The organism is Exiguobacterium antarcticum DSM 14480 (assembly GCF_000685865.1).
Lineage (GTDB): Bacteria > Bacillota > Bacilli > Exiguobacteriales > Exiguobacteriaceae > Exiguobacterium_A > Exiguobacterium_A antarcticum.
The window spans coordinates 1784736-1885077 of record NZ_JMKS01000003.1 but is presented as its reverse complement, the minus strand read 5'-3'; the positions used below and the strand labels follow the sequence as shown (position 1 = coordinate 1885077).

97 protein-coding genes, 2 rRNA genes, 2 pseudogenes and 5 riboswitches (1 of these 106 running past the window's edge) are annotated in these 100342 nt (G+C 48.9%); of the genes and pseudogenes, 32 read left to right on the top strand and 69 right to left on the bottom strand.

Annotated elements, in window-relative coordinates; genetic code table 11:
• Positions 1-87: 87 nt before the first annotated feature.
• From P404_RS0110575 to P404_RS0110550, 6 genes and pseudogenes are all read right to left on the bottom strand, one after another.
• A 23S ribosomal RNA gene (locus P404_RS0110575) occupies positions 88-2987 on the bottom strand.
• A 167-nt stretch (positions 2988-3154) separates the two neighbouring features.
• Positions 3155-4714: ribosomal RNA gene (locus P404_RS0110570) — 16S ribosomal RNA — on the bottom strand.
• The 16S and 23S rRNA genes sit together here, the layout of an rRNA operon.
• A gap of 326 nt (positions 4715-5040) precedes the next feature.
• On the bottom strand, positions 5041-5952 hold the full coding sequence (locus P404_RS0110565; RefSeq protein WP_034774181.1) for a proline dehydrogenase family protein: 912 nt from the start codon (positions 5950-5952) through the stop codon (positions 5041-5043).
• Between the two features lie 92 nt (positions 5953-6044).
• Positions 6045-7396, bottom strand: a pseudogene (locus P404_RS17530) (NCS2 family permease).
• An 86-nt stretch (positions 7397-7482) separates the two neighbouring features.
• A riboswitch (purine riboswitch) is annotated at positions 7483-7584 on the bottom strand.
• Positions 7581-7880, bottom strand: a complete 300-nt coding sequence (locus P404_RS18800; RefSeq protein ID WP_026830735.1) for a hypothetical protein — start codon at positions 7878-7880, stop codon at positions 7581-7583. It overlaps the preceding riboswitch by 4 nt.
• A gap of 51 nt (positions 7881-7931) precedes the next feature.
• Positions 7932-8858 (bottom strand): YsnF/AvaK domain-containing protein, encoded by a 927-nt coding sequence (locus P404_RS0110550; protein WP_026830734.1) that lies wholly within the window; start codon positions 8856-8858, stop codon positions 7932-7934.
• A gap of 444 nt (positions 8859-9302) precedes the next feature.
• On the opposite strand from P404_RS0110550, the gene P404_RS0110545 reads away from it, so the two are divergent.
• On the top strand, positions 9303-10241 hold the full coding sequence (locus P404_RS0110545; protein WP_026830694.1) for an IS30 family transposase: 939 nt from the start codon (positions 9303-9305) through the stop codon (positions 10239-10241).
• Positions 10242-10279: 38 nt separating this feature from the next.
• Here the strand turns inward: P404_RS0110545 and P404_RS0110540 are convergent, their stop codons facing one another.
• From P404_RS0110540 to mtnK, 7 genes are all read right to left on the bottom strand, one after another.
• On the bottom strand, positions 10280-10804 hold the full coding sequence (locus tag P404_RS0110540) for a hypothetical protein (RefSeq protein WP_026830733.1): 525 nt from the start codon (positions 10802-10804) through the stop codon (positions 10280-10282).
• A gap of 296 nt (positions 10805-11100) precedes the next feature.
• Entirely contained in the window at positions 11101-12621 is a 1521-nt protein-coding gene (gene guaA, locus P404_RS0110535; protein WP_034774346.1) for a glutamine-hydrolyzing GMP synthase, read from the bottom strand.
• Between the two features lie 128 nt (positions 12622-12749).
• Positions 12750-12851, bottom strand: a riboswitch (purine riboswitch).
• A 37-nt stretch (positions 12852-12888) separates the two neighbouring features.
• A complete protein-coding gene (locus P404_RS0110530; RefSeq protein ID WP_026830731.1) occupies positions 12889-14961 on the bottom strand; it encodes a transglutaminase TgpA family protein in 2073 nt (690 codons plus the stop codon).
• Positions 14958-16040, bottom strand: a complete 1083-nt coding sequence (locus tag P404_RS0110525; RefSeq protein WP_026830730.1) for a DUF58 domain-containing protein — start codon at positions 16038-16040, stop codon at positions 14958-14960. Before P404_RS0110525 ends, P404_RS0110530 begins: the two co-directional genes overlap by 4 nt.
• The gene (locus P404_RS0110520; RefSeq protein WP_026830729.1) at positions 16037-16993 is read right to left on the bottom strand and encodes an AAA family ATPase; all 957 of its coding nucleotides are present in this window, start codon (positions 16991-16993) and stop codon (positions 16037-16039) included. The genes P404_RS0110525 and P404_RS0110520 overlap by 4 nt, the downstream gene beginning before the upstream one ends.
• A gap of 466 nt (positions 16994-17459) precedes the next feature.
• A complete protein-coding gene (gene mtnA / locus P404_RS0110515) occupies positions 17460-18509 on the bottom strand; it encodes an S-methyl-5-thioribose-1-phosphate isomerase (protein ID WP_026830728.1) in 1050 nt (349 codons plus the stop codon).
• On the bottom strand, positions 18506-19675 hold the full coding sequence (gene mtnK / locus P404_RS0110510) for an S-methyl-5-thioribose kinase (protein WP_026830727.1): 1170 nt from the start codon (positions 19673-19675) through the stop codon (positions 18506-18508). The genes mtnA and mtnK overlap by 4 nt, the downstream gene beginning before the upstream one ends.
• 78 nt (positions 19676-19753) lie before the next feature.
• Positions 19754-19856, bottom strand: a riboswitch (SAM riboswitch).
• A gap of 208 nt (positions 19857-20064) precedes the next feature.
• A riboswitch (SAM riboswitch) is annotated at positions 20065-20166 on the top strand.
• An 80-nt stretch (positions 20167-20246) separates the two neighbouring features.
• On the opposite strand from mtnK, the gene P404_RS0110505 reads away from it, so the two are divergent.
• The 6 genes from P404_RS0110505 (at position 20247) to P404_RS0110480 (ending at position 24730) form a co-directional block, all read left to right on the top strand.
• The gene (locus tag P404_RS0110505) at positions 20247-21437 is read left to right on the top strand and encodes a 2,3-diketo-5-methylthiopentyl-1-phosphate enolase (protein WP_026830726.1); all 1191 of its coding nucleotides are present in this window, start codon (positions 20247-20249) and stop codon (positions 21435-21437) included.
• Complete coding sequence (locus tag P404_RS0110500) at positions 21434-22093, top strand: 2-hydroxy-3-keto-5-methylthiopentenyl-1-phosphate phosphatase (protein WP_026830725.1); 660 nt, start codon at positions 21434-21436, stop codon at positions 22091-22093. Before P404_RS0110505 ends, P404_RS0110500 begins: the two co-directional genes overlap by 4 nt.
• A complete protein-coding gene (locus tag P404_RS0110495) occupies positions 22090-22710 on the top strand; it encodes a methylthioribulose 1-phosphate dehydratase (protein ID WP_026830724.1) in 621 nt (206 codons plus the stop codon). The genes P404_RS0110500 and P404_RS0110495 overlap by 4 nt, the downstream gene beginning before the upstream one ends.
• A 15-nt stretch (positions 22711-22725) precedes the next feature.
• A complete protein-coding gene (locus P404_RS0110490) occupies positions 22726-23265 on the top strand; it encodes a 1,2-dihydroxy-3-keto-5-methylthiopentene dioxygenase (protein WP_026830723.1) in 540 nt (179 codons plus the stop codon).
• Between the two features lie 131 nt (positions 23266-23396).
• Complete coding sequence (locus tag P404_RS0110485) at positions 23397-23906, top strand: arsinothricin resistance N-acetyltransferase ArsN1 family A (RefSeq protein WP_026830722.1); 510 nt, start codon at positions 23397-23399, stop codon at positions 23904-23906.
• 68 nt (positions 23907-23974) lie between these two features.
• Positions 23975-24730, top strand: coding sequence for an MBL fold metallo-hydrolase (locus tag P404_RS0110480; protein ID WP_026830721.1), 756 nt, complete (start codon positions 23975-23977; stop codon positions 24728-24730).
• A gap of 62 nt (positions 24731-24792) precedes the next feature.
• Here P404_RS0110480 and P404_RS0110475 read toward each other — a convergent pair whose 3' ends face one another.
• Positions 24793-25440, bottom strand: a complete 648-nt coding sequence (locus tag P404_RS0110475; RefSeq protein WP_014969434.1) for a pentapeptide repeat-containing protein — start codon at positions 25438-25440, stop codon at positions 24793-24795.
• Positions 25441-25599: 159 nt separating this feature from the next.
• On the opposite strand from P404_RS0110475, the gene P404_RS0110470 reads away from it, so the two are divergent.
• From P404_RS0110470 to P404_RS0110460, 3 genes are all read left to right on the top strand, one after another.
• The gene (locus P404_RS0110470; protein WP_026830720.1) at positions 25600-26925 is read left to right on the top strand and encodes a Y-family DNA polymerase; all 1326 of its coding nucleotides are present in this window, start codon (positions 25600-25602) and stop codon (positions 26923-26925) included.
• Positions 26909-27238: a YolD-like family protein gene (locus P404_RS0110465; RefSeq protein ID WP_026830719.1), complete on the top strand. Its 330-nt coding sequence runs from the start codon at positions 26909-26911 to the stop codon at positions 27236-27238. Before P404_RS0110470 ends, P404_RS0110465 begins: the two co-directional genes overlap by 17 nt.
• A 69-nt stretch (positions 27239-27307) precedes the next feature.
• A complete protein-coding gene (locus P404_RS0110460) occupies positions 27308-28120 on the top strand; it encodes a ZIP family metal transporter (RefSeq protein WP_034774176.1) in 813 nt (270 codons plus the stop codon).
• A gap of 70 nt (positions 28121-28190) precedes the next feature.
• On the opposite strand, the gene P404_RS0110455 is transcribed toward P404_RS0110460, so the two are convergent.
• Positions 28191-30293, bottom strand: a complete 2103-nt coding sequence (locus P404_RS0110455; RefSeq protein ID WP_026830717.1) for a heavy metal translocating P-type ATPase — start codon at positions 30291-30293, stop codon at positions 28191-28193.
• A 171-nt stretch (positions 30294-30464) separates the two neighbouring features.
• On the opposite strand from P404_RS0110455, the gene P404_RS0110450 reads away from it, so the two are divergent.
• The 5 genes from P404_RS0110450 to P404_RS0110430 all read left to right on the top strand — a co-directional run bounded on the left by P404_RS0110450 (position 30465) and on the right by P404_RS0110430 (position 34193).
• Positions 30465-31301 (top strand): undecaprenyl-diphosphate phosphatase, encoded by an 837-nt coding sequence (locus tag P404_RS0110450; protein ID WP_014969429.1) that lies wholly within the window; start codon positions 30465-30467, stop codon positions 31299-31301.
• A 108-nt stretch (positions 31302-31409) separates the two neighbouring features.
• Positions 31410-32003, top strand: coding sequence for a LemA family protein (locus P404_RS0110445; RefSeq protein WP_014969428.1), 594 nt, complete (start codon positions 31410-31412; stop codon positions 32001-32003).
• Complete coding sequence (locus tag P404_RS0110440) at positions 32000-32737, top strand: TPM domain-containing protein (protein ID WP_026830716.1); 738 nt, start codon at positions 32000-32002, stop codon at positions 32735-32737. The genes P404_RS0110445 and P404_RS0110440 overlap by 4 nt, the downstream gene beginning before the upstream one ends.
• Positions 32738-32745: 8 nt before the next feature.
• Entirely contained in the window at positions 32746-33018 is a 273-nt protein-coding gene (locus P404_RS0110435; protein WP_014969426.1) for a DUF1294 domain-containing protein, read from the top strand.
• Positions 33019-33227: 209 nt separating this feature from the next.
• Entirely contained in the window at positions 33228-34193 is a 966-nt protein-coding gene (locus P404_RS0110430; RefSeq protein WP_236624365.1) for an EAL domain-containing protein, read from the top strand.
• A gap of 67 nt (positions 34194-34260) precedes the next feature.
• Here the strand turns inward: P404_RS0110430 and P404_RS0110425 are convergent, their stop codons facing one another.
• Entirely contained in the window at positions 34261-35286 is a 1026-nt protein-coding gene (locus tag P404_RS0110425) for an iron-containing alcohol dehydrogenase family protein (RefSeq protein ID WP_026830714.1), read from the bottom strand.
• A 144-nt stretch (positions 35287-35430) separates the two neighbouring features.
• On the opposite strand from P404_RS0110425, the gene P404_RS0110420 reads away from it, so the two are divergent.
• The gene (locus P404_RS0110420) at positions 35431-36255 is read left to right on the top strand and encodes an aldo/keto reductase (protein WP_026830713.1); all 825 of its coding nucleotides are present in this window, start codon (positions 35431-35433) and stop codon (positions 36253-36255) included.
• Between the two features lie 78 nt (positions 36256-36333).
• On the opposite strand, the gene P404_RS0110415 is transcribed toward P404_RS0110420, so the two are convergent.
• The 3 genes from P404_RS0110415 to P404_RS0110405 form a co-directional block, all read right to left on the bottom strand.
• Complete coding sequence (locus P404_RS0110415; protein WP_026830712.1) at positions 36334-37089, bottom strand: general stress protein; 756 nt, start codon at positions 37087-37089, stop codon at positions 36334-36336.
• Between the two features lie 122 nt (positions 37090-37211).
• A complete protein-coding gene (locus P404_RS0110410; protein WP_014969421.1) occupies positions 37212-37529 on the bottom strand; it encodes a DMT family transporter in 318 nt (105 codons plus the stop codon).
• Positions 37526-37855 (bottom strand): DMT family transporter, encoded by a 330-nt coding sequence (locus tag P404_RS0110405; protein ID WP_026830711.1) that lies wholly within the window; start codon positions 37853-37855, stop codon positions 37526-37528. The genes P404_RS0110410 and P404_RS0110405 overlap by 4 nt, the downstream gene beginning before the upstream one ends.
• Positions 37856-38113: 258 nt before the next feature.
• Here P404_RS0110405 and P404_RS0110400 point away from each other — a divergent pair, with 258 nt between their 5' ends.
• Both P404_RS0110400 and P404_RS0110395 read left to right on the top strand, forming a co-directional pair.
• Positions 38114-38671 (top strand): GNAT family N-acetyltransferase, encoded by a 558-nt coding sequence (locus P404_RS0110400; protein WP_014969419.1) that lies wholly within the window; start codon positions 38114-38116, stop codon positions 38669-38671.
• 168 nt (positions 38672-38839) lie between these two features.
• Entirely contained in the window at positions 38840-41392 is a 2553-nt protein-coding gene (locus tag P404_RS0110395; protein WP_236624364.1) for an SH3 domain-containing C40 family peptidase, read from the top strand.
• 53 nt (positions 41393-41445) lie between these two features.
• Here P404_RS0110395 and P404_RS0110390 read toward each other — a convergent pair whose 3' ends face one another.
• The gene (locus P404_RS0110390) at positions 41446-41739 is read right to left on the bottom strand and encodes a putative quinol monooxygenase (RefSeq protein WP_026830709.1); all 294 of its coding nucleotides are present in this window, start codon (positions 41737-41739) and stop codon (positions 41446-41448) included.
• 78 nt (positions 41740-41817) lie between these two features.
• Between P404_RS0110390 and P404_RS0110385 the strand changes: the two genes are divergently transcribed.
• Both P404_RS0110385 and msrA read left to right on the top strand, forming a co-directional pair.
• Positions 41818-42990 carry a M20 metallopeptidase family protein gene (locus P404_RS0110385; protein WP_026830708.1) on the top strand — a complete coding sequence of 391 codons (1173 nt, stop codon included), beginning with the start codon at positions 41818-41820 and terminating at the stop codon, positions 42988-42990.
• Positions 42991-43061: 71 nt separating this feature from the next.
• Positions 43062-43165: riboswitch (SAM riboswitch) on the top strand.
• Positions 43166-43269: 104 nt separating this feature from the next.
• Positions 43270-43800 carry a peptide-methionine (S)-S-oxide reductase MsrA gene (gene msrA / locus P404_RS0110380; protein WP_026830707.1) on the top strand — a complete coding sequence of 177 codons (531 nt, stop codon included), beginning with the start codon at positions 43270-43272 and terminating at the stop codon, positions 43798-43800.
• 111 nt (positions 43801-43911) lie between these two features.
• Here the strand turns inward: msrA and P404_RS0110375 are convergent, their stop codons facing one another.
• The 3 genes from P404_RS0110375 to P404_RS0110365 all read right to left on the bottom strand — a co-directional run bounded on the left by P404_RS0110375 (position 43912) and on the right by P404_RS0110365 (position 45900).
• Entirely contained in the window at positions 43912-44391 is a 480-nt protein-coding gene (locus P404_RS0110375; RefSeq protein ID WP_026830706.1) for a DMT family transporter, read from the bottom strand.
• A gap of 23 nt (positions 44392-44414) precedes the next feature.
• Positions 44415-44843, bottom strand: a complete 429-nt coding sequence (locus tag P404_RS0110370; RefSeq protein ID WP_014969414.1) for a DMT family transporter — start codon at positions 44841-44843, stop codon at positions 44415-44417.
• 121 nt (positions 44844-44964) lie between these two features.
• A complete protein-coding gene (locus P404_RS0110365) occupies positions 44965-45900 on the bottom strand; it encodes an NAD(P)H-dependent flavin oxidoreductase (protein ID WP_014969413.1) in 936 nt (311 codons plus the stop codon).
• Positions 45901-45982: 82 nt separating this feature from the next.
• On the opposite strand from P404_RS0110365, the gene P404_RS0110360 reads away from it, so the two are divergent.
• Positions 45983-46501, top strand: a complete 519-nt coding sequence (locus P404_RS0110360; RefSeq protein ID WP_026830705.1) for a gamma carbonic anhydrase family protein — start codon at positions 45983-45985, stop codon at positions 46499-46501.
• Between the two features lie 52 nt (positions 46502-46553).
• Here P404_RS0110360 and paaX read toward each other — a convergent pair whose 3' ends face one another.
• The 14 genes and pseudogenes from paaX to P404_RS17525 all read right to left on the bottom strand — a co-directional run.
• Positions 46554-47438, bottom strand: a complete 885-nt coding sequence (gene paaX / locus P404_RS0110355; RefSeq protein ID WP_014969411.1) for a phenylacetic acid degradation operon negative regulatory protein PaaX — start codon at positions 47436-47438, stop codon at positions 46554-46556.
• A gap of 76 nt (positions 47439-47514) precedes the next feature.
• Positions 47515-48285, bottom strand: a complete 771-nt coding sequence (locus P404_RS0110350; RefSeq protein ID WP_026830704.1) for an enoyl-CoA hydratase-related protein — start codon at positions 48283-48285, stop codon at positions 47515-47517.
• Positions 48282-49490, bottom strand: a complete 1209-nt coding sequence (locus tag P404_RS0110345; protein WP_026830703.1) for an acetyl-CoA C-acyltransferase — start codon at positions 49488-49490, stop codon at positions 48282-48284. Before P404_RS0110345 ends, P404_RS0110350 begins: the two co-directional genes overlap by 4 nt.
• Entirely contained in the window at positions 49487-50359 is an 873-nt protein-coding gene (locus tag P404_RS0110340; RefSeq protein ID WP_251027403.1) for a 3-hydroxyacyl-CoA dehydrogenase, read from the bottom strand. The genes P404_RS0110345 and P404_RS0110340 overlap by 4 nt, the downstream gene beginning before the upstream one ends.
• 52 nt (positions 50360-50411) lie before the next feature.
• Positions 50412-51920: an aldehyde dehydrogenase family protein gene (locus P404_RS0110335; protein ID WP_026830701.1), complete on the bottom strand. Its 1509-nt coding sequence runs from the start codon at positions 51918-51920 to the stop codon at positions 50412-50414.
• Positions 51921-51934: 14 nt separating this feature from the next.
• A complete protein-coding gene (locus P404_RS0110330; protein ID WP_026830700.1) occupies positions 51935-52711 on the bottom strand; it encodes an enoyl-CoA hydratase/isomerase family protein in 777 nt (258 codons plus the stop codon).
• Positions 52689-53012 (bottom strand): EthD family reductase, encoded by a 324-nt coding sequence (locus tag P404_RS0110325; RefSeq protein WP_014969405.1) that lies wholly within the window; start codon positions 53010-53012, stop codon positions 52689-52691. The genes P404_RS0110330 and P404_RS0110325 overlap by 23 nt, the downstream gene beginning before the upstream one ends.
• Positions 53013-53027: 15 nt before the next feature.
• On the bottom strand, positions 53028-53522 hold the full coding sequence (gene paaD / locus P404_RS0110320) for a 1,2-phenylacetyl-CoA epoxidase subunit PaaD (RefSeq protein WP_026830699.1): 495 nt from the start codon (positions 53520-53522) through the stop codon (positions 53028-53030).
• Between the two features lie 14 nt (positions 53523-53536).
• Positions 53537-54322 (bottom strand): 1,2-phenylacetyl-CoA epoxidase subunit PaaC, encoded by a 786-nt coding sequence (gene paaC, locus P404_RS0110315; protein ID WP_026830698.1) that lies wholly within the window; start codon positions 54320-54322, stop codon positions 53537-53539.
• The gene (gene paaB, locus P404_RS0110310) at positions 54319-54663 is read right to left on the bottom strand and encodes a 1,2-phenylacetyl-CoA epoxidase subunit PaaB (protein WP_026830697.1); all 345 of its coding nucleotides are present in this window, start codon (positions 54661-54663) and stop codon (positions 54319-54321) included. Before paaB ends, paaC begins: the two co-directional genes overlap by 4 nt.
• A gap of 13 nt (positions 54664-54676) precedes the next feature.
• The gene (paaA, locus tag P404_RS0110305; RefSeq protein WP_034774170.1) at positions 54677-55648 is read right to left on the bottom strand and encodes a 1,2-phenylacetyl-CoA epoxidase subunit PaaA; all 972 of its coding nucleotides are present in this window, start codon (positions 55646-55648) and stop codon (positions 54677-54679) included.
• Between the two features lie 17 nt (positions 55649-55665).
• Entirely contained in the window at positions 55666-56061 is a 396-nt protein-coding gene (locus tag P404_RS0110300; protein WP_026830695.1) for a phenylacetate--CoA ligase family protein, read from the bottom strand.
• A 58-nt stretch (positions 56062-56119) separates the two neighbouring features.
• On the bottom strand, positions 56120-57058 hold the full coding sequence (locus P404_RS0110295; RefSeq protein ID WP_026830694.1) for an IS30 family transposase: 939 nt from the start codon (positions 57056-57058) through the stop codon (positions 56120-56122).
• 106 nt (positions 57059-57164) lie between these two features.
• A pseudogene (locus P404_RS17525) lies at positions 57165-57995 on the bottom strand (phenylacetate--CoA ligase family protein); the annotation flags it as partial.
• A gap of 349 nt (positions 57996-58344) precedes the next feature.
• Here P404_RS17525 and P404_RS0110285 point away from each other — a divergent pair.
• The 7 genes from P404_RS0110285 (at position 58345) to P404_RS0110255 (ending at position 65218) form a co-directional block, all read left to right on the top strand.
• The gene (locus P404_RS0110285; RefSeq protein WP_026830693.1) at positions 58345-58740 is read left to right on the top strand and encodes a thioesterase family protein; all 396 of its coding nucleotides are present in this window, start codon (positions 58345-58347) and stop codon (positions 58738-58740) included.
• 42 nt (positions 58741-58782) lie between these two features.
• Positions 58783-59925 (top strand): Glu/Leu/Phe/Val family dehydrogenase, encoded by a 1143-nt coding sequence (locus tag P404_RS0110280; RefSeq protein ID WP_026830692.1) that lies wholly within the window; start codon positions 58783-58785, stop codon positions 59923-59925.
• Positions 59926-59939: 14 nt separating this feature from the next.
• On the top strand, positions 59940-60992 hold the full coding sequence (pdhA, locus tag P404_RS0110275) for a pyruvate dehydrogenase (acetyl-transferring) E1 component subunit alpha (RefSeq protein WP_026830691.1): 1053 nt from the start codon (positions 59940-59942) through the stop codon (positions 60990-60992).
• Position 60993: 1 nt separating this feature from the next.
• Positions 60994-61992, top strand: a complete 999-nt coding sequence (locus tag P404_RS0110270) for an alpha-ketoacid dehydrogenase subunit beta (protein ID WP_026830690.1) — start codon at positions 60994-60996, stop codon at positions 61990-61992.
• A 12-nt stretch (positions 61993-62004) separates the two neighbouring features.
• A complete protein-coding gene (locus P404_RS0110265) occupies positions 62005-63213 on the top strand; it encodes a dihydrolipoamide acetyltransferase family protein (protein WP_026830689.1) in 1209 nt (402 codons plus the stop codon).
• Entirely contained in the window at positions 63214-64614 is a 1401-nt protein-coding gene (locus tag P404_RS0110260) for a dihydrolipoyl dehydrogenase family protein (RefSeq protein ID WP_026830688.1), read from the top strand.
• A gap of 82 nt (positions 64615-64696) precedes the next feature.
• Positions 64697-65218, top strand: a complete 522-nt coding sequence (locus P404_RS0110255; RefSeq protein WP_014969393.1) for a methylated-DNA--[protein]-cysteine S-methyltransferase — start codon at positions 64697-64699, stop codon at positions 65216-65218.
• A 113-nt stretch (positions 65219-65331) separates the two neighbouring features.
• Here P404_RS0110255 and P404_RS0110250 read toward each other — a convergent pair whose 3' ends face one another.
• The 16 genes from P404_RS0110250 to P404_RS0110175 form a co-directional block, all read right to left on the bottom strand.
• Entirely contained in the window at positions 65332-66351 is a 1020-nt protein-coding gene (locus P404_RS0110250) for an aldose epimerase family protein (protein ID WP_026830687.1), read from the bottom strand.
• On the bottom strand, positions 66348-67841 hold the full coding sequence (locus tag P404_RS0110245; RefSeq protein WP_026830686.1) for a UDP-glucose--hexose-1-phosphate uridylyltransferase: 1494 nt from the start codon (positions 67839-67841) through the stop codon (positions 66348-66350). Before P404_RS0110245 ends, P404_RS0110250 begins: the two co-directional genes overlap by 4 nt.
• A gap of 30 nt (positions 67842-67871) precedes the next feature.
• Positions 67872-68870 (bottom strand): UDP-glucose 4-epimerase GalE, encoded by a 999-nt coding sequence (galE, locus tag P404_RS0110240; RefSeq protein WP_026830685.1) that lies wholly within the window; start codon positions 68868-68870, stop codon positions 67872-67874.
• Entirely contained in the window at positions 68871-70043 is a 1173-nt protein-coding gene (locus P404_RS0110235; RefSeq protein WP_026830684.1) for a galactokinase, read from the bottom strand.
• The gene (locus P404_RS0110230) at positions 70040-72172 is read right to left on the bottom strand and encodes an alpha-galactosidase (protein WP_026830683.1); all 2133 of its coding nucleotides are present in this window, start codon (positions 72170-72172) and stop codon (positions 70040-70042) included. Before P404_RS0110230 ends, P404_RS0110235 begins: the two co-directional genes overlap by 4 nt.
• A 14-nt stretch (positions 72173-72186) precedes the next feature.
• A complete protein-coding gene (locus P404_RS0110225; RefSeq protein WP_014969386.1) occupies positions 72187-74181 on the bottom strand; it encodes a beta-galactosidase in 1995 nt (664 codons plus the stop codon).
• 25 nt (positions 74182-74206) lie between these two features.
• Entirely contained in the window at positions 74207-74992 is a 786-nt protein-coding gene (locus P404_RS0110220) for a carbohydrate ABC transporter permease (protein WP_014969385.1), read from the bottom strand.
• A gap of 13 nt (positions 74993-75005) precedes the next feature.
• On the bottom strand, positions 75006-75971 hold the full coding sequence (locus P404_RS0110215) for a carbohydrate ABC transporter permease (protein ID WP_014969384.1): 966 nt from the start codon (positions 75969-75971) through the stop codon (positions 75006-75008).
• Positions 75972-76046: 75 nt separating this feature from the next.
• Positions 76047-77357, bottom strand: coding sequence for an ABC transporter substrate-binding protein (locus tag P404_RS0110210; RefSeq protein ID WP_014969383.1), 1311 nt, complete (start codon positions 77355-77357; stop codon positions 76047-76049).
• Between the two features lie 28 nt (positions 77358-77385).
• The gene (locus P404_RS0110205; protein WP_014969382.1) at positions 77386-77868 is read right to left on the bottom strand and encodes a hypothetical protein; all 483 of its coding nucleotides are present in this window, start codon (positions 77866-77868) and stop codon (positions 77386-77388) included.
• Between the two features lie 234 nt (positions 77869-78102).
• Entirely contained in the window at positions 78103-79230 is a 1128-nt protein-coding gene (locus P404_RS0110200) for an ROK family transcriptional regulator (protein WP_236624363.1), read from the bottom strand.
• A 215-nt stretch (positions 79231-79445) separates the two neighbouring features.
• Positions 79446-80150 carry a hypothetical protein gene (locus tag P404_RS0110195; RefSeq protein ID WP_026830682.1) on the bottom strand — a complete coding sequence of 235 codons (705 nt, stop codon included), beginning with the start codon at positions 80148-80150 and terminating at the stop codon, positions 79446-79448.
• Positions 80151-80268: 118 nt separating this feature from the next.
• Positions 80269-80397, bottom strand: a complete 129-nt coding sequence (locus tag P404_RS18980; protein WP_014969379.1) for a hypothetical protein — start codon at positions 80395-80397, stop codon at positions 80269-80271.
• Positions 80398-80484: 87 nt separating this feature from the next.
• A complete protein-coding gene (locus P404_RS0110185; RefSeq protein WP_236624362.1) occupies positions 80485-81375 on the bottom strand; it encodes an MBL fold metallo-hydrolase in 891 nt (296 codons plus the stop codon).
• Positions 81376-81408: 33 nt separating this feature from the next.
• A complete protein-coding gene (locus P404_RS0110180) occupies positions 81409-84078 on the bottom strand; it encodes an MMPL family transporter (RefSeq protein WP_026830680.1) in 2670 nt (889 codons plus the stop codon).
• A gap of 35 nt (positions 84079-84113) precedes the next feature.
• On the bottom strand, positions 84114-84557 hold the full coding sequence (locus P404_RS0110175; protein WP_014969375.1) for a MarR family winged helix-turn-helix transcriptional regulator: 444 nt from the start codon (positions 84555-84557) through the stop codon (positions 84114-84116).
• 146 nt (positions 84558-84703) lie between these two features.
• On the opposite strand from P404_RS0110175, the gene P404_RS0110170 reads away from it, so the two are divergent.
• Positions 84704-84895, top strand: coding sequence for a hypothetical protein (locus tag P404_RS0110170; RefSeq protein ID WP_014969374.1), 192 nt, complete (start codon positions 84704-84706; stop codon positions 84893-84895).
• A 63-nt stretch (positions 84896-84958) separates the two neighbouring features.
• Here P404_RS0110170 and P404_RS0110165 read toward each other — a convergent pair whose 3' ends face one another.
• The 3 genes from P404_RS0110165 to P404_RS0110155 form a co-directional block, all read right to left on the bottom strand.
• Entirely contained in the window at positions 84959-85408 is a 450-nt protein-coding gene (locus P404_RS0110165) for a universal stress protein (RefSeq protein WP_014969373.1), read from the bottom strand.
• Between the two features lie 29 nt (positions 85409-85437).
• Positions 85438-85887 (bottom strand): general stress protein, encoded by a 450-nt coding sequence (locus P404_RS0110160; protein WP_026830679.1) that lies wholly within the window; start codon positions 85885-85887, stop codon positions 85438-85440.
• Positions 85888-85950: 63 nt separating this feature from the next.
• Positions 85951-86694: a hypothetical protein gene (locus tag P404_RS0110155; RefSeq protein WP_026830678.1), complete on the bottom strand. Its 744-nt coding sequence runs from the start codon at positions 86692-86694 to the stop codon at positions 85951-85953.
• A 114-nt stretch (positions 86695-86808) separates the two neighbouring features.
• Here P404_RS0110155 and P404_RS0110150 point away from each other — a divergent pair, with 114 nt between their 5' ends.
• The gene (locus tag P404_RS0110150; protein ID WP_026830677.1) at positions 86809-87012 is read left to right on the top strand and encodes a hypothetical protein; all 204 of its coding nucleotides are present in this window, start codon (positions 86809-86811) and stop codon (positions 87010-87012) included.
• Here the strand turns inward: P404_RS0110150 and P404_RS17520 are convergent.
• From P404_RS17520 to msrB, 3 genes are all read right to left on the bottom strand, one after another.
• Positions 86983-88218 carry a sensor histidine kinase gene (locus P404_RS17520; RefSeq protein ID WP_236624361.1) on the bottom strand — a complete coding sequence of 412 codons (1236 nt, stop codon included), beginning with the start codon at positions 88216-88218 and terminating at the stop codon, positions 86983-86985. The genes P404_RS0110150 and P404_RS17520 overlap by 30 nt on opposite strands.
• 160 nt (positions 88219-88378) lie before the next feature.
• Positions 88379-91291, bottom strand: a complete 2913-nt coding sequence (locus tag P404_RS0110140) for a S8 family peptidase (RefSeq protein WP_026830676.1) — start codon at positions 91289-91291, stop codon at positions 88379-88381.
• A gap of 147 nt (positions 91292-91438) precedes the next feature.
• Positions 91439-92539, bottom strand: a complete 1101-nt coding sequence (gene msrB, locus P404_RS0110135; protein WP_026830675.1) for a peptide-methionine (R)-S-oxide reductase MsrB — start codon at positions 92537-92539, stop codon at positions 91439-91441.
• 186 nt (positions 92540-92725) lie between these two features.
• On the opposite strand from msrB, the gene P404_RS0110130 reads away from it, so the two are divergent.
• Positions 92726-93112: a DUF302 domain-containing protein gene (locus tag P404_RS0110130; RefSeq protein ID WP_026830674.1), complete on the top strand. Its 387-nt coding sequence runs from the start codon at positions 92726-92728 to the stop codon at positions 93110-93112.
• 226 nt (positions 93113-93338) lie between these two features.
• Here P404_RS0110130 and P404_RS0110125 read toward each other — a convergent pair whose 3' ends face one another.
• The 9 genes from P404_RS0110125 to P404_RS0110085 all read right to left on the bottom strand — a co-directional run bounded on the left by P404_RS0110125 (position 93339) and on the right by P404_RS0110085 (position 98664).
• Positions 93339-94115, bottom strand: a complete 777-nt coding sequence (locus P404_RS0110125; protein ID WP_014969366.1) for a sulfite exporter TauE/SafE family protein — start codon at positions 94113-94115, stop codon at positions 93339-93341.
• A 55-nt stretch (positions 94116-94170) separates the two neighbouring features.
• A complete protein-coding gene (locus tag P404_RS0110120) occupies positions 94171-94398 on the bottom strand; it encodes a sulfurtransferase TusA family protein (protein WP_012369262.1) in 228 nt (75 codons plus the stop codon).
• 36 nt (positions 94399-94434) lie between these two features.
• Positions 94435-95571 carry an MBL fold metallo-hydrolase gene (locus P404_RS0110115; protein ID WP_026830673.1) on the bottom strand — a complete coding sequence of 379 codons (1137 nt, stop codon included), beginning with the start codon at positions 95569-95571 and terminating at the stop codon, positions 94435-94437.
• Between the two features lie 32 nt (positions 95572-95603).
• Complete coding sequence (locus P404_RS0110110) at positions 95604-96170, bottom strand: sulfurtransferase TusA family protein (protein WP_026830672.1); 567 nt, start codon at positions 96168-96170, stop codon at positions 95604-95606.
• 47 nt (positions 96171-96217) lie between these two features.
• Positions 96218-96514: a rhodanese-like domain-containing protein gene (locus P404_RS0110105; protein WP_026830671.1), complete on the bottom strand. Its 297-nt coding sequence runs from the start codon at positions 96512-96514 to the stop codon at positions 96218-96220.
• Positions 96515-96535: 21 nt separating this feature from the next.
• Entirely contained in the window at positions 96536-96895 is a 360-nt protein-coding gene (locus P404_RS0110100; protein ID WP_026830670.1) for a rhodanese-like domain-containing protein, read from the bottom strand.
• A 21-nt stretch (positions 96896-96916) separates the two neighbouring features.
• The gene (locus tag P404_RS0110095; RefSeq protein ID WP_014969361.1) at positions 96917-97396 is read right to left on the bottom strand and encodes a DsrE/DsrF/DrsH-like family protein; all 480 of its coding nucleotides are present in this window, start codon (positions 97394-97396) and stop codon (positions 96917-96919) included.
• A gap of 56 nt (positions 97397-97452) precedes the next feature.
• A complete protein-coding gene (locus P404_RS0110090) occupies positions 97453-97716 on the bottom strand; it encodes a metal-sensitive transcriptional regulator (protein ID WP_014969360.1) in 264 nt (87 codons plus the stop codon).
• 99 nt (positions 97717-97815) lie between these two features.
• Positions 97816-98664 (bottom strand): LysR family transcriptional regulator, encoded by an 849-nt coding sequence (locus P404_RS0110085; RefSeq protein WP_026830669.1) that lies wholly within the window; start codon positions 98662-98664, stop codon positions 97816-97818.
• 111 nt (positions 98665-98775) lie between these two features.
• On the opposite strand from P404_RS0110085, the gene P404_RS0110080 reads away from it, so the two are divergent.
• Complete coding sequence (locus P404_RS0110080; protein ID WP_026830668.1) at positions 98776-99642, top strand: sulfite exporter TauE/SafE family protein; 867 nt, start codon at positions 98776-98778, stop codon at positions 99640-99642.
• Here P404_RS0110080 and P404_RS0110075 read toward each other — a convergent pair.
• Positions 99639-100342 carry the 3' portion of a YihY/virulence factor BrkB family protein gene (locus P404_RS0110075; protein WP_014969357.1) on the bottom strand. 154 nt of this gene lie beyond the right edge of the window, so only the last 704 of its 858 coding nucleotides appear in the window; its start codon lies off the right edge, out of view; the stop codon is at positions 99639-99641. The genes P404_RS0110080 and P404_RS0110075 overlap by 4 nt on opposite strands.

The window sequence follows — 100342 nt, the reverse complement described above, 5'->3', positions numbered from 1 at the left end:
CATCTTAACATTATGTTTCCATAACGTCAAGAACTTTTTTGAAAAGCTCGCGCCCTCAAAACTGAAGTCATCAACAAGATCATCTGCTAGAACAAGAGCCTCGACCGATTAGTATCACTCAGCTCCGCATGTCGCCATGCTTCCACCCGTGACTATCTACCTCATCGGTCTCTGAGGGTCTTTCTTGATTACTCAAAGGGAAATCTCATCTTGGAGGGGGCTTCATGCTTAGATGCTTTCAGCATTTATCCCGTCCGCACGTAGCTACCAGCGATGCTCCTGGCGGAACAACTGGTACACCAGCGGTGCGTCCATCCCGGTCTCTCGTACTAAGGACAGCTCTCCTCAAAATTTCCTGCGCCCACGACGGATAGGGACCGAACTGTCTCACGACGTTCTGAACCCAGCTCGCGTACCGCTTTAATGGGCGAACAGCCAACCCTTGGGACCTACTCAGCCCCAGGATGCGATGAGCCGACATCGAGGTGCCAAACCTCCCCGTCGATGTGGACTCTTGGGGGAGATCAGCCTGTTATCCCCAGGGTAGCTTTTATCCGTTGAGCGATGGCCCTTCCATGCGGAACCACCGGATCACTAAGCCCGACTTTCGTCCCTGCTCGACTTGTAGGTCTCGCAGTCAAGCTCCCTTCTGCCTTTGCGCTCTACGAATGATTTCCAACATTCTGAGGGAACCTTTGGGCGCCTCCGTTACTGTTTAGGAGGCGACCGCCCCAGTCAAACTACCCGCCTGACACGGTCCTCCAGCCGGATGACGGCTGCGAGTTAGAGACTCTATGCATGAAGGGCGGTATCCCAAGGGTGACTCCTCCGAAGCTGGCGCTCCGGTCTCGACGTCTCCCGCTATCCTGTACATCATGCACAAAGCCTCAATATCAGGCTGTAGTAAAGCTCCATGGGGGTCTTTCCGTCCTGTCGCGGGTAACCTGCATCTTCACAGGTACTATGATTTCACCGGGTCTCTCGTTGAGACAGTGCCCAAATCGTTACGCCTTTCGTGCGGGTCGGAACTTACCCGACAAGGAATATTCGCTACCTTAGGACCGTTATAGTTACGCCGCCGTTTACTGGGGCTTCGGTTCAAAGCTTCGCTTGCGCTAACCCATCCCCTTAACCTTCCAGCACCGGGCAGGCGTCAGCCCCTATACGTCATCTTGCGATTTAGCAGAGACCTGTGTTTTTGCTAAACAGTCGTTTGGGCCTATTCACTGCGGCTCTACTCAATGTAGAGCGTCCCTTCTCCCGAAGTTACGGGACCATTTTGCCGAGTTCCTTAACGAGAGTTATCCCGCGCGTCTTAGAATTCTCATCCCGCCTACCTGTGTCGGTTTACGGTACTGGCACCTTCCACCTCACTAGAGGCTTTTCTTGGCAGTGTGAAATCGTGACCTTCGTCCCTACGGGACTCCGCATCGTTCCTCGACTTTGATGCCTGACGGATTTGCCAATCAGACGGTCTCGAAACTTACACATGCACTTCCATCCGCATGCGTCACTATCCTCCTGCGTCCCCCCATTGTTCAAACGGTGGATCGGTGGTACAGGAATATCAACCTGTTATCCATCGCCTACGCTTTCGGCCTCGGCTTAGGTCCAGACTAACCCTGAGCGGACGAGCCTTCCTCAGGAAACCTTGGGCTTTCGACGGAGGGGATTCTCACCCCTCTTTTCGCTACTCACACCGGCATTCTCACTTCCAAACGCTCCACTGCTCCTTACGGTACAGCTTCACAGCGGTTTGGAACGCTCCCTACCATTCCTTACGGAATCCGCAGCTTCGGTGGTATGTTTAGCCCCGTTACATTTTCGGCGCGGCGCCACTCGACTAGTGAGCTATTACGCACTCTTTGAATGGTGGCTGCTTCTAAGCCAACATCCTAGCTGTCTAGGCAGCGCCACATCCTTTTCCACTTAACATACACTTTGGGACCTTAGCTGGCGGTCTGGGCTGTTTCCTCTTGACTACGGATCTTATCACTGCAGTCTGACTCCGAGTATAAGTTGCCGGCATTCGGAGTTTAACTGAATTCGGTAACCCTGTGGGGGCCCTAGTCCAATCAGTGCTCTACCTCCGGAACTCTCAACCTCGAGGCTAGCCCTAAAGCTATTTCGGGGAGAACCAGCTATCTCCAGGTTCGATTGGCATTTCACCGCTACCCACAACCTCATCCCCGCACTTTTCAACGTGCGTGGGTTCGGACCTCCAGTCAGTGTTACCTGACTTCATCCTGGACATGGGTAGATCACCTGGTTTCGGGTCTACGACAACGCACTATGGCGCCCTATTCAGACTCGCTTTCGCTACGGCTCCGCTCATCAGCTTAACCTCGCGCGCTATCGTAACTCGCCGGTTCATTCTACAAAAGGCACGCCATCACCCATTAACGGGCTCTGACTACTTGTAGGCATACGGTTTCAGGATCTATTTCACTCCCTTCCGGGGTGCTTTTCACTTTCCCTCACGGTACTGGTTCACTATCGGTCACTAGGGAGTATTTAGCCTTGGGAGATGGTCCTCCCGGATTCCGACGGGGTTTCACGTGTCCCGCCGTACTCAGGATCCACTCTGGAGGAAAACAGTTTCAGCTACAGGGCTGTCACCTTCTTCGGCCGACCTTTCCAGGTCGTTCACCTACTGTCTTCCTTTTTGACTCCGTATAGAGTGTCCTACAACCCCGGAGAGCATGCTCTCCGGTTTGGCTGTTCCCGTTTCGCTCGCCGCTACTCAGGGAATCGCATTTGCTTTCTCTTCCTCCGGGTACTTAGATGTTTCAGTTCCCCGGGTCTGCCTCACGCTACACTATGTATTCATGTAACATGTCCCATCCCATTACGGATGGTGGGTTCCCCCATTCGGAAATCCTCGGATCAAAGCATACTTACTGCTCCCCGAAGCATATCGCTGTTCGTCGCGTCCTTCATCGGCTCCTAGTGCCAAGGCATCCACCGTACGCCTTCATACCTTGATCTAGCATTTTGGTATTCTAAGAACACACGTCTAATGACATGGTTATAAAAAGTTTGATGTCTTGTTGATGTCTTCAGTTTTCAAGGTGCGAGTGTCTCTTATCGAGACTGAGAGACGAGCTCTCAAAACTGAACGATGGGCATGTCCCTTACGGGACGTTTTCCTTAGAAAGGAGGTGATCCAGCCGCACCTTCCGATACGGCTACCTTGTTACGACTTCACCCCAATCATCTACCCCACCTTCGACGGCTGGCTCCTTGCGGTTACCTCACCGGCTTCGGGTGTTGCAAACTCTCGTGGTGTGACGGGCGGTGTGTACAAGACCCGGGAACGTATTCACCGCAGTATGCTGACCTGCGATTACTAGCGATTCCGACTTCATGCAGGCGAGTTGCAGCCTGCAATCCGAACTGGGAACGGCTTTCTGGGATTGGCTCCACCTCGCGGTCTCGCTGCCCTTTGTACCGTCCATTGTAGCACGTGTGTAGCCCAACTCATAAGGGGCATGATGATTTGACGTCATCCCCACCTTCCTCCGGTTTGTCACCGGCAGTCTCCCTAGAGTGCCCAACTAAATGCTGGCAACTAAGGATAGGGGTTGCGCTCGTTGCGGGACTTAACCCAACATCTCACGACACGAGCTGACGACAACCATGCACCACCTGTCACCCTTGTCCCCGAAGGGAAAACTTGATCTCTCAAGCGGTCAAGGGGATGTCAAGAGTTGGTAAGGTTCTTCGCGTTGCTTCGAATTAAACCACATGCTCCACCGCTTGTGCGGGTCCCCGTCAATTCCTTTGAGTTTCAGCCTTGCGGCCGTACTCCCCAGGCGGAGTGCTTAATGCGTTAGCTTCAGCACTGAGGGGCGGAAACCCCCCAACACCTAGCACTCATCGTTTACGGCGTGGACTACCAGGGTATCTAATCCTGTTTGCTCCCCACGCTTTCGCGCCTCAGCGTCAGTTACAGACCAAAGAGTCGCCTTCGCCACTGGTGTTCCTCCACATCTCTACGCATTTCACCGCTACACATGGAATTCCACTCTTCTCTTCTGTACTCAAGCCTTCCAGTTTCCAATGACCCTCCCCGGTTGAGCCGGGGCTTTCACATCAGACTTAAAAGGCCGCCTGCGCGCGCTTTACGCCCAATAATTCCGGACAACGCTTGCCACCTACGTATTACCGCGGCTGCTGGCACGTAGTTAGCCGTGGCTTTCTCGTAAGGTACCGTCATAGCGTGAGCATTACCTCTCACGCCTATTCTTCCCTTACAACAGAGTTTTACGATCCGAAAACCTTCATCACTCACGCGGCGTTGCTCCATCAGACTTTCGTCCATTGTGGAAGATTCCCTACTGCTGCCTCCCGTAGGAGTCTGGGCCGTGTCTCAGTCCCAGTGTGGCCGATCACCCTCTCAGGTCGGCTATGCATCGTCGCCTTGGTGGGCCATTACCCCACCAACTAGCTAATGCACCGCAAGGCCATCTCAAGGTGACGCCGAAGCGCCTTTCATCATCAGACCATGCGGTCTGAAGAACTATCCGGTATTAGCTCCGATTTCTCGGAGTTATCCCAATCCTTAAGGCAGGTTCCTTACGTGTTACTCACCCGTCCGCCGCTCATTCCCTCACTTCCCTCCGAAGAGTTCCGTGAGCTTCCTGCGCTCGACTTGCATGTATTAGGCACGCCGCCAGCGTTCGTCCTGAGCCAGGATCAAACTCTCCATAAAGTGTTTGACTTGCTCGTTTTTGTGACCGAAGTCACGTTGACGAAGCTTGCGCTTCATTCATTGTTTGTATCCGAAGATACGTTTTTTGCCTCATCGTTCAGTTTTCAAAGTTCGTCGTTTCGTTTAAGTCGTGTTAGCGACTTTAATAGACTAACAGGTTCTTTCGATTATGTCAACCACGTTTTAGAAAAGTTTTTCAGCCCCAACAAACCGTTTATAAAAGGCGTCTCGCTGGAACATTTATTAATATACCAACAAAATTCGACAAACACAAGCATTATTTCAAAAAAACTTTACAAAGAGTTTAAGAACCCTTTGCAAAGTAGTTACAGCCTTAACATACTGATTGCAGTAAAGACGATGTTCGCTGGTCGTTCCGCCAAACGTTTCATCAAATATGTGTACCAGTCGACGCCATGCGGAACATAGATCACGACACGGAATCCTTCCTCTACCAATTCCTTTTGCCGATTCGGTCGCATCCCTTGCAGCATCTGGAATTCAAATTGTTCGAATCCGATTCCCTGTTGATGCACGAAACGGATAACTTCTTGAATCATGTCTTCGTCATGTGTCGCCACCTGCGTATAACACCCTTGCAAAAGGTTTTGTTTGACTAGCTGTAAATATGTCGCATCGACGGTTTCTTTCCGTTCGATATAAATATCAGCTGGACCTGTGTACGCTCCTTTAACAACACGAACGGTGGATTGCAAACGTTCAAGATCGAAGCGACTGCGATACAGATTCGCTTGCAAGGCAATGCCGACGTTTGAAAATCTTGTTCGCAGCTGTTCAAATACATGTATGATCGATTCACATACCGCCTCTTCTTCCATGTTAATCGTCACGCGCATATCAAAACGTTCTGCCGTTTCTAAAATGCGCGTCATTTGTGCAAAAGCGATTTCTGGATTTAACCGTAAACCAACTGATGTAAGCTTCAAGGACACTTGGGCATTCAGTTGATCTTCTGAAATACGGTGAATGACTTTTATGCATTCATCCGCGATATCGATGGCGTCTTTTTCTGATTCGATGAACTCACCTAAACAATCGATGGTCGCCGCCCGCCCATCTTGATTTAACGTTTGGACGGTTCCAACGGTTTCATCCAACGTCTGTCCACCAACAAAAAATGTGCCACCTAGCGGCAAACCGATTTTTCGGGCCAGCTTGATCAATCGTTTGTCTTCCGCTAAGTATTCAAATACAGGGCCTGTAATTTTTTCAATCATCCAAAACACCTCCTCTTTCTTTCCTTTCCCTGATCAACAAAAAAAACGCCTTTCTTCTATATAGAAGAAAGACGTCAAACGTACAAGAACACTTAGTGTAACCAGATGAAGTACGCCAGGAATCCGAGGGACATCGCATACATGATTGGATGGACCTCTTTCGCGCGTCCTTTCGCGATCATCGTGATTGGATAAAATAAGAATCCGAACGCGATCCCGGTTGCAATCGAGTACGTCAGTGGCATCATGATGACCGTCAAGAATGCCGGAACTGCATATTCGAACTTCTTCCAATCAATCTGGAGAAGCGAAGAAGCCATCAAGACGCCACGATAATCAATGCCGGTGCTGTAACCGGCGCCGTAATCACCGCAAGTAGTGGTGAGAAGAACAAGGCAAGTCCAAAGAATAATCCTGTGACAATCGCCGTCATCCCTGAACGTCCACCGGCTGCGACCCCGGCACTCGATTCAATGTAGGAGACCGTTGTCGACGTTCCGAGAATCGAACCCGCGACCGTTGCTGTCGAGTCCGCGATCAAGGCACGACCGGCACGCGGGACTTTATTATCTTTAATCAAACCGGCTTGGTTCGCTACAGCAACGAGTGTTCCTGCTGTATCAAAGAAATCAACGAAGAAGAATGTTAAAATGACGACTGCCATCTGTACCGTAAAGATTTCGTTAAAGTGTAAGAACGCTTGTCCGAATGTCGGTGCGATGCTTGGTGGCGCCGAGACGATCTCACCTAGACCGGATGGTACGGGAATCAAGCCGAAGATCATCCCCGCAATCGCTGTAATGATCATTCCGAAGAAGATGGCGCCTTTAATACCACGTGTCATTAAGATCGCTGAAATGACTAATCCGAAGACGGCAAGTAATGTTGTTCCTTGACCAAGATTACCAAGTGAGACGAGTGTTGCTTCATTGGCGACGACGATACCACCTGTTTTCAAACCGATGAAAGCAATGAATAAACCGATTCCGGCAGCAACTGCCATTTTAAGGGGTTCAGGAATCGCATTGATGATCGTTTCGCGAATACCGGACGCCGTCAAGACCATGAAGACAAGTCCGGATACCAAGACACCGGATAAAGCGGTCTCCCACGGAATGCCCATTCCGATGACGACGCTGTAGGCGAAGAATGCGTTGAGTCCCATACCGGGCGCCAGGGCGATTGGGTAATTGGCGAGTAGGCCCATCGTCACCGAACCGATGATCGCAACGAGTGCCGTTGCTCCGAAGACTGCTCCTGCATCCATCCCGGCTTCAGCAAGCGTGTTCGGATTGACGAACAAGATGTAGGCCATTGCGAAGAAGGTCGTCATACCGGCGATGAACTCTGTCCGCATATTCGTACCGAGTCCATTAAAATCGAAGTAACGCGCAATCGCGTTCTCCTTTTGTTTTGGTTGTTGCGGTTTCATCTGTGTGCTCATGGTTGCCCTCTTTCCAAATAAGCCGTCTCAAGAAACGAAAAAAACGGCAGTTACCTAAGCGGTAAAAGCCGTTTCTTTAAGCGCACACCAGAATCAGTGCACGCCGTAGTAGGAACCTTTAAGGTGTTCCTGTAGAGACTTCCGGGCCATATCCCCAGAATTATACGGCATTATTTTTTGTTTTTTAGTGGATGATAAAAATAAGAACAGACACATCGTAGCACGCAAAAAATGGACGGTCAACCATAAAAGCGAAATTTAGTTCTTTAATTAATCCGAACGTTCGGTTTTGGAAGCGTTTTTCTTTATTTGCTTTGGCTTGAATATGTTCTTCAGGACGCTTCTTGAATAACAATTGATGAACTTGCAACTGAATCCGTCGTTTTCCGAACGCGATCACCATAACTACAGCGAATACGGGCATAACTAAAACTTTCAGTTCAGGCAATTCTTCGAAGTAAGAGGATGCGACCAGACCTTTCACAAAAAAGAGAGTAGCTGATGAGCTACTCTCTTTTAACAATTAACTATAAAATTATCTTCTATCATCTCGATCAAGTCCGTTGTTTCGATCAAGATCATTATCTCGATCAAGTCTGTTATCTCGATCAAGATTATTCGTTGTACTCGTACCATCATCGATATCCGCTTCTTCACGACGAACTGTTTCTGAGACGATTTCAGTATCTTGAACTTTCCGTTTCCCGACCACAATTTCTTCAGTAACGACATCTTGTTTTGAAACTACAACGCGTTCTTCAGAAAGCGGGACATGGATGGAGTCATTTTCGTCTACAAACGCCTCTGTTCTCGTTTCGCTCTCGTTGACTGGGCGACGTTCTACATATACTTCTTCACGCTCAACAGGGACTTCAATGGATTGTTGATCTTCGACAACACGTTTGCTAACGTTTACTTCTCCAGTTTGAACTCTTTCTTTATCAACGTTCAAACGTTCTTCATGTAGGCGAATACGTTCTTCCTCTGTCCCAACATCTGATGCAGTAGTAGATGTCCGATCCATTTCTGAAGATTTATCGTAATCCTGATTCCGGTCCACTTCTGAAGTCGTACCGTATCCTTGACCATAACTCTGATTGTGTTTTTCGTAAGAATCCCCATAATCACTGTCTACGTACAATACCAATTTTCCATTCTGTACTTGACGACGGTACTCTTCTGATTCAGTACGATCTAGCCCCATACCATTGAATGCTTCCGTAGAAGAATCATCAGAGAAGGCAGCCATGAATTTCCCCATGAACCCTTGATGCTGCTCTTCACCCGTAGTATCCACATTCACGTCTGTCTGGTCTTTCAACATAGAAAACGAATCTTTATCTTGTGCGACGACATACATATCTCTTTCATTATAACCCTGTGCCTTTAATTCATTCACCTTGCTTAATACTTCCGCTTGGCTATTAAACAGGTCGATAAATGTATTCTCTTTTCTACTCATGATCTCTTCCTCCTTTTGGATTAACAGCGTTTAAAATTTAATGTTAAAATCAAATATCAAACGCTTACAAATAATTTTAAATGCCAACATTTTGAATTTCCCCTACTTCTTTTTTAATTAAACATTATTTATACATGTTTTCGTAAAAAAAAGTCAACGCTAATTTAGCGACAGACTTTCTCTAAATATTCCAATGATATTCTACGTTCGCTATTCATCAATTTTAAAAAAACTAATATTTTGCTTTAATCTTCTATTCTGTTTTATATTTTCTGTTTTATATTTTTCTTTTTATAAATCGAGTCACCAATTTGTTCATACAAAGCTTTTTTATTATTGACGAATTGTAATATTAAGTGCAACACCTAGCTGAAAACACAAAAAAACCCATAACGACCTCGTGTAGAATAGAGTTACCACACAAAATTCAACGGAGGATTCGTTATGAGCTATGTTCATCTTACCACATCAGAAAGAGTCAAAATAGAGACGTATCTCGAGCTAGGTTTCTCTGTCCGAAAGATTGCTGGACGCCTGGGGCGTCAACCTTCTACGATTTCACGAGAATTGAAACGAAATCCTCACTATGATTCTTCCCATGCCGACCAGCGTTATGTGGAGCGAAAAAAGAAGTGCGGTGCACGGACGAAGTTTACGCTCGAAAAAGGAGTCCGCATCCTCGAAAAGTTACGGGAGACGTGGTCCCCTGAACAGATTGCCGGACGATTATTCCAAGAAGAAGGACTTTCGTTCAAGACAATTTATCGTTGGATTTATATGGGCCTCGTCGAGGCCGATTCTGGACTCCTTCGACAAAAGGGAAAGCGTCAGAAACCACGTGAGACGCGTGGACGCTTTAACGTCGGACTGCCAATCAGTAAACGTCCGTCTGACGTCAAAGGGCGCCAAACGTTCGGACATTGGGAGCTTGATACTGTTGTCTCGTGTAGAGGGAAATCCAAAGCCTGTGTCGCAACGTTCGTCGAGCGAAAGAGCCGTTTTTATCTCGCTGTACCGATGGAAGATCGGTCCGCTCAATCGATGGAGTCTGCGATTCAAGCATTGCATCTTTACTTCCCGTTGGGAACGTTCCAAACTGCGACGACAGATCGTGGAAAAGAGTTTAGCTGTCATGAACGAATTCGTGACACGTTAGGCGTACCGATGTATTTTGCGGATCCGTATTCTTCTTGGCAGCGTGGGAGTAACGAGAACGCCAATGGTCTTCTCCGTGAATTTTTCCCGAAGGGGACAGATTTCGGAAAGGTCAGTCGTTCTGAACTCGCTCAAGCGCTCGCCTGGATCAATGGGAGACCGCGAAAATGTCTCAACTGGAAAACTGCATACGAGGTCTTCACGGAAGAAGTGTTGCACTTAATTTGACAAACCGTCTATTGAAAAATTGAAAATTAACTGTCCTGTTAATTGAATGCATTTTTAAAGTAATCGGATAATAAGCCTTCTCCTTTAAATCGATCTTCTAAAACAATTTGCACCTGTTGAAATACCTCTTTATGTTTGTCATAAGTATTGGAAAATGATCTTAAATATGTATATATTGGTTCGTCCGGGCATAGTTCAGAAGCACGTTTTAACATTGAGATACCTTTTTCTTCCCGCTGTTCATAGTCGCCAAAGTAATAGGGAAACATTGAAATCATATATCCAAAACACCAGAGAAAATCCTCATTCGTCATAAAATGGGTTAAGCCAAAATGTGTAACTTCATCCAGTAACGTCTCTAATTCATCCATATCTACATCTGCATCTGCAATTCCTAGCGGTCCTTGTTCGACTACGACATACCAACAAAAAAAGCCCAATCGAATCACAGTTTTTAAGTCCGCGGGATTTTGCCGCCAAGAGTTTAGTAGATATGCTTTTGCTTCATTCCATTTCTCCTGTTTCTCTAATTTGTCGACTTCAGTCCATGTCCAATCAATCATAAAAGCACCTACCCCATTTAATATTCTCTTCATATTTTATGGCAAGTGACGGATGCACATCTCGATATATCATGGTTTCCTCCCTTAAATTTGCTGGTTCAGCCGGAACTTACTCTACCGTCCCATCATTTTAGTCACGAAAAAAGCCCCCATTCATTCACAAATCATGTGAACAAAAGAGAGCTTCATTTCGAAATACAATTGTTGAAGGTGGAACGGACTTCTTTTCACCTGTCTCCTTTAAAATGTTGGTATGACAGGCTTCATGAGACGAATCGTTTCATCCGGTTCAATCCTTATTCCCACTCAATCGTTGAAGGTGGTTTCGACGTCACATCGTACAGGACGCGGTTAACGTTCTGGACTTCGTTGACGATCCGGACTGAAATCTTCTCGAGCACGTCCCACGGGATGCGTGCCCAATCCGACGTCATGCCGTCAATCGACGTAACAGCACGGATTCCGACTGCATAGTCATATGTCCGCTCATCACCCATGACACCAACTGAACGAAGTGGTGGCAAGACCGTGAAGTACTGCCAAATCTCGCGTTCAAGACCGGCTTTTTTAATCTCATCGCGGAGGATGAAATCTGATTCACGGACGATTTCGAGTTTCTCGTCTGTGATCTCACCGAGGACACGGATACCGAGACCTGGTCCCGGGAACGGTTGACGCCAAACGATTTCGTCAGACAAACCAAGTTCTTTTCCGAGTGCACGGACTTCATCCTTGAACAACGTGTTGATCGGTTCAATCAACTTGAACTGCATGTCTTCCGGTAATCCACCGACATTGTGGTGTGATTTAATCGTTTGCGCCGTATCCGTTCCACTTTCGATGATATCCGTGTAGAGCGTTCCTTGCGCAAGGAAGTCCATATCCGTCAATTTCGACGCTTCTTCGTCGAAGACGTAAACGAATTCGTTTCCGATGATTTTGCGTTTTTGCTCCGGATCCGAGATGCCTTTTAACTTATTCAAGAAGCGGTCTTGCGCGTCGATTTTGATGACGTTCATGTGGAAGTGATCCGCAAATGTCTTCATGACACTTTCGGCTTCCCCTTTACGCAAGAGACCGTGGTCGACGAACATACATGTCAATTGATCCCCGATTGCGGCGTGAATGAGTGCTGCGACGACTGACGAGTCGACGCCGCCTGAAAGGGCACAAAGGACTTTTTTGTCCCCGACTTCTTCTTTAATCTTCGCGATTTCGACTTCGATGAAGTTCCCCATCGACCAGTCGCCTGTACAGTTACAGACTTCGAACAAGAAGTTTTTCAACAATTCTTTTCCGAACATCGTGTGGTTGACTTCCGGGTGGTACTGGACGCCGTACATTTTCAATTCTTCATTCTTGATCGAAGCAATTGGACATGAGACGTTTGTTCCATCGACGACAAATCCGTTTGGTACCGATGTGACGAGGTCACTGTGGCTCATCCAAACCGTTTGTTCGAGTGGAAGGTTCGCATACATAGGTGATGGATCATTGAGTGTCAATGTCGCTTTCCCATACTCACGGTGTCCGGCACGTTCGACCGTTCCACCAAAGTGTTGCGACATCAATTGCATACCGTAACAGATTCCGAAAATCGGAATGCCGAGGTCAAAGATTGCTGGATCACAGCGGTAGGCGTCTTCTGCGTAGACACTTCGTGGTCCACCTGAGAAGATGATACCGGCTGGTGCGATGTCTTTCACTTCTGCTGCAGTGATCTTATGCGAATGCAGTTCACTGTAAACTCCGAGATCACGGATGCGGCGTGTGATCAATTGATTGTACTGACCTCCAAAGTCGAGGACGAGGATCATTTCTTGGTCCAAATGTGCTTCCAAATCTATTCCCGCCTTTCCAATTTCATGCGTAACCCGATGAAAAAAGCCCACTCTTCCCCCATAAGAAAATGGAAAAAGAGCAGGCCGCTTCACAAAAAGTGTATACGAAGGGTCTGCTCCTTCATAGTCAGGTCGTTTAAGGTGACCCGGTAGAGACTCTCACGCCATATTCGCGAGTATATACAAAGGAGATGCATGTATGATTTACGTTGTTCCCATTGTACCTGTATCAATTCGAAAATATCAACCCTCTATCCGCCGAATGATATTTTCGAAATATTCGCGTTTTTTATCGGTTGATAACGATTCGCCGCCGTAGACCATTCGTTCATAGGCATCGGTCAGTGGTCGCATCGCATAGGTCTCATAGTAACCGTCGACCTCATGCGCCAGCTCAGCAAGCGTTCGCCCGTCTTTATAGTGAAATCCTTGTTTATCGAGACGGCGTAACAAGAACCGGTACATCCGTTTAAACCCTTCCGGACGATTGAGTTGATTCCGGAAGAATACAATCGCCGCCATCCGGATCAACGGTTTCCGGAACAGATAAAGGAACAGAAGACCAACAAGCAGACCGACAATCGGCCAAACAGGAATCGATTGTTGTTCGCTTTGCGTCGTTGTCGTCGTTTGTTCTTCGTCCAACAGATTTTCTTGCGGTCGCTCTGGCGTCGCCGTCTCGGTGTCCGTTTCCGTGTCACGCTGCGGATTCGCTTGATCGGTTTCGTTATTTGTTTCCTGGTTGATCGTATACTGTCCCGCACCGTCGAAGCTGACCGTCGGCTCAAGTGGAACCCAACCCGGACCTTCGATATACACTTCGACCCATGAATGGGCATTTTTATTGCGGACCGTGTAACTCGTCACAGCAGCCCCGATGACATCCGAATCGCCTCCGGTGAACCCTTTTACCCAGCGGGCCGGTAGACCGGCGGCACGGAGTAGGACTGTCGCTGACGTCGAGAAGTTGTCACAGTAGCCAAGTTTGGTCTCGAACAAAAATTGATCGACGTAATCTTGATTTTCTTTCGGTACGGCGACTTCTTCCGTATTGTATTCAAAATTCTCCTGTTCAAAATAATTTTCGATCGCTTTTGCTTTATCCCACGGACGGTCCTCATCCGCGACGATCTCTGTCGCAAGATCACGGACCCGGTCCGGCAGGTTATCCGGTAATTGCAAGTAACGGTCTTGCTCCATCTCGGACAACGTGATCGGTTCGTCCGTTTGAAGAATTTCTTCTGTAAACAACGGATACGTATATTGAATTTGATAGTTTTGTTGCCGTTCCGCGTCATCCAGGTAAGACACCTTTTGGTTTTCCGGATCGATCAACAGATTTTGTCGTTGCTCATCCACCCTCAACCGGACATTGTCACCGTTGTACGGCACAAAGGGAAGTTCGCGAGATAACTCGAAGGTCGCCCGTTCTTGTCGCGTCTCGACTTCGTCACCGAAATTCGAGAAAAATCCTCGTGAATCAATTTCCGGTTCTGATTTGGATAACACCCAGCCTTTTCCGGTATAGATGTCTTTTGTCTCGACCCGCCAGTAACGACTGCCTTCGCTTTCGACTTGGAACACTTCCCGGTCGTCCATCTGAAACGGACCGCCCAACTGTTCGTCATTGTTGCCGTACCCTACTTTTTGAATCGCACTCGACGATGTCCCTTCACCTTCAAATCCGTCTGTCCAGTCATACCAACTATCCTGCCATGTCGCGGTGATGACGGGACTTTGAACGGCCGCCACCACGGTGGCTCCGATGATCAATAACGCACTCAGCGGTCGGACGTAAGATGCGGTTGGTCGCTCACTGACCTCTGTTGCATATAACAGCAGCATGGCAAGGACAATCGGATAAAGGATAAACTGTTCACCCGAATAGTCGGTCCACGTATCACAATAGGCAATGAAACCAATCACACCAAGGGCAAGACCAAACACGAACCCACGATTCGGAAAGGTCCGTCGTGCAAGATACCCGATCAGAAAACTGATCAGTCCGATCGAGAAGGCAAAGGCCGCTCGCCCCGGAAGTTCACCATTGATGACTCGATTGATGTCCCTTGCGATTTCACGAAACAGATTCCACGGTGCTTCGCCCGGGATCAAGATGAAATAAAAAGAGATGAGTAACGCCAGCAGACTCCCAAGTAAAAACCAACTTCGGCGGACATGTGATAACAAAAGCGGCGTCAGCAAGAGCGGAAGAAACGGGACGACACTTTCGAACGTCGTCAACTCAAGCAGCGGTGGCATGAAACTGGCGAACAGGAGACCGGCAAGTAAATTCCAGATCAATCTTCGTATCATTGATCGCCCCTCCTCTCTGGTGTGTAGACATGAACGGTCGCTTCCTGCCGGACTTTCGAAATCCATATTTCATTGTTGGATTCGAGGTCAGGTGTGATGAAGAGGACGTTTCCGTTTAGTCGGAGCGCTTTCGAAGAGTATTCCCACGACTCGATGAACGACCGTGTCCGACTCGGTTGAGCCGTCATCAGATAATGGGTCAGTTTCGCGCCTTCGAGTGGTAAGGATAACGACTGGACACCATGTCCGACCAAATGAATCCGGTAATTCAAGCGCCGTTTGTTGAGTTGATCCGTCGCGGCAGCCAGCATCGAGATGCTGCGTTCAAAATCATCATCACTGACGGTTCCTTCATCAAACACAATCGTCGTCTCCCGTTCCTGTTCCCGTTCAAACGTTTTTGTCATCAATCCTTGACGTTTTGCGGTCGCTTTCCAATCAATCTGATTCATCCGGTCCCCGCTGACGTATTCTCTTACGCCGACGACGGTAAACGATGACTGGCGTAAATCAAGCGAGACGGGTGAAATCCCACCGTCTCCCCGGTCGTCTTCATGTGGGAGTTGAACTGCTAAACGAGCGGGTTCAACCGCCAGATACGTCTCAACCGGATACAGTTTTTTACGCATGAACAACCCAAAGGGATCTCGAATCTCGATCACACAACCGGGAATTTGATACAGCCCACGGCGAATCGACGGAATCAGGTATTCAATGTGTTCGATTTTTCGGTAATGGGCCCGGAGCGGATGTCGAATGTCCAGTTGTTCTTCACTTAACTCCGCTGGAACGACCTCTTTGACCTCGACAGATCCGACAAGAAATGGAAACTTCCGCCGGACTTTGAGCGAGACCGGAATATCGGTCCCGGCAACCAACATTTTATTCGACACTTCACGCGTCGCAATCGCTTGTGTGACCGGCCAGATTAAAAATAACGTCCAATAGATCGTCAATCCTCCCATGACATACACTAACAAGGAAGCGACATTCCCACCGTCAATTCGGGCATAGACCCAGAGGGAGAGGACTGTGAACAGCAAGACGGCGTAACGCCAACCGATTTGCCATCGTGTCATAAAGACTCCACGTCTTGTTGAATCGGTACGGCGACTTCTTTTTTCACTTGTTCCAGGATACGCTCGGCTGTCTGCCCGTGATACCGGGCATCCGCTGTTAAGATCAGACGGTGTGAAAGGACGGGAGTCAATAATTCTTTGACATCATCCGGTAAGACGAATGATCGTCCTTCCATGTACGCCCACGCTTGCGCTACTTTCATCAAGGCAATCGATGAACGAGGACTTGCTCCAAGATACAGAGATCCGTGAGTTCGTGTCGCTTGTACGAGATGGACGATATATTTTTTAACGGGCTGGGAGACATGGACGTCCTTGACGGCTTCTTTCATCCGTAACAATTCATCCCGCGTGATGACAGACTGCAGTGTATCGATTGGTTCATCCCGTTCAAAGCGTGTCAGCAATTTCATCTCTTGTTGGAAGTCGGGATATCCCATCTTGACCTTGATCAAAAAGCGATCGAGTTGCGCTTCCGGAAGTGGATACGTGCCTTCGTGTTCAATCGGATTTTGGGTCGCCATGACAAAAAAGGGATTCGGTAACGTGTGAATTTCTCCATCTACCGTTACATTGGCTTCCGCCATCCCTTCGAGTAAGGCCGATTGCGTTTTCGGTGACGTCCGGTTGATTTCATCCGCCAGGACAATGTTTCCCATCAAAGGACCCGGTCGGTATTCGAACTGGCTCGTCTTTTGGTTATACATGGAAACTCCCGTCAAATCAGACGGCAGCAGGTCGGGTGTGAACTGAACACGTTTAAATGTCAAACCAATTGAACGGCTAAATGCACGGACGAGCATCGTTTTCCCGACACCTGGTACGTCTTCGAGCAAGACGTGCCCTCCGGCAAGTAACGCTGCTAAAGATTGTGTAATCACACCTTCTTTACCGATGATTACTTTTTCTACGTTGTCGATGATCGCTTGAATCTCCTTTGTATAGGTTCGCATTGTCTGGCCCCTTGCTATTTAGTAGTTGAATTTTCTGACTTCTTATATCATCTCATATCCATGTCTGCTTTTAAAGGCATAGGGGTAGCTGAATACGCACAAAAGGGGGGTCGCTGTTCGCGACTCCCCCTTCCTGCTTTCAGGAACGATCACATATCGTAAACCGTTCTTGCGCCGTGCAATTTGCACGTAAAACACGAATCACTTCGTGTCGATTGTCATGTTGCATCCGTCAAGTCCGGTGATCCTCTTCTTTTCGAAGCGACATGCGATCGTTCCCTATACATTGATAATCATTCATGTGCATCACCATCCTTTCATATACTGAATATTACCGATTCTATTCTAAGTTAAACCTGTTTTTTTGATTATTTTTTTCGGAACTGGTGATACGTGTTGCAAACATCCGGCAATGACGTAAGTTAACACGCGATTCGACATCAATTAACACGAATCCCTGTTTGTTTTAAATCGTGTTTAATCCAAGCGTTTGTTCGATCGTTTCCACGGATGGTTGTTCGATGACCCCAAGTTCTGTGATGATTGCCGTGATCAATTCGTGTGGTGTCACGTCAAAAGCAGGATTGAAGACCGGTACACCTGCAGGCGCCGTCACTTGTCCGGCAAACTGCGTCACTTCCGTCGTTGCCCGCTCTTCGATTTCTATTTCGTCTCCCGACAAGCTCGTAAAATCAAAGGTCGACAGCGGTGCGGCGACATAAAACGGAATCCCGAAAGCACGGGCCAGTAACGCCAGTTGGAACGTGCCGATTTTGTTCGCCGTATCGCCGTTTCGCGTAATACGGTCAGCACCGACGATGATGGCAGTGATGTTCTTTTCTTTGATCGTATGGGCGACCATGTTGTCGGTAATTAATGTCACGTCAATCCCTGCTCGTTGCAGTTCCCATGTCGTCAAACGTGCCCCTTGCAGTAACGGACGGGTTTCCGACGCATAAACGGCGAGCGGAATCCCCTGTTCTTTCGCTAGATAAAACGGAGCAAGTGCCGTCCCGTAAGCCGCTGTCGCAATCGATCCGGCATTACAAATCGTCAGAATCCGGTCACCGGACTGGAACAATTCTAGCGCATGAATACCGATTTGCCGGGAGGTCTTGGCATCCGCCTCATAAAGCGCCAGTGCTTTTTGTTCCAGACGTTTCGGCAGTTCCGCAAGCGTCGTTGCCGAAACAATGAGTTGATTCAGTTCGTCAAGGACGTTTCGCAAATTGACGGCGGTCGGCCGGGTGGACAGTAATTGTGCCGACACCGTCAACAGTTCCTGTTTCACCTCGTCAAGCGGTCCTGTCGTCCGACGGAACGCTTCTTGGACCAGGATAAAACCACCAAATAAACTGATTGCCGGTGCCCCACGGACACGAAGTTGTTTAATGGCGTCAATCGCTTGCGCCAAGTCCTGGATCACTTCATACCGTTCTTCTTGCGGCAGACGGGTTTGGTCCAAAATCGTCACCGTCCCATTTTCATAGATGATGCTCTGAACGAATTGACTCATCGGCTGAGTTCCTCCGTTACGTCAAAGTTCCGCAGATCCGTAAACGTCTTGCATTCCGTCCGGCGTTTGATCAACGCAGCACCGAGGCGTAACGCATGGCGTTTCCGTTCGAGACGAACGGTCGGATCGGCAATCTGTTCCAAGTCCGCGACCAGTGCCAGTCCAATCGTCCGGCGGATCAATTCACATCCGGCAAATCCAAGCGCATCCTGTAAAATCGTACTGAGAACATCCTCGACGAGACCGTCCGCTGAACGGAACGGTTCCACCGCTTCCCGCTCCCACAACGCCTTGAACGTCGACGCAAACGTCAGCCAAAACGTATCGATGTCCTTGATCCGTTCCTCGCGCAACTGGTCATAGTTCGGATAAGCGGCAAAAAACAGATGCGCGATGAACTGACCAACATCAAACCCAAACGGTCCGTAAAACGCGAACTCGGGATCGATGACTTTCGTTTCATCGGCTGAAGCAAAAATACTTCCGGTATGTAAGTCGCCATGCAGCAAGGCATCACCTTTCGTGATGAAAAGTGCTTCGAGCTTCGCGACTTCCCGTTTCAGCTCCGCGTCGTTCCAGACCCGGTCGACTTCCGCTTCCAGTCCTGCTTCAATCGCATTCGTTTCCGCGTCATAAAACGGATCCGTGAAGATCAGTTTCTCCGTGATGTCGCACAGATCCGGATTGTAGTACTGACGGGCGATCTGTTTTTTCGCGACCGGGCCGAGGGCAAAATCCGACGTATAAAAGAGCGTCCGTGCCAAATACGAACCGATGTGTTCCGCGAGCAACGGATACTTCTCTCCCTCAAGCAATCCAGCCCGGACGATTGTCAGATGAGACAAGTCTTCCATCACCGTAAAGGCTTCTTCTTTACTGGCATGATAAACACGCGGGACGAACGGAATCGCGACTTTCGCGAATTCTTTTAACGCTGACTGTTCGATCCATGCCCGCTCGAGCGACAGCGGCCAGCTTTCACCGACGACCTTCGCATACGGTAACGCTTGTTTTAAAATCAGGTGCTGGTCCCCCGCATGAATCCGAAAGACCAGGTTTAAATTGCCGTCCCCGATTTCTTCTGCCGTCACCGGTTCATTGCCGATCAGACCGAGTGTCCGAACCCGTTCGATGGCGTCCTGTACTGTAAATGCTTGATATCCCATTATGATTTCCCCCTTGATGATCACACGAAAAAACGCCCCTTTTCGTCAAAGAAAAGAGGCGCAGTAGAATACTCCGTCCTCTTATCTCTCAGACGAATGTCTGTTGGATGTAGCACCGTGCCGGATGGTCGGTTGCTGCGGCGTCTTCGGGCCAATTCCCTCTGCCAACTCACGATAAGAGTCATATGTAGTTGTCGTGTGATTTGATGTTGATTTGAATACTACGTGCGTTGCTGGTAGTCTGTCAATTCCAATTTTTAGTGAAACGGATTCAAAAACGGAATCGTCTATAGAAGAAGTATTTTCAAAAAAATAAATTTTCAAAAAATAGTTTGACAAGTCCGTCATCTCATGTAAAAATTGCAATTATATTTCACAATTTCATCCAATTCTTATCAAGAGCAGACGGAGGGACGAGCCCTACGATGTCGCAGCAACCGACCATTTGGCACGGTGCTAATTCTTGCAGCTAACACGCTGACAGATAAGAGTCCACGCGCAATTCTTCATGGTCTCTTGTCATTGACGAGGGACCATTTTTGTATTTTTTAACAAGGGAGAGACGACGATCATGGCGTACATTACCGCAACGTACCAACTCGGCGTGACCGATCAGTTACCAAAACGGGCAGAGCAAATCGCCCTCGGTCTGACGGTCGGCTCATGGACCGATTTGAATCATTTGGAACAACAACAGCTTGAATCCTTTAAAGGACAAGTCGTCCATACGGAAGAACACGACGGAAAAGGGTATGTCACAATCCGTTATCCGGAACACAACGTCTCACGAGACTTTTCGGCGATTTTGACGACCGTCTTCGGCAAGCTGTCGCTCGACGGTCAAATCAAACTGACGGATCTTCAGCTTCCCGCTACGTTCACACCGGATTTTCCCGGTGCTAAATTCGGCATCGAGGGCGTCCGTCAATTGATCCAAGTCCATGACCGCCCTCTGTTGATGAGCATATTTAAAGGCGTCATCGGACGGGACCTCGTTTTTTTACGGGAACAACTTGAAGCCCAGCTTGCCGGTGGGATTGATCTCGTCAAAGATGATGAAATCTTATACGACAATCCGTTGACACCGGCACTCGACCGGGCACGGATTGGACGAGAAGTTCTCCATGCACATTATGAACAGACCGGTAAACGGGCTCTTTATGCGATTACGTTGAGCGGTCCGGTCTTCCGCTTGAAAGAGCAGGCAAAACGTTTGATTGAAGCAGGTGCGACGGCCTTCCTGCTCAACACGTTTACATACGGACTCGATGTCCTGCGCGAGTTAGCTGCTGATCCGGACATTTCCGTTCCAATCTTTAATCACCCGGCCTTAAGCGGTGCCTTGATCGCAAGTCCTGATTACGGGATTTCCGCTCCCGTGTTACTCGGGACGTTACCGCGACTCGCTGGTGCCGACTTGACACTGTTCCCGTCGCCGTACGGGAACGTCGCCCTCGCCAAAGACTTGGCCCGCGGGATTGCGGTCGAAGCGACCCGAATCGGTAATACAAAAACGATTCTCCCGGTCCCGTCCGCCGGAATCCATCCCGGTCTCATCGCCCAACTCGTTCATGATTTCGGCATCGATTCCGTCATCAATGCCGGAGGCGGCGTTCACGGTCATCCGCAAGGTGCCGCTGCCGGTGTCCTTGCATTCCGTCAGGCGCTCGACGCCGCACTGACCGGAGAATCGTTGACAAGTGCCGCAACGCGGCAGGAAGAATTACGGGTCGCCCTTGACGCTTGGGGGATCACGAAATGACGATCCGGATTTTATGTGACTTCGACGGCACGGTGACGGAACACGACAACATCATCGCGTTGATGAAAGAATTTGCTCCACCGGCAGCTTTTGAGCCGTTGAAAAAAGGTGTGCTCGACCGGTCCCTTTCGATCCAGTCCGGCGTCGGACAGATGTTTCGGCTGCTTCCGTCAGACCGGAAACAAGACTATGTTGATTTTTTGGAACAGCGGGCTGTCATTCGTCCCGGCTTTAAGACCTTACTCGCCTTTGCCAAATCGAACAGGATCGACTTTGCGATCGTCAGCGGCGGAATCGACTTTTTTGTCCAACCCATTCTTAAAGGATTACTGACAGATGAAGCGATTTATTGCAACGGCAGTGACTTTAGCGAAGAGACGATTCGGATTGAATGGCCACACGCTTGCGATGCGGCATGCAACAATCAATGCGGGTGTTGTAAAACGTCGATTGCCCGAAAGCTCAAGCAGGACGGTGACACGATCATCGCCATCGGTGACTCCGTGACGGATTTCGAACTGGCGAAACAAGCTGACCACGTCTATGCCCGGGACTATCTGATTACACTGTGTGAACAACACGGTATTCCCTATACACCGTTTGAAACGTTTTATGACATCGTCGAACACTTACAGACAACGGAGGTGTACGCATGACATTCTTGAAACGATACGAAGAATTACGTGCCATTAAACAGGAGTTCGCCGCACGCGACTGGTTTCCCGGTACGAGCGGTAACCTCGCCATCCGGACAGCCGATCAACCGACTGAATTTCTCGTGACGGCAAGCGGTAAGGACAAACGGCAGGATACACCGGACGACTTCGTCCATGTCGACGCGTCCGGTCAACTGATCGGCGAACAGACGGGTCGTCCCTCTGCCGAAACCTTGCTCCACGTCGAGGTCTTCAACCGAACGACTGCCGGGTGTTCCCTTCACGTCCACACGATCGACAACAATGTCATTTCGGAACTGTACGGGGACCAAGGCGAGATTCGGTTTGCCGGTCAGGAAATCATCAAAGCACTCGGCCTTTGGGAAGAAAATGCGGAAGTCCGTGTGCCGATTATCCCGAACTATGCAGACATTCCGACACTTGCCGCTGCCTTTGCAGCGCATGTGCATGCCGAGAGCGGCGCCGTCCTGATCCGCAATCACGGCATCACTGTCTGGGCACCGACTGCCTTTGAAGCCAAAAAACAGTTGGAAGCATTCGAGTTTTTGTTCAGTTACACCTTAAAACTACAAACGTGCCGACAGGCGATTCATTAAAAGGAGGAATTTACAATGGCAACAGTACTTTTCCAAAAAACAAACGAACGGTATACGGATCAAAACGAGGTGTCTGCGTTTCTGGCTTCACGCGGCGTCTTGTATGAACAATGGGATGTCACGAAACTCCCAGCGGAACTGGTCGACACGTACACGTTGACGGATGCGGACAAACAAACGATTCTCGGTACGTTCCAACCGGAAATCACGGATGTCTCGGAACGTCGCGGTTATCAGACGGCTGATATCATCTCCCTGTCTGACGCAACACCGAACTTGGATGAGTTGCTCGTCAACTTCCAGAAAGAACACCATCACACGGATGACGAAGTCCGGTTCATCGTCAGCGGTCACGGTGTTTTTGCCATCCAGGATGACGAAGTCGGCTATTACAACATTGAGTTGAATCCGGGTGATTTGATTTCCGTCCCAGTCAACACCCGTCATTACTTCACGCTCCAGGACGACCGTCAAGTCGTTGCCGTGCGGATTTTCGTGACGACGGACGGGTGGGTGCCGATTTATGAAAAAGATCCAATTGAAACAACTAACTAAAGCATTCTCCTGAAAACAGATGGTCCGGTTTATCCGGCTGTCTGTTTTTTTCTATCCTACAAACATACCGCTTGTTTCCGTTTCCTCCTATATAATGAAGAAAAGACTCATTTGAACTGGAGGTCACGTGTATGATGATTCGCCCTGTCCAAGAAGCTGATTTGAAAGACATCCTCGCCATCTATAACGAAGGCATCGAAGATCGGATTGCGACGCTTGAAACGGATACCAAGGAATTATCTTTCATGGAAGACTGGTATCAGGAACGAACGACACGTTATGCCGGGTTTGTGGCGTATGAAGGAACGACGATTCTTGGCTTCATCTCGCTTGACCCGTACAATCCGCGTCCGGTCTATCAATCCGTCGGTGAACTGTCTGTCTACATCACCCGGACCCACCGCGGTCAAGGCATCGGACGACAGCTCTTACGGATCATCGAGGAACACGCGATCACGCAGGGATTCCATAAATTGATCCTGTTTACCTTCCCGTTTAATAAACTCGGTCAAAAACTCTATATCCGGTCCGGCTTCCGGATCGTCGGGACATTTAAGGAACAAGGAATGCTCAATGGGTATTATGTTGATGTTCTGGCGATGGAAAAGGTACTTTCAAAGACGATTGACGATCAAATATGATTAACACGGCGTCTGAATGGGAAATGAACGAACACTGACACATTCCCAACCCGAAAGGAAGACTGCCCGTGGATATTCAACAGATTCGTAATGCAACCCTCGTCGTCACTTATGCCAATCAAGTATTTTTAATCGATCCGTTTCTCGGTGAAAAAGGAACCTTGCCGCCGTTTGGGCAAACACCCAATGCCGTTCCGAACCCGCTCGTCGACTTACCGGTCGATGTCTCGACGTTACTCGATCCGGACGCAATTTTCGTCACCCATCTGCATGCCGACCACTTTGATGAGACGGCCAAAAAGGTTTTGCCGAAACAAATCCCGCTTTATGCGCAAAATGAGGCGGACGTTGCCACGATCCGCGAAGCCGGATTCACGAACGTCTCGTCGTTTGAGAATGGATTGACGCTCGGCGATATCCGCGTCTCTCATACATCGGGTCAACACGGCGTTGGAGAAATCGGCCAACGGATGGGTACCGTTTCCGGTATCGTCTTGACGCATCCCGACGAACCGACACTCTATATCACCGGTGACACGATTTGGTGTGATGACGTCGCGACTGCGATCGAACAACATGCACCCGACATCATCGTCGTCAACAGTGGTGCGGCACAATTCTTGACCGGAGAACCGATTACGATGTCCCAGCGCGATTTACTCGCCGTTCATCAAGCAGCTGCTGAGTCGACAATCATCGTCTCGCACCTCGAATCCGTCAATCATTGTCTTCTGCGTCGTGATATGATTGCTGATTTCTTGGCTGCCCATCATTTATCCGCTCATTTCCTCATTCCAGATGACGGCGAAACCATTTCCCTCTAAACGAAACGAAGTTCACTATCCCGGTAGTATTCGGGACAGTGAACTTCGTTTTTTTTTGATCGTTAATCATGACTTGGAATGACGAGTCCGAGTAACCGGGCAAACGTGATGGCCTGGCTTTCCGTAACGATAGCACCTGGTAAGAAACGTGGATCAATCGTGATTCCGGACAGGTCGGCTTGCCGCAGATCCAGTCCTTTTAATGCCGTCTCGACCCATTGACTTTCCGACAAATCAACTTCATGCAGCCGGAAATCGGTTGGCTTCATTTCAAAGAAATGACTTTCCCGCATCGTCGTCTGCTCCAGTGCGACGTGACGTAACGCTGTCCGAATCAGTTGGGCATAATTGGCCTGACAGTTTTTGATCGTCACATGATCAACCGTATTCGATTCAAAGTGAATTCCGGTCAGGCGACAATCCTCAAAAACGACCCGGTGAAAACGACTGTCCTGGAACTGACACCCCGTCAAGTCACATTGTTCAAAGCGGACATTTTCAAATGAAGCCCGTTCAAAAACCAGTCCCGCAAACGAGACATTTCGAAAACAGACTTGATTGACGTCGAGCCGTTCTGTCAACTCGACCGGTAATGTCTCTTTTTCATACAACGTTTGATACAGATACGGATCATCGATTTCGACATCCGCAAAGGTTTCCGGTGTCAGCTGGTGCGGTAACTCGGGTAATTGAATGATTTGTTTTTTCACGTACTTCCCCTTCTTTCCTTCTACATCACTTTCATCTTTCTCAGTGTAGCAAAGATTGACTCTTTTTTTGGTTTTTTGATTTGAGACCGACTGAGACCATGATATAGTCAAATCAAAAACAAGAACAAATGTTCTTTTATGTACCAAGGAGAGTTTCCGATGAACCTGACTATCTCTTTTCCCGATCGACGGATCTTTTGTGTCGACAGTGTCTCTTTTTATGCCAGTTGTGAATGCCGTTATCGAAATTTGCCTCCCTTGACGACAAAACTTGCTGTCGTATCGGACTTGACCCGCTCCGGATCCGTTGTCCTCGCAGCCAGCCCTGCCTTAAAACAACTCGGAATCAAGACCGCCAGTCGACTCTATCAGATTGAACAATTGCCTTATCGGGAGCGAAAGCAGATTATGCTCGTTGAACCGCGGATGCTCGCATATATGAAAACATCAATTGAAGTATTGGATGTCTTGCATCAGTTTGCCCCGCCCGATGCGATCCGGATCTATTCAATTGACGAAAATTTTATCGACATGACCGGAACGGAACGGCTTTTTGGATCAGATGTTGAAACGGCTCAAAAAATCCAGACAGCGATTTGGCAACAGACCGGCATTCCGGTCCGGATCGGCATCGGTCCGAACAACGTCATCGCAAAACTGGTGCTCGATTTACGTGGAAAACGTGAAGGCATCGCACAATGCGGTTATGCAGATGTCTCCCGGTTGTTGCATGATTTTCCGGTTCGCAAGATGTGGGGAGTCGGACGGATGATGGAGCAACACTTGTCGGTAATGGGGATCAACACCATTGGTGACCTGGCCGCAGCACGGGTTGAAGACTTACACGAACGGTTTGGAGTCCTCGGGGCAGAACTTTGGCACCATTCCTGGGGAATCGACAGTTCTCCGACCATCATTGATCCGATGACCTTATTCCAGACTGCGCCGGATACCAAAAGAACAATCGGACATGGAGTGACCTTGATGCGCGATTATTACCAGTACGAACAGATTCGTTTAGTTCTGGCCGAATTAGCAGGCGATGTCGCGGCACGGGTCCGTTTTTCTAATCAAGTCGGTTGGACGGTGCATCTCGGCGTTCGCTACTCCCGCCATGTCACCCGGGACGGCTTTTCGAAACAGCTCCGCCTGCCTTATCCGACATCTGATGAACGGCTGTTGTTGCGTTACGTCCTCCAATTGTTCGAACCGAATTGGCTCGACGGTGAACCGGTCCGCTTTTTATCGGTCGCCCTCGGGCAACTCACTCCGGATCAGGGAACACTTCAGTTGTCCTTATTTGAAGACAATACAAAGGTCTGGCGCAGAAAGCGCTTGTTAAAAGCCATCGACCACGTCAATTTACGTTACGGAAAAGGAACGATCCGGCTCGCTGTGTCCTTCCTCGATACAAGTGTCGCAAAACGCCGGCTCCGGTTCGTCGGCGGCCATCCGGGAGGTGACCAGCATGACACGTTATCATGATCGTGGAGACCTCAAATGGCTTCCCTTTCTGATGCCGGAACACATTCAACTTCTCAAAGCCTATTATCTTGAAAACCATCAAATCGATCTTCCAATCATCGATGAACAATTGCAGTATCCCTGGCAGTTCTTACTTGAACAAGCATTAATAGAAGGAACCGAGCTTGAAATCACGTATTATAGTGAAAGAGGCTATGTCACGACCTCCGGGTTCATCGAGCAGGTGCATCGTGAACGTGCCTATCTCATATTGCGTGGATTATCACGGATCGAGATTCCGCTCGGACGAATCATTCGGATTGAAAACGGGTAGAAGAGACAGAAGCTGCTGTATCTTACGCACTTATCTTACGAATTAGCATTGAAAGAAGGATTGATTGGTATGATGGAATGGTTTACCGGACTTCCGGTCGTCGTGCAAGCGTTGCTTGCCGGCATGATGACTTGGGGATTGACGGCACTCGGAGCCGCACTTGTCCTCGTCTTTACGACGATTGAAAAACGGGTCATGAATATGATGCTCGGCTTTGCCGCCGGTGTTATGATTGCGGCTTCGTTTTGGTCATTGCTCGCCCCGGCAATTGAATTTACGGAAAATGATGGTGGAATTGCCTGGTTGCCGGCCGCAATCGGTTTCCTGGCAGGTGGTTTTTTTGTCCGCCTCCTGGATTTCGTAACTCCCCACCTGCATTTATCCGCTCCGCTCGAAACAGCCGAAGGTCCGTCGACCGGTCTGAAAAAGACAACGCTGTTGTTTCTCGCGATTACTTTACACAACATCCCGGAAGGTTTAGCGATTGGTGTTGCCTTTGGTGCAGCAGCGCTCAACATGGACGGGGCGACAGTCGCCGGCGCCTTGACACTCGCACTTGGGATCGGGATTCAAAACATGCCGGAAGGGGCAGCCTTGTCGATTCCGCTCCGTGGTGAAGGGATGTCACGCCGGCGTGCCTTTAACTACGGACAATTGTCGGCGATCGTCGAACCGATTGCCGCCATGGTCGGGGCGGCCGCTGTCTTCTTCATCCAGCCGCTCTTACCATATGCCCTGGCGTTTGCCGCCGGTGCGATGATTTTCGTCGTCGTCGAAGAATTGATTCCCGAATCGCAGGCTGAAAACGGCTCAGACTTGGCAACACTTGGTCTGATGGTCGGTTTCACCGTCATGATGATTTTGGACGTCGCACTCGGATAATGTAGTATTACAGCAAACGAATAAGACCTCTCCTGTGAGACACGGGAGAGGTCTTATTGCATGTCCATTGTTATTTCCGTAAAATCCGCATCGCATTCAAGACAGCAAGAACGGTCACACCGACGTCCGCAAAGACCGCTTCCCACATCGTCGCAATCCCGAAGGCGCCGAGGAGTAAGAAAACTCCTTTGACACCGAGTGCAAAGATGATGTTCTGATAGACGATTTTCCGGGTGGCACGCGCGACGTGGATTGCTTCCACGAGTTGCTTCGGTTCATCCGTCATTAAGACGACATCTGCCGCTTCAATCGCGACGTCACTTCCGAGTCCGCCCATCGCGATACCGACATCTGCCCGTGTCAGAACCGGTGCGTCGTTGATGCCGTCTCCGACGAACGCGACTTTCCCTTTTGCTTGTCGCAAGATCGCTTCCAGCTGTTCGACTTTTTGATTCGGTAAAAGTTCCGCTTCGATCTGATCGATGCCAATCTGTTGACCGATTCGTTGTGCCGTCTCCTGCCGGTCGCCGGTCAACATGACCGTTCGACGGACACCCAGTTTTTTTAGATCCTGTAAGGCGTCAACCGTGCTGGATTTAATCCGGTCCGCAATCCGGATAAACCCGAGGTACGTTCCGTTTTTGGCAACATGGACATACGTCCCGTCTTCCGTCTGATCAAGCGGCGTAAAGCCCAATTCCTTGAACCAACGGGCGTTCCCCGCCTCCATCTGATCCGTTCCAAACCGTCCGGTGACACCGGATCCGGCTACTTCCCGGTAATCTTGTCCCTTCACTGTGACGACACCACGTGTCGCGTACAGGCGTTGGATGGATTTCGCAATCGGATGATTCGAGTGTTGTTCGACCGTCGCAGCCGCCTGCAACAGTTCTTCGTCCGATCCACTTACCGGACGCAGTTCGACGACTTCAAACACACCTTCTGTCAGTGTCCCGGTTTTATCGAACACAACCGTATCCAGCTGTTGCAACGCTTCAAGGTGATTGCCTCCTTTAACGAGAATCCCCCGTTTTGAAGCAGCACCAATCCCGCTGAAGAATCCTAACGGAATCGAAATGACAAGCGCACACGGACAGCTGATGACCAGGAAGACAAGTGCCCGGTAAATCCAGTCCCCCCATATCGCCCCGCTGATCAGGAGTGGTGGCACGACCGCGAGCAATGTTGCAATCACAACGACGACAGGTGTGTAGACACGCGCGAAGCGGGTGATGAATTTTTCCGTTGGTGCTTTATGACGCGATGCATTTTCCACTAAATCAAGAATTTTAGCAACCGTTGACTCACCATACCGGCGGTCGACTTGAATCAACAGGTGTCCATCTGTATTGATCGTCCCGGCTAAAATCGGATCGGCCGGTCGGACCCGTCGCGGGACCGACTCGCCGGTCAGGGCGGTTGTGTCGATGAAGGCTTCTCCTTCAAGGACTGTCCCATCTAAAGGGATTTTTTCACCTGCCCGGACGAGAATCCGTTGACCAATCATCACTTGGTCCGGCCGGACTTGTCGTCCGTCTACAAGCGTCGCGACATCCGGGCGAATGTCCATCAGTTCAGCAATCGATTTCCGGGATTGATCCACCGCACGATGTTGGAAAAACTCACCGATTTGATAAAACAGCATCACGGCGACGGCTTCCGGATATTCGCCAATCAAAAACGCACCGATCGTCGCAATGAACATCAGGAAGTTCTCATCAAAAATCTGTCCGTGTCGTATGTTCCGGACGGCCGTTCGCAAGACTTCCCATCCGATCAACAAGTACGCAATCGCAAAAAATAGAAGGTCAATTGATCCCGGGACCAGATAAGCCCCGGCGAAGGAAAGCAGACCCACACCATATTGAATTTTTTTCGTTTTATTCAGGAATGGTCCGTGATCATGGTGATGACCGTGATCGTCCTCGCCGTCTGGTGCATCCGGTCGCGTGAGCACGACATTTGGTTCCAGTTCCCGGACTCGATTGACGACCGCACGATAGGTATCGTCGAGTATTGCTTCTTTTTCATACGTCAGATACAGTTTTTGCCCGGCAAAATCTAAATTGGCTTGCTCGATGCCGTTGACGTTCGAAACACCACGTTCGACTTTGGCTGCACAGTTGGCACAATCAATTCCGGTCACGTGAAGTCGTTCTGTTTTGGTTTCCATCTTCTCACCTCATTCAAACGATTGTTTGATTATAAGAATAGTTTACGCTCTTTTTGATTTTTCAACAAGTCACATTTTTCTCAGACTTGCGCCCGATATTTCGATTAGTTCTATCTCAGAAGAATAAAACATGATATGTTTTTAATTAGAAAAATATAGAAGGAGAATAACATGACTATCATTGAATTACTTAAAGCACTTTTACTCGGTTTCGTCGAAGGGATGACGGAATTCGCGCCTGTTTCCTCAACCGGACATATGATCATCGTTGACGATATGTGGCTTCAGACATCAGAATTCTTAGGTCAGTATTCCGCGAATACGTTTAAGATCGTCATCCAGCTGGGATCAATCCTCGCCGTCATCGTCGTCTTTTGGAAACGGTTGTTCAGCCTGATTGGTCTCTATAAGATCGAAGGGGAACATGACGCGTCTGGGACACACAAACTGAAATTACGTCACGTCCTGATCGGTTTACTCCCGGCAGCCGTTCTCGGTCTGCTGTTTGAAGACTTCATCGACGAGAACCTGTTCTCGATTGATACCGTCATCATCGGTCTTGCAGCCGGTGCGATCCTGATGATTGCAGCGGATAAACTTGGACCAAAAGAACCAAAAACGACGACACTCGATCAGATTTCTTACCGCCAAGCGGCTCTGATCGGTCTCTTCCAGTGTATCTCGCTTTGGCCGGGCTTCTCGCGGTCCGGTTCGACGATTTCCGGAGGGGTGTTCCTCGGGATGAATCACCGGACAGCGGCTGACTTTACGTTCATCATGGCCGTCCCGATCATGTTCGGTGCAAGTGCCTTATCACTCGTCAAGAACTGGCAATATATCAATGCTGGAGACCTTGGTTTTTATGCAGTCGGCTTCATCGCCTCATTCGCATTCGCCTTACTGTCGATTCGTTTCTTCCTGAAACTGATTAATAAGATCAAGCTTGTCCCGTTTGCGATCTATCGTCTGGTCTTAGCAACGATTCTCGCCGTCATCGTCTACATGTAATCCTGAAAACTGTCAGCAGACGCTGATGGTTTTTTTCATTTTCGTGAAACTAATTGAAGGGATTAGGGTATATACAGATGAGATACAGAAAAAGGAGTGAACGAATTTATGGCACGTAGAAATCGTGGAGGTTCCAAGTTACCTCTTATCATCGGGATTGCTGTCGTCGTCCTGATTGCCTTTTTAGCAATCGGACAATACAACAGTCTCGTCAATGTCGAAGAAGATGTTTCAAATAAGTGGTCGCAAGTCGATAACCAAATCAAACGCCGAGCGGATTTAATTCCGAATCTCGTCGAAACCGTCAAAGGTGTCGCCGGTCAGGAACAAAAAGTGTATGGTGATATTGCTGAGGCACAAGCTGGTCTCGCACGGGCCGCTTCGACGGAACAGCGGATCGAAGCCGATCAGCAAGTCACGTCTTCACTTCGCGGACTGATTGCCTTGCAAACGACGTATCCGGAACTCAAATCAAGTGAACGGTTCCAATCGTTGATGGATACACTCGAAGGAACGGAAAATCGTCTCGGTATCGCCCGTAAGGATTATAATGACGCCGTGACCGTCTATAATAAAAAACGTCGCAGTTTCCCAACTTCGCTTTATGCTTCGGCGTTTGGTTTTGAGAAAAAACCATATTATGAAATCTCAGACAGTGACCGTGAAAACCCAACGGTCGACTTCAATAGTGACTCGAAATGATTTGGCGACGAACGCGACTGCTTTTCACCGCGTTCCTCGTCTTCTTCCTTCTGACTCCGACTGCCGAAGCCGTGTCAGAACGCACGGGCGCAGCATTCTTCATCCAGGATGATGCACAGCTGCTGACCGCGTCGGAAGAAGCGGAACTCGCTCGTCTCGGGCAAGAACTCGAACAATATACAACGGCACAGGTTGTGCTCAAGACTGTGCCGGATTTAAAAGGACAAGATTTAAGCACGTATGCCAATGAAACCTTCCGGGCACAAGGCATTGGACAGGCCGGAAAAGATAACGGCATTTTAGTCGTCGTCGCTCCAAACGAAAAAGACCGAAATTTCCGGATCGAAGTCGGCTATAAATTGGAAGGAATTCTGACCGATATCACTGCCGGACGGATTCTTGATCAGTATGCGGTCCCCTACCGCGACCAAGGGGACTATGGTAAGGCGGCTTCTGAAACGTATAAAGCCGTCGTCAGCGTCATCTCAAAAGAACAATCGCTTGAATCGCAGGATCCGGTCAAAAAGAGTGCTGACGGCGGTTTAAGTACCTGGGCAAAAGTCCTGATTGGCGCCGGACTTGTCCTGTTGCTGCTTCTTGACATGAAGTTCACCGGCGGAATGTTCTTCTTTGCCATCATCAACATCTTCTCTGCCATTATGCGTGGCGGCGGTGGCGGTGGTGGAAGTCGTGGCGGCGGGGGCAGTTCCGGCGGCGGCGGCGCAGAAAGGTAAGGTATCGAATGACACCCTTCTCCATTATTCTTCTGTTTTACAGCATCATGACCGGGATTGGTTTCGTTTCGATGTGGCGGGATAAACGTCAGGCGAAACACCGGGCATGGCGGACACCGGAAGCCACCTTATTAACGATCGCTTTCCTTGGTGGAGCACTTGGTACGTTACTTGCGATGCAACTTGTCCGCCATAAAACGCGGACAGCGAAGTTTCAATTGTTTGTTCCACTTGCTTTACTGCTTCATCTGACCGCCTGGATTTTGTGGATGCGACTTTAGTCCTTTAGAATCAATCGACAGATACCGATAAAAGAGATAGAGAATTCGTTTCTTAGACGAATTCACCTATCTCTTTTTTTAGTTTGGTCAATAGAAGGACAAATAGTTGATATCCGGTTTAGCGATGGATTATCTTCGGGTAAAGAGTTTAACTAATTTAATAAATACATCTTTTGAAAATGTATTTTACTAGGAGAGGTGGAAATCTATTGATATGGCATCCTTGCGCTGAATGTACTACGACAATCCGCTTTATTGAGACTGGTTCCCTACATATCCAGTCACCTGAATCCGAAGTGGTTTCTTATGATTCCTTTGAACAACTGGAGCAATTACTCGAATCGACGTTACGGATTGCAGATTTCCCGGTCTCCTGCCGGGCAACTGGTTCTCGCCTCGTCACTCCGGTGCTTGCCGCCTCGGTTTTACTCGAGCAGGTGCGTCACCGGCAGACGATTGACTTTATCCAGAACGGCGTCATGACCAGTCATTTACAACCCATCTTCAACATTCAAGACAACACGCTGTTCGCTAACGAAGCATTACTTCGAGCCGCGGACCAAAACGTTTCCATGTCACCTGGTTTGCTGTTTTCGACGGCTTCGAAGATGGGTCTCCATTCAAGACTCGACCAACGTGCTCGCGAAGAGGCCATTCGTGCGACACATTTAGTTGGCGGGACAGAAAAAACGTTTATCAATTTCCTTCCTTCGACCATCTACAACCCGGAATATTGCCTTCGCCATACGTTCGAGATCGTCGAACGGTATAATGTGGATCCAAGCCGGCTTGTGTTTGAAGTCGTTGAAACGGAAAAAATTGAAGACGTCAATCATTTGAAACACGTCTTCGAACAGTATAAGAAACAAGGGATCCAAGTGGCGCTCGACGACGTCGGAGCGGGCTTCTCGACACTCGATATGTTGTCCCTCCTGCAACCGGACTACATCAAAATCGATCGTGACTTCATCTCCCATTGTGATACGGTAGCTGAAAATGAAACCTTTTTACGAAAAGCACGTCACTTAACAAAAGAGATGGGGATTCAAATCCTCGCGGAAGGCATCGAACGCCAGGAAGAGCTCGACTTATGCCGCGAACTTGGTTTTGACTTCGGACAAGGTTATCTGCTTGGTCGTCCTGCGCCTTATTCTGAATTTGCCAAAGCACAGTAATCAAGAAAAGCAAATCCTATTCCCGGTCAATTCGGGCGTCGGATTTGCTTTTTATTTCGTACCTGCTTCAACGAGCGTACGCAACGTGCTGGTCGTTTTTCATTAAAATTGAAAGAACTGTTTCCGGGGACAAATCCGTTTTGATCAACTGACAAAGCGGCTCCTGGCCAATCCGCTCTGCTATTTTTTGCCGTTCTGCCTCCGTCAATCCGAGTTGTGCACTCGTCGTCGGTTGCTGATTGGTTACTAAATAGTGCTGCAATTCTGCATAGGACTCCGTCTGTCCGAGCAACAACTCTTGAATCAACAGCCCATATCCGACCTTACTTCCATGCAGCATCCGATGCGTCGAAGGAAACGGAGACAACGCATTGTGGATACCATGACCAATTGCTCCCCGTGTTGCTTCGTCACCGAATCCACCGACACTTCCGGCAAGGGGAATGACCGTCTCCACCAGATATTGAATCGATGACGGATAGTCCTTAAATTGTTCCGGACTGATCGGCGTCCGCAAAATCAGCTCTTTACAGTGTTCTGCCATCCGCAGTGCGGACTCGACAACCGGATCGTCTGCCGTCGTGCCGCTGAGAGCGCGTGCCTCATACCACTTGGCTAACGTATCAACGAGTCCGGCAACAAAATAATCATATGGACTGGCTGCTAAAATCCGGTGGTCGAGCAATAACGCTTCGATGACGACGGGAATCGTATCGAAACGAAGATACTGCCCCCGTTCGTCGTACATGACACTAAGGGGTGTCCATGGGGCACAGTTCGAGACGATCGTCGGAATGACAATCAAGGGACAATTCCGTTTGACGGCCACTTGTTTTGCCGTATCAATGACGGAACCGCCACCGAGAGCAATGATGATTTCATAGGTCTCACATGCATCTACGAGCTGTCCGACTTGTTCATCCGTACAGTGCCCACGGAAAACAAGTGTAGGGAATTTTCCTAAATACGGTGAGGCCGCTTGCAGCGCCTTCTCTCCGTGAATCATGACGGTTTTTCTTCCCGCTAACAATTCCGTTAGACGGTCAACTGCGCGTTCTTCGTGTATGTATTGTAAGACTGCTTGACGAATCATCCTGACCCCTCATTCCATTATTTGTTAACGCTCAGTATACGGAAATCCGTCCCCTGGTTCAACCCTTCGTTTGATTCGATTTTCCGTAACGGAAGGCGTACACTGAAGTGAGTACAGATTTGTCATCCAAAGGGGGAAATTTTGATGGATTACATCACATTAAACAATGGACTTGTCATGCCACAACTGGGTTATGGTGTGTTTAAAGTTCCTGAACAAGACGTCTATGAGGCCGTACTCGAAGCTTTACGGGCAGGTTACCGTTCGATTGATACCGCGATGATTTATGAAAACGAAGCCGGTGTCGGACGCGCTTTACGAGATTCGGGGATTCCGCGGAAAGATATCTTTTTGACGACGAAAGTCTGGAACAAGGATCAAGGTTATGAGGAAACGCTGACCGCTTTTGAAACGAGCATTCAAAAATTAGGTGTCGACTATGTCGATCTGTATTTGATTCACTGGCCGATGCCGGATGAGGATTTATATATGGACACGTGGCGGGCCCTCGAGCACCTCTATGCAGAAGGAAAAACCAAAGCCATCGGTGTCTCAAACTTCCACATCCCGCATCTCAAGCGGATTCTCGAAGAAGGAACGATTGTCCCTGCCGTCAATCAGATTGAACTGCATCCGTTCTTGAGCCAAAAAGCGATTCGTGATTTTTGTCAGAAAAACGGAATTGTCGTCGAAGCATGGAGTCCTTTAATGAAAGGACGCGACGCCTTAACGGAGCCTGTCATCACAGACATCGCGACACGTCACGCCAAAACACCGGCTCAAGTCATTTTACGGTGGCACCTGCAGCATGACATCATCGCGATTCCAAAATCCGTCACACCAAACCGGATTCAAGAAAATTTAGATGTCTTTGATTTTGTTTTATCGTCTGATGACATGAAGCAAATCGATCAGCTGAACCGGGATGAACGGACCGGTTCGAATCCGGACGAGATGCATAAAAAATGAAAAACAAAACGATGCTCACAGGTAAAGTGAACATCGTTTGATGTTGACGGAGTGCTTAGAGCACTCCGTTTTTATTTTTTAACGATCCAAATCATTCCCATGATCTTGTTTCGCCAGATCATCTGAGTGGTCTGCCGAACGGTTCGGACGATGAAGCTCTTGTTTTTCATCTTCATCCTTGTCTTCGTGACGTGCTTTTTGTTCTTCCCACTCGGGACGTTTGAAGTCATCATCACGCCGCATCGCAATGTTCGGTTCGCGGTCTCCATTAAGCTTTGCGTGATCAATCGCTTGTTCATCTTGCGGCATCTTATCTGTACCCGCTCGATGCAGATCAATTTCGGCATGCTCTTCTTTTGAATCCTTATCGACATCAAGCGGATTCCCTGATCCAAGCTGGGCATTCGAATTGGCATCCTCTGACGTACGTGTTTCTTCATAACTGCCATAACGAACTTTGACATCCGGATGGGTATTGTCCGTATTCAGATGGGGATCGAACTGGATGTCCTGGACTTCGAGTAATAACACGAATCCGCCGCCTTCGACTTCTGTTTTATGGACTTCGACTTGATCAGCCGGTAACTCCAGTGAACCAAACAGACTATCTACTTCCTGATCGCGTCCCTGATTGCCCCGAATCCGGTCAAGCCATGATGGTTTCGTCGTTGCGATCTCCGCGTCCATTTGGCTCCGAACGAGTTGCAGATTCGATTTCTCTTTGACGATGATATAAAAATCTTCTTCGCGATGACCTTGCTGATGCAACTCATCCATTTTCGAGATCAATTCTTCTTCTTTATAAAACGTTCCGATATACTGTTTCGTCTTCATACCGATCCATCCCCTTATGCACGATTTTAATGACGTACTGTCTTATAAGGAGTATTTCCTTTTTCACACTAAAATATGCCACTAAGTCGGCTCTGATCGGAAAAGTAATCTAAATGTTATGTTTATTCTCCAATCAGCTTCAAACCGATGGTCGCACTGATGATCAAACCGATACAGACCAGCCGTTTCCAATCTTTCGCTTCCTTATAAAAAATCATGCTGAGAACTGCGCCGCCTGCTGCACCGATTCCGGTCCAGACTGCATATGCCGTTCCCATCGGAAGTTCGTTCATCGCCAAGGTCAGGAATAAAAAACTGAATCCAAAACCAGCGAACATCAACAGAAGATTTTTTGCATTTTTTTGTTGATTAAACGTGTTGATCAAAACGACACCAACCATCTCAAATAATCCTGCGAGAATCAAATAAAACCAACTCATTGTTTTTCACCCTCCCCACTGACTAACTTCAATCCGATGACACCGACGAGCAAAACAACAATCAGCATCAATTTGACGATCGACGCGGATTGACCAAACAATAGGATGTCTGTCAGGACAGTCCCTGCCGTTCCAAGCCCAACGAATACCGCGTACACCGTTCCGACCGGTAAATGATTACTGACTTTGATCAGAACGGTGAAACTGACGATGATACTGATGATCGTCGCCCCCCATTCGAGTGGTGTCGCCGCGTGTTTTAATCCGATGACCCAGCCGACTTCAAAAAATGCCGCTAAAACGATACTCAACCAATACTTAGTCATATAATTTCCTCCTTATATCTCCAACAAAAAAGCCCGAGAGCAAGCGCCAAAACGCTTTACTCCCGGGCTTTTATCCCTCCGTTGCATAAGGTTTCCCTTATGTTCCTCCCTTGGTCCAGCCGAACGGAACCCTAGAGGATCACTATTCATTTCATTCGATACACCGACTTTAGCACGCTTGATTTTGCCTGTCAAACAGGAAAATCAGACCGAATGGCCAATATATAGAGAGAGTCAACTATAGAGGAGGAGTCCATCATGCGCTATAAAATCAACGAGCAACTACGTATTCGTCGTTTCACGCCAGAGGATTTAGAAGCCGTCCATGCCTATGCTTCACAACCGATTGTCAGCCAGTATCAGTCATGGGGACCAAACTCCGAAAGTGATAGTAAACAGTTCATCCATGATGCGCTCGAAAGTGAGCTTGAAAATCCGAGACGCCGCTATGTCTTTGCCGTTACCTTTTCAAACGACCATGTTATCGGTGCTGGCGAACTTGTCATCACCGATGCCGAACATAAAAGTGCGGAAATTGGCTATATCCTGTCTCCCGACGAATGGGGTAATGGGTATGCGACGTCCATCGCTAGTTTTTTACTCGAATTCGGCTTCGAGAAGTTAGAATTACATCGCATTACGGCGACCTGTGATCCGCGAAACCTTGCCTCAGAACGTGTCTTGCAAAAAGTCGGGATGACAAAGGAAGGACAACTGCGTGAGACTGTCTACTTGGAAGATCATTGGCGCGACTCACTGATCTACGGCATGCTCGATTGGGAGTGGCAAGTCGACCATGAAGACGACACGAAATGATGAAAGAGGTGTTTCTCCAAAACAGGAGAACACCTTTTCCTTTGTTCCCAATTTTTAGTCTGAAATTGACTTTTTTTGATATCTTACTACTTCATGAAAAATGAACATGGTAAACTTAGTTATAATTGGTTCAAAATTAATTTTTCAAGAAATGGAGTCTTACATACGATGCCTTTATCAAAAAAATGGTTCACCTCACTGGCTGCTTCCGTCATGTTGTTTAGTTCATTTCCGGTCAACGGTCTTGCAGAAGGTGACGTTGCTCCGGCAGTCGTCGACGAACAGACGGACGTTGCGACCGGCAAACAGTTCACCCAAGCGGTCACCCCTGTATTTGAAACACCGGACAGTACTGACGCACTTCAAACGTTACCTGCTGCGACGGAAGTCGAGACGTTCGGGACAGAAGGTCTGTTTACGCGCATCCTGCTCGACGGTGTTTATCGCTTCGTCAAGACCGAACAATTGGCCGTTGCTCCAACCTACTCAAAAATCGACAGCCGATATACGAATAAATCAACGCCACTTTATACAGCAGCTGCTTCAGAAACGGTGACAACCGAATCGTTGGCTCAAAATGCAGCAGTCGATACATACGGTCAAGAAGGTCTTTTCACACGCATCAAACAGGGCACGGTGTATCAGTTCGTTTTGACGGCTGATCTCAGTGCAACCCCTGTCTATGTAACGACCGGGGAACGCTTTGTCCAACAGAAAACGATGGTCTATCCGACGGCTGATACTAGCGGAACAGTTCTTGCAGAATACGCCGTCAATCAACCCGTCGAAACATTCGGAACGTCCGGCACGTTTACCCGGATCAAGTGGAACGATCGTTATGCTTTCATTTTGACAGCTCATCTCGGAACAAAAAAAGTCACCTCGTACTCGGTGACCGGCAAAAAATACAGCCAACACCTCACGACTGTCTATCCGACCGCTTCCGCAACCGGAAAACCACTTGGAACACTGGCACAAAATCAACGTATCGACATCTACGGCGTCTCCGGTAACTACACGCGTGTCCGGTTGAATGATACGTATGGTTTTGTCTTGACGGCACACCTTGGGGATCTTGCATTTTTTGAGCAGACTGACCGCCTCTATGTGCAAAGTCCGACGCCGGTCCGTCAAGCTGCGAACAGTACGAGCCCGATACTCGCACAGCATCAGACGAATACACTCCTGACGGTCTATGGAACGAGCGGCGCGTATAGCCGGATTTTATTCCGCGGTCAGCATGTCTTCGTCTTAACAAGTGCATTGGCACCATTAAAAGTGTATGCCAAAACGGACCGCCTTTATGTCCAGGCATCAACCCCGATTCGTCAGGCAGCAAGCAGCTCCAGTCCGATTTTGAAAAATCATCAAACGAATACGTTATTGACCGTCTATGGCACAAGTGGGGCCTACAGCCGGATTCTGTTCCGCGGTCAGTATGCCTTCGTCTTGACGAGTGCCCTTGCGAAAACAAAAGTCTATGCGAAGACAGGTCTCCGGTATACCAGCAAATCGACATCGATTTTTAAAGACACGACGGCGAAAACCATTGTCCGTACTATGAAACGAGCAGAACAGATTGATATTTACGGAACAAGCGGCGCGTACACACGCGTCAAGCTTGGTACCGTCTATGGCTACGTCAAGACGACAGATCTCGTAACAAAAAAACCTGATCTGTATGATGTGACCGGGACACGGTATGTGCTCGAAGATAAACTGGTCATTCATCCAAAAGCAAGCCTGACTGGAAAAATCGGGACACTGAAAAAGAATACGGCGCTGTCGATTTACGGCAAAAGCGGTTACTACACACGTGTCAAAATCGGAACGACGTTCGGCTTCGTCGACTCGAGTAAACTCGGTCTCAACAAACCGGTCGCACCGTCTAAAATCGGAACAGTTTTTTATGTTCATTTTGATCAGACACCGCTGTTTTCAGCCGATGTCGCTTACAGCCGTCCTGCTGGCTATTTAAGTAAAGGGACAAAGCTGATCGGTCTGAAGGCGATTGACGATGATTTCTGGAAAGTCCGGTTACCGAACGGGACGACCGGTTATGTCATCAACCCGTATATCGGGACGACGAAACCGGATATGCGCTACACCCAACAGGCAATCAACCGTCAAAAAATCTATACGGTCAAAACAACGACGTCTTATTTTGCGACACCCGTCAGTCCGAAAGGTACCGGCTTGATCGAACAGGGAAAACGGGTTTATCCCCGGTACCGGGTCGGAAACTTTTATGTCATCCAGTCCGGCTGGTCTCCTGTCTATCTGCCGGTCAGCGCTGTCACCGTCACAAGCGACACACGGATTGCTCAAAAAAATACGTCACGTGGCGAAAAATTGATCCAAGCGGCCGCCAAACACCTAGGAACGCCGTATACATGGGGTTCGCAAACGGCAGCCAATGGCGGCTTTGACTGTTCGGGTTTGATACATTACGCCACGAACCAAGCCGGGAAATACGGTGGACGGACAAATGTCAGCGGCTATTGGTACGGCGCCTTCTTTACGAACCGTCGCACGACGATCAGCAGCGGAAAACGCTCGGATATCGTCTTTTTCGAAAATACGTATACCGATGGTCCGTCGCATATCGGCATCATGCTCGACAATGAATACTTCATCCATGCCGGGGGCTCACAGCTCCAGATCAATTCGATTTATGAACCACGCTGGCGCGAACATTTCCTTGGCTTTAAATCGATGTAACACAAAAGAGGCGTATGGACCCTTGAGGATCCGTACGCCCTTCTTTCCTTGATTCAGAATGTCATCTCGACGTATTTCGTCACTTGACGGTCCTCAAGGTATAATTCGATTTGTTCCCGGTAGGCTTTATAGTGGTCCGATGCGATATGTGTCTCGAGTGCTGCTTCGTCTTGATAGACTTCATAGAGCATGAACTGATGTTCATTTTCAATCGATTGATGCAACGTATAACGTAGGCAGCCCGGCTCGTTTTGTGCGGCTTTGTAGACTGTACTTAAAATTGGAAAGACTTGATCAGCTAATCCTGCTTTGACTGTAAGAACGGCATTGACGATGATTTCACCCATGTGTTAATTCCTCCTCTGATTTGATTACCTCTATCTGTACCCGTTTTTCCTCAAGACATACCGAAAAGGATGATTTCGATGCAAGAAAATTTATTTGCTGCTCTCGATCAATACGAAGCCGAGATGATTCGTTTACGGCGTGATTTTCACCGTCACCCGGAATTATCGTTCCAAGAAGTCCGGACACCCGCAAAAATCATCGCCTTTTATGAAGCACTTGGTATCCCCTACCGCGAACAAGTCGGAGGGAGCGGCATCGTCGCGACACTCAAAGGGACACGTCCCGGAAAAACGATTGCTGTCCGGGCGGATTTTGACGCGTTACCGCTCCAGGAAGAAACCGATCTTTCGTTCCGTTCAATCCGCCCCGGTGTCATGCATGCCTGTGGACATGACGGCCATACGGCGATCGTCCTCGGACTCGCCGCTGCCTTCAAGCCGTTGCAAGAGGAACTCGAAGGGACCATCGTCTTCATTCATCAACATGGCGAAGAAGTCTTTCCGGGAGGTGCGATTCAAATGATCGAAGATGGTTGTCTCGACGGGGTTGATGCGATTTTCGGGACCCATCTTGAAAATGATCTCCCGGTCGGAACGATTGGCTATCACAGCGGCCATACGTTATGCGCGATCGATGAATTCGAAATCGTCGTCCATGGACAAGGTGGTCATGCGCAAGCCCCGCACCGGACGCAAGATGCACTCGTCGCTGGAGCACAACTCGTCTGTAATTTACAGCATCTCGTCAGCCGACGGGTCGATCCCTTTGAACCTGCCGTCGTCGCGATTGGCTCGTTCCATTCCGGGACGGCACCGAACATCGTCACCGGCGAAGCCCGGATCGTCGGTGAAATCCGGACGTTCAACGAGCAACTCCGGCATCAGTTACGCCAACAGGTCGATCTCGTTGCCCGAACGACGTGTGCTGGAATTGGCGCTACATATTCGATTGATTTCACGACCGGTTACCCGTCGCTCTGGAATCATCCGAATGAGACGAAGTTGGTCCAAGAAGCGGCTTCGTTTTTACCGGAGGCACAGGTCCGTGAAGTCAAACCGATGATGGCAGCGGATGATTTTGCTTATTATTTAGAACACGTCCCGGGAAGTTATTTCTTTACCGGTTCTGCGAAGACAGACGGAAGCACCATCTATCCACAACATCACCCGAAGTACGAAATCAATGAACAGGCCTTACTGATCGGGGCCAAAACGTTAGGGGCGACCGTTCTGCGTGCCTTGCAAACATAAGGATTGACTTTCCACTTTTATGAATGGTATTATCATCCCAATGATAACGAACTTACATCAACTTCATATAACACTTATCAAGAGTGGACCGAGAGATCTGGATCGATGACGTCCCAGCAACCTGCGCACAGCAAGGTGCTACGACCAGCAAAGCGAAAGCTTTGGTTGATAAAAAGCGGCGACTCCTTTTGCAACCAAGCAGAGGAGTCGTTTTCGTTTTCTCGCTGTCGGAAATGACAGGACTACGGCTCAAGAAGCCAAGGGAAAGGGAGAGATGACATGGAAAAAGCAACATTTGCAGGAGGATGTTTCTGGTGCATGGTGACACCATTTGAGGAATTACCGGGGATTCACAGTATCGTGTCCGGTTATACAGGAGGACACGTCGACAACCCGACATATGAGCAGGTCAAAACCGGAACGACCGGACATTCCGAAGTCGTCGAGATTACATTTGATCCGGCACTCTTTTCATACGAACGGTTACTGGAACTGTATTGGCCACAAACGGATCCGACCGATGCCGGCGGACAATTCCAGGACCGCGGTACACAGTATGCTCCGGCGATTTTTTACCATACGGAAGAACAACGACTTGCAGCCATCGCGTCACGTGATGCGCTAGCTGCGACAAACCGTTTTAAGCAACCGATCGTCACACGGATCGAACCGGCACACGCCTTCTATCCGGCGGAAGAATACCATCAAGACTTCCACAAAAAAAATCCGGAACATTACAAAAAAGACCGGAAAGCATCCGGTCGCGATGCCTTCATCGATGTGGCCTGGAAAGAAGAAGTATCCGTCTGATTCAAATCGGACGTTTTTCAAAAGAGACCCCCCTTTCATGCACTTTACGTAAAAGTCGTGCGAAAGGGGGATCTCTTTTTCGATTCATCCGCTGATTTGTTGGCGATTCGCTTAAGAAATCGCTTTGATGTCGGCTATTTGTTTCGCCTCATCCACGACTTGATACCGTTTCAAGACGAAAATTCCGCTCAGCATGACGACCAATCCAATGATCTGTCCAAACGACAAATCAACTTTCGGTAAACCGAACCAGCCAAAGACGTCGACACACAGCGCAAAACTGAGTTGCGAAATCAAGACGACGGAAATCGCAATCGACGGTCCGAGCAGTTGAATCCCCCGCATGACACAAAACACGACACCGACTCCGACGAAACCACCAAATAGATAAAGCGGTTCGACCTCTGTAAGCGCCGCAAGTGTTCCGCCCCGAAAGAAGACCAATGCGAGCAACGAACCGAGCAATCCGACAAAAAAGACTAACGTTGTCGTCGCCCAGGCGCCAAAGGCATGACTCATCCGTGCATTCAAAACGGTTTGTAAACTGATCATTATCCCTGCGACGATGGCACAAAACATTCCTAACCCCATTTGATTTCCTCCTTTGATTCACTTCATGCGAGCGAAAAGATCAAGACGCCGGTCAACATCAAGCCGACACCGATCCATTGTCCTTTGTTACTGCTTTTTTTAATGACACCAAACCAGCCGTTCAAATCAATTACAAAGGCACATAAGATCTGGGCGACGAGCAACAGCGACATCGCCCATGTCATCCCAAGCAGTTGAATCGACGTCAGTTCCGTGACGACGACTAGGACGCCGAGTAATCCGCCGCTTGCATACACAAGCGGCAACGTACGAAAACCACCGATTTTCCGATCCCGGACGAATCCATAAATCAACAAACAGCCGATTAACCCAACGAAGTGGACGATTGTCACGGATAACCATGGACCAACCGCGTCACCGAGCCGGGCATTAAAGATGCCTTGCAGTGCGATAAACAGTCCACTGAATAAAGCAAAAATGATTCCTTGCATCTTCATCCTCCTTTTTCTCTAATTATGAGTAGACCGCATTCTATTATCCTTTGAAAAGGACAAATGTCCTGAAAAATAAAAAAGAAGCCGACCACGTAGGCCTGCTTCTTTTGAATTCACACTACTGGAGTGTCCGGTACATCCGTTCGATCCGCCCGAACGCGTCGTCCATCATTCGGTTAAACAGTTCCGCAACGGTTGGAACATCATCAATCAAACCGGAAACGAGACCGGCGTTGACGTACCCTTCTGTCTCGTCGCCCTCGAGTGCTCCTTTGATATGAAACGATTCGTTCGTCTGTTCTTGAAAGGCAGCAAGTGATGTTGGTTGCAATGTCTCGACATACGGTCCGTTCAAAACACGGCGGACTTGTCCGACTTCACGGCCAATGATTCGTGTCGCGAGATCATCCGCCTGCACGAGATGTCTTTTATACTGTTCGTGCACACGGGATTCTTGTGTCGCAATCAATCGGGTTCCAAGCTGCACCCCTTCTGCTCCGAGCATCCAGGCAGCGGCAAGGCCTCGCCCGTCGCCGATTCCACCGGCTGCAAGGACAGGAATCGTGACATGATCCGTGATTTGCGGAATCAAGGTCATCGTCGTCAACTCAAGCGGTGAATTGATACCCGCTGCTTCGACCCCTTCCGCCACCAGCACATCCACTCCTGCCTGTTCGGCTTTGACAGCCTGTTTGACGGAAGCGACCACACCAATCGTCTGGATCCCCGCCTCCCGTAACTTTTCCAAGAAAGGTGCCGGATTACCGGCCGACAGGGACACGACCGGAATCCGTTCCTCAATCGCCAACGCAATCAACTGCTCGACATGAGGCGAGACCCGGATGGCGATATTCAGGGCAAAAGGACGCGACGTCAAGCGGCGTGTCTCTTCAATCAATCGTTTGACTTCAGCAGGCGTCATCGTCCCGCATCCAATCGTTCCGAGTCCCCCAGCATTCGAGACTGCTGCCGTCAGTTCGGCATGGCTGATGTTTCCCATGCCGCCTTGAATAATGGGCACATCGATCTGTAATTTGGTACATAGACGAGACATGGTCTCCCTCCGTTTCCGTTGCTAAGAATGGTATACTAAGTAAGACTGAATTTTAATTCATTTTTAGAAAAGAGGCATTCTCATGAATATTCCGTACCGCGATGTTTCTCCAAGCTTAGCAGAACACGTTTTTGTCGCTCCCGGTGCTTTTTTGATTGGTGACGTGACCGTCGGTGAAGAATCGACGATTTGGTTCAATGCCGTCCTTCGAGGCGATGAAGGTCCGATTACGATCGGGAAACGTTGCAGTATCCAGGACAATGCGACCATCCATCTCTACGAAGGAGCACCGGTCATCATCGCGGATGAAGTGACGGTCGGGCACAATGCCATCTTGCACGGTTGTAAAATCGGTCGGCGTTCCATCGTCGGTATGGGGGCGACTGTTCTCGATCATGCCGAAATCGGGGAAGAATGTATCATCGGCGCCAACACATTAATTCCGTCCGGTAAAAAATTCCCGCCTCGTTCGTTGATCATCGGATCACCCGGTAAAGTCGTGCGTGAACTCACGGCAGCAGACCTCGAGATGATTCAAGAATCGATTGATTCGTATGTCGATAAAGGATATGCCTTCCGGAAACAGTTTGCACAGGACTGATTTTCATCAAGAAAACGCTCATCTCGAAACCTCGGGATGAGCGTTTTCTTGATTACCGCTCGGCAAATAACGGATGTTCCAATGCATCATAATCGGCGCTTTTTTGTGACACGTCATGCGTTTTCTGAAAAATCGTTTCAAAGAATCGGCTTGCCGGTTCCGCGAGTAATCGGTAATACTGCTCGAACAATAAGGCAGCATGCTGGCCACTCCATGCGTCCGGCAATAATTCTTGCGGCAGACCGGGATCGCTGAACAAAAACTTCCGGTATTCATGGACGAGTGTCGTCCGTTCGACGAAACATTGTTCGTCGTCCATCTCACCGAGCTGGATCCGGCTTTGATGGACGATATAACGCCGGCTGTACTCGGCGATGAACGTCTCATACCGTTCTTGGAGTTCGTCAAGCGGAAAAGCACGTTCGACCAGCGATTGATCCTGTTGTGGACCATGGTATTCACCGACGAAAAAATCGACATACTCGGTGATTCCGTATGCCTCAATCAGACGTTCCGCTTCTTTTTCGAGCGGATTGGGGGAAATCCAGACGCCGTTCGATAAATTACCGAAACCGCTCCAGGACAACTCTTTTCGCAACTCATCCCGAATTTGTCGTTTGTCTTCCGGGATCGTATACATCAACGTCCGCCACTTTCCGTCCCAGACGTGGGGCGTCGATTTATAAATCCGTCGCGCAGCTTCTTCCATTCGCTCGACCCCACGTGGTGTCAACGAATAAAAACTTTTAGTGCCTTGCTTTTCAGAGGTCAACCAGCCTTGTTTGACCATCCGTGAGACGGCCACACGGACTGCCTGTTCGTTATGACCAAACTCTTTCAGCAGACGAATCAGACTCCCGATCCAAATCTGATTGCCGTAATGTCGAATGTAGTCCCCGTATACGGTGAAAATCATCGATTGTGTATTCGCACTCATGTCATTCACTCTCTCTTTAATATAACGTTTTTTTGTCTACCGTTAGTATACGTGTTATTTCAGAGCGCGACCATCCTCATTTGCCTTGAAACTGCGCCGTTCGTTTTTCAGCAAAGGCTTGTAAAGCCTCCAGCCGGTCTTCGGTCGGGATGACCACTTCGTAGGCATTGGTCTCAATTTTTAATCCTTCGGCAAGCGTGTGATCAAGTCCGTGATCAATCGCCTGTTTCGCCTGACGGATGGCGACCGGTCCGTTTTTCAACATCTCGTTAGCGAAGGCGAGACAGACCTCCATCAGTTCTTCCACCGTCGAGACGACCCGTGATACGATTCCGTACCGTTCAGCGGTTTCGGCATCAATCTTTTTAGCGGTGAAAATCAATTCCTTCGCTCGTGTCTCTCCAATCAACCGCGGCAACCGTTGTGTCCCACCGGCACCGGGAATGATGCCGAAACTCGTTTCCGTCAATCCGACCAGTGCCCCTTTGACGATGATCCGGAAATCACACGCGAGCATCCACTCGAACCCACCACCAAGTGCATGTCCGTTGACGGCGGCAATCGTCGGTTGAGGTAGGCCGGCGATACTTGAAAAAACGTCACGGATCGCGACGACGTTTCGCCGGACTTCCGTTTCCGTCAAGGTCATCCGTTCCTTTAAGTCGGCTCCTGCGCTAAAGGCTTTCCCCGTCCCTGTGAACAGGACAACACGAATCACCGGATTGACACGGACCATATCGACCAGCCGTTGCAGTTCAACCAGTGTCGGATAGTCAAAGCAGTTCATTCGTTCCGGCCGGTCAATTCGAATCAAGCCAATGTGTCCTGTTTGTTCAAAGTGGATCATACAAGTCCCTCCCGTTCGACGATCAAGGCGATACCCTGTCCGACGCCGACACACATCGTCGCCAGACCATATGTCTGGTTCGTTCGGCACATCTCGTGTAAAAGCGTCGTTAAAATCCGTGCCCCGCTGGCACCAAGCGGATGACCAAATGCAATCGCTCCTCCGTTGACGTTGACTTTTTCCGGCGGTAATCCAAGTTCTTGCATACAGGCGACACTTTGCGCCGCAAAGGCTTCGTTGAGTTCAATCAAATCCAGTTGCTCAATCGTCAATCCCGCCCGTTTCAGCGCTTTACGGGTCGCATCGACCGGTCCGATTCCCATGACGGCGGGTTCGACACCGGCGACGGCACTGGCCCGGTAATAGGCAAGCGGCGTCAGACCAAGACGTTCCGCCGTTTCTTCGCTCATCAACAACAGGGCGGCTGCTCCGTCATTGACACCGGAAGCATTCCCTGCCGTGACGGTGCCATTGGGAAACAGGCTTTTGAGTGTTCCGAGCTTTTCACGGCTCGTGTCGGGACGTGGATGTTCGTCCGTATTCACTTCGACGACCTGTCCTTTGCGTGTCATATACTGCACCGGCACAAGTTCTGTTTGAAAACGTTGTGTCACCATCGCCTGTTTGGCCCGTTGCTGACTTAAATAGGCAAAATCATCCTGTTCTTCCCGAGAAATCCCGTACCGGGTTGCGACGTGTTCCGCCGTCTCCGGCATCGAGTCTGTTCCGTACTTGGCATTCAGTTTTTCATTAACGAAGCGCCAGCCGATCGTCGTGTCATAGATCGTCGTGTTCCCGCGGGCAAAGCCTGTTTCCGTCTTTGCCATGACGAGCGGTGCCCGGGTCATACTTTCCGTTCCGCCGGCAATGTAGATGTCCCCTTCGTTCATTGCGATCGCCCGGGCTGCTGCGATGACAGCATCGAGTCCGGAACCACAGAGCCGGTTGACGGTTGTCCCAGCAACTTCGACCGGCAGACCTGCAAGCAAACCGGACATCCGGGCGACATTCCGGTTGTCCTCCCCTGCCTGATTGGCATTTCCGAAAATCACTTCTTCGATTCGGACCGGATCCACCTCCGGATTGCGATCAATCAATGCTTTGATGACACAAGCTCCTAAATCATCCGGACGGACGTCTTTCAAAACTCCGTTATACCGGCCAATCGGTGTACGGACGGCATCAATGATGGCGACACGTCTCATCGTGTCTTCACCCCGCTGTCCGAATAATCGTAGACTCCGCGCCCGGTTTTCCGTCCGAGGCGTCCTGCTTTGACATACTGTTCGAGCAGTGGTGCCGGACGGTATTTTTCACCCAGTTTTTCATGCAGATACCGTAGATTGTTCAAGCGGGTGTCGAGTCCGACAAGATCGCCGAGTTCAAACGGTCCCATCGGATAATTCAGTCCGAGCTTAATTGCTTTATCAATCTCTTCCGGTGTTCCGAGTCCTTCCTGCAACATATAAAACGCTTCGTTGCCGACGAGTGCACTGATTCGTGACGTGACGAATCCGGGGAATTCTTGGATGACGACGGTCTCTTTCCCCATTTGTTGAGCGACGGTTTCACAGATCATGACCGTTTCGTCCGACGTTTCAAGCCCCTGTGCCAGTTCGACGAGCGGCATCCGGTGCACCGGATTAAAGAAATGCATCGCCATGACCCGTTCCGGACGTTTCGTGAAAGACGCAATCTCGGTCGGACTCATCGTCGACGTATTGGTCGCAAAAATACAACCAGCCGGCGCATACTGATCGAGCGTCTCAAACACAGTCCGTTTGATGTCGAGTCGTTCCGGGACAGCCTCAATTACAAGATTTGCGCCTTTGACAGACTCCTTTAAATCCGTTGCATAACTCAAACGGCTGAACAGCTGTTCGACTTCTTCCGTCGTCATTTTCCCGCGGATGATGGCTTTATCGGCAATCGTTTCTAATTCCTGTTGCGCGGACGTCAACAGCTTTTGTTCGACGTCGACTAACGTCACATCAAATCCGCTTGCTGCTGCCACGTACGCAATCCCTCTTCCCATGACACCTGACCCTACGACCACCATCTGTTGAACTATCATCTGATTTTCCCCCTTTAAAAAAGCGTGCGGACGAACGTCCGCACGCTTGGTTTTACAGTCCGAACGGATTAAGTGGACGACTGCCGTAATACGACAGGATACTTTTCGTTTCCGTATATAAATCCAGTGTCTCGATACACAGTTCGCGTCCGAAACCAGATTGTTTGTAGCCGCCGAACGGTGTGCCCGGGAAGGCCGAGAACGGACAGTTGATCATGACGATACCGGCTTTGATTTGATTCGCAATCCGCGTCGCCCGTGCCCCGTCTTTTGTCCAAATTGCTGACCCGAGTCCGAATTCCGTATCGTTTGCGAGACGGACCGCTTCTTTTTCATCCTTGAACTTCATCACGACGACGACCGGTCCGAAGATTTCTTCCTGGACGGCTTTCATCTCGTGTGTGACATCGGCAATGATGGTCGGCGCATACCAGAAACCTTCTTCAAAACCAGCCACTTTCTCGACTTGACCCCCAGTCAAAATCGTTGCTCCGTCCGCTTTCGCCGATTGGACATAGCCATCGATGACATCGAGCTGTTGTTGGTCGATGATCGCCCCGACGTGTGTCCCTTTGTCAAACGGATTCCCGAGCACCAATTGTTTCGTCTTCGCGACAAACTGTTCCATGAACGTTTCGTAAATGTCTTCGTGGACGTACAGGCGGGACCGGGCTTCACACGACTGGCCGCTGTTGTAGAAGATACCGAACAGCGAACCATCGACAGCTGCCGTGATATCGGCATCCTCAAACACGAGGTTCGGTGATTTGCCGCCGAGTTCGAGTGTGACGCGTTTTAAGCTTTCCGATGCCCGACCCATGATGTCTTTTCCGACCGGTGTTGAACCGGTAAAAGCAACTTTATCCACATTCGGGTGTTCGACCAAGTGGTTGCCGATTTCGCGGCCTGATCCCGGAATGACGTTGACGACTCCCGCCGGTACACCGGCTTCGAGACAAATTTCGCCGAGGATGATTGCTGTCAACGGCGTCAGCGTTGCCGGTTTAACGACCACCGAACAACCGACGGCGATCGCCGGTGCGACTTTCCATGCCGCCATCATCAACGGATAGTTCCACGGAATGATTTGGGCGCAGACACCGACCGGTTCTTTTTCCGTGTAGTTATGGAATTGCCCCGGCACGTTATTGACGGCACCGCGGTGACCGACGATGGCTCCGGCATAAAATTCAAAGTCTTCAATCGCTTGCGTGATTTGCCCTTGCGCTGCCGCGAGGGATTTCCCGGTATCAAGAATCTCGAGTTCCACGAGCTCATTGAAACGTGAACGCATGATGCCGGCAATTTTATTCAGAACTTGCGACCGGCGACCGACCGGCCACATTTTCCACTTCCCGTGATCAAACGCTTCCCGTGCCGCCTGTACGGCACGATCGGCATCAGCTTTTGAAGCTTTCGCGACTTCCGCGATGACTTCGCCCGTTGCCGGATTATAGGTCTTGAATGTCTCCCCTGTTGCCCCTTCGACTTGCTCGCCGTTGATGACCAGATGATAAACGGAACGTTTCATCTCGATTGTTTTTTCATGTACCGTTGACATAGCTTCCACTCCTTTTAGTTTCCTTTGAATGTCGGTTGACGTTTGTCGAGGAAGGCTTGCATCCCTTCCGTCTGATCACTCGTGCCGAATAGTAAGTAGAAATTTCTTCTTTCATGGTCCATGCCGTCCTGCAGTGACAGATCGCCTGCCTTATCGACGGCATCTTTGATCAGTCGCACGGACATCATAGGTTGTGCCGCAATCCGTCCGGCAACCGCCAAAACGTTTGCTTCGAGTTGGTCCGCTTCCACGATCCGGTTGATGATTCCGAGATGATTTGCTTCCGACGCCGACATCCGGTCGCCCGTCCACAACCATTCAAGGGCCCGCGTCCGACCGATCCGGTTCGTCAGTCGTTGGGTTCCGCCGGCTCCCGGCATGACGCCGAGTCCGACTTCCGGAAAACCGAACTGCGTCTCGGGTGTCGCATAAATCAAGTCACAGGCCAGTGCCAGTTCAAAACCGCCGCCGAGCACAAATCCGTGGACAGCCGCAATCAGCGGTTTATGCAGCCGGCTGATCCGGTCCCAATCAGCAAACGGATCCAGCAGTTCCATGGAAATCGGTGTCGCGTCGAGCATCTCCTCGATGTCGGCTCCGGCGGAAAAGGACTTTCCTTCACCGTCCAGGACGATGACGGCGACCGCCTCATCCTGATCGAATTGTTCCATCGCTTCGACGATTTCCCGGATCATCGTCCGGTTCAGGGCATTGTAACGTTCCGGCCGATTCAGTCGAATCCGGCCGATTCGCTCCTCGATACTCGTCTTAACGTACTGTGGCGTCAGCATGGACTTCCTCACCAATCATTAACGTCACGAGATCTCCCGCAAAGCCCATCAAGTCTTTACCCGACGCTTTTCCTTCGAGCGAACGCATGCCGGCTTTCATCGTTTCAGGACTTTCGTAGACCATTTCGCACATCAGATAATATTTACCGTCTCCGCCCATCGGTGAACCGACGATTTTCGTGACCGTCATCTGTTGCAGACCGGGAATCTTTGCCGTCAGTGGACCGTGGACGTTGAAGTAATGCTCGTCAAACTGTTCCTTGTTTTCCGGATGTGTATAAAGCGCGATTAGTTTTACCATAATGATTACCTTCCTTCACATGAGAGTAGAGACGGGTTTCATCGCCTCGAATGGATTTTTGCATGATTTACAATATAAAATACTCCGGCAAGCCGTCGGACCAAACAGGTTTTCAATCGAAACGAACGTCGATCCGCAGTACGGACAGTCGATTTCCCACTTTCCGTCGACGACTCGCGGCGGGGCAATCCCGAAGGACTTCAGACCGGCAATCCCTTGTTCCGTAATCCGGTCCGATGTCCAAGGCGGATCAAACAGGAAGACGACTTTCACCGTATTGACCCGAGGTACTTGCAACAACGCGGATTCCGTATTTTTTTGAATGATCTCAAGCGCCGGACATCCTAAAAATGTCGGCAGCAGTGTAATCCGGACATCGTATCCGACAGCTGTCTCCGTCCACTCCATCGCTTCGAACATCCCGAGATCCAGAATACTGACGGCATCGATTTCAGGGTCCTTGACCGTATCTAGCGCGTCCCGGATTTCTTGCTCCAGCAAGATCGTCATCTGCCCTTCCTCCTTCACCATACAGCCGACTGATCGAGCAGATAGACTTCCCCGAGCGTCGATAAGGCATCGTTCAAATCAGGCGAGTGCTCCCCGTTTCGTCCGTTGTAGGTCATGTTCATTTCCGGCAACGTGACGTTTAAATCGACGAGGACCGGTGTCAATGCCTGATACCAGCGGTCAAGCAACACTCCCTGATCTTCCATGAGCTGCATCTCGTCAATCAGCTGTGTCGCTTCCCCGTAATCAAACAGATCACCGAAGTCAGCCAATACCCGTTCAAGGGCGGCGTCCATTTTTTGACGGGCGGTTTCGGTTGATTGATACAGCTGGGTGAACCACGTCTGCCAGTGCAACAAATGATAATACAACTCCATGTTGATCTTGACGGCGAGTGCTGCGAGCGGCGCATAACTGCTTTTTTTCAACGAATCGATCCGCACCTTTTTCGCAAGCGTATAACAATAATTGCGGACGACGGCATACGCCCAGTCATATTCCGGATTCTCCATATAATATCCCGGTCCGTTGACCCGTTCGACGAGGACCGAATTTTTCCGTTCATGTGCGAGCCGCACGTGCGCCAAAGCATCAGCCTTTCCTTCACCGATTTCTTCGAGCAATTGGTAGTACATCGCTGCATGCCCCATCGAATCCTGGGCAATCGAGGACGACGCAACATCTTCTTCGATATGCGGAGCGAGTCCCAACCATTCCGATCCGCGGTAGGCGTATAAAAAGTCATCATCTGCTAATTGATAAAGCAGTGAGGCCAACGCCAAACGTTCTGCTTCCGTCATTTGGAATCGCCTCCTTGCCAGGACATGATTTCTTTTTCGTCGAGCATCTGCTGTTCATAATGCCGCCATTTTTTCTTCAGATAGCCGTACCCTTTCGTCGTCCGGTAATCTTTGTTATCCAGCCGTTGCAGCATCTGCTTTTCATCCGGCGTCATTCCCCGGATATCTTCCCGTTTAACGACCCAGATGTCGACGACCGGTTCGCGCCGCATGAAGTTTTCCTGCGCCATCATTAAGGCCATCTCTTTATTCGGTGCCAGTAGACTGAACTGATGCGTAAAGGCAGCATTCGGCGTCCGTTTACTGAAAATCTCGAACTCTTGATAAAACGTTTCCGTCATGGTCTTTCCTCCTTCAGCCGATCGTCTCAGCAAGTGCCTCGCGCACCCACGCATTGTTTTGATACGAAGTTTGACGTAAGGCGAGTCGCTCCTTCGAACGGGGACCGCCGCCTTGAATGATTTTCTTGAATTCCGTCCAGTCCGGCTGGGCGTAAATCCATTGTCCGGTTTCCTCATCAAACCGTAATGTCGGATCCGGAATGACAAGACCAAGCGAACGGATCCGGGGAACATATTTCGTAAAGAAATTTTGACGCAGCTCTTCGTTCGTCTTCGTCCGGATTTTATAAGCAATCGTCACGTCTTGTTTTGACGTCCCGGTCGTCTCTTTTGTCGCCGGTCCGAAGAACATCAACAGGGATTCCCACCACTCATCGAGGGATTCCTGAATCATCGCTTTTTGTGCCGGTGTCCCTTCAGCCAATGCCATGATGATCGATTCACCATGCTGGGCATGGAACACTTCTTCTGCACAAATCCGTTGCAACGCCCGGGCATAAGGACCGTAGGACGCCCCGAGCATGTTCGTCTGGGTAATGATTGCTGCTCCGTCGACGAGCCAGCCGATCGTCCCGGCATCTGCCCACGAACGGGTCGGCATGTGGAAGACGTTATGGAATTTGAGACGTCCCGTAAACAAATCGTCCATCAAGTCGGCCCGCGTTTTTCCGTACGGTTTCATCAAGTCCTCGACGACCCGCAGCAGGAGTTGACCGTGCCCCATCTCATCCTGGACTTTTGCCATGATGCCGAGCTTCCGGCGTAAGGACGGGGCTTTGGGTACCCACTCTTTTTCCGGTAAAGCGCCCATGATTTCACTGATTCCGTGCATCGAAATCAATTTGATCAGCGTGTCGCGGTAAAAATCAGGCATCCAGTCGTCAGCTTCGATTTTTTCCCCGTTTTCGATCCGTTCTTTAAAATGTTCCAATTTTTCTTCTTCGGTCATGACCGGTGGTTCAAAAAGATGCGTCGCATCGTACATTTCATTTCCTCCTCTGCTTAAACAAACTTCTTCTCAGACGCTGTGCGACGGTCGATGATGCGGACAGCTTTGCCTTCAGAACGTGGAAGACCGTATGGCGGATGACAAACGAGATCAACCGAGATCAGACATTCGGTTTTCATGGCATGGCAGATGATCCGTTTCAGATCTTCAGCAACTGTCCCCGTTTCGAGTTCGATGTGCAGTTCCAATGCATCGAGACCGGCCCGTTGAATCCGGTGAATTTGATAATGCGGTGTGACACCCGGTTGTTGCAGCAGGACCCGTTCAATCTCAGACGGAAAGACATTGACACCACGGATGATCATCATGTCGTCCGTTCGCCCTTTGACCCGCGACATCCGGGTCGTCGTCCGACCGCAGGCACATACTTTTGTTGTGACGGATGCCAAGTCTCCGGTACGATACCGGATGATTGGAAGCGCTTTCTTTTTTAAACTTGACGGTTTGTCAAATTAAGTGCAACACTTCTTCCGTGAAGACCTCGTATGCAGTTTTCCAGTTGAGACATTTTCGCGGTCTCCCATTGATCCAGGCGAGCGCTTGAGCGAGTTCAGAACGACTGACCTTTCCGAAATCTGTCCCCTTCGGGAAAAATTCACGGAGAAGACCATTGGCGTTCTCGTTACTCCCACGCTGCCAAGAAGAATACGGATCCGCAAAATACATCGGTACGCCTAACGTGTCACGAATTCGTTCATGACAGCTAAACTCTTTTCCACGATCTGTCGTCGCAGTTTGGAACGTTCCCAACGGGAAGTAAAGATGCAATGCTTGAATCGCAGACTCCATCGATTGAGCGGACCGATCTTCCATCGGTACAGCGAGATAAAAACGGCTCTTTCGCTCGACGAACGTTGCGACACAGGCTTTGGATTTCCCTCTACACGAGACAACAGTATCAAGCTCCCAATGTCCGAACGTTTGGCGCCCTTTGACGTCAGACGGACGTTTACTGATTGGCAGTCCGACGTTAAAGCGTCCACGCGTCTCACGTGGTTTCTGACGCTTTCCCTTTTGTCGAAGGAGTCCAGAATCGGCCTCGACGAGGCCCATATAAATCCAACGATAAATTGTCTTGAACGAAAGTCCTTCTTCTTGGAATAATCGTCCGGCAATCTGTTCAGGGGACCACGTCTCCCGTAACTTTTCGAGGATGCGGACTCCTTTTTCGAGCGTAAACTTCGTCCGTGCACCGCACTTCTTTTTTCGCTCCACATAACGCTGGTCGGCATGGGAAGAATCATAGTGAGGATTTCGTTTCAATTCTCGTGAAATCGTAGAAGGTTGACGCCCCAGGCGTCCAGCAATCTTTCGGACAGAGAAACCTAGCTCGAGATACGTCTCTATTTTGACTCTTTCTGATGTGGTAAGATGAACATAGCTCATAACGAATCCTCCGTTGAATTTTGTGTGGTAACTCTATTCTACACGAGGTCGTTATGGGTTTTTTTGTGTTTTCAGCTAGGTGTTGCACTTAATATTACAATTCGTCACTTGTAAAAACGAGTTCCCCGACTTGTCCTTCCGGCATCGGTTCCCCCGTCACGGGATCAATGACTTCTGTGATGAACAAATCATCCATCAGATGCAATCCGTCCTGTTCCTGACACTCCATCGCGACACCGGGCCCCATGATTTCGCTGAGACCGTAGATGTCAAAAGCCCGGATCCCCCACTTGTTTTCGAGGGTTTGCCGTAATTCTTCCGACCACGGCTCGGCTCCGAAAATCCCGTACTGCAGGCTGCTCGTCTTCGGATTTAGACCCTTTTCTTCCATACGTTCCGCGAGATGCAACATATAAGAAGGTGTTCCGCAAATTCCCCGCGGCTGAAAGTCTTCAATCAATGTGATCTGCCGGTCCGTATTGCCACCGGACACGGGGACAATCGTCATGCCGAGTTGTTCGGCTCCGCTGTGCAGACCCAGTCCGCCGGTGAATAAGCCGTATCCGTAAGCATTGTGCAACAAGTCGGTTTTTTGCGCGCCGATTGCGATCAGACCACGTGCGACAGCTGTCGACCAATCATCCAGGTCACTTTGGGTATAACCGACGACGGTTGGTTTTCCGCTTGTTCCGGATGAGGCATGGATCCGGACCGCTTCCTGTGGCGGAACCGCAAACAAGCCAAACGGATACTGTTCCCGCAAATCACTTTTGTATGTGAACGGTAACTTTTGAATATCCGCCATCGTGTGCAATGCTTCGGCATCAAGTCCCCGTTCCATGAAGCGGGTGTGATAAAACGGAACATGTTCCATCACATGACGAACGGTCTCTCGTAGACTTGTCAGCTGTAAGCGGAATCGTTCTTCCGCTTCCATCGTTTCCAGGATTTCGTTATACAAGTGGCACCCCTTCCCGCGTCTATATAACACAATAAATAAACGTCCGTTTTAAAATGGTTATACCATTAAACTACGATACGTTCACAATGTTGTCAATCCTTCATTTTGTTAAAAGCTCCCAACTTTCTTGATACTGGTCCTTATTTCTATCAAAAGTCTGAATAAAGACCTTTCTTATAAAGAAAGTCAGAAAATGATATTTCTTTTTGGAAAATATTCCTGAAAATGTTTGCTCATTTCGTAACTGATTGATAAAATATCGTGTGACAAGTGTTATACTATTTTTGGTAAGACCAGCTGTGGTCACAGGCAAGGGGGAAACGATATGAAAAACGGTTTGTCGCTCGGCGACTCTGCTGTCATCGAGGCGATCGTCACAGAAGAAATGTTCGCTCAGTTTGAAGGTGTGGTTGTCCATCCGGCCTATTCAACCGTCTCGATGGTCTATCATATGGAATGGGCGGCTCGAAAACTCATCCTCCCCTACCTGGAAGAACAGGAAGAAGGAGTCGGTGGTGCCGTTTCCTTGAAACATTTAGGAATGGCGACACTTGGATCAAATATCCGCATCGAAGCCATCGTCATCGAACTTACACCCGACCGCGTCTTGGCAAAAGTCGAAGTCAGACACGGCGATCGTGTCATCGGTCTTGGTGAAGTCAAACAAATCATCTTAAATAAGCAGCTGATTCAGGAAAAGTTGACGCCGCGTGTTTTCTAAAGAGTAAAATGAAAGCGCTTACTAAAGTCAGGAGGATGTTTTATGAACATGTTGAACCCATCCACGGATCCATCACCATCAATCATGGAAAAGATTTCTGGTCACGAACAGGTCGTTTTTTGTAACGATCCGATTTCCGGTTTGCAGGCGATCATCGCCATTCATGATACGACACTCGGCCCCGCCCTCGGTGGTTGCCGGATGGCACCATATTCGACCGTCGACGAAGCACTCGATGATGTCTTGCGGCTATCACGCGGCATGACGTATAAATGCGCAGCGGCCGACGTCGATTTCGGCGGCGGGAAAGCTGTCATCATCGGCAATCCGGCAACCGATAAGACGCCGGAATTATTCCGCGCTTTCGGACGATTCGTCGATTCGCTCGGCGGACGTTTCTACACCGGGACGGATATGGGCACGACGATGGACGATTTCGTCCATGCCAGCCGGGAAACTTCACGTATCGTTGGGATTCCGGAAGCGTTCGGCGGCAGCGGGGATTCATCGATTCCAACGGCGGAAGGCGTCATTTACGGATTACGGGCAACCGTCGAAACGTTATACGGATCAGATGATTTAAGCCGGGCGAGTTACGCTGTCCAAGGACTGGGAAAGGTCGGCTATAAAGTCGCAGAACAGTTATTGTCTGCCGGTGCCAACCTGTACGTGTCCGATTTGAGCGAATCCGTTCTCGCTGCTCTCGTCGAGCAAGCGGAAAAAACACCTGGAACGGTTCGTGTCATTTCCGCTCATGAAATTCATCTGACGGATGCCGACATCTTTGTCCCTTGTGCCTATGGTGGTGTCATCCAATCGACGAACATCGGACAGCTCCAGTGTAAGGCGATCTGCGGATCGGCCAACAATCAACTCGCCGATGATGCACTTGCGCTCGAATTAAAGCAACGCGGCATTTTATATGCGCCCGATTATATCGTCAACGGCGGTGGTCTGATTCAAGTTGCCGACGAATTATACGGTGCGAACCATGAACGTGTCTTATTAAAAACAAAACATATCTATGATGCCGTCCTCGAAGTATTCCATGAGTCGCATGCGGAATCGATCACGACACTCGAAGCCGCCAACCGGATGTGTAACAAACGGATTCAAATCCGCTCTCGTCATAACAACATCTTTACGAATACGATCAAACCGAAATGGAACATCCGTAACGACTAATGGAGGTGACACTGATGGAAACTGAATTTCCGATTTACCGGATCCTTGATGATGCGGGACACGTGATCGATACATCTAAAACTGATCTGCTGACAAAAGACTTGAGCCTCGCGCTATTCACACATATGAACCGAATCCGGACGTTTGATCGTAAGGCCATTAACTTACAGCGCCAAGGACGATTAGGAACCTACGCCCCTTTAGAAGGGCAGGAAGCAGCACAAGTCGGCAGTGCGTATGCACTGCAGGACAAGGACTGGATTTTCCCGACGTACCGTGATCATGGTGCGACGTTGACGTTCGGTGCGGATATGGTCCGAACCTTCTTATATTGGAATGGTCGTGTCGAAGGCTGCGTCCCGACCGATGAACTGCATATCTTCCCACCTGCTGTACCGATTGCCACACAGATTCCTCATGCTGTTGGTGCCGCCTGGGCCGAAAAACGGAAAGGGACAACACACGTCGCTATCGCCTATTTTGGAGACGGTGCGACGTCTGAAGGTGATTTCCATGAAGGGATGAACTTCGCGAGTGTCTTCCAGACCCCGGTCATCTTGTTTAATCAAAACAACGGGTATGCGATTTCCGTTCCGATCCAGAAACAGATGCATTCAGAAACAATTGCCCAAAAAGCTCTGGCGTACGGCATGCCAAGTATTCGGATTGACGGAAATGATGTGTTCGCCGTCTATTTCACGATGCTGGAAGCCGTCGAACGCGCCCGGTCTGGTGGTGGACCAACGCTGATCGAAGCGGTCACGTGGCGGTTTGGTGCCCATACGACGGCCGATGATCCATCCAAATACCGGGACCAAGAACGGTCCCATGATCGGGTTGACCCGATCACCCGGCTCGAAGACTTCATGAAAGAACAAGGCTTCTACGACGAGCAGGAAATCGAAGCGATCCGGAATCGGCATCAACAAGAGGTCGAAGCCGCCGTCAAGACGATGGAAGCCTTCCCGCCTCCTGACGTCAACGATCTGTTTGATCATACGTACGCAACACTACCTGACGATTTGCTTCGTCAGAAAACGGATTATCTGACCGCAAGGGGGAATTGACATGGCGACACCTATCAATCGACAAACGGAGATGACACTCGTCCAGGCGGTCACCGATGCCTTACGGACGAAACTGACGGACGATGAGACGACGCTTGTACTAGGTGAAGATGTCGGAAAAAACGGCGGCGTCTTCCGGGCAACGGACGGTCTACAGGAAGAGTTCGGTGAGGATCGGATCATCGATACGCCGCTCAGCGAAGCCGGAATCGTCGGAACGTCGATCGGTTTAGCAGTCAACGGATTTAAGCCGATCGTCGAAATCCAATTTCTCGGTTTCATCTACCCTGCTTACGAACAAATCATGACCCATGTCTCCCGCATCCGGATGCGGACGATGGGACGTTATGGTGTGCCAATGGTCATCCGGGCGCCCTATGGTGCCGGTATCCGTGCCCCAGAAATTCACTCGGACAGTACGGAAGCCCTCTTCACTTCGATGCCCGGTTTAAAAGTGGTCTGTCCGGCAACCCCTTATGATGCAAAAGGTTTATTGATTGCGGCAATCGAGGATCCGGATCCGGTCTTGTTCCTCGAATCGATGCGCAGTTACCGTGCCTTCAAGGAACCGGTTCCGAGTGAGTCCTACACGATTAAAATTGGAAAAGCAAAATATGTGACAGAAGGTCAAGACGTCACGCTCATCGCTTGGGGGGCGATGGTGCAGGTCGCACAAAAAGCCGCGACGGAAGCTGCGACCCGCGGCATCTCCTGTGAAGTGATTGATTTACGGACCCTCTATCCGCTCGACCGGTCGACGATTGCGGCGTCTGTCCAAAAAACGGGACGCGCTGTCATCATTCATGAAGCACAGGCAACGGGTGGTCTTGGAAACGATTTGATTGCGCTCATCAACGACACTTCATTCTTATACTTACGGGCACCGATTGCTCGTGTCACCGGGTTTGACGTGCCTGTTCCCTTATTCGCCCTGGAGGACCATTACATCCCGACGCCGACGCGTGTGCTTGAAGCGATCCAGCGTACGGTCGATTTTTAAGGAGTGAACGTGATGATCGAAGTGAAATTACATGATGTCGGTGAAGGGATGACAGAAGGCGAAATCGCGAACTATCTCGTCCAGGTTGGCGATCGCGTCACGATTGATCAACCGGTCGTTGAAGTATCGACCGATAAGATGGTCGCCGAATTACCGGCTCCCGTGTCTGGAAAAGTGACCGACATCTTAATCCCTGTCGGACAAACCGTTTCCGTCGGGACAATCTTATTATTAATCGATGAAGAAGAGACGGAAACCGCCGCCACCGTCGAACGAACAATCAAACGCGTGGTCGAGCAACCGCAACAAACAACGATGACACCGACCATCGCCCCAGCGGTACGGCGTGTCTTAGCCACACCCTATACACGAAAGATCGCCCGTGATCATGGGATTGATTTAGAGCTTGTCCCAGCCACTGATCCATCCGGTCGCGTCACAGAAGACGACGTCCGTCGATTCCTTGAAACAGGAACCCGTTCTGCCGAAACGCAGCAGCCGGTCGTGGCACAAACGACGCCATCTCCTTCCGTCGAAACGATCCCGTTCCGCGGCATCCGGAAACAGATTGCCAAAAAAATGACGCAATCCCTCTTTACGATTCCGCACGTCACGCATTTCGAAGAAGTGGATATGACTCGATTGCTCGCCTTGCGCGAAGAATTAAAGGCGGCCGGTCAACCGATCAGTGTCAACGCCTTTTTCATCAAAGCCTTGATAGTCGCACTCCAAGACTTCCCGGTCTTTAACGCCAAGCTCGACGAAGCCAACGAACAGATCATCCTCGAGCAACAGTATCATATCGGTGTCGCGACCGAGACGACGGACGGACTGATTGTTCCGGTCGTTCGAGATGCAGATAAGATGACGATGCAACAGTTGCATACGCGTGTCGCGGAACTGTCTTCCCGCGCCAAGACGGGAGACTTGCGCGCTGCGGATCTGAAACCGAGCACCTTCACGATGAGTAATGTCGGCCCACTTGGTAGTACGGGTGCGACACCCATCATCAATTATCCGGAAACGGCATTAATCGCCTTCCATAAAACGAAAAAACGGGTCTGTGTCGATGAGCAGGATCAAATCGTCATCCGATCGATGATGAATCTATCGATGTCATTTGACCATCGTGTCGCAGATGGTGCGACAGCCGTCGCCTTTACGAATCGGTTCGCAGGACTGATTGAACACCCCACAACTTTATTGATGGAGCTGATCTAAATGGTCGTAGGTGAACTGACACAAGAACGTGATGTGATTATCCTTGGTGGCGGACCAGCCGGTTACACGGCTGCGATTCGCGCCAGCCAATTAGGGCGTAAGGTGACCTTGATTGAACAAGCGCAGCTCGGTGGACTGTGTCTGAACCGGGGCTGTATTCCTTCGAAGGTTTTGGCGCACGCTGCAGAAATAAAACACCAATTAAAACATTTGACCGCACTGGGCTTTTCAATTGATTCCACGCATGATTTCAATCAATTGGTCCATTACCGCGATCAAGTCGTCCGTCAATTACGAAGTGGCGTCGAATCCTTATGTCAGGTAAATGCTATCGAATACGTCCAAGGGAGCGCTTCGTTTTTAGCGGATGACCGGATTGGTGTCGAACAAGGACATCAGTTTGATACGTATTGGTTTAATGACGTTGTGATTGCGACAGGGAGCCATAGCATCAGACACGATTCTCCTGCCATTTTGAACGCAGAACAGCTTTACCAATTGACCGATTTACCTGACCGCCTTGTCATCATCGGTCAGGATTATCTGGCCCTCGAGGCCGCAATGAGCTTTCAAGCGCTTGGCACGAATGTCACCTTGATCGCCGACGACTTCCAGTTGGATCCAAGTATAAACAAAGAACTCCGACGCCTCTTCAAAAAACAAAAGATTCAACTTGTCTCCGGGACCGTCACCGCCATCGAAGCCGGGGACGACGTGACCGTAACGGTCGTAAAACAAGGGCAGGAAACGACGTGGACCGCTCCCTTCCTGTTTCATTCATTGCCCCGTGTCCCGCATACGCTCGAGTTAGGACTTGAACGGATTGGTGTGACATTAGCGGAAGACGGAACGATTCCCGTCGATCCGTTCGGGCAGACAAATCGTCCGCATATTTATGCGATTGGTGACGTCACGCCAGGGCAGGCAATTGCGACACGGGCCATCCACGAAGCCAAACGGACAGCTGAACGCTTGGCGGGGCAAACACCTGACACGACTCTTCCTTACTATCCGACAATCATTCGGTCGCTTCCGCCAATCGTCTCGATTGGACTGACGGAAGATGCCGCGATCGAAGCCGGTCACGCGATTCGGACGGGTCAATTTACCTTAAATGCCAATGGCGCAACGATGATCGAAGCCGGAACTGGCTTCATCAAGGTCATCTCCGATGCGACGACGAGTCTCCTTTTAGGCGTTCATATGATGGGCGAAGGCGCAGTCGAACTCGCCGGAACGTTTGCACAAGCACTTGAGATGGCTGCCAAGGAAGAAGATGTCCGCTTCCCGATCATGCCACACCCGAGCCGGAGCGAAGCCTGGACGGAAGCCGTCGAATCGTTAGTCGGACATGCGATCCACCTGTCGCCCCGTCAACAAGATGTCTTAACGAAGTCGTAATCCGAAGACCGGTCCCCGTTCCCTTTTTGAGGAGGCGTGACCGGTTTCTTGCGCGAATCTTTTGGTTGAAGGAGGTACGATGATGGATTTATACTTCACGACGTTGAACTGGAACGAGACATCGTTTCCAATCGCGGCAACGGACACCGGACTCTGTTATGTCGGGGCATTGAACGAACCTCGAGACTTATTTAGCGACTGGGCCCGAAAACAGTTGCCCCGTGCTGATCTGATCGAGGATCCACGCATCATGCAACCGTATCAGGAACAACTCGTCGAATACTTAAATGGAACACGCACGCACTTTTCCCTTCCCCTCCATTTGATCGGTACTCCGTTTCAACTGGAAGTCTGGAACGCCTTATGTCAGATTCCGTATGGTGTGACCGCGACCTATTCGGATATCGCGGAACGAATCTACCGTCCCAGTGCGACGCGTGCCGTCGGAACCGCTATCAGTAAAAATCGTGTCTTGATCGTCGTCCCCTGTCATCGAATCATTGGAAAAAAAGGTGATTTGACGGGCTATTGGGGTGGTCTGAACATGAAACGGAAACTGTTAGAAATCGAGCGGGTATCATCCTCGAAACTTCCTTTTCATTGATCGAACAGCATCTGTACACCAGCCAGTTTAATAGAGAAAGGGGCGTCGGATTCAAATCCGGCGCCCCTTTCTCTATTAAGATTAAAAGATGTGATGTTAGCTGTACCGGTGTTTCACCCGGCATTTACGCCAAACCGATACGTCGTTTCCCAGTGGTACGTCTGATCCGGCTGAACCAGGATGTCCGGGAAGTTTGGTTCGTTCACCGCATTCGGATGGACTTGTGTTTCGAGACACAGTCCGAGCGACGGACGGGCACCGACACCGCGAATCGTATAATTCGTCTCGAGCTGCGTCCCCGTATAGAGGATGACGACCGGTTGATTCGTCGTCACTTCTACATACCGGCCATTTGACGCGTCTTCCAACCGGATCGGCTGTCCCGATAAGAGAAACGGATGATCATATCCATTTCCCGCGGCTACCGTTTCCGGATGATCGGATTCTGCTCCGCTTCGAATCAGCCGCCCGGTTCGAAAATCAAGGGGTGTTCCTGTCACGTCCTGCAGCTGACCGGTTGGCAGTAAATCCGCTCCGACAGGTAAGTACGTTTCACTCGGGATCGTCAAGTGATGGTCGAGGATATCCCGTCGTAAGTTCCCCGACAGGTTCCAGTACGTATGATTCGTCAGATTCAACGGTGTCGTCTGATTCGTCGTCGCGTGCATCGTCAACGTCAAGGCAAGACCTTCGAGCTGATAGACGGCGTCGAGTGTGACGTTACCAGGGTAGCCTTCCGCCCCGTCCGGACTGAACAACTGGAGATGGAGTCGGTCCGTCGTGGCTTCGACAACCTCAAAGAGTGCTTGATCAAATCCTTTGATTCCTCCGTGCAGATGATGCGTTCCATCGTTTGTTGCGAGCGGATAGACGGTTCCTTCCACTTCCATTTGCGCTTGTCCGATACGTCCGGCAACCCGTCCGACGATTGCCCCGAAGTACGGGGAGTGGTCCTGGTATTCCTTTACTGTATCAAAACCCAAGACGACACTCTCGATCCGGCCATCCCGATCCGCAACACGGATGTCGTTGATGATGCCGCCATAGTTCCAAATCTCGACTTCGATTCCCGGTTGCGTCAGCGTGTGACGAATGAGATCCGTTTCCTGAATCAACTGTGTCTGCTCCGTCATCGCCGATCACCTGCCACTTGCCGGCTGACCGTTTCAAGGAAGCGGTCAAGTCCCGCCTGCCCGCCCGGAGTTTGTTTAAAGACACCGCAGTCTTCGAGACCACGGACGAATTTTGCTGCGACAGCTTGTCGGACATATTCCGTCACGTCTTGTCCGCTGTACGCCGCTTTCAATTCTGTTGCCCATTCCTGGTGGGAAGGAGCCATCGAAATGCCCGTTCCCGCGACGAACTGCTCGACTTGCTCGAGTTCACTGAGCAGACGGGCCGGCAGAACGGCGAGTCCCATCACTTCAATCAAACCAATGTTTTCGCGTTTGATGTGGTGAATGTCGGCATGGGTATGGAAGATGCCGTCCGGATGGTCCGTCGACGTCCGGTTGTTGCGTAACACGAGATCCAGTTCAAATCGTTCGCCACGCATCCGGGCAATCGGTGTCACCGTGTTGTGGCGGATACCATTTGTTGCCGCAAGGATCTCATGCTCGGTATCTTCGTACGTCAACCAGGTCTGATAGACGTCGTCCGCCGCATCGAGTAACGCGGCAGAATCGGTACTGCTCAGACGAACGACCGTCAACGGCCAATGTAACGTTTCACCGGTGACATCCGGATGATCCGGTAAAACGAACTGACTTAGCGTCTTCGCCCGGTCCATCGCAAATTCATACCGTCCGCCTTGATAATGGTCATGCGTCAAAATCGATCCACCGACGATCGGCAGATCCGCATTCGATCCTGCAAAATAATGCGGGAACTGGGCAACGAATCCAAGCAACCGCGCAAAGGCTTGACGGTTGATCACCATATCCCGGTGCTCCTGCGACAAGATAATGCTGTGTTCGTTGTAATAGACATACGGTGAATACTGCAGCGCCCACGGCTCGTCCTGCAAGGAAATCGGAATGATCCGATGATTGGCCCGTGCAGGATGATTGACGCGTCCCGCATACCCGACATTTTCAACGCAAAGCAGACACGTCGGATACGTCGACTCGACGACCTCCGTCTGAGCTGCCGCGATTTCACGCGGATCTTTTTCGGGTTTTGATAAGTTGATCGTGATGTCAATCGTGCCATAAACCGTTTCGGCCTGATATTGAATGTTTTTGGCAATCCGCTTCGTCTGGATGTAGTTGTTCGCCTGACTAAGTTGATAAAAATAATCGGTTGCTTGTTGTGGACTTTCTCCATATAGACGACGGAAAGTCGACGTGATCTGGGACGGGCGATCAACGAACACATCCATCAGTTCCGCTGCCAGCCGTTCTTTTTCGTCAAGACGTGCTGCCAGTTGTCCTGATGCAACCATCCGTTCAATCATCGCATCCAAAATATCCGGAATCGAACGTGATTCGACCATACCTGGATCGTTGTACGCCGCTTCGCCCAGCAAAGCCAATAACCGGTTTTGCGCATACACCGTATCTTCCGGCTCGATCAATTGCTGACGGACTGCCTGCTCTACTAGTTGTTTGATGAGTTCATTCATCGCCTTCACTCCCCTAAATCCATTCTCTCTTTACCGGACTTTTGTTTTATAGCCGTGCGGACGTCGTTCATGCCAACGCCAAGCGTCTTGAATGATTGTGTCGATGTCCGTCCGACGTGGTTTCCAGCCTAATACCGTTTTCGCCTTATCGGATCCGGCAATCAACGTGCTCGGGTCTCCGGCACGTCTTGCGACGACTTGTTCCGGAATCGCATGACCCGTCACACGGCGTGCCGCTTCAATGATTTCCCGGACCGAAAAGCCGCGACTTGAGCCGAGATTAAAGACATCACTCGTATTGCCTTGTTTTAAATAGTCGAGTGCAAGTACGTGGGCATCAATCAAATCCTCGACATGGATATAATCACGGATACACGTGCCGTCTTCCGTCGCATAATCATCGCCGTAAATCGAAATCATCGGTCGTTGACCATTGGCGACTTCGAGGACAAGCGGAACCAAATGGGTTTCCGGTGTATGATCTTCCCCGATTTCGCCTGTTGACCGGGCACCGGCAACGTTAAAGTAACGGAGTGCCACATAGTTCAGACCGTACGCCGTTTCACACCAACGCATCATCTTCTCCATCATCAGCTTTGTTTCGCCGTAGGCATTCGTCGGGTTCGTCACTGCCGTTTCAAGAATCGGCATCTGTTCCTGCTCCCCGTATGTGGCAGCGGTCGACGAGAAGACGATCTGTTTGACATCATGTGCCATCATCGCTTCGAGCAGGACTTGTGTGCCGTAGACGTTGTTATCAAAATATACGAGTGGATGTTCCATTGATTCACCGACTAATGAAAAGGCCGCGAAATGGACGACCTGATCGATTGTTTCCGTCTCAAACACCGTATCAAGGAAGGCACGATCCCGGATATCCCCTTCGTAAAAACGGGCTTCCGGATGAACGGCTTCCCGGTGACCCGACTTTAAATGATCAATCACGACGACGTCCTGACCGGCATCCACCAGTTGATAGACTGCATGTGACCCGATATATCCTGCTCCACCTACTACGAGTACTGCCATTTAAATGACCTCCTGTTCGACTTCTCGTGCTCCATCACCAACCGTTGCCGTGTAGAACGATGCCGGATAACCAATTGCGGTCTCGTATGCTTGACCGACTGCCGTCATGAATGTCTCGACCGTCTCGTCTTCGACGATGGCAATCGCACAACCGCCAAAACCGGCACCTGTCATCCGGGCGCCAAGGACTCCCGGTTGCGCCCAAGCTGCTTCGACCAGTGTATCCAGTTCTTTCCCCGTCACTTCGTAATCCACTCGCAAAGAACGGTGTGATGCATTCATCAGTTGACCAAAGGCTTCAAGTCGCTCTTCTTTTAATGCGTCGAGCGCTTGCAATGTGCGCTCGTTTTCAGAAATCGCGTGACGTGCCCGCCGTTGCAATCGTTCGTCCTCAAAAGAAACCGTTTCGAATTCATCCATCGACCATTGACCGAGAGACGCATACGGACGGTACTGTTGCAAATAGGCGAGCGCCTCTTCACATTCCGAGCGGCGTTCATTGTATTTCGAATCGGCCAGCTCACGCCGTTTATTCGTATTCATGATGATGATCGTATAACCGGATAAATCGAGCGGTGCATACGTATATTCAAGTGTCTCACAGTCAAGCAATAGTCCGGATCCTGCTTTGCCCATACCGATCGCGAATTGATCCATGATGCCGCTATTGACACCGATGTACTGGTTTTCGACCTGTTGGCCGTACTTGACGAGTTCGATCCGGTCGACATTCAGATTGTACAGTTTGTCGAGCAAGACACCGATGACCAGTTCAAGCGAAGCGGACGAAGACAGTCCGGCACCGTTCGGGATATCCCCTTTGATCAGGATGTCGCATCCTGTATCCATCCGGTAACCGGCTTCCCGTAAGATATGAATCATCCCTTTGGCATAGTTGGCCCAGCCATCGGCAGATCGATGCGTCAAGTCATCACCTGTGACTTCGATGATGCCGTCATTTTCAAAGTTCAGCGAATAAAACCGGAAGACTGCATCATCGCGCTTGCGGGCAACCGCATGCGTTCCAAGCGTCAAGGCACACGGAAAGACATGTCCACCATTGTAGTCCGTATGTTCTCCGATCAAATTGATCCGGCCCGGTGCAAAAAAGCGGTGGGTCGACGGTTGACCGAATTGTTGTTCAAAAATCTGTTCTAATGTCTGGTCTGTCATGCGATCGGCTCCTTTGACTCTGATGTGATGACGTTGCCGTGAACCGGCTGAATGTGTAGACAACAGGCTTCATAATCCGTCGTATAAGTGATCGTCAATCCTTGCTGCATCAAGTAAGCACCGCTGAGCTGACGTTCGTCGACCTGATACAAACCCGTTTTCTCAAGTCCATGCAGACGGAAATGGTACTGGTTTGAACCGTGCTGACGCATCGGCGCTACCGCGAGGACAACCGTTTGATCGTTTGATGTGTATTGCATGAGCGATGCCGTCCGGCGGTCTGCCGTCAAGCGGTACTGGCGTCCAAATTGGACGGTTTCCCGAATCGTCTTGTACGTCGCAATCCACTCGGTTGCTTCTGTTAATTCTTCTGCTGTCCATTCGCTTAAGTTGCCACCGATACCGAGTGTCCCCTGCATCGAGGAGACGAAACGTGTCGCAAGCGGTAAGTTCCGACCATTCAGCCAGTTCGGACCGTCCGTCACCCAACAGCTCATCATCTTCGCATTATAGGCAAATGAGAAATCGTGCTGGATCGTCAACCGGTCCAGTGGATCCGTGTTGTCACTCGTCCAGACCTGTTCCGTCCGTTGGAGGATTCCAAGATCAATCCGTCCGCCGCCTCCGGCACAAGCTTCAAAGTCTACTTCCGGATGACGTGTCCGCAACTCATCAAAAATCCGGTACAGCGCATCGACATGACGCTTCCATAATTCTTGTTGTTGTGCTGGTGTCGCACCCGGGAGACCCGGTTCCGAAAAAGCACGGTTCATGTCCCATTTGATGTAATCAATCGCGTGTGTCCCAAGCAACTCGTCCATCATCTCGAACACGAATTGTTCGACCTGCGGTAAACCAAGGTTCAGAACAAACTGATTGCGTGATGTCGTCCGGTGGGCACCGGGACTATGGTAGATCCAGTCAGGATGCGTCCGGTACAGATTTGAATCAGGATTGACCATTTCCGGTTCGACCCATAGACCAAACTGCATGTTTTGTTGTTTCACATAATCAATCAACGGTGTTAAACCGTTCGGGAATTTCTCTGGATTGACGACCCAGTCACCGAGACCGGCCTGATCGGAGTTTCGTTCACCAAACCAGCCGTCATCGACGACAAACAGTTCACAACCGATCGCGGCTGCTTGATCGACGAGTGTCCGTTGTCCGTGTTCCGTCACGTCAAAATAGGTCGCTTCCCAGGAATTGTAGAGGACAGGCCGGACCTTGTTCCGGTCCGATTCCGGCATGATGATCTGACGCTGGAAATCGTGCGCCCGGGCACTCATCCCGGCAAAGCCGTCTGCCGCGTAGCCGATGTAAAAGTCCGGTGTCGCAAGCTGTTTACCCGCTTCAAGTGTCCAACCGAAATCAAACGCATTCATCCCGCCTGATACTTGGACAAATCCAAACGCATCCTGTTCGAAGTGCATCGACCAGTTGCCGGAATACGCGAAATGACCATAGATGACTTCACCGGTCGCTTCCGTCGCCCCGTGTTCAAGTGCAAACCACGGATTCGCCTGATGACTCGTCACACCCCGCCGGCTGTCAATCGTCTTACGCCCCGGCGTTAGCGGCGTCACCTGCTTTTGAAATTCACCGGTCCATGTTCCGGCAAAATGATGCAGGTTCAAGCTCGGCCGTTGTAGAATTCCCATCGCAAACGATTGGGCTGCCGTCAATTGCACCGGTTGTGTTCCGGTGTTTTCAATCACGAGTGACCGTCCGATCATATCGTAGGTTTCGTACAGGTCGTATTTGATGCCGACCCGAAGTTCTTGTAACGAATCAAACAACCATAAGATCAATCCGCTGTCGGATTGCTCGGCGCGTTCAAAGACGAACTGGCTGATTCGTTGACCGTCCTCCCGTTCTGATTTCAAAGTCGGTTCTGTGTAGACCATCTCACCGAATGGAATGAAATCATAGACCGCAACCCCATCCGGTGATTCAAACGAGCTGTGTGTCAGGACCGGATTCGGTAAGGCTTCATAATCAGATCGATACGGCAGGCGGGCTCCAAAATACGTATGCAACACTTTGCCGTGCTGTCCGATCGTCACGACATGCGCGACGTGTTGTCCTTCGAGGACGAACCGCTGATTCGGCAGTTCAAGAATGGCCATGGTCGTTCTCCTCCTTATGTTGTCAGAATCAGTGTCTCGAGCGGTGCGAGCGTCACTGTTCCACTATATGTCTCGTTCGTATTCACTTCTTTATAAGCAGCATCAAGCACCACGTCCCGGCTGGCTTTTGTATCGTGGTTCATGAAGAAGATGAAATCACGTGTTTCCCCGTGACGGCGGACGACTTCGACTTGATCCGGTGCCTCAAACGTCTGAACACCGGCATCGAGAAACGCTTGTCGGTAAATCGTATCGATCATCGCATCATCAATCGATGCACCAATGTACGTGATTGCTCCTTTATATTCGTTGCGTGTGACGGCAGCGACTCCGTCATAAAACGTATCGCGGTAGACAGCGAGCGGTTCGGCTGTCGTCGGTGTGATCAAATCACACCAGAGACGGGCCGGTGAACCTTGTCCGGCGAATGCTCCAATGCCTTCGACCCGGTTTTCCTGTACCGCCTGCAACGATTCGTACTCGTCGATTTCGATTCCTGCGTACGGGGCGAACTTGCCTGGTAACGTCAATGGAATGACATTGTTATGCGGATCCTTGACACCGGTCCGGTACGTGAAGATGACATGTCCCCCCTGCTCCATGTAATCGATTAACGACTGGTCAAACGTCGGATTCGTCAGGAAATACAGCGGAACGATAATCAATTTGTATTGATCGAGCCGGTCACCCGGGAAGACGATATCGGTTGCTGCCTGACGACGGACAGCGCCTCCGTAGAACCGGACGAACTCGGTCCGGAAGTCAAACGCATCACTGTGCGGCTGATGGGTCCAGGCCCAAACGTTCTCTTGATCAAAATAGACACCGACTTCTGCTTGATAGCTACTCGCATTAATCTCGTCTCCGAACGTATTCAGCTCGGTCATGATCTGTTTGACTTCATTGAATTTACGTTTTGGTTTTCCATCGTGATCGATGATACCGTGGCAAAACTCTTCCGTTCCGAACAACGCCGCCCGGAAACGGAAGTAGACGATGGCTTCGGCACCACGTGCGACCGCTTGATACGTCCACAAACGGATGTGACCGGGGCGCGGCAAGTAACCGATTTTACTCCAGCCTTGCGCTCCGCTGAGTTGCTCCATCACCCAAAAGCCTTTTCCTTGTTTCGACGATCGGCACAGGTCATGATCGCTCGCCATCTTCTCGAAACGGTTCGGTTCAGGCAAACCACCCCAGACCGGGTAGTTATCAAAGGCGACGTAATCGAGATCCTGTGCCATCTGTTGTTGATTGACGGCCATATCACTGTAGACAAGGTTATGTGTAATGAACGCGTCCGGATGAATGTGTTCCCGAAGCGCATCGACCTGCAGTTTGTTGTAATGGTTGTAACCGTCGGCACAGAAGCGGTCGAAGTCGACGAGTAACGACGGGTTATGTTCCTGGTAGACTTTCCGCGGTACTGGGATTTGCTCCCACGCCGTGTACGTCTGACTCCAGAAGACCGTTCCCCACGTCTCGTTTAACGCGTCAAGCGTCTCGTATCGGTTTTTCAGCCATACCTGGAACGCGGCACGGTCGATTTCACTGTACGAACGATCCGATTTTTCATGACCGTATTCATTGTCCGTCTGCCAACCGATGACACGCGGATGTTTTCCGTACCGTTTCGCCATTTCCGTCGTGATGGCAACGGAAAAGCGTTGGTACGTCTCACTGTGAACCGTGTAGTGACGACGGGCTCCAAAGCTGATCGTCACGCCATGCTCGTCTGCCGGAAGAATCTCCGGATATTTATGACACATCCAGGCCGGTGGTGTCGCGGTCGGTGTCCCGAGGACGATGTCAAAACCGGCGGCACTCAAACGTTCGATGATGTCATCCCAAAACCGGAAATCGTAGACTCCTTCTTCCGGCTCCATCATCGTCCAGGCAAATTCCGCCAGCCGGACGACGTTGACACCGAGTTCTTTCATCAAACGGAAGTCTTCCTCCCATAACGCACGTGGAGTTTGTTCCGGGTAATAATCGACGCCTAAATACATGGTGCTCCCCCTGACTGAAAACAAATTATTTTACTGCACCTGCTGTCATTCCTTTTTGGAAGAAACGTTGGAAGAAGATATAGAAGACCATGGTCGGTAAACTGATCAAGACGAGTGACGCATAGATTTTCCCAGGGTCACCACCAAGGGCATCTTTAAAGAAGCTTGGTGCCATCGTGACCGTTTGATAGGCCGGATCCGTCATGAACGTCAGGACCATCAAGTATTCATTCCATGAGTTGAGGAACGCATAGATCAATGCTGTTGCTAAAGCGGGTTTCGCCAGTGGCAACATGACTTTGAAGAAGACTTCTAAAATCGTCGCACCATCGATAAAAGCTGCTTCCATCAGTTCATTTGGCAACTCATCGAAGTATCCTTTGATCAGCATCAAACCAAACGGAAGGAAAAAGGCGACTTCGGCTCCGATCAATCCCCAATGGTTGTTGAGTCCGTCAAACGACCGCAATGTAAAGAACAACGGAACGATCATCGAAGCGACCGGTAACATCAGACCGGCTAAAATCATGTTGAACAATAGACGTTTTCCGGCGAATTCGAGTTTCGAGAACGCAAATGCCGCAAACGCCAGGATTGTGATCGAGATGATGATCATGAAGAAAGCGACGAAGAAACTGTTGAAGACGAAGGTCGGGAAATTCGGGTTTTGCAGCGTTGCGATATAGTTTTCGAATCCGTTGACACGTAAGCTCTCCTTGAACATGACGAAGATCGGGAACAGCCAGACGATGGAAGCGAGCATCAGAACGAGGTTAATCATCCAACGGCTTTTTTTAGATTCTACATTCATGGGACGTTCCTCCTTAGTTATCCATTTTCTTTTGAACACGTAACTGGAAGTACGTGATCAGTAAGGCGATTGTAAGCAGTATGATGGCAACGGCACTTGAAAAGCCGACTTCTTGTTGCAGCATCGATTTACGGAACAGGTAAGTCGAGATGAACTCTGTTGAAGAACCGGGTCCGCCGGCTGTCGTGATCCAGACGAGGTCAAACGTCTTCAGACCACCGATGACGCCGAGAATCGATAACGTGAACGTCGTTCCTTTTAAGTTCGGGAAGACGATGCTCCAGAGTGTCCGGAAGAATCCGGCCCCATCGATTTTAGCGGCTTCAAAGATCTCTTTTTCAATTGTCAGCATCGCCATGTAATACATGACCATCGATGAACCGGTCCACTGGAAGATGTTGATCGCGATGACCGAATAAAGTGCGATATCCGGATCACCGAGCCAGTTTTGCTCTAAGCTACCGAGACCAATCGCCCGGAGAAACTCGTTGATGTAACCGAATTGGAAGTCATAAATTTGTGAGAACGCGGCCCCAAGAACAACCGGACTCAAGACGACCGGGAAGAAGAAGACCGATTTCATCGCAGTCCGTAACGGTCCCTGTGTGTGCAGGAAGTACGCGAGAACAAGACCGATAAAGGCTTGAATCGTGACGGTTAAAATCGTGAAGATGAACGTATTTTTAAGCGAGAGATAGAAATCCGGATCACGGAACATTTCCGCGTAGTTTTCAAACCCGACGAAGACTTTATCAAACGAAATCCCGTCCCATGAGAAGAAGGAGTTATAGGCGTTATAGAAAATCCCGTAATAGATAAACGCGACGACAAACAGGACGATGGGTCCGACGAACGCCCAACCGACCATGTTTTGTTTCATTTTGCCTTTTCTCTTCTTTTTGGGAACGTTTGAACGTGGTGCTGGTTTTAGCGGCTCGGCTTTTGGTTTGATCGGCAATTCTTGTTGCTCTGTCTGCATAACGATTTCCCCACTTTCTTGATCTCTAAAAATCAGGAAGTGGCACGCAGGGCGCACCACTTCACTGTCTCGTGCTTATTTTTTCGATTGATCGGCTGCATCCTGAACACGTTGGAGTGCTTCTTTTGGATCTTGACCAGTCGCGATGTTTTGAAGTTCCTTACCGAGGATATCGTTAAGTTTCGTATCACGGATTCCACGGCTCGCTACAGCTTTAGAAAGTGTTTCGTTCAGCATTTTGTACGACTCTTTTTCACCTTCTGATGTGAAGGCAGCATCTGAATCAATTTTGACCTCCTTGATGCCCGGAGCCATTTCGAATTCACCCATGTAGACTTCTTGTCCTTCACCTTGACTCATGAAGGCAACGAATTCTGCTGCGCCTTCTTGTTGTTTCGACTCTTTATTGACGGCAAGTGCCATGTCGATTGAGGCGATGACCGGTTGTTCTGTTCCACCCGCTAAGTTCGGAAGTGGCGTGAAGCCAAGCTCATCTTTGATTTTCCATTTGTCTTTTTTCTCAGCCGTCGTCATCGAGTGGGCCTCCCATGAACCGATGACCCACATCGCTGCTTTTTTATCGAAGAATTGGTTCATCCCGTCATTGTATGTCGCAAGGCCAAGTGCTCCTTCTTGGAAGACTTTATCTTCGAACAGGTCTTGCCAGACTTGCGCTGTCTTGACCATCTCGTCATCCGTCCATTTCGCTTCACCCGATAAGACTTTTTGGATGTAGCCCGGTGCGACCTGGTGGCTTAAGACGTTGTAGACATCGATGTCGATCCAGGCGTCTTTTGCACCTAACATCAATGGAATGACTTTATCGCCGGACGCTTTGATCTTTTTGACAGCGTCGACTGTTTCTTTGTAGTTTTTCGGTGGTGTGACGCCGTATTTGTCGAGCATCGTTTTGTTGTACATCAAGTAGGCTTGACCTGTGAAGCCGATTGGAACCGCGTATTGTTTGCCGTCGATCGTCGTCTGCTCGATGCCGAGCTCGACGAACTTATCTTTCCAGCCTTTGCCGGCTGCTTTATCCATGTAGGAATCAACCGGTACGACACGGTCTTTGTATTGTTGAATCATCGGTTCTTTTAAGCCGATGATGTCTGGTCCCTTACCAGATAACATTGCGACTTGAAGTTGCTTTTCATAGTCTTCGCTGTACCGTTTGAATTCGACGACGTATTTATCCTGTGATTTATTGAACGCGTCGACGACTTCCTTACCAGCTTCCGGCTGAGGTGCCCAACCCCACCAGGAAATGATTGTTTTTCCGTCTTTTGTTGTTGCTTGTTTCTCGTCTTCGCCGCCACACGCAGCAAGAAGTGCCGATAATGTTAAGACTGAAGCTGCTGCGAGAACTTTTGTTTTTTTGAATTTCATGTGAGTGATCCCCTTTGTATGTGAGTGGTCAAGCGTATTTTTTAAGCTGGTATCCTTCCTGTGTTGCTTGTTGACACCATTGTTCGATGATTTCCGTGCCGATCGGCATCCGTTGCAGTTGAATCAAAACCCGTGCGATCAGCCGGAGACGATAGTCGAGTGTATCGACTTCTTGTGCGACGAACAGATAAAATTCACCGCCGAGCGTCAGACAACCGGCTGATCGCATCTGTTGCATCAACACCCGTAATTCAATGTATCCGTTCTCATTTTTTCGAAGATGAAGCTCTGAAGACCGAATCGTCAGTACCCCTTGTACGGACGACATCCGAAATTGAAAGACTCCATCTTGCCGTGGACGAACGAGAACGCCGTCTTGATCCGAAGACCGCTCATCTCCCGGTTGTTGTTCCGTCATCTGCCCTGTCAAACGGTTCATATAAAAGCCACGGATTGCTCCGTAACGCCCGAAAGCTTCACGGTAGGAAACCCATAAATCTTCTGTTTCCATCTGCGCGACGCCCCCTTCTTTTGTTTCAGCTTAACCGGTCCCTGCCGGTCTGCATCCACCTCCACTAGTTGATGAAAACTTAGTAAATTAAATTTATTATCTAACTTTAAGAAAACTATAGCACATGCCATTTCGATTTGTAAACGGTTTCATAAAAAATATTTTCTAGGCGAAATGGACGACAAAAAAGCTTATGAGCACTCGGTGATTTCACCGTGTCCCCACAAGCTTGCATCAAATCGTTTGAAAAATACTGTTCGTCGCCAAAGCGGCCGCACTAAGCGCTCCTTGTTTTTCGCTCCACGGAACCATCTTGACATCGGTTTCACGTGAAGCCGTCGTCAAGGCAGTGTGCGCGACCCGTTCTTTAATTTGATCCACGATGGAAGGAGCCAGTTCAAACATCGGTCCCCCCAGTAAAATGCGTTTTGGATTAATCAAGTGAATCGTGTTCAAGACACCGATGCCGATGTATTCACCTGCCCGGTGATATGCCGCTTTTGCATGGGAATCGCCTTCCGTCAGACGTCGCCGAAGGTCGGTCAAGGTCTTGACTTGTGGGTCAATCGCTTCAAAATCACGTAGCAAGGCTTTTTCACCGGCCAAGGCTTCAAGACATCCCCGATTTCCACACGAACAGATTGGTCCATCCAAATCAAGCCGCATATGCCCCACTTCACCGGTGATATGATTTTCTCCGTCAATCAGCTTTCCATCGAGGACATACGCTCCTCCGATCCCTTCCCCTGCATACAGGTAGAAGAATTGATCGACGCCGACACCTTCTCCGAATAACAATTCGAACGAGGCCAGGGCCCGGACATCGTTTTCAATGAAGACCGGATACGCAAAACGCTGCTCCAAATGTTCTTTTAATGCAACATCATGGAGATGAAAACGTGGAGCAAACAGAATGACTCCAGTCTCCGGATTGACCATCCCGTGAACGGATATACCGATTCCATGAATCGTTCCGACCTGCTCTGTTGCGTCAATCAGTTCTTGACACAATTGAACGACAGCCTCCATCAGTTCTTCATTCGTATCAAATTTCCCCATCGTTTCCACTTCGTGAATCGTATTCCCGCTTAAATCCGCGATGACTCCAATAAAGCGGTGACTTGTCGCATCAATCCCGATGACGTATTGTTCTTTTGCCACCAGTTCGAGCAGAATCGGCTTTCGTCCTCCGTTTGAGACACCGAGTTCACGTTCCATCACGAGTTGATCCGCAATCAATTCTCCGACGATGTTCGAAACGGTTGGTTTTGTTAATTTTGTTTGTTGTGCCAGTTCGACTCGTGAAATCGGTTGATGCATCCGAATCAAACGTAACACGAGTGCCCGGTTGTAGGATCGCATCCACTTTGAATTTCGTGGCATTTCTTTGACCATGTTCGCCCCGCATCCCTTCCATTCATGTCTCTTATCTTATTCTCGCATATTTTGTAAGGGATTTCATGATTCCGTCCGGATTCTCTGTCTCTGACTTTTTTCCGGACGAACTCTTGTGAAAAGAACACAATCTGGTTGCCACCTGTGATCAAAATCATTTTCGAATCTATCTCTAGTTGGAATCATGCTTCATCATACGGCTGTTCGATGACGAGAACCCGGCTTCCGTCTGGATTTTCAGTCAACTCCACTTCAATGATCGCTTCCCCTACTAACAGGACGACCGGTAAACCGGGATCTGCTTTACGAAAAAAACCGACACGTCCCTGGTACGTGTCCATATAGTCCGCGAACAAAAATGTTCCGTTGACATGAATTTCATCCTGACTTGAATTGAATTCAAGGTGGGGAACCCCAAACCAAGCTTCTCCGTTTAGATACAGTAATGGTTTTTTTCCAATGACTTCACTGGATTCTCGCCGCATCTCAATCGCTCCCTCGGTCTCATAATACAAGCGGTCCGTTCCTCTCGTCGCAATGACAATCGGATTGCCCTGGTATAAAACAATTTCTAAAATTTCATCAGCCCCTTCCGTGTAATACCCGGATGCGTCAGCTGTCGCAAAACTAATCGTATACAGTTGCATCCACGAGACGATGTCCGAGACCACGACCGGTTTTAAGAACAGTGCCGAGACGAGTTTTGTACCTTCTGGCGTAATGACAAGATTGATATAAATATCAGCTAACTGGATCGTCCGTACTTGTGTCGACGGATACAGTTCATCGTAGTTTAAGACAAATACCGTTTCGTAATAATCATCCATCTCCCGCAGTTCAAGTGGTGGCATGCGACGATCAAAGTCGGCAATCTGGATGCGTTTCATGGGGGTGCCTCCTTCTAATGAACATTCTTTTTGTCCTCCGTTAAGGATTACCCAATATCTGATTCGCTTGCACTCCCCTAAAACGAAAAAATCACCCTTGAAGTACAGGGTGATCACGTCATCGTATATAAAACTGATACAACAGATACAAAGCAAATCCAATGACTAAAATGACGGTAAAGATATTACCCGTTCCAAAAAAGACACGATTCGCCGCTTCATTCCGATCTTTCGGTTTGTGCTCCATCAGTAGAACTCCCTTACTATAATCCAAATTTTTCTATATAATAAGGAATTCTCGTTTGAACCACACAAACCTGCCGATTCGCTTCAATTATTTTTTGGTTCCGTTTGCGAAAAACACGAGTGTTTCTTCCTCACCCGTCGTCAAGTCCCGTTCGACCCTCTCACGATACAACCGGCGCATGTCGGATACCTGGCCTGAAGCTTGCTGCGTCACCTCAATCGCCCGACGCAACACCATGACTTCTTGTTCAAATTCATCCTTTGGCATCGCTTCGCCATGTGACCAGACGTAATAGTCGGCGTCATATTCCGCGATGACATCCAGTAAACGGGTTGTTTGGTCGGTCGTATAGTTCCACTTGGCAGAAAAGATATCCGCATACATCGCGTCCCCTAAAAACAGGACCCGTTCTTGTGGAATATAGATCAATGCACTCTCTGGCGAATGATCATTTTCGACTTGCCGCAGGAGACACTGAACTCCACCAAGATCCACTTCAAGTTGCCCTTCGAATTGAATCGTCGGCAAGACGATCTCGATGTCACGGTTTGCTCCGAACTCCAGTTTGATCGCATCGGCACAAAACGGAATTTCAATCTCTTGTTGGATCCGTTCCTCGAGTGCCTCATCCGACCATTCGTAATCCATCATCTTTTGCATCTCTTCAACCGTCCGTTTCGTCGCAATCGTCGGCACGGCCATCTGTTTCATTCCGAAGATATGATCCCAGTGCCAATGCGTCAATGCAACGAGGTCCGGTTGTTTCAGCCCTTGTTTTTTCATCTCCTCTAAAAATAGAGCGGCGTGTTGGCTCGAATTTCCGGCATCGATGACGAGACTCCGGTCGTCCCCCGTAATCACCGCGACGATGGGTCGATCCGTCTCACTGACCGGTGTCTGGTACCAAATCCGGTGGGTTAACTGTTTAAATTGTTGTATGATGATCGCCTCCTTGTTCAGTATACCGAAAAAGTCCATCCGGGGGATGCCCGGATGGACGACTGGAATTTCTTATTTTTTATTCTGTTTTTGACGGAATGGCCACCAGACACCTGGTCCAAACGAAACTGTAATCGCTGGAATCAGAAGTGGTAGGACAATCAATCCGTATAACAGGAGACCCGTTATGACAATCGTCGCAATCTGGACAAGACTGAGAACACCAGATGGCATCATGGCACCAAACGTTCCGGCCAAAATGATGGCCGCCGTAATGATGACCGAGCCCATTTTCTTCATCGAGACATACATGGCTTCTTTTGTATCCAATCCGTTGATCGTTTCTTCCCGGAAACGATCAAGGAGGAAGATGGAATAGTCAATCCCAAGGGCAACCAGCATGACGAATCCGAAGAATGGAACGGCCCAGCTGATTCCATCGTAACCAAGTCCATTGACGAAAATCAATTCAGTAATCGAGACCGACGTATAGTACGTCAATAACAATGAACCGATCATAAACAGTGGCATGATCAACGAACGGAACATGACTGCAAGGATGACGAACAAGCTGACGATCATGATGACGACCGTCCGGGTAAAGTCAGCTTTTGACGTATCATTTAAATCACTGTTGATACTCGAAATACCACCGTAAGCCACTTGTGCCTGCTCGAGTGGTGTATCTTTTAACGTGCTGGCTGTTGTTTTCTTGATGGCAGCAACCGTTTCAATCGCTTCCGGTGAATACGGATCGTCGTTTAAGATGACTTCGAACTTCAATCCGGTTTCGTCATCAATCGTATAGCGTTCGATGACCGGCTCAAAGTCTTTGCTCGACAAGGTATCTTTCGGAATGAACATTCCTGTACCACGAATCGTTTCTGAATCGCCCATCTCTTTGAGGAAATCGGCGGCGTCAGTCAATCCGGCTTCAATCTTTCCAAGCCCTTCATTCGCAGAACCGACACCATCCGCAAGTTGCGTTAATCCGCCTCCGAGTTGACCGGCTTGTGCCCCTTGCGTTTCAATCCCCGCTGCCGCTTGCGCGATACCCGTCTGAATTTGTGACAGTTGACCGGATAACGCTGTCAATGTCCCAACCGTTTGGGGGATATTTTCGGCAGATTGTAACCCTTGTCCGACAAGTGCTATCTGCTGATTGATTTGACCGAGACCAGTCGCCGCTTGCTGCAACTGTGCGGCCCCGGCTGTCGCCTGATCACCTGCCGGAATCTGACCACTGATCGTGTTCAGGTTTTCTTCGACCGTCTGAAGTCCTTGACCAACTTCACCGAGTCCGTCTTTTGCGTCCGTCAGACCATCTGCGACTTGTTTCAGTTGTTGGTCGACATACAGATCATCGATGACGTCACCGGTCGGACGTGAAATCGAACGAACGGCTTTGACCCCGTCGAGTTTAACGAGTTCACGACTCAATTGCTCCGCATACGGGACTGTTTCTTCCGTCACGAGTTTTTGATCGTCTTTTAGAATGATATTGACCGGCAATGACTCACCGGCACCAAAGCCGTCAGAAATCGCATTTAACCCTTTGACGGTTTCGTATTTTTCACCAATCTCATCGACGGTATTAAACGAAAGATCGTCGTCATACGTAAACAGTGTCGGAATCGTGATGACGGCGACGATTGCCATCGCAAGGAGCGGACGGCGAATCGATAATCCGCCATACCGTGCCCATAATCGGCTGTCTTTATGACTCGCGGCATTTTTCGATGGCCAGAATAGCTTCTCTTTTAATGTCGCCATGAAGAACGGAACGAGTGTGAACAGAACAAGTAAGAGTACAGCGATTCCGACCGCAACGGCGACGGATGATTTAAAGATCGGGAAATCGGCAAACCCAATCGCCGAGAAGCCGACGAGAACGGCCAGACCACTGATCAGTAACGTCCGCCCTGCTGTTTGGTACGTGTTGACGATTGCCGTTTCCACATCGTGCCCTGCCGTTAATTCCTCTTTATACCGACTGAGGAGTAAGATACAGTAATCCGTCCCAATCCCAAACAGAATCGCAACAAGGAAAATTTGCGTAAAGTTCGAGACGGGGAATCCGAACCAATCGACGAAAAAGGCGACAAACGACTGGCTCATCAAATACGTCACGCCGACTGCGAATAGCGGAACAAACGGCGTAACGATTGACCGGAAGACGATCAGCAACAGACCAAAAATCAATCCGACGGTAATCAATTCCGTTCGTTTCAACCCTTCTTGCGAACTCGTATTGACATCTGCATTGATGAGCGACTCACCCGTCAGATAAATTGTCCGGTCGTCCGGTAAGAGATCCGTCCGAATCTGCTCGGCGAGTGTCGTGATTTCGTCTTGTGAACCATCGACCGTGATCGGAACGAGGACCGTTTTTTTATCTTTTGAGATCAACTGTCCTTCCGTTTCCTTGCTTTCGAATGGGTTCAAGACACCTGTGACCGGCTCATCCAATTGTTCTAAATCCTTGACGATTTGACCAATCTCTGACCGGTCTTCTTTTGTGACCGCTTCTTTTAAGGGGATGACAAGTGAAATGGTTTCTTCACTTGCTCCGGCCGCCTTTAAAATATCGGCTGCCCGTTGTGAATCTGTATCACTTGCTAACTGGATCGCACCAGCCTCTTCTGCTTGTTTCGATAAGTTCGGTGCGGCTAAAAATAATCCGACTGTCGCAAGCAACAAGACGATTACGATCGGCCAACGCCATTTGACGATTTGTCGCATTCCTGTTCCACCTCTTCTGTCTCTATTTTTCTGAATTAATCTTCAATCTTCAAAATCGCTTTGACTTTCCGGAACGTTTCGATGAATTGTTTGATTTCCTTATCATCGACTTTGCCGTCAATCAATTGTTCCAAATAACTGTAAATCGCTTGATTCGAAGCCTCGACGACTTCTCGTCCTGCTTCCGTCAAGACGATTCGCTTTGTCCGATGATCATCTTCTGAACGTTCGACCTCGACTAAACCATGTTCGTTCAGTTTTTTTAACCGATTCGAAATCGCACTTTTATGCACTCCTTGCATGACCGCAATCCGACCGGACGCGACCGGACCGTATTTATCGACCAGCTTCAACAAATGGAGTTGCTCCGGTGAGTAGAGACGCCAGACTGGCGAATCAACAGATTTCAGGACCCGTTCTGTCCCGTGAATCATCACCTCTTCAAACAGCAGTACGGCTTCTCGAAGATTCTCTTTCATGATAGTTTACCCCCTAAACTCATATAAGTAGTTTAGCCCCTAAACCAGATAGCGTCAACTCCAAACTGTCACAATTATCCTGACATGTAAATCCAATTTTCGTTATGATGAGAGTGAGCATCATCATAGGTAAAGGAGGACTACAAATGACCGCATTATTCTGGATTGCATTAGTGATCTGTGTACTTGGACTTATTTTTACAGTGATGGTCGGACAGAGTCGGAATGAAGAAACCTACAGCAATAGTCAAACGGCGAAAAACATGTCTTGGATGTATTTGGTCTTATTACCCGTCATCTTGATCATTCTCGGAATCTTTTATTATTTATTGACCTGACTTAGATCAGCCGACAAAAAAGCTGCTTCGATGAGATCGAAGCAGCTTTTTTTGTATCTTCTGTTATTTGAGTGTTTTAGGGCGAACGATATAGATGTCACACTTCGCATACCGCGAGATGTTTTCCGAGACACTTCCGATCATGATCCGTTCCATCGCGTTCATCCCGACGGCACCACAGACGATTAATCCGGCTCCGACCCGTGGAGCGATGACTTTCGGAATCAACGTTTTGGGTGATCCTGTTTCGATGACGAGTTCGACCGCTTCCAAACCGGCTTCCTTCGCCCGTTTCTCATACTTGTCGAGTAACTCCTGCGCATACTCAGTTACGTTTTGATCAATGAACCGTTGATTGGCCCGGACGTTCGCAAAGGTTTGAATATCGATGACATGTGCGATGACCAACTTGGCTTGATCAAGTTTCGCGAACTGGACGGCTTTTTCAAAAGCTAAATCCGCCGTCTTTGATCCATCGACCGCTACTAAAATCGTATGATAATGGCTATCCATCGTTGTTCACCCTTTCCACTCAGGCACGATTACAACATCCGATCGTTTTCATTTTCGAGCGCGCGGTTCTCATGATCAAGCTTCCGCTCGGCCTCGATGCCTTCCGGTTCACTCTCTAAAATACTTTTTTGTTCTGGTGCCGGACGAGTTGCTCCTTCTTCGTCGGCAAGCAGTACGTAAGCACCACTTCTCACACTCGCGACATGTCGTTCCACTTCACCTTCTTTGAGCCCGAGTGAATGAAATGCGTCACGTGTCTCTTCATCCGTGACTCCTTTTCCTGTAAACCGTTCAAACAACGTCTGTTTCCCGGAAACGAGTTGTGCGGCTGATTGCCCACGCAACATCGCCATGTCGGTTTTATCTTGTAAGACGACATATAGGTCTTCTTCCAGATAACCAGCGAAATGTAAATCTTCAATCTGACGAATCAAATCCGTCTCATTTTCGTACGTACCGATCAACTGTTTTTTCCCCATTGGTCATTTCCCCCTTTTATACTTCTATAAGGGATATACCCCAAAAACTGAAAAGCAACGACATCAACTGTCGCTTTCTTGAGAAATCGGTCTTTTTTCTTTTGAAAATAATTGATCCCGTTTGCGGAACACAAGAATGATTGCAATCATCAGCACAATTATAATTCCGATCGTCAGTCCTTGCTGGAGACTGTTTAATCGTTCGTTAAAAAACAAACCGATGTAATACCAAATGATGACAAGCCCAAAAACCCAGTCGGCATGAATCAAAACAAAGCAGAGAGCGCCACCAGCAAAAACGAGCAACATCAGACTGACCCATTGGGTGGCCGTCAGACCAAATAAATCATCAAAACGAAAATCTTGCAAAATACGAAACGGCAGAATCAGAACCTGGACACTCGACCAGGCAAGGAATACAGAAAACGGTGAACGCATCCAAGGTGAACGGTTCGGATGATGTTGAATTTTTATATAAATGATGCATAAACTAATAAAAGAGATCGTCGTCGATACGAGTTCCCATGGTGGACCGATGATGCTACTCGCTCCGAATCCAAGCATCGTCAGCATAAACCATCCGCTAATATCAAAAATCAATGTCCGATCGGCCGGATAGGCTTGAACCGGTCGGATACACCAAATCAACAAAGTCGTGTAGACGACACCGAAAATCGCATCAATGAATGACGCAGGCATGATTGCGAGTGAATCTCCGGTTGGTGTTTCATACCAGACGACACGTGCTAAGAGAACAAATAAAAAACTGACCAGATTCAAAAAGCGTAGTCCGGTTAACGGTTGCATTCCTGTACACCTCCTCAGGTATTTATTTCCCGCAGGACAGATGACGAAAACAAAAAAATACCGTTTTAAGAAAAGTGTTTTAGTGAATAGAGGACTACAAAGGAGCGATTCGATATGGAACCTTTCATCAAACCTTTTCACTACAATTTCATTCGGGGGCAAGTCGATTTGCTGACCCAGCAATTAACCACCGTTCATGACGCCGATGTATTAGAAGCTGTCATCTATAGTGCCGCTCAAAAAATCTTTGATTTACTCCCTGTTTTGACGGCTGAACAAGAAGAACTTTTAATGCACATTCGAGTGCATACGACTTAATAAAGAAGTATGATCTTCTAAAAACGCTTGAATCTGTTGAATTTTCATCCCATTCGTCGTCGCCCCGATGTACGTACCGTCATCATACAATAGCAACGCCCCATATTCAGATGACGTGATATCCAACATCTTTTGGACGATTGCCGGATAGGACTCGACCGTTTCTCGGACAGCAAGTGCTTTCGTCAGTTCACTGCGCATCTTCAACTTTTCTTCATTTTGTTTGGTTGCCTGATAGGCTTCTTCCAATTCTACCTGTTGTGATTGTAATTCTTCCTGCTGGGCAAGTAGTTCCTCGCTTTGCGCCTGCAACTCTTCGTTTTTCCCTTGCATCTCTTCTTTATGGGCATTCGTCGTGACGGCCATCTGATTAAAGGACGAACGTAACATGCCTATCTCATCTGTCCGCTGTTCCGTCAAATCCATCTCAATCGGTTCATTGCGCGAGAGTTTTTGATTATCGTCGATCAAACGTAACAACTGTTTGGTCATTCGCTTCAAAAACGGATGGACAAACAATAAAATGAACGCAATCAAAACAAGAATACTCGAAATCCAAATCCATTGTGTCTTGGCGACTTCACTCCGCAGATTCATGACGGCATCATTTTGTTGTTGTTGCAGATTATTCCGGTACTCATTGAGTGCCGAAGAAGCCTTCTCGATGTCAGGTGTGATGTCGATTGAACCATCTGCCGTTTGTTTAAGCTGTCCCTGCTCGACTAATCGTTCAGCGATGGGCAATGAAAATAAGCTATCGCCTTCTAAAAAGTCTTCCCGGATCGCCCCTGCCTTTTTTTCATTGACATACGACTGAGTCAGCGGGAATAACGCACTGTAGTACAAGTCATACAAATTCGTCATCTGAGCTGCGAATTCTTCTTCTTCATCGGTTTTCCCATTACGTACAAACCAATCCGTCTCACTTTTGATTTCGGTTCGAAGTTCCTGGATTTCATCAAAACGTTCCTGATCACCAAAGATGACGAATCCCCGCAGACCAAATTGGACCGTTTGCCAGTTGTCCCATAATGTATCTGCCCGTCGATTTTGTTCACTGATGACTTCTAGATCCCCCCGTGACGATTCGATCCGCTCTTCCATGTAATCATAGACAAAAAAGGAAGTAATCGAGACCAAAAACAATACTACATAAAACACTGCCAATAGTTGCCGCCCGATTCGTCTCCGAATCCAATTCATCATCAAATATCCTCCTCATCATTCGATTCGAATGATGCTTGCCTTAAAATTAGTCTAATCAATTAAAAATACCATATTTTCAAAAAAAATACTTTAAAAGCAAGATAACTGACTAAAAAAACAAGCCTTTTTCGTTTTACCCGAAAAAGGCTTGTTCGAAGACTTATTTTTTAGCTTTTTTAACGACAACTGTTGTTTTTGTACTTGTTTGCTTGAGATTGTTTTCAGCATACACATATAGTTTCGCTCCTGCTTTTTGTTTAGCGATTTTCACAGAAAACGTTCCTTTAGAGGTGACTGTTCCTTTGGCAATGACTGTTTTTTTTGCATTTTGGATAGAGATCCGTGCTTTCTTTTCGCCCGTTCCGGTTACCTTTGTCGCACCGGCTGTCACCGGATTGACTTTTGGTGCCGTTGGCGGAGCAAGAACCGTGATGACGGTCGCTTTACTCGAACGGTTCGCGATGTCTTTGACCGTGACTGCGAGACGGGTATTCGGTGCCAGTTCTTTGACTTTGACAGTGAATTTCCCTTTACTGTCGACAACCGCTGTTCCAACAATCTTGTTTTTTGCGTCTTTGATTGTGATTTTACCATTAACGATCGCTGTTCCCGTCACTTTTGTTGCGCCGGCAAGGACACGATCGACTTTTGGAGCAGCCGGTGCTTTTCCTGGTAAGACTTCCGTCCGTTCTGACGTGACATCAAGTCCGTTTGCGTAACGGATCGTCAAGACCGATGTTTTTTCCTGACGTGGAATCGTCACACTGTACTTACCTGATTTTGCTGTTGTTTTTGCCAACATTTTTGCCGTATCTTTTGTATCTGTCAACTTCTTCGTCGACCACACTTCCACTGTTGTACCGGTTTTGACTTGTCCACTGACAACAAGCTGATTGTCATAAACCGGATTGACTTTACCGTTTAAGTGCAATTGAGAGATGGCACGCGTGATGTTCACTTTTCCGTATCCGGATACCGGGCTGACGAATGCCGGGAAGTCCGGTGTCATTTCTTTTTCATATCCCGGTGGATACTCATCTTCCATATCTTCGTCTTCATCGTACCAATCATTCGGATTTTCAAAGGCGAGTGGCTCCGCGCTTGTCCGTAGGATCGTTTCGATTTGTTTTGGTGTCAACTTGTCATTGAGTGACGCAAGGATTCCCGCGACTGCCGCCACGTGTGGGGAAGCCATACTTGTTCCGTCCATGTAGACCGTATTGCCGTCCGGAACGAGACTCGCGATTTTCGAACCAGGTGCGACGACATCCAGTCCAATTCCGTAGTTCGAGTAATCAGCAACCATACCGAGCGGGTTTGTCGCTCCGACAGAAATTGCATATTCTGAACTGGCGGGGAAACCGACAGACATATCATATTCGTTCCCTGAAGCTGCAACGACCGTCACGCCGTGATCCGCTGCATATTTCATCATGTAAGCCATCGTCCGGCTCTCGCCGCCGCCTAGACTCATATTGATGATTTTTGCGCCATGATCAACCGCATATTTGATTCCGAGTGCGATGGCGTCGGTCTCGCCTTCACCGTTGGCATTCAACACTTTGATTGGAAGGATCTTCGCTGATTGATGAATCCCGCGAATACCATACTCGTTATCGAGCGCTGCCGCGATGACACCTGAGACATGTGTTCCGTGACCGTTGTCATCCAACGCATCTCCGTTTCCATTGACATCGACATAGTTCTTTTCCTGGGCAATATCGACTTTTCCTTGCAGATCTTTAAGGCGATAATCGACCCCTGTATCGATGACCGCAATCGTGACCGGTTTTAGCGTTTGACCTGAATTGTTCTTTACGAACTGTTCAAACCCGATGCCAGCGTCCGGGAATTGTTCGACATTTGATTTTTGATTGAGCGACCATTGGTAGTTGTAGTTGATGTCGCCCGTTGCCCGGTATGTCTGGATTTCCTCGACATATTCAACGGCACTTGATTTCTTCAATGCTTGTTTCAGCACAGCTGCCGATTGGTTTTTGACCGTCGGATCTTCTGTGACGATGACAAACTGACCTGTTCTACCAAGTGATAATTTCTCGACATCTGCCGCTTGCGTACCGTTGATTTTCATCGTCCGTTGTGTCTGACCCGGTTTCAACTTAACGATGAAACGTGTTTTCGCCTCTGATTTGACACTGATGCCAAACGGTTTGAAGGCTTCACTCAAATCAGAACCACCGATGGTTTCGATACTCGCTTTTTTCGCGACTTGATTGATTTCGGTTGCGATGACTTCTGGTGACGCGTCACGCGTCAAAGCATGCAATCGATTGATGGCCGTTTGATCCGTTTTCGTTAACGTGTATGCCGTTCCGTTGACGAGTGCTGTCATCGCCGGTTTAAGCGTTTTTAAATCTTCATACGTCTGTGTACGCTTATCTTTATTGAAGAGAAGTGTTTTGACGACGTATGGAGAGACTTTATAGTACAACGACGTCAAGCTTCGTCCTTCTTCCGACTGACTTAAAACTTGTTTTTGAATCGCGTGCATCAATGCAAGCAATGGTTTCTCGTCCGTCGTTTGTTTGAGGGCTTCTTCCGCCATACAGCTCATATCGCTGATCGGCTCATATTCGACAGGCAATGTAACATCGTTATACGTTAATTTGACGTGAGCCGCTTTCGTTGCTTTATCTTCTTCGATGTTCGGGTAATAATCGACTTTGACATAGTATGGACCGTCCCATGCATACGGGACGGCAAGTTTTGTCACGTCTTTGTCGTTTGGTTCCGCGTATCCACGGTAACGATCAAATGTCTCGTCTTTTGATGCCATTTCCTGACTTGGATAGGCCGTGACTTCAATCGGCTGATCCGTATCAAACGACAATTCGAAGTGAGTCGCTGTTTTTTCGATTCCTGCTTGATGTTCGACCTTGTACCAGTATGTATTCTTTTCTGCTGTTCCTGTCTCAAGGACGGTTTCCTGTCCTGCTTTCAATAGTACCGCTTCCGACAATTCACTTGCTGCTGCCGTTTTTGTCGCTGAAGGTCCAATTCCAAGTGTCAGAATCAAACAGCTCAGCATGAGCCAAATCGTTAGTTTTTTCACAACGTTCCTCCTCAAGATATGATCATACATTGTTTATAGTATAAACAATATTTGGATAAAATGGATAGCTATTTCTCGAGAGATGCACCTTACAGTTTCGAAAGAAAAGACACCTTCCACAAAAGTGAAAAGTGTCTGTTTGGTTGATTATTTAAATTCAGAAATATATTGTTCGTACCCTTCTTGCTTTAACTCCTCTTTTGGAATAAATCGTAGAGCAGCCGAGTTCATGCAATAACGTAAGCCGGTTGGTTCCGGACCATCGTTAAAGACATGACCAAGATGGGCATTCCCGTGCCGGCTTCTGACCTCCATCCGCTTCATCCCTAATACAAAATCACTTTTTTCAATGATGTTTCCTTTTTCTAACGGTCGAATGAAGCTTGGCCATCCGGTTTTCGAGTCGAATTTATCATTTGAAGAAAATAACGGTTCACCGGAAATCAGATCAACGTAGATTCCGTCGGCCTTTAAATCATGGTACGGATTATCAAAAGCTGGTTCTGTCCCATCTTCTTGGGTGACCTTATATTGAATATCTGTTAACTTCGCTTTAATCTGATCGTCAGTTAACTTCGTATATTTCGGTAAATCAAGTTTTGGTTGATCGTTCCAATATCTGTTAATGAATTCGTCCCGTCCGGAAGCGGCACGATAAAATTTATACTTCTTTTCGCTTTTCAGGTAATAATCTTGATGGTAGTCTTCCGCCTCATAAAACGGTCCTGCTTCAATCAACGGCGTGACGATTTTTTGATCAAAGATCCCGCTCTCGGCTAAGTTTTTCTTCGATTGTTCGGCGATTTGTTTTTGTTCTGCGTTCGTGTAGAAAATCGCTGTCGTATACGATTCGCCTTGATCGACGAATTGACCGTTCGGATCAGTCGGATCGACTTGGCGCCAGTAGACATCCAGTAATTGTTTATATGAGATGACCGATGGATCAAACGTGATTAAGACTGCTTCCCGGTGACCGGTCGTCTCCGCCGATACCTGGTTGTATGTCGGATTTTCAAGATTTCCACCGGTATAACCGGAAATGACCGATTTGACCCCTTTTAACTCTTCAAACGGCGGTTCCATACACCAGAAACAACCGCCCGCTAAAATCGCTGTTTCTTCTTTTGTATAAGACAACTCTTTGCTTCCGCTCGATTTTGCCTGTTGCTGCTGAAAGATAAAGTAGCCGCCAATCATAATCGCAATCAATGCTACGACCGAAAGAATCGTCAACATCCGTTTCCTCATCTCCCTCCGCCTCCTTTTTTAAGCTTACGTCACCCACAACCGGACGGATGTCTTTTTTCTAATGTACCTTGATTTCCCACAGTTTGTCGCCAAGTCTGCTTTCATTTGGCACATTCAAAAAATACGATTCATCCTATTGAAAGAGGGAAATACATCTAAGACACTAAAAAACCAGGAGGGGTATTTATGTTTGATTATACCGTCACGTCTAACTACTCAACAGAAGAAACAATCGAACGCTTAAAAGAAGAACTCGGTCAGGTGTCATTTGGCGTCTTGTGGGAGTTTGATTTAGCGAAGAAGTTTGCCGAAAAAGAGTTACCGTTTGACGATTTGTATCATATTCTTGAAGTGTGTAATCCGAAAGAAGCCCACCGTGTCCTGTCGGCTGAACGGCGTGCCGGTTACTTTTTACCGTGTAAGCTTGCTGTGTATACGGAAGATGGACAAACGAAGATCGGTATGCCGCGTCCAACGGCACTGATTGGTCTAGTTGAAGAAGACGAGTTAAAACAAGTCGCACAGGATGTCGAACGGCAACTCGTCGACGTCATTGAAAAGAGTCGTTTGTAACTCCTCAAAAAAAGAGCCTGACTCAAAAGTCAGTCTCTCTAAAGAAAAGAATCACTCTTTTTATGCTACTCCTACAGCAAAAAGCGCAAGACGACTTGCGCTGTCAGAGACAAACGAGATCCGCTTTCCTGCCTGAACGAGGCAGGAAAACTGGCTTGTGTCTCGCCTGAGGAAAGGGCGTGAAAGAACGAGTGATTCTTTTTTGAGTCAGCCCTTTGATGTTCTTTTACAAGATATCAATCCAAATTTTGATCGCTGTCGCTAAGATTAAAACCGCAAGAATGATTTGCAGGACTTTTGTATTCATCTTTTTTCCGGCAATTGCGCCGAGTGGTGCCGCAATCAGGCTGGCGACGACCATGATCGTTGCCGGTCCCCAATCAACTTGCCCCGTCGTAATCTTTCCGACAGTAGCGCCAATCGACGAGATGAACGTGATGGCGAGCGAAGAAGCAATCGTCATCCGGGTCGGAATTTTCAAGACGACGAGCATGATGGGCACGAGTAAGAAAGCACCCGCTGCACCAACGATTCCAGCCCCCACTCCGACGACGAACGCCGTACTGGCAGCAATGCCTTTATTAAAGCGGACTTGATCCAGTGGAATGTCATCCAGTCCTTTTTTCGGTACGAACATCATGACAGCTGCCGTTAAAGCGAGTATTCCGTAGACGAGGTTGATGGTATCTTCTGCTAAGACGTTTGAACCATAGGCGCCAAGGAAACTCCCAATTAAAATCGCACCACCCATACTCACAATCAGTGACTTATTGAGATAGCCACCTTTTCGATAGGCCCAGACGCCACCGATGGTCGCAAAAAAGACTTGAATGGCACTGATTCCGGCGACTTCATGGGCAGAAAATGCGGCAAATCCGAGTAGTGGCGGAATGTATAACAACATCGGATATTTGATGATCGAGCCGCCAATTCCGAGCATTCCTGAAATATATGATCCGACGAATCCAATCAAAAAAATTGTTATGATAAAACCGATTTCCATTCAATTCACTCCTTTGAAAAAAGGAGGGCTGTCGTCAGCCCTCCTTCAACTTGAATTACCCTTTTTGGATCCAGAATTTTAAGACACTAGCGTCTTCTTCATGTTTCACAAGCTCATGGCCACCTGATTTTGCCCAAGCTTGTAAATCGTTTTTAGCACCTTTGTCTGTTGCATGGATTTCAAGAATCTGTCCTGATTCAAGTCCAGCGATTGCTTTTTTTGTTTTGACGATTGGCATCGGGCAAGCAAGCCCTTTGGCGTCGAGTACGAGTTCTGATTTCATAATGATAATTCCTCCTGAATTGGTTTGTTTTTTAGTTTAGCGGACGGCGCAACGGTTTGGTCCAACTTCCATCTCACGTTGTGCTTCGAGATCCGGTGACTGTTTGCCCATGTTCGTCTCGCGAATTTCTTGATACGCATTTGGTTGCGGTGGCAAGTTTTCTGTCACCATTTTCCGGAAGGTTTCTTCGTCTTCGATATTCAAACCATGATTGTTCGCAAGTAACACATCGAGTTTTTCCGCGACACTGCCATCTTCATTCAATTCTTCGATTAACATGAAGTGAGCAGGTAACACGACGAGATCTTTTGAAAGTTCACGGTATGTGTTGTACAGTGAATCCCGTAAATCGCCGACCCAGTCTTCTGCAAGTCCGGCTAAATCCGGACGACCAATTGAATCGATGAACAAGATGTCTCCCGTTAAGAGATACCGATTATCGACGACAAATGAAGTCGAACCGATCGTATGTCCCGGGGAATAAAGGGCCCGGACATCAATTTGTGTATCGCCTACCTGAACGTGGCTTCCATCTTCGAGCGCTGCATAGTCAAACGTGACGTCTGTTGCGTCTTTTGGTGGCAACCAGTATGTCGCTCCTGTTTTTTCAGCAATCTCGCGTCCACCGGAAATATGATCGGCATGAAGATGTGTGTCAAAGACATGTGTGATGTTAAGTTGACGCGCTTGTGCGTAATCGAGATAAACATCTGTCATCCGCGTTGCATCGACAAGAACGGCTTCACCTTCTGAAATGATCATGTACGACAAGCAGCCTTTCCCGATCCGGACGAATTGAACGACTTCACCTTGATCGGCTCCGGTTTCATTTAATGATCCGAGTGAAATCGGCTCCAAGTGTTCGCTCCAGGCTTTCATGCCTCCTGAAAGATACGAGACGGTCCGTCCTGCTTCTTCCAATAAATCTGCTACAAAAATCGACGACCCTTCTTTTGCACAGACGACAAGAACAGGTTGGTCCGTCGGCAGTTGATCTAAAATATCTTCGACACCGTCGAGTAAATCAAAATACGGAACATTGAGATATGAAAACTGTTCGCCTTCAATTTTCCAATCTTGAAACGCCTCTTCATTACGGACGTCCAAGATAAATAACTTTTCACGGTGAATGATTTTTTGCGTGACTTCTTTTGTTGTCATTGCTTGTGCCATCTGCTTGATTCCTCCTGATCGTAATTTACGGATTAAACGGTTTGATTCGTATCGTACTTCCAGTCACTCATGCCGGGGATCACGTTTTGAACGTTGAATCCTTTGGCATCGAGTTGTTGGCAAGCTAGATCACTCCGGCTGCCTGTCCGGCAAACGACATAAATCGTTTTCGACGAATCGAGTTCTTCCATGCGTTCTTCCAGTTCACCGAGCGGAATGTTGACAGCACTCGGGATATGTGAAAACGCATATTCGGCTGTTTCCCGGACATCCAGAATAAGTGTATCCGCATTGCCACGGACGGCTTCAACGGTCTCGTTATTGACGACTTGTTGAAACGCTGGTGCTTCCTGATCGTTACCTGAAGATTTGCGGACGTAGTGGCGTAAGACGTCACCGTCTTCAATCGTTCCGAGGTATTGGTTTCCTGTACTGTTGGCCCAGGCCCGGAGATCCGCTGTTGATCCTTTGTCAGTTGCTTGAACTTCCACGACTTGACCCGGTTCCAGCGTCTTCATCGTCTTTTTTGTCCGGACGATCGGCATCGGACAAGCTAAACCGCGTGCATCGAGTACGATATCTGTTTTAATTGTCTGCAAAAGTATTCGCTCCTTTACCTATAGGGGTATAATCAAGATTAAATTTTTTACTTAGTTACGCCTTCGTAAGACATCATCCCGCCATCCATATTGATGACATCAAAGCCTTGTCCTTCAAGATACGTTGCGGCACGCCCACTGCGGGCACCCGAACGACAGACCATGACGTATTGTTTTTTCTTATCGAGTTCATTCATTTTGAATTCTACGAGACCGAGTGGAATATGAATCGCGTCCGGAATTTTTCCTTCTTTGACTTCATCCACTTCCCGGACGTCAATAATGTTCAACTGTTCCCCGTTTTCAAGCTTTTCCTGTACTTCTTTTGCTGTGAATCGTTTCATCTGTCATTCCTCCTCCTAGTTTTAACGCCAAACGTTCATTCCGCCCGACACTTCTGTAACCTGGGCATAACCCGCTTTTTTTAATTGTTTGACCGCCTGTTTACTGCGCATGCCGCTCTGACAGATCACGATGACTTCTTTGTCTTTCGGAATTTTGTCGAGTTGTGTCGGCAATACTTGAAGCGGAATGTTTTTAAAGCCTTTAATGTGATTGCCTTTGAATTCGCCCGGTGTCCGGACATCCAAATAAAATCGGTTGCGGTCACCTAAATGCTGCTTCAAGTCGGACGTCGACCATTTATTGACACCCTTCGTCGGTGCAAACATCCGATAAGCAAGAAATGCGACGATGATTAGAAATATGATGGTCAAGATATCCATTTGTATCATCCCTCCTCGAGATTAGATGAACAGGTTGACGTTTCCGTCTTCCGCGTCGGCAAGGTATGCAGCGACACCGGCATATTCAATCCCGTCATGCAATTCTTCTTGTTTTAATCCCAGCAAATCCATCGTCATCGTACAGGCAACAAGCTTCACGTCTTGCTCTTTTGCCAGTTCAATTAAATCGGGAAGCGGCATTGCGTTGTGTTTTTTCATGACGTTTTTGATCATCTTTTGACCAGCACCACCGAAGTTCATTTTTGAGAGCGGCATTTTGTCGGCACCACGTGGCATGAATTTGCCAAACATTTTTTCAAGCAATGTTTTATCCGGTTGAATCGGTTCATCCTTGCGCATCGCGTTTAATCCCCAAAACGTATGGAAAATCGTGACCTCATGGTCGTAGGCGGCTGCTCCGTTGGCAATGATATACGCTGCCATGACCTTATCGTAATCTCCACTGAACAATACAATCGTTGTTTTTTTAATCTCTGACATCTGAAAAATTCCTCCATCTATTTTACCCTACAGGGTATTAATCATTGTAAAATTTTTTATCTGCTCTTCAGTAACAGTTGAACAGCTTCTGCTACAGACTGTTCGTGATTATCGGCTGTTTCGTCATTCGTGACACAGTCGATGAGATTTTCACTCACGACAAGTCCAATGACGCGATCAATCGCGCTCCGTGTCGCACTCAGTTGAGTGACAACATCTTTACAGGACGCTTCTTCTTTCATCATCCGGATAATGCCGTGAAGCTGACCTTCAATCCGGTTCATCCGATGGATGATTTTGTCTTCATATACTTTTTCCATGCGAAGAACACTCTCCTTTTTCCGTGTGACCTGTGTCATATCCATTGGCTACATTCCATACAATAATACCTATAGGGGTATAAGTCAATGAAAAAGATTTTAGTTTGATATGGAATGTTCATTCATCCACTTTTGGGACAGGCGGGTCGTCTCCCCTTTTAACGTAATGAATTGAAACATCCGTTGATCAATTCGTGAATCATCATGCGTCTTAAATCTTTCTGACTCAAGTAAGGTGCCTGCCAAACGTTCCGAGAGAATCGAGATCCCCGTTCCGTTTGTGATCAATTGTTTAATCAACCGATTGGAATACACTGTGATGATTCGTTTTGGAACAATCGCTTGTGTGGCTAACCATGTTTCCAGTGCTAAACGGGCAGCTGATCCTTCTTCCCGGTAAATCCAAGTGGCCTGCTCCGGAACGAGGCTTTCGTGACCGATGATACGTAATCGGTCGGTCGCAAAAGGAATCGCATCGATTTGATGTGAATGATGTGGTCCTTCCACCATCCCTAAATCGATTTCGTAATGGCGTAATGCGTGCTCTACTTGTTCTTGGTTCATCACGCGGGCATCGACTGAAACATCCGGGTATGCAAGAAGAAAATCGTGAATCATCTGTTCTAACATCGCTTCATAGATGGTATGTGTCGCGGCGATTCTTAATGTCCCTCGGGTGATTCCTTCTAAATCATCCATTTCTTGTTCCAGCCGTATCGTCTGGTGCAGGATTTCTTTTGCATGTCGATAAACAATCCATCCTGCTTCCGAGATTTCAATCGTTTTGTTAAATGTATGCCGATGAATCAAACTTTGCCCAAAATGTTCTTCTAGATGCTTTAAATGAAGGCTGACCGTCGGCTGTGAAATATACAGCTGTTCAGCTGTTTTCGTAAAGTGTTTTGTCTCGACCAACATGACAAAGGTCTTCAGTTCATTAAAGTTCATTCCTTCACCTCATTTATTTTTCTGATCATTAGCATCAGTATAATTCATTTTCCTAATCATTACTTTACCCGTAGAGTCATCTGTATCAGTTCACAGAAAGAAGGAACTCAATTGGATTTGTTACTTTTTCTTTTACTTGGGACCGCCATCGGCATTTTATCCGGCTTTTTCGGAATCGGTGGAGGCATCATTCTCACCCCCCTTTTATTGATTTTAGGTTACGCGCCCAGCACAGCGATTGTCTTAAGTTTGCTGTTGACGCTTGGTTCTACGGTGACAGGTACCTTCGCGCATCTCCGTCAAAACAACTTTCATCTTCGGGATGCTGTCACGATTGGATTCTCTGGTATCATCGGGTCAGCTGCCGTTACGCCTGTCGTCTTTTGGATGGAACGACATAGCGGAGCAGACACAGTGATTTCCACCCTGTACATCGTCCTGCTCCTTCTGTTTGCGATTCAATTCTTAAAACCCGCAAAAAAAATCATCCGAGAGACGCCCGTTCCGCACGCCTCTTTTTATAAATTGGTCGTAATTGGCGGAGCTGCCGGAATTCTTTCATCCTTGATGGGTGTCAGTGGTGGTTTTTTACTCACACCGCTCCTGATGGGATGGATGCGTTTCCCGCTCAAACAGGCCATTGGAACGAGTATCGCGGCGGCTACGTTGATTGTACTCGGTGGTGTCACGAGTTATTTCATCTCGGGTACACAGGCTCCGCTCGGTTTAGGCATCGTTTTGATTATCGGAGCGCTCCTCGGTTCACCCCTTGGTGCTTCGTTTCTTAATCTCTTCAGCACTCACTTTGTCAAAAAGAGTTTGGGAAGCTTCTATGCGGCTGTCGCAACGAGTGTCTTTTTGAAAACGACACACCATGAACAACTTTCTTTACTCCTGCTCGCTTTGTTTACGACCGGATTGATCAGTCTGTTCTTTTATCAAAAAATGATCCAACGTCAAACAAGAGACTACCCTTAACGGACAGTCTCTTGTTTGATTTTTTCGGGTTTTAAGATTTTGTCTTCTTTCTTTTGACGCATCCGTTCGGCATTCATCAATCCACCTAACATCAGGACGACGGCAGACAGGTAAAACCATGTCATCAAGACGATGATCCCGGCCAGTTGTCCGTACAGACGGTCATAACTACCAAATTCCGCGTAATACGAAAAGAATTCAGATACGACTTGCCAGGCAATCGTCGCAAATAACGAACCGGGCAAGACTTGGCGGACAGTCAGCCGGACACTCGGCAGCATCCGGTACAACAAGATGAAGAAAACCAACAGGAATAACGACCCGAGTCCCCAACGGAATAAAAACCAAATCCATGAATAGTCCATCACGAAATCAGCGACGATCGTAAAATGGTTGATGAAGCGTCTCGTCAGCTTTTCAGCCACCGGGACAAGAAGAGACGTCGGTAAGATGACCATCATACCAATCGTAAACCCAAAATCTTGTAACAACCCTCTCCAAAACGGGACTTTCCGTGTCACCTCCAACGCATCATTTAATGAACGGACAAGTGATTGAACGGACATGGATGCCAGCCAAAAAGCAGCGAGGAAACTGATCGATGCAAGCTTCAGTCCGCCATCGTCAAAGATGCCGACGACATTTTTTCGAATCAAATCATATGTTTCTGCCGGAGCAAACGGACGGATCAAATCGAGTA

What these genes read in the sequence shown, in the direction of transcription:
- P404_RS0110565 (WP_034774181.1), bottom strand. Translation starts at nt 5,952, where the DNA reads ATGATTGAAAAAATTACAGGCCCTGTATTTGAATACTTAGCGGAAGAC.
- P404_RS0110550 (WP_026830734.1), bottom strand. Translation starts at nt 8,858, where the DNA reads ATGAGTAGAAAAGAGAATACATTTATCGACCTGTTTAATAGCCAAGCG.
- P404_RS0110545 (WP_026830694.1), top strand. Translation starts at nt 9,303, where the DNA reads ATGAGCTATGTTCATCTTACCACATCAGAAAGAGTCAAAATAGAGACG.
- P404_RS0110540 (WP_026830733.1), bottom strand. Translation starts at nt 10,804, where the DNA reads ATGATTGATTGGACATGGACTGAAGTCGACAAATTAGAGAAACAGGAG.
- guaA (WP_034774346.1), bottom strand. Translation starts at nt 12,621, where the DNA reads ATGATCCTCGTCCTCGACTTTGGAGGTCAGTACAATCAATTGATCACA.
- P404_RS0110530 (WP_026830731.1), bottom strand. Translation starts at nt 14,961, where the DNA reads ATGATACGAAGATTGATCTGGAATTTACTTGCCGGTCTCCTGTTCGCC.
- P404_RS0110525 (WP_026830730.1), bottom strand. Translation starts at nt 16,040, where the DNA reads ATGACACGATGGCAAATCGGTTGGCGTTACGCCGTCTTGCTGTTCACA.
- P404_RS0110520 (WP_026830729.1), bottom strand. Translation starts at nt 16,993, where the DNA reads ATGCGAACCTATACAAAGGAGATTCAAGCGATCATCGACAACGTAGAA.
- mtnA (WP_026830728.1), bottom strand. Translation starts at nt 18,509, where the DNA reads ATGAGTCAATTCGTTCAGAGCATCATCTATGAAAATGGGACGGTGACG.
- mtnK (WP_026830727.1), bottom strand. Translation starts at nt 19,675, where the DNA reads ATGGGATATCAAGCATTTACAGTACAGGACGCCATCGAACGGGTTCGG.
- P404_RS0110505 (WP_026830726.1), top strand. Translation starts at nt 20,247, where the DNA reads ATGGCGTACATTACCGCAACGTACCAACTCGGCGTGACCGATCAGTTA.
- P404_RS0110500 (WP_026830725.1), top strand. Translation starts at nt 21,434, where the DNA reads ATGACGATCCGGATTTTATGTGACTTCGACGGCACGGTGACGGAACAC.
- P404_RS0110495 (WP_026830724.1), top strand. Translation starts at nt 22,090, where the DNA reads ATGACATTCTTGAAACGATACGAAGAATTACGTGCCATTAAACAGGAG.
- P404_RS0110490 (WP_026830723.1), top strand. Translation starts at nt 22,726, where the DNA reads ATGGCAACAGTACTTTTCCAAAAAACAAACGAACGGTATACGGATCAA.
- P404_RS0110485 (WP_026830722.1), top strand. Translation starts at nt 23,397, where the DNA reads ATGATGATTCGCCCTGTCCAAGAAGCTGATTTGAAAGACATCCTCGCC.
- P404_RS0110470 (WP_026830720.1), top strand. Translation starts at nt 25,600, where the DNA reads ATGAACCTGACTATCTCTTTTCCCGATCGACGGATCTTTTGTGTCGAC.
- P404_RS0110465 (WP_026830719.1), top strand. Translation starts at nt 26,909, where the DNA reads ATGACACGTTATCATGATCGTGGAGACCTCAAATGGCTTCCCTTTCTG.
- P404_RS0110460 (WP_034774176.1), top strand. Translation starts at nt 27,308, where the DNA reads ATGATGGAATGGTTTACCGGACTTCCGGTCGTCGTGCAAGCGTTGCTT.
- P404_RS0110455 (WP_026830717.1), bottom strand. Translation starts at nt 30,293, where the DNA reads ATGGAAACCAAAACAGAACGACTTCACGTGACCGGAATTGATTGTGCC.
- P404_RS0110450 (WP_014969429.1), top strand. Translation starts at nt 30,465, where the DNA reads ATGACTATCATTGAATTACTTAAAGCACTTTTACTCGGTTTCGTCGAA.
- P404_RS0110445 (WP_014969428.1), top strand. Translation starts at nt 31,410, where the DNA reads ATGGCACGTAGAAATCGTGGAGGTTCCAAGTTACCTCTTATCATCGGG.
- P404_RS0110440 (WP_026830716.1), top strand. Translation starts at nt 32,000, where the DNA reads ATGATTTGGCGACGAACGCGACTGCTTTTCACCGCGTTCCTCGTCTTC.
- P404_RS0110435 (WP_014969426.1), top strand. Translation starts at nt 32,746, where the DNA reads ATGACACCCTTCTCCATTATTCTTCTGTTTTACAGCATCATGACCGGG.
- P404_RS0110425 (WP_026830714.1), bottom strand. Translation starts at nt 35,286, where the DNA reads ATGATTCGTCAAGCAGTCTTACAATACATACACGAAGAACGCGCAGTT.
- P404_RS0110420 (WP_026830713.1), top strand. Translation starts at nt 35,431, where the DNA reads ATGGATTACATCACATTAAACAATGGACTTGTCATGCCACAACTGGGT.
- P404_RS0110415 (WP_026830712.1), bottom strand. Translation starts at nt 37,089, where the DNA reads ATGAAGACGAAACAGTATATCGGAACGTTTTATAAAGAAGAAGAATTG.
- P404_RS0110410 (WP_014969421.1), bottom strand. Translation starts at nt 37,529, where the DNA reads ATGAGTTGGTTTTATTTGATTCTCGCAGGATTATTTGAGATGGTTGGT.
- P404_RS0110405 (WP_026830711.1), bottom strand. Translation starts at nt 37,855, where the DNA reads ATGACTAAGTATTGGTTGAGTATCGTTTTAGCGGCATTTTTTGAAGTC.
- P404_RS0110400 (WP_014969419.1), top strand. Translation starts at nt 38,114, where the DNA reads ATGCGCTATAAAATCAACGAGCAACTACGTATTCGTCGTTTCACGCCA.
- P404_RS0110395 (WP_236624364.1), top strand. Translation starts at nt 38,840, where the DNA reads ATGCCTTTATCAAAAAAATGGTTCACCTCACTGGCTGCTTCCGTCATG.
- P404_RS0110390 (WP_026830709.1), bottom strand. Translation starts at nt 41,739, where the DNA reads ATGGGTGAAATCATCGTCAATGCCGTTCTTACAGTCAAAGCAGGATTA.
- P404_RS0110385 (WP_026830708.1), top strand. Translation starts at nt 41,818, where the DNA reads ATGCAAGAAAATTTATTTGCTGCTCTCGATCAATACGAAGCCGAGATG.
- msrA (WP_026830707.1), top strand. Translation starts at nt 43,270, where the DNA reads ATGGAAAAAGCAACATTTGCAGGAGGATGTTTCTGGTGCATGGTGACA.
- P404_RS0110375 (WP_026830706.1), bottom strand. Translation starts at nt 44,391, where the DNA reads ATGGGGTTAGGAATGTTTTGTGCCATCGTCGCAGGGATAATGATCAGT.
- P404_RS0110370 (WP_014969414.1), bottom strand. Translation starts at nt 44,843, where the DNA reads ATGCAAGGAATCATTTTTGCTTTATTCAGTGGACTGTTTATCGCACTG.
- P404_RS0110365 (WP_014969413.1), bottom strand. Translation starts at nt 45,900, where the DNA reads ATGTCTCGTCTATGTACCAAATTACAGATCGATGTGCCCATTATTCAA.
- P404_RS0110360 (WP_026830705.1), top strand. Translation starts at nt 45,983, where the DNA reads ATGAATATTCCGTACCGCGATGTTTCTCCAAGCTTAGCAGAACACGTT.
- paaX (WP_014969411.1), bottom strand. Translation starts at nt 47,438, where the DNA reads ATGAGTGCGAATACACAATCGATGATTTTCACCGTATACGGGGACTAC.
- P404_RS0110350 (WP_026830704.1), bottom strand. Translation starts at nt 48,285, where the DNA reads ATGATCCACTTTGAACAAACAGGACACATTGGCTTGATTCGAATTGAC.
- P404_RS0110345 (WP_026830703.1), bottom strand. Translation starts at nt 49,490, where the DNA reads ATGAGACGTGTCGCCATCATTGATGCCGTCCGTACACCGATTGGCCGG.
- P404_RS0110340 (WP_251027403.1), bottom strand. Translation starts at nt 50,359, where the DNA reads ATGATAGTTCAACAGATGGTGGTCGTAGGGTCAGGTGTCATGGGAAGA.
- P404_RS0110335 (WP_026830701.1), bottom strand. Translation starts at nt 51,920, where the DNA reads ATGTCAACGGTACATGAAAAAACAATCGAGATGAAACGTTCCGTTTAT.
- P404_RS0110330 (WP_026830700.1), bottom strand. Translation starts at nt 52,711, where the DNA reads ATGCTGACGCCACAGTACGTTAAGACGAGTATCGAGGAGCGAATCGGC.
- P404_RS0110325 (WP_014969405.1), bottom strand. Translation starts at nt 53,012, where the DNA reads ATGGTAAAACTAATCGCGCTTTATACACATCCGGAAAACAAGGAACAG.
- paaD (WP_026830699.1), bottom strand. Translation starts at nt 53,522, where the DNA reads ATGACGATCTTGCTGGAGCAAGAAATCCGGGACGCGCTAGATACGGTC.
- paaC (WP_026830698.1), bottom strand. Translation starts at nt 54,322, where the DNA reads ATGACGGAAGCAGAACGTTTGGCGTTGGCCTCACTGCTTTATCAATTA.
- paaB (WP_026830697.1), bottom strand. Translation starts at nt 54,663, where the DNA reads ATGACGGAAACGTTTTATCAAGAGTTCGAGATTTTCAGTAAACGGACG.
- paaA (WP_034774170.1), bottom strand. Translation starts at nt 55,648, where the DNA reads ATGTACGATGCGACGCATCTTTTTGAACCACCGGTCATGACCGAAGAA.
- P404_RS0110295 (WP_026830694.1), bottom strand. Translation starts at nt 57,058, where the DNA reads ATGAGCTATGTTCATCTTACCACATCAGAAAGAGTCAAAATAGAGACG.
- P404_RS0110285 (WP_026830693.1), top strand. Translation starts at nt 58,345, where the DNA reads ATGAAAAACGGTTTGTCGCTCGGCGACTCTGCTGTCATCGAGGCGATC.
- P404_RS0110280 (WP_026830692.1), top strand. Translation starts at nt 58,783, where the DNA reads ATGAACATGTTGAACCCATCCACGGATCCATCACCATCAATCATGGAA.
- pdhA (WP_026830691.1), top strand. Translation starts at nt 59,940, where the DNA reads ATGGAAACTGAATTTCCGATTTACCGGATCCTTGATGATGCGGGACAC.
- P404_RS0110270 (WP_026830690.1), top strand. Translation starts at nt 60,994, where the DNA reads ATGGCGACACCTATCAATCGACAAACGGAGATGACACTCGTCCAGGCG.
- P404_RS0110265 (WP_026830689.1), top strand. Translation starts at nt 62,005, where the DNA reads ATGATCGAAGTGAAATTACATGATGTCGGTGAAGGGATGACAGAAGGC.
- P404_RS0110260 (WP_026830688.1), top strand. Translation starts at nt 63,214, where the DNA reads ATGGTCGTAGGTGAACTGACACAAGAACGTGATGTGATTATCCTTGGT.
- P404_RS0110255 (WP_014969393.1), top strand. Translation starts at nt 64,697, where the DNA reads ATGGATTTATACTTCACGACGTTGAACTGGAACGAGACATCGTTTCCA.
- P404_RS0110250 (WP_026830687.1), bottom strand. Translation starts at nt 66,351, where the DNA reads ATGACGGAGCAGACACAGTTGATTCAGGAAACGGATCTCATTCGTCAC.
- P404_RS0110245 (WP_026830686.1), bottom strand. Translation starts at nt 67,841, where the DNA reads ATGAATGAACTCATCAAACAACTAGTAGAGCAGGCAGTCCGTCAGCAA.
- galE (WP_026830685.1), bottom strand. Translation starts at nt 68,870, where the DNA reads ATGGCAGTACTCGTAGTAGGTGGAGCAGGATATATCGGGTCACATGCA.
- P404_RS0110235 (WP_026830684.1), bottom strand. Translation starts at nt 70,043, where the DNA reads ATGACAGACCAGACATTAGAACAGATTTTTGAACAACAATTCGGTCAA.
- P404_RS0110230 (WP_026830683.1), bottom strand. Translation starts at nt 72,172, where the DNA reads ATGGCCATTCTTGAACTGCCGAATCAGCGGTTCGTCCTCGAAGGACAA.
- P404_RS0110225 (WP_014969386.1), bottom strand. Translation starts at nt 74,181, where the DNA reads ATGTATTTAGGCGTCGATTATTACCCGGAACAAACTCCACGTGCGTTA.
- P404_RS0110220 (WP_014969385.1), bottom strand. Translation starts at nt 74,992, where the DNA reads ATGAATGTAGAATCTAAAAAAAGCCGTTGGATGATTAACCTCGTTCTG.
- P404_RS0110215 (WP_014969384.1), bottom strand. Translation starts at nt 75,971, where the DNA reads ATGCAGACAGAGCAACAAGAATTGCCGATCAAACCAAAAGCCGAGCCG.
- P404_RS0110210 (WP_014969383.1), bottom strand. Translation starts at nt 77,357, where the DNA reads ATGAAATTCAAAAAAACAAAAGTTCTCGCAGCAGCTTCAGTCTTAACA.
- P404_RS0110205 (WP_014969382.1), bottom strand. Translation starts at nt 77,868, where the DNA reads ATGGAAACAGAAGATTTATGGGTTTCCTACCGTGAAGCTTTCGGGCGT.
- P404_RS0110200 (WP_236624363.1), bottom strand. Translation starts at nt 79,230, where the DNA reads ATGCGATCCTACAACCGGGCACTCGTGTTACGTTTGATTCGGATGCAT.
- P404_RS0110195 (WP_026830682.1), bottom strand. Translation starts at nt 80,150, where the DNA reads ATGAAACGCATCCAGATTGCCGACTTTGATCGTCGCATGCCACCACTT.
- P404_RS18980 (WP_014969379.1), bottom strand. Translation starts at nt 80,397, where the DNA reads ATGGAGCACAAACCGAAAGATCGGAATGAAGCGGCGAATCGTGTCTTT.
- P404_RS0110185 (WP_236624362.1), bottom strand. Translation starts at nt 81,375, where the DNA reads ATGGACTTTTTCGGTATACTGAACAAGGAGGCGATCATCATACAACAA.
- P404_RS0110180 (WP_026830680.1), bottom strand. Translation starts at nt 84,078, where the DNA reads ATGCGACAAATCGTCAAATGGCGTTGGCCGATCGTAATCGTCTTGTTG.
- P404_RS0110175 (WP_014969375.1), bottom strand. Translation starts at nt 84,557, where the DNA reads ATGAAAGAGAATCTTCGAGAAGCCGTACTGCTGTTTGAAGAGGTGATG.
- P404_RS0110170 (WP_014969374.1), top strand. Translation starts at nt 84,704, where the DNA reads ATGACCGCATTATTCTGGATTGCATTAGTGATCTGTGTACTTGGACTT.
- P404_RS0110165 (WP_014969373.1), bottom strand. Translation starts at nt 85,408, where the DNA reads ATGGATAGCCATTATCATACGATTTTAGTAGCGGTCGATGGATCAAAG.
- P404_RS0110160 (WP_026830679.1), bottom strand. Translation starts at nt 85,887, where the DNA reads ATGGGGAAAAAACAGTTGATCGGTACGTACGAAAATGAGACGGATTTG.
- P404_RS0110155 (WP_026830678.1), bottom strand. Translation starts at nt 86,694, where the DNA reads ATGCAACCGTTAACCGGACTACGCTTTTTGAATCTGGTCAGTTTTTTA.
- P404_RS0110150 (WP_026830677.1), top strand. Translation starts at nt 86,809, where the DNA reads ATGGAACCTTTCATCAAACCTTTTCACTACAATTTCATTCGGGGGCAA.
- P404_RS17520 (WP_236624361.1), bottom strand. Translation starts at nt 88,218, where the DNA reads ATGATGAATTGGATTCGGAGACGAATCGGGCGGCAACTATTGGCAGTG.
- msrB (WP_026830675.1), bottom strand. Translation starts at nt 92,539, where the DNA reads ATGAGGAAACGGATGTTGACGATTCTTTCGGTCGTAGCATTGATTGCG.
- P404_RS0110130 (WP_026830674.1), top strand. Translation starts at nt 92,726, where the DNA reads ATGTTTGATTATACCGTCACGTCTAACTACTCAACAGAAGAAACAATC.
- P404_RS0110125 (WP_014969366.1), bottom strand. Translation starts at nt 94,115, where the DNA reads ATGGAAATCGGTTTTATCATAACAATTTTTTTGATTGGATTCGTCGGA.
- P404_RS0110120 (WP_012369262.1), bottom strand. Translation starts at nt 94,398, where the DNA reads ATGAAATCAGAACTCGTACTCGACGCCAAAGGGCTTGCTTGCCCGATG.
- P404_RS0110115 (WP_026830673.1), bottom strand. Translation starts at nt 95,571, where the DNA reads ATGGCACAAGCAATGACAACAAAAGAAGTCACGCAAAAAATCATTCAC.
- P404_RS0110105 (WP_026830671.1), bottom strand. Translation starts at nt 96,514, where the DNA reads ATGAAACGATTCACAGCAAAAGAAGTACAGGAAAAGCTTGAAAACGGG.
- P404_RS0110100 (WP_026830670.1), bottom strand. Translation starts at nt 96,895, where the DNA reads ATGGATATCTTGACCATCATATTTCTAATCATCGTCGCATTTCTTGCT.
- P404_RS0110095 (WP_014969361.1), bottom strand. Translation starts at nt 97,396, where the DNA reads ATGTCAGAGATTAAAAAAACAACGATTGTATTGTTCAGTGGAGATTAC.
- P404_RS0110090 (WP_014969360.1), bottom strand. Translation starts at nt 97,716, where the DNA reads ATGGAAAAAGTATATGAAGACAAAATCATCCATCGGATGAACCGGATT.
- P404_RS0110085 (WP_026830669.1), bottom strand. Translation starts at nt 98,664, where the DNA reads ATGAACTTTAATGAACTGAAGACCTTTGTCATGTTGGTCGAGACAAAA.